This is a genomic window from Serratia sp. 2880STDY5682894 (assembly GCF_001537385.1).
GTDB classification, from domain to species: Bacteria; Pseudomonadota; Gammaproteobacteria; order Enterobacterales; family Enterobacteriaceae; genus Serratia; species Serratia nevei.
The window spans coordinates 142,580-255,646 of sequence record NZ_FCJA01000002.1 but is presented as its reverse complement, the minus strand read 5'-3'; the positions used below and the strand labels follow the sequence as shown (position 1 = coordinate 255,646).

The 113,067-nt window shown below is 59.8% G+C and carries 111 protein-coding genes and 2 tRNA genes (1 of these 113 running past the window's edge); 30 read left to right on the top strand and 83 right to left on the bottom strand.

What is annotated here, in order from left to right:
* The 11 genes from AWX27_RS06030 to AWX27_RS05980 all read right to left on the bottom strand — a co-directional run.
* On the bottom strand, nt 1-318 hold the start of the coding sequence (locus AWX27_RS06030; protein WP_047730874.1) for a phage minor tail protein L. Its footprint begins 432 nt before the window's first position; the window shows 318 of its 750 coding nt (coding positions 1-318); the start codon lies at nt 316-318; its stop codon lies beyond the left edge, outside the window.
* Nucleotides 319-330: 12 nt separating this feature from the next.
* A complete protein-coding gene (locus AWX27_RS06025; protein WP_033639815.1) occupies nt 331-669 on the bottom strand; it encodes a phage tail protein in 339 nt (112 codons plus the stop codon).
* Nucleotides 669-2,837, bottom strand: coding sequence for a phage tail tape measure protein (locus tag AWX27_RS06020; RefSeq protein WP_060420112.1), 2,169 nt, complete (start codon nt 2,835-2,837; stop codon nt 669-671). Before AWX27_RS06020 ends, AWX27_RS06025 begins: the two co-directional genes overlap by 1 nt.
* A complete protein-coding gene (locus AWX27_RS06015; protein ID WP_019453673.1) occupies nt 2,830-3,051 on the bottom strand; it encodes a hypothetical protein in 222 nt (73 codons plus the stop codon). Before AWX27_RS06015 ends, AWX27_RS06020 begins: the two co-directional genes overlap by 8 nt.
* Nucleotides 3,052-3,068: 17 nt before the next feature.
* Nucleotides 3,069-3,434 (bottom strand): phage tail protein, encoded by a 366-nt coding sequence (locus AWX27_RS06010; RefSeq protein ID WP_060420111.1) that lies wholly within the window; start codon nt 3,432-3,434, stop codon nt 3,069-3,071.
* Nucleotides 3,435-3,557: 123 nt separating this feature from the next.
* The gene (locus AWX27_RS06005) at nt 3,558-4,013 is read right to left on the bottom strand and encodes a major tail shaft subunit (RefSeq protein WP_016926946.1); all 456 of its coding nucleotides are present in this window, start codon (nt 4,011-4,013) and stop codon (nt 3,558-3,560) included.
* Nucleotides 4,014-4,054: 41 nt separating this feature from the next.
* The gene (locus tag AWX27_RS06000; protein ID WP_207188352.1) at nt 4,055-4,438 is read right to left on the bottom strand and encodes an HK97-gp10 family putative phage morphogenesis protein; all 384 of its coding nucleotides are present in this window, start codon (nt 4,436-4,438) and stop codon (nt 4,055-4,057) included.
* 5 nt (nt 4,439-4,443) lie between these two features.
* Nucleotides 4,444-4,833, bottom strand: coding sequence for a hypothetical protein (locus AWX27_RS05995; protein ID WP_060420107.1), 390 nt, complete (start codon nt 4,831-4,833; stop codon nt 4,444-4,446).
* Nucleotides 4,834-4,890: 57 nt separating this feature from the next.
* A complete protein-coding gene (locus tag AWX27_RS05990; RefSeq protein ID WP_060420104.1) occupies nt 4,891-5,331 on the bottom strand; it encodes a lysozyme in 441 nt (146 codons plus the stop codon).
* A complete protein-coding gene (locus AWX27_RS05985; protein ID WP_019453678.1) occupies nt 5,318-5,638 on the bottom strand; it encodes a phage holin family protein in 321 nt (106 codons plus the stop codon). The genes AWX27_RS05990 and AWX27_RS05985 overlap by 14 nt, the downstream gene beginning before the upstream one ends.
* 801 nt (nt 5,639-6,439) lie before the next feature.
* On the bottom strand, nt 6,440-6,802 hold the full coding sequence (locus AWX27_RS05980; protein ID WP_047730873.1) for an antiterminator Q family protein: 363 nt from the start codon (nt 6,800-6,802) through the stop codon (nt 6,440-6,442).
* A gap of 209 nt (nt 6,803-7,011) precedes the next feature.
* On the opposite strand from AWX27_RS05980, the gene AWX27_RS05975 reads away from it, so the two are divergent.
* Nucleotides 7,012-7,689: a LexA family protein gene (locus AWX27_RS05975; protein WP_060420100.1), complete on the top strand. Its 678-nt coding sequence runs from the start codon at nt 7,012-7,014 to the stop codon at nt 7,687-7,689.
* A gap of 99 nt (nt 7,690-7,788) precedes the next feature.
* Here AWX27_RS05975 and AWX27_RS05970 read toward each other — a convergent pair.
* The 4 genes from AWX27_RS05970 to AWX27_RS05955 form a co-directional block, all read right to left on the bottom strand.
* Nucleotides 7,789-7,864, bottom strand: a tRNA-Thr gene (locus AWX27_RS05970).
* A 6-nt stretch (nt 7,865-7,870) separates the two neighbouring features.
* Nucleotides 7,871-7,958, bottom strand: a tRNA-Ser gene (locus tag AWX27_RS05965).
* 157 nt (nt 7,959-8,115) lie between these two features.
* Nucleotides 8,116-8,445, bottom strand: a complete 330-nt coding sequence (gene osmE, locus AWX27_RS05960) for an osmotically-inducible lipoprotein OsmE (protein WP_019453681.1) — start codon at nt 8,443-8,445, stop codon at nt 8,116-8,118.
* A gap of 127 nt (nt 8,446-8,572) precedes the next feature.
* Nucleotides 8,573-9,040, bottom strand: a complete 468-nt coding sequence (locus tag AWX27_RS05955; protein WP_060420097.1) for a nuclear transport factor 2 family protein — start codon at nt 9,038-9,040, stop codon at nt 8,573-8,575.
* 107 nt (nt 9,041-9,147) lie between these two features.
* Here AWX27_RS05955 and AWX27_RS05950 point away from each other — a divergent pair, with 107 nt between their 5' ends.
* The gene (locus AWX27_RS05950) at nt 9,148-9,726 is read left to right on the top strand and encodes a TetR/AcrR family transcriptional regulator (RefSeq protein ID WP_060420094.1); all 579 of its coding nucleotides are present in this window, start codon (nt 9,148-9,150) and stop codon (nt 9,724-9,726) included.
* Here the strand turns inward: AWX27_RS05950 and AWX27_RS05945 are convergent.
* Together AWX27_RS05945 and ompC are read right to left on the bottom strand one after the other, a co-directional pair.
* A complete protein-coding gene (locus tag AWX27_RS05945; RefSeq protein ID WP_047730203.1) occupies nt 9,720-10,136 on the bottom strand; it encodes a VOC family protein in 417 nt (138 codons plus the stop codon). The two genes, AWX27_RS05950 and AWX27_RS05945, sit on opposite strands and share 7 nt — an antisense overlap.
* 150 nt (nt 10,137-10,286) lie before the next feature.
* Nucleotides 10,287-11,417, bottom strand: coding sequence for a porin OmpC (gene ompC / locus AWX27_RS05940; protein ID WP_049200197.1), 1,131 nt, complete (start codon nt 11,415-11,417; stop codon nt 10,287-10,289).
* 698 nt (nt 11,418-12,115) lie between these two features.
* Between ompC and AWX27_RS05935 the strand changes: the two genes are divergently transcribed.
* The 4 genes from AWX27_RS05935 to rcsB are packed head-to-tail and all read left to right on the top strand — an operon-like array spanning nt 12,116 to nt 17,095.
* Nucleotides 12,116-12,520 (top strand): DUF4186 domain-containing protein, encoded by a 405-nt coding sequence (locus AWX27_RS05935; protein WP_060420851.1) that lies wholly within the window; start codon nt 12,116-12,118, stop codon nt 12,518-12,520.
* A gap of 54 nt (nt 12,521-12,574) precedes the next feature.
* Nucleotides 12,575-13,729, top strand: a complete 1,155-nt coding sequence (locus AWX27_RS05930) for an MFS transporter (RefSeq protein WP_047730202.1) — start codon at nt 12,575-12,577, stop codon at nt 13,727-13,729.
* Nucleotides 13,730-13,749: 20 nt separating this feature from the next.
* A complete protein-coding gene (gene rcsD, locus AWX27_RS05925) occupies nt 13,750-16,452 on the top strand; it encodes a phosphotransferase RcsD (RefSeq protein ID WP_060420091.1) in 2,703 nt (900 codons plus the stop codon).
* Nucleotides 16,445-17,095 (top strand): response regulator transcription factor RcsB, encoded by a 651-nt coding sequence (gene rcsB / locus AWX27_RS05920; protein ID WP_004935900.1) that lies wholly within the window; start codon nt 16,445-16,447, stop codon nt 17,093-17,095. Before rcsD ends, rcsB begins: the two co-directional genes overlap by 8 nt.
* A 61-nt stretch (nt 17,096-17,156) precedes the next feature.
* Here rcsB and rcsC read toward each other — a convergent pair whose 3' ends face one another.
* Together rcsC and gyrA are read right to left on the bottom strand one after the other, a co-directional pair.
* On the bottom strand, nt 17,157-20,018 hold the full coding sequence (gene rcsC, locus AWX27_RS05915) for a two-component system sensor histidine kinase RcsC (RefSeq protein WP_060420089.1): 2,862 nt from the start codon (nt 20,016-20,018) through the stop codon (nt 17,157-17,159).
* 167 nt (nt 20,019-20,185) lie between these two features.
* Nucleotides 20,186-22,828: a DNA topoisomerase (ATP-hydrolyzing) subunit A gene (gene gyrA / locus AWX27_RS05910; RefSeq protein ID WP_033653780.1), complete on the bottom strand. Its 2,643-nt coding sequence runs from the start codon at nt 22,826-22,828 to the stop codon at nt 20,186-20,188.
* A gap of 212 nt (nt 22,829-23,040) precedes the next feature.
* Here gyrA and ubiG point away from each other — a divergent pair, with 212 nt between their 5' ends.
* The 4 genes from ubiG (at nt 23,041) to yfaE (ending at nt 27,954) form a co-directional block, all read left to right on the top strand.
* A complete protein-coding gene (gene ubiG, locus AWX27_RS05905; protein WP_047730871.1) occupies nt 23,041-23,766 on the top strand; it encodes a bifunctional 2-polyprenyl-6-hydroxyphenol methylase/3-demethylubiquinol 3-O-methyltransferase UbiG in 726 nt (241 codons plus the stop codon).
* A gap of 437 nt (nt 23,767-24,203) precedes the next feature.
* Nucleotides 24,204-26,492 (top strand): class 1a ribonucleoside-diphosphate reductase subunit alpha, encoded by a 2,289-nt coding sequence (gene nrdA, locus AWX27_RS05900; protein ID WP_033648028.1) that lies wholly within the window; start codon nt 24,204-24,206, stop codon nt 26,490-26,492.
* A 67-nt stretch (nt 26,493-26,559) separates the two neighbouring features.
* A complete protein-coding gene (nrdB, locus tag AWX27_RS05895) occupies nt 26,560-27,690 on the top strand; it encodes a class Ia ribonucleoside-diphosphate reductase subunit beta (protein ID WP_019453694.1) in 1,131 nt (376 codons plus the stop codon).
* A 3-nt stretch (nt 27,691-27,693) separates the two neighbouring features.
* Nucleotides 27,694-27,954: a class I ribonucleotide reductase maintenance protein YfaE gene (yfaE, locus tag AWX27_RS05890; RefSeq protein ID WP_033653779.1), complete on the top strand. Its 261-nt coding sequence runs from the start codon at nt 27,694-27,696 to the stop codon at nt 27,952-27,954.
* A gap of 59 nt (nt 27,955-28,013) precedes the next feature.
* On the opposite strand, the gene AWX27_RS25425 is transcribed toward yfaE, so the two are convergent.
* Nucleotides 28,014-28,166, bottom strand: coding sequence for a Hok/Gef family protein (locus AWX27_RS25425; protein ID WP_004935921.1), 153 nt, complete (start codon nt 28,164-28,166; stop codon nt 28,014-28,016).
* Between the two features lie 231 nt (nt 28,167-28,397).
* Nucleotides 28,398-29,219, bottom strand: coding sequence for an AraC family transcriptional regulator (locus AWX27_RS05880; protein WP_060420087.1), 822 nt, complete (start codon nt 29,217-29,219; stop codon nt 28,398-28,400).
* A gap of 116 nt (nt 29,220-29,335) precedes the next feature.
* On the opposite strand from AWX27_RS05880, the gene AWX27_RS05875 reads away from it, so the two are divergent.
* Complete coding sequence (locus tag AWX27_RS05875; RefSeq protein WP_230200950.1) at nt 29,336-30,544, top strand: FAD-dependent oxidoreductase; 1,209 nt, start codon at nt 29,336-29,338, stop codon at nt 30,542-30,544.
* A 3-nt stretch (nt 30,545-30,547) separates the two neighbouring features.
* Here AWX27_RS05875 and AWX27_RS05870 read toward each other — a convergent pair whose 3' ends face one another.
* A complete protein-coding gene (locus AWX27_RS05870; protein ID WP_060420082.1) occupies nt 30,548-31,744 on the bottom strand; it encodes a nicotinamide mononucleotide deamidase-related protein YfaY in 1,197 nt (398 codons plus the stop codon).
* 245 nt (nt 31,745-31,989) lie between these two features.
* On the opposite strand from AWX27_RS05870, the gene tyrP reads away from it, so the two are divergent.
* Complete coding sequence (gene tyrP / locus AWX27_RS05865; protein WP_060420079.1) at nt 31,990-33,198, top strand: tyrosine transporter TyrP; 1,209 nt, start codon at nt 31,990-31,992, stop codon at nt 33,196-33,198.
* A gap of 47 nt (nt 33,199-33,245) precedes the next feature.
* Here the strand turns inward: tyrP and AWX27_RS05860 are convergent, their stop codons facing one another.
* Nucleotides 33,246-33,785, bottom strand: a complete 540-nt coding sequence (locus AWX27_RS05860) for a YfaZ family outer membrane protein (protein ID WP_049200187.1) — start codon at nt 33,783-33,785, stop codon at nt 33,246-33,248.
* Between the two features lie 338 nt (nt 33,786-34,123).
* Between AWX27_RS05860 and katA the strand changes: the two genes are divergently transcribed.
* Nucleotides 34,124-35,560: a catalase KatA gene (gene katA / locus AWX27_RS05855; protein ID WP_060420075.1), complete on the top strand. Its 1,437-nt coding sequence runs from the start codon at nt 34,124-34,126 to the stop codon at nt 35,558-35,560.
* A 43-nt stretch (nt 35,561-35,603) separates the two neighbouring features.
* Here the strand turns inward: katA and menE are convergent, their stop codons facing one another.
* The 8 genes from menE to idnO all read right to left on the bottom strand — a co-directional run bounded on the left by menE (nt 35,604) and on the right by idnO (nt 43,863).
* The gene (menE, locus tag AWX27_RS05850) at nt 35,604-36,989 is read right to left on the bottom strand and encodes an o-succinylbenzoate--CoA ligase (protein WP_060420072.1); all 1,386 of its coding nucleotides are present in this window, start codon (nt 36,987-36,989) and stop codon (nt 35,604-35,606) included.
* The gene (menC, locus tag AWX27_RS05845) at nt 36,977-37,960 is read right to left on the bottom strand and encodes an o-succinylbenzoate synthase (RefSeq protein ID WP_060420069.1); all 984 of its coding nucleotides are present in this window, start codon (nt 37,958-37,960) and stop codon (nt 36,977-36,979) included. The genes menE and menC overlap by 13 nt, the downstream gene beginning before the upstream one ends.
* Nucleotides 37,960-38,817: a 1,4-dihydroxy-2-naphthoyl-CoA synthase gene (gene menB, locus AWX27_RS05840; RefSeq protein WP_033635308.1), complete on the bottom strand. Its 858-nt coding sequence runs from the start codon at nt 38,815-38,817 to the stop codon at nt 37,960-37,962. Before menB ends, menC begins: the two co-directional genes overlap by 1 nt.
* An 11-nt stretch (nt 38,818-38,828) precedes the next feature.
* Nucleotides 38,829-39,599: a 2-succinyl-6-hydroxy-2,4-cyclohexadiene-1-carboxylate synthase gene (gene menH / locus AWX27_RS05835; RefSeq protein WP_060420066.1), complete on the bottom strand. Its 771-nt coding sequence runs from the start codon at nt 39,597-39,599 to the stop codon at nt 38,829-38,831.
* Nucleotides 39,596-41,272, bottom strand: a complete 1,677-nt coding sequence (gene menD, locus AWX27_RS05830) for a 2-succinyl-5-enolpyruvyl-6-hydroxy-3-cyclohexene-1-carboxylic-acid synthase (RefSeq protein ID WP_060420063.1) — start codon at nt 41,270-41,272, stop codon at nt 39,596-39,598. The genes menH and menD overlap by 4 nt, the downstream gene beginning before the upstream one ends.
* A gap of 379 nt (nt 41,273-41,651) precedes the next feature.
* Nucleotides 41,652-41,963 (bottom strand): stress response protein ElaB, encoded by a 312-nt coding sequence (gene elaB / locus AWX27_RS05825; protein WP_025160172.1) that lies wholly within the window; start codon nt 41,961-41,963, stop codon nt 41,652-41,654.
* 81 nt (nt 41,964-42,044) lie between these two features.
* Nucleotides 42,045-43,076 (bottom strand): L-idonate 5-dehydrogenase, encoded by a 1,032-nt coding sequence (idnD, locus tag AWX27_RS05820; protein ID WP_060420060.1) that lies wholly within the window; start codon nt 43,074-43,076, stop codon nt 42,045-42,047.
* A gap of 22 nt (nt 43,077-43,098) precedes the next feature.
* Nucleotides 43,099-43,863: a gluconate 5-dehydrogenase gene (idnO, locus tag AWX27_RS05815; protein ID WP_060420057.1), complete on the bottom strand. Its 765-nt coding sequence runs from the start codon at nt 43,861-43,863 to the stop codon at nt 43,099-43,101.
* Between the two features lie 268 nt (nt 43,864-44,131).
* Between idnO and AWX27_RS05810 the strand changes: the two genes are divergently transcribed.
* Nucleotides 44,132-45,115, top strand: coding sequence for a LacI family DNA-binding transcriptional regulator (locus AWX27_RS05810; RefSeq protein WP_060420053.1), 984 nt, complete (start codon nt 44,132-44,134; stop codon nt 45,113-45,115).
* On the opposite strand, the gene AWX27_RS05805 is transcribed toward AWX27_RS05810, so the two are convergent.
* Both AWX27_RS05805 and AWX27_RS05800 read right to left on the bottom strand, forming a co-directional pair.
* A complete protein-coding gene (locus AWX27_RS05805) occupies nt 45,095-45,604 on the bottom strand; it encodes a DUF1097 domain-containing protein (protein ID WP_033635316.1) in 510 nt (169 codons plus the stop codon). The genes AWX27_RS05810 and AWX27_RS05805 overlap by 21 nt on opposite strands.
* A gap of 130 nt (nt 45,605-45,734) precedes the next feature.
* Nucleotides 45,735-46,970: an MFS transporter gene (locus AWX27_RS05800; protein WP_060420051.1), complete on the bottom strand. Its 1,236-nt coding sequence runs from the start codon at nt 46,968-46,970 to the stop codon at nt 45,735-45,737.
* Between the two features lie 289 nt (nt 46,971-47,259).
* On the opposite strand from AWX27_RS05800, the gene AWX27_RS05795 reads away from it, so the two are divergent.
* From AWX27_RS05795 to AWX27_RS24390, 3 genes are all read left to right on the top strand, one after another.
* The gene (locus AWX27_RS05795; protein WP_033635319.1) at nt 47,260-48,135 is read left to right on the top strand and encodes a LysR family transcriptional regulator; all 876 of its coding nucleotides are present in this window, start codon (nt 47,260-47,262) and stop codon (nt 48,133-48,135) included.
* A gap of 125 nt (nt 48,136-48,260) precedes the next feature.
* Nucleotides 48,261-48,521: a type II toxin-antitoxin system RelE family toxin gene (locus AWX27_RS05790; RefSeq protein ID WP_033635320.1), complete on the top strand. Its 261-nt coding sequence runs from the start codon at nt 48,261-48,263 to the stop codon at nt 48,519-48,521.
* Between the two features lie 18 nt (nt 48,522-48,539).
* Nucleotides 48,540-48,905: a helix-turn-helix domain-containing protein gene (locus AWX27_RS24390; RefSeq protein ID WP_072022352.1), complete on the top strand. Its 366-nt coding sequence runs from the start codon at nt 48,540-48,542 to the stop codon at nt 48,903-48,905.
* 65 nt (nt 48,906-48,970) lie between these two features.
* Here AWX27_RS24390 and nuoN read toward each other — a convergent pair whose 3' ends face one another.
* From nuoN to lrhA, 14 genes are all read right to left on the bottom strand, one after another.
* Nucleotides 48,971-50,428, bottom strand: coding sequence for an NADH-quinone oxidoreductase subunit NuoN (nuoN, locus tag AWX27_RS05780; RefSeq protein ID WP_033635324.1), 1,458 nt, complete (start codon nt 50,426-50,428; stop codon nt 48,971-48,973).
* A 6-nt stretch (nt 50,429-50,434) separates the two neighbouring features.
* A complete protein-coding gene (gene nuoM, locus AWX27_RS05775; RefSeq protein WP_025303660.1) occupies nt 50,435-51,964 on the bottom strand; it encodes an NADH-quinone oxidoreductase subunit M in 1,530 nt (509 codons plus the stop codon).
* A 95-nt stretch (nt 51,965-52,059) separates the two neighbouring features.
* The gene (gene nuoL / locus AWX27_RS05770; protein ID WP_019453716.1) at nt 52,060-53,907 is read right to left on the bottom strand and encodes an NADH-quinone oxidoreductase subunit L; all 1,848 of its coding nucleotides are present in this window, start codon (nt 53,905-53,907) and stop codon (nt 52,060-52,062) included.
* Complete coding sequence (gene nuoK / locus AWX27_RS05765; RefSeq protein ID WP_004936014.1) at nt 53,904-54,206, bottom strand: NADH-quinone oxidoreductase subunit NuoK; 303 nt, start codon at nt 54,204-54,206, stop codon at nt 53,904-53,906. The genes nuoL and nuoK overlap by 4 nt, the downstream gene beginning before the upstream one ends.
* Nucleotides 54,203-54,760 (bottom strand): NADH-quinone oxidoreductase subunit J, encoded by a 558-nt coding sequence (gene nuoJ / locus AWX27_RS05760; protein WP_019453717.1) that lies wholly within the window; start codon nt 54,758-54,760, stop codon nt 54,203-54,205. Before nuoJ ends, nuoK begins: the two co-directional genes overlap by 4 nt.
* Nucleotides 54,761-54,773: 13 nt before the next feature.
* On the bottom strand, nt 54,774-55,316 hold the full coding sequence (gene nuoI / locus AWX27_RS05755) for an NADH-quinone oxidoreductase subunit NuoI (RefSeq protein ID WP_025160170.1): 543 nt from the start codon (nt 55,314-55,316) through the stop codon (nt 54,774-54,776).
* Between the two features lie 14 nt (nt 55,317-55,330).
* A complete protein-coding gene (gene nuoH, locus AWX27_RS05750; protein ID WP_004936022.1) occupies nt 55,331-56,308 on the bottom strand; it encodes an NADH-quinone oxidoreductase subunit NuoH in 978 nt (325 codons plus the stop codon).
* Nucleotides 56,305-59,043 (bottom strand): NADH-quinone oxidoreductase subunit NuoG, encoded by a 2,739-nt coding sequence (nuoG, locus tag AWX27_RS05745; protein ID WP_031300541.1) that lies wholly within the window; start codon nt 59,041-59,043, stop codon nt 56,305-56,307. The genes nuoH and nuoG overlap by 4 nt, the downstream gene beginning before the upstream one ends.
* A 76-nt stretch (nt 59,044-59,119) precedes the next feature.
* The gene (gene nuoF / locus AWX27_RS05740) at nt 59,120-60,466 is read right to left on the bottom strand and encodes an NADH-quinone oxidoreductase subunit NuoF (RefSeq protein ID WP_004936030.1); all 1,347 of its coding nucleotides are present in this window, start codon (nt 60,464-60,466) and stop codon (nt 59,120-59,122) included.
* A complete protein-coding gene (gene nuoE / locus AWX27_RS05735; protein ID WP_015378580.1) occupies nt 60,463-61,014 on the bottom strand; it encodes an NADH-quinone oxidoreductase subunit NuoE in 552 nt (183 codons plus the stop codon). Before nuoE ends, nuoF begins: the two co-directional genes overlap by 4 nt.
* Before the next feature lie 2 nt (nt 61,015-61,016).
* Nucleotides 61,017-62,813: an NADH-quinone oxidoreductase subunit C/D gene (gene nuoC, locus AWX27_RS05730; RefSeq protein WP_004936036.1), complete on the bottom strand. Its 1,797-nt coding sequence runs from the start codon at nt 62,811-62,813 to the stop codon at nt 61,017-61,019.
* Between the two features lie 95 nt (nt 62,814-62,908).
* Nucleotides 62,909-63,583 (bottom strand): NuoB/complex I 20 kDa subunit family protein, encoded by a 675-nt coding sequence (locus tag AWX27_RS05725; RefSeq protein WP_004936039.1) that lies wholly within the window; start codon nt 63,581-63,583, stop codon nt 62,909-62,911.
* 15 nt (nt 63,584-63,598) lie between these two features.
* Nucleotides 63,599-64,036 (bottom strand): NADH-quinone oxidoreductase subunit NuoA, encoded by a 438-nt coding sequence (gene nuoA / locus AWX27_RS05720; protein ID WP_025303663.1) that lies wholly within the window; start codon nt 64,034-64,036, stop codon nt 63,599-63,601.
* Nucleotides 64,037-64,743: 707 nt separating this feature from the next.
* The gene (gene lrhA, locus AWX27_RS05715; RefSeq protein WP_004936045.1) at nt 64,744-65,688 is read right to left on the bottom strand and encodes a transcriptional regulator LrhA; all 945 of its coding nucleotides are present in this window, start codon (nt 65,686-65,688) and stop codon (nt 64,744-64,746) included.
* 856 nt (nt 65,689-66,544) lie between these two features.
* On the opposite strand from lrhA, the gene AWX27_RS05710 reads away from it, so the two are divergent.
* Entirely contained in the window at nt 66,545-67,759 is a 1,215-nt protein-coding gene (locus tag AWX27_RS05710; RefSeq protein ID WP_004936047.1) for a pyridoxal phosphate-dependent aminotransferase, read from the top strand.
* 107 nt (nt 67,760-67,866) lie between these two features.
* Complete coding sequence (gene yfbR / locus AWX27_RS05705; RefSeq protein ID WP_025303666.1) at nt 67,867-68,466, top strand: 5'-deoxynucleotidase; 600 nt, start codon at nt 67,867-67,869, stop codon at nt 68,464-68,466.
* A 27-nt stretch (nt 68,467-68,493) separates the two neighbouring features.
* Here the strand turns inward: yfbR and AWX27_RS05700 are convergent, their stop codons facing one another.
* The 4 genes from AWX27_RS05700 to yfbV all read right to left on the bottom strand — a co-directional run bounded on the left by AWX27_RS05700 (nt 68,494) and on the right by yfbV (nt 72,191).
* On the bottom strand, nt 68,494-70,344 hold the full coding sequence (locus tag AWX27_RS05700; RefSeq protein WP_072265425.1) for an SLC13 family permease: 1,851 nt from the start codon (nt 70,342-70,344) through the stop codon (nt 68,494-68,496).
* A 79-nt stretch (nt 70,345-70,423) separates the two neighbouring features.
* Nucleotides 70,424-71,080, bottom strand: a complete 657-nt coding sequence (locus AWX27_RS05695; RefSeq protein WP_060420045.1) for a sugar phosphatase — start codon at nt 71,078-71,080, stop codon at nt 70,424-70,426.
* Nucleotides 71,081-71,097: 17 nt separating this feature from the next.
* The gene (locus AWX27_RS05690) at nt 71,098-71,592 is read right to left on the bottom strand and encodes a YfbU family protein (RefSeq protein ID WP_016926898.1); all 495 of its coding nucleotides are present in this window, start codon (nt 71,590-71,592) and stop codon (nt 71,098-71,100) included.
* A gap of 143 nt (nt 71,593-71,735) precedes the next feature.
* Nucleotides 71,736-72,191, bottom strand: a complete 456-nt coding sequence (gene yfbV / locus AWX27_RS05685) for a terminus macrodomain insulation protein YfbV (RefSeq protein ID WP_004936061.1) — start codon at nt 72,189-72,191, stop codon at nt 71,736-71,738.
* 358 nt (nt 72,192-72,549) lie between these two features.
* Between yfbV and ackA the strand changes: the two genes are divergently transcribed.
* Complete coding sequence (ackA, locus tag AWX27_RS05680; protein WP_055312511.1) at nt 72,550-73,752, top strand: acetate kinase; 1,203 nt, start codon at nt 72,550-72,552, stop codon at nt 73,750-73,752.
* A gap of 74 nt (nt 73,753-73,826) precedes the next feature.
* A complete protein-coding gene (gene pta / locus AWX27_RS05675) occupies nt 73,827-75,986 on the top strand; it encodes a phosphate acetyltransferase (protein ID WP_049203683.1) in 2,160 nt (719 codons plus the stop codon).
* A gap of 111 nt (nt 75,987-76,097) precedes the next feature.
* Here pta and AWX27_RS05670 read toward each other — a convergent pair whose 3' ends face one another.
* From AWX27_RS05670 to AWX27_RS05640, 8 genes are all read right to left on the bottom strand, one after another.
* Entirely contained in the window at nt 76,098-76,544 is a 447-nt protein-coding gene (locus AWX27_RS05670; protein WP_072265426.1) for a hypothetical protein, read from the bottom strand.
* Entirely contained in the window at nt 76,522-76,914 is a 393-nt protein-coding gene (locus AWX27_RS24385; RefSeq protein WP_072265427.1) for a polymorphic toxin type 44 domain-containing protein, read from the bottom strand. The genes AWX27_RS05670 and AWX27_RS24385 overlap by 23 nt, the downstream gene beginning before the upstream one ends.
* Nucleotides 76,915-77,046: 132 nt before the next feature.
* Nucleotides 77,047-77,526, bottom strand: a complete 480-nt coding sequence (locus AWX27_RS05665; RefSeq protein WP_230201003.1) for a putative T6SS immunity periplasmic lipoprotein — start codon at nt 77,524-77,526, stop codon at nt 77,047-77,049.
* Between the two features lie 205 nt (nt 77,527-77,731).
* Nucleotides 77,732-78,706 (bottom strand): transketolase family protein, encoded by a 975-nt coding sequence (locus AWX27_RS05660; RefSeq protein ID WP_060420040.1) that lies wholly within the window; start codon nt 78,704-78,706, stop codon nt 77,732-77,734.
* A complete protein-coding gene (locus AWX27_RS05655) occupies nt 78,699-79,550 on the bottom strand; it encodes a transketolase (protein ID WP_060420036.1) in 852 nt (283 codons plus the stop codon). The genes AWX27_RS05660 and AWX27_RS05655 overlap by 8 nt, the downstream gene beginning before the upstream one ends.
* A gap of 13 nt (nt 79,551-79,563) precedes the next feature.
* On the bottom strand, nt 79,564-80,943 hold the full coding sequence (locus AWX27_RS05650; protein WP_004936074.1) for a PTS ascorbate transporter subunit IIC: 1,380 nt from the start codon (nt 80,941-80,943) through the stop codon (nt 79,564-79,566).
* Between the two features lie 23 nt (nt 80,944-80,966).
* Nucleotides 80,967-81,248: a PTS sugar transporter subunit IIB gene (locus tag AWX27_RS05645; protein WP_025303676.1), complete on the bottom strand. Its 282-nt coding sequence runs from the start codon at nt 81,246-81,248 to the stop codon at nt 80,967-80,969.
* A 92-nt stretch (nt 81,249-81,340) separates the two neighbouring features.
* Entirely contained in the window at nt 81,341-81,784 is a 444-nt protein-coding gene (locus tag AWX27_RS05640; protein ID WP_060420033.1) for a PTS sugar transporter subunit IIA, read from the bottom strand.
* 311 nt (nt 81,785-82,095) lie between these two features.
* Between AWX27_RS05640 and AWX27_RS05635 the strand changes: the two genes are divergently transcribed.
* The gene (locus AWX27_RS05635; RefSeq protein WP_004936083.1) at nt 82,096-83,115 is read left to right on the top strand and encodes a LacI family DNA-binding transcriptional regulator; all 1,020 of its coding nucleotides are present in this window, start codon (nt 82,096-82,098) and stop codon (nt 83,113-83,115) included.
* A gap of 54 nt (nt 83,116-83,169) precedes the next feature.
* On the opposite strand, the gene yfcD is transcribed toward AWX27_RS05635, so the two are convergent.
* Nucleotides 83,170-83,715: an NUDIX hydrolase YfcD gene (gene yfcD / locus AWX27_RS05630; protein WP_004936086.1), complete on the bottom strand. Its 546-nt coding sequence runs from the start codon at nt 83,713-83,715 to the stop codon at nt 83,170-83,172.
* 99 nt (nt 83,716-83,814) lie between these two features.
* Nucleotides 83,815-84,366, bottom strand: coding sequence for a phosphodiesterase (gene yfcE / locus AWX27_RS05625; RefSeq protein ID WP_033635338.1), 552 nt, complete (start codon nt 84,364-84,366; stop codon nt 83,815-83,817).
* A 233-nt stretch (nt 84,367-84,599) separates the two neighbouring features.
* On the opposite strand from yfcE, the gene yfcG reads away from it, so the two are divergent.
* From yfcG to AWX27_RS05610, 3 genes are all read left to right on the top strand, one after another.
* Nucleotides 84,600-85,229 (top strand): GSH-dependent disulfide bond oxidoreductase, encoded by a 630-nt coding sequence (yfcG, locus tag AWX27_RS05620; RefSeq protein WP_055317045.1) that lies wholly within the window; start codon nt 84,600-84,602, stop codon nt 85,227-85,229.
* 111 nt (nt 85,230-85,340) lie between these two features.
* Nucleotides 85,341-85,712, top strand: a complete 372-nt coding sequence (gene folX, locus AWX27_RS05615; RefSeq protein ID WP_025303682.1) for a dihydroneopterin triphosphate 2'-epimerase — start codon at nt 85,341-85,343, stop codon at nt 85,710-85,712.
* 16 nt (nt 85,713-85,728) lie between these two features.
* Nucleotides 85,729-86,643 carry a TIGR01777 family oxidoreductase gene (locus AWX27_RS05610; protein ID WP_060420031.1) on the top strand — a complete coding sequence of 305 codons (915 nt, stop codon included), beginning with the start codon at nt 85,729-85,731 and terminating at the stop codon, nt 86,641-86,643.
* Nucleotides 86,644-86,650: 7 nt separating this feature from the next.
* On the opposite strand, the gene hisP is transcribed toward AWX27_RS05610, so the two are convergent.
* From hisP to AWX27_RS05535, 15 genes are all read right to left on the bottom strand, one after another.
* Complete coding sequence (gene hisP, locus AWX27_RS05605; RefSeq protein ID WP_038876434.1) at nt 86,651-87,424, bottom strand: histidine ABC transporter ATP-binding protein HisP; 774 nt, start codon at nt 87,422-87,424, stop codon at nt 86,651-86,653.
* 21 nt (nt 87,425-87,445) lie between these two features.
* Complete coding sequence (locus AWX27_RS05600) at nt 87,446-88,150, bottom strand: ABC transporter permease (RefSeq protein WP_038876436.1); 705 nt, start codon at nt 88,148-88,150, stop codon at nt 87,446-87,448.
* Nucleotides 88,147-88,833: a histidine ABC transporter permease HisQ gene (locus tag AWX27_RS05595; RefSeq protein WP_060420026.1), complete on the bottom strand. Its 687-nt coding sequence runs from the start codon at nt 88,831-88,833 to the stop codon at nt 88,147-88,149. The genes AWX27_RS05600 and AWX27_RS05595 overlap by 4 nt, the downstream gene beginning before the upstream one ends.
* Before the next feature lie 82 nt (nt 88,834-88,915).
* Nucleotides 88,916-89,698, bottom strand: coding sequence for a histidine ABC transporter substrate-binding protein HisJ (hisJ, locus tag AWX27_RS05590; RefSeq protein WP_019453740.1), 783 nt, complete (start codon nt 89,696-89,698; stop codon nt 88,916-88,918).
* Between the two features lie 303 nt (nt 89,699-90,001).
* Nucleotides 90,002-90,574, bottom strand: a complete 573-nt coding sequence (locus AWX27_RS05585) for a UbiX family flavin prenyltransferase (RefSeq protein ID WP_060420024.1) — start codon at nt 90,572-90,574, stop codon at nt 90,002-90,004.
* Nucleotides 90,575-90,705: 131 nt separating this feature from the next.
* Nucleotides 90,706-92,223 carry an amidophosphoribosyltransferase gene (gene purF / locus AWX27_RS05580; RefSeq protein ID WP_049200165.1) on the bottom strand — a complete coding sequence of 506 codons (1,518 nt, stop codon included), beginning with the start codon at nt 92,221-92,223 and terminating at the stop codon, nt 90,706-90,708.
* A 21-nt stretch (nt 92,224-92,244) separates the two neighbouring features.
* Entirely contained in the window at nt 92,245-92,745 is a 501-nt protein-coding gene (cvpA, locus tag AWX27_RS05575; RefSeq protein ID WP_004936119.1) for a colicin V production protein, read from the bottom strand.
* 234 nt (nt 92,746-92,979) lie between these two features.
* Nucleotides 92,980-93,729 (bottom strand): cell division protein DedD, encoded by a 750-nt coding sequence (gene dedD / locus AWX27_RS05570; RefSeq protein ID WP_038876445.1) that lies wholly within the window; start codon nt 93,727-93,729, stop codon nt 92,980-92,982.
* Nucleotides 93,730-94,995 carry a bifunctional tetrahydrofolate synthase/dihydrofolate synthase gene (gene folC, locus AWX27_RS05565; RefSeq protein WP_047730185.1) on the bottom strand — a complete coding sequence of 422 codons (1,266 nt, stop codon included), beginning with the start codon at nt 94,993-94,995 and terminating at the stop codon, nt 93,730-93,732.
* A gap of 191 nt (nt 94,996-95,186) precedes the next feature.
* Complete coding sequence (accD, locus tag AWX27_RS05560; protein ID WP_025303691.1) at nt 95,187-96,095, bottom strand: acetyl-CoA carboxylase, carboxyltransferase subunit beta; 909 nt, start codon at nt 96,093-96,095, stop codon at nt 95,187-95,189.
* Between the two features lie 232 nt (nt 96,096-96,327).
* Nucleotides 96,328-96,990 (bottom strand): DedA family protein, encoded by a 663-nt coding sequence (locus tag AWX27_RS05555; protein ID WP_019453745.1) that lies wholly within the window; start codon nt 96,988-96,990, stop codon nt 96,328-96,330.
* A 78-nt stretch (nt 96,991-97,068) separates the two neighbouring features.
* Nucleotides 97,069-97,890 carry a tRNA pseudouridine(38-40) synthase TruA gene (gene truA, locus AWX27_RS05550; RefSeq protein ID WP_060420021.1) on the bottom strand — a complete coding sequence of 274 codons (822 nt, stop codon included), beginning with the start codon at nt 97,888-97,890 and terminating at the stop codon, nt 97,069-97,071.
* A complete protein-coding gene (locus tag AWX27_RS05545; RefSeq protein ID WP_060420019.1) occupies nt 97,890-98,900 on the bottom strand; it encodes an aspartate-semialdehyde dehydrogenase in 1,011 nt (336 codons plus the stop codon). The genes truA and AWX27_RS05545 overlap by 1 nt, the downstream gene beginning before the upstream one ends.
* Before the next feature lie 110 nt (nt 98,901-99,010).
* Nucleotides 99,011-100,132 (bottom strand): 4-phosphoerythronate dehydrogenase PdxB, encoded by a 1,122-nt coding sequence (gene pdxB / locus AWX27_RS05540; RefSeq protein ID WP_060420017.1) that lies wholly within the window; start codon nt 100,130-100,132, stop codon nt 99,011-99,013.
* Between the two features lie 53 nt (nt 100,133-100,185).
* Nucleotides 100,186-100,959: an AraC family transcriptional regulator gene (locus tag AWX27_RS05535; RefSeq protein ID WP_060420016.1), complete on the bottom strand. Its 774-nt coding sequence runs from the start codon at nt 100,957-100,959 to the stop codon at nt 100,186-100,188.
* A 117-nt stretch (nt 100,960-101,076) separates the two neighbouring features.
* Here AWX27_RS05535 and AWX27_RS05530 point away from each other — a divergent pair, with 117 nt between their 5' ends.
* Nucleotides 101,077-101,997 (top strand): DMT family transporter, encoded by a 921-nt coding sequence (locus AWX27_RS05530; protein ID WP_055311859.1) that lies wholly within the window; start codon nt 101,077-101,079, stop codon nt 101,995-101,997.
* On the opposite strand, the gene AWX27_RS05525 is transcribed toward AWX27_RS05530, so the two are convergent.
* Entirely contained in the window at nt 101,994-103,412 is a 1,419-nt protein-coding gene (locus AWX27_RS05525) for a sensor histidine kinase (RefSeq protein WP_060420013.1), read from the bottom strand. The genes AWX27_RS05530 and AWX27_RS05525 overlap by 4 nt on opposite strands.
* A complete protein-coding gene (tctD, locus tag AWX27_RS05520; protein ID WP_038876462.1) occupies nt 103,399-104,073 on the bottom strand; it encodes a transcriptional regulator TctD in 675 nt (224 codons plus the stop codon). The genes AWX27_RS05525 and tctD overlap by 14 nt, the downstream gene beginning before the upstream one ends.
* Nucleotides 104,074-104,381: 308 nt before the next feature.
* Here tctD and AWX27_RS05515 point away from each other — a divergent pair, with 308 nt between their 5' ends.
* Genes AWX27_RS05515 through AWX27_RS05505 form a run of 3 tightly spaced genes read left to right on the top strand, consistent with a single transcriptional unit; the run spans nt 104,382 to nt 107,338 of the window.
* On the top strand, nt 104,382-105,362 hold the full coding sequence (locus tag AWX27_RS05515) for a Bug family tripartite tricarboxylate transporter substrate binding protein (protein ID WP_033635359.1): 981 nt from the start codon (nt 104,382-104,384) through the stop codon (nt 105,360-105,362).
* A 15-nt stretch (nt 105,363-105,377) separates the two neighbouring features.
* A complete protein-coding gene (locus AWX27_RS05510; RefSeq protein ID WP_019453755.1) occupies nt 105,378-105,809 on the top strand; it encodes a tripartite tricarboxylate transporter TctB family protein in 432 nt (143 codons plus the stop codon).
* An 11-nt stretch (nt 105,810-105,820) separates the two neighbouring features.
* Entirely contained in the window at nt 105,821-107,338 is a 1,518-nt protein-coding gene (locus tag AWX27_RS05505; protein ID WP_016926872.1) for a tripartite tricarboxylate transporter permease, read from the top strand.
* 34 nt (nt 107,339-107,372) lie between these two features.
* On the opposite strand, the gene AWX27_RS05500 is transcribed toward AWX27_RS05505, so the two are convergent.
* Entirely contained in the window at nt 107,373-108,002 is a 630-nt protein-coding gene (locus AWX27_RS05500; protein WP_060420011.1) for a CatB-related O-acetyltransferase, read from the bottom strand.
* Between the two features lie 155 nt (nt 108,003-108,157).
* Nucleotides 108,158-109,153: a DMT family transporter gene (locus AWX27_RS05495; protein WP_049200152.1), complete on the bottom strand. Its 996-nt coding sequence runs from the start codon at nt 109,151-109,153 to the stop codon at nt 108,158-108,160.
* A gap of 172 nt (nt 109,154-109,325) precedes the next feature.
* On the opposite strand from AWX27_RS05495, the gene AWX27_RS05490 reads away from it, so the two are divergent.
* Nucleotides 109,326-110,792 (top strand): MocR-like pyridoxine biosynthesis transcription factor PdxR, encoded by a 1,467-nt coding sequence (locus AWX27_RS05490; RefSeq protein WP_060420010.1) that lies wholly within the window; start codon nt 109,326-109,328, stop codon nt 110,790-110,792.
* Here the strand turns inward: AWX27_RS05490 and AWX27_RS05485 are convergent.
* From AWX27_RS05485 to AWX27_RS05475, 3 genes are all read right to left on the bottom strand, one after another.
* Nucleotides 110,789-111,289, bottom strand: coding sequence for a protein disulfide oxidoreductase (locus AWX27_RS05485; protein ID WP_060420008.1), 501 nt, complete (start codon nt 111,287-111,289; stop codon nt 110,789-110,791). The two genes, AWX27_RS05490 and AWX27_RS05485, sit on opposite strands and share 4 nt — an antisense overlap.
* Nucleotides 111,282-111,998 carry a DsbA family protein gene (locus AWX27_RS05480; protein ID WP_038876482.1) on the bottom strand — a complete coding sequence of 239 codons (717 nt, stop codon included), beginning with the start codon at nt 111,996-111,998 and terminating at the stop codon, nt 111,282-111,284. Before AWX27_RS05480 ends, AWX27_RS05485 begins: the two co-directional genes overlap by 8 nt.
* Nucleotides 111,995-113,067, bottom strand: a 1,073-nt coding sequence (locus AWX27_RS05475; RefSeq protein ID WP_156428559.1) for a protein-disulfide reductase DsbD family protein, incomplete at its 5' end; no start/stop codon positions are given. The genes AWX27_RS05475 and AWX27_RS05480, both read right to left, overlap by 4 nt.

The window sequence follows — 113,067 nt, the reverse complement described above, 5'->3', positions numbered from 1 at the left end:
CTCAAACTGCAGGCAGAGCGCGCTGATCAGGCCATTGATATTGGCGACCGACAGCTTAGGCGCATTGCCCTGGCTGTCGGCGGAGATCTCCAGTCCTTCGACGCTAAACGGCCACGGGCCGTACTCCTGCCCCTGCCACCAGACCGATTTCGCCGGCAGTTTGGTTTCATCACCGCCGGCGGCGGCCAGCTCTTGCGGCGTAAAAGGCAGGGTATCGCAGTGAAAGCGCAGAATATCGGCGCCAAACCGGGTGCCGTCTACCTCAATCAGGCGGATGCGGTTGCCCGGCTCCAGCTTTTGCAAATCTGAATTCAGCATCGTCTCCCCCGGTTAAACGTGGAAGGCCTCGGTAAACGTGGCCGTCAGTGAATAGTTGTCCCCGCCCATGGCGACCGGCTTATAGCCCTCGCAGCGGTACAGGCCGGGAACCTGAGTTGGTGGCGTCCATTGGAAGGACTTCACCCCGTGATGGTTTTCCAGAAAGACGATGATCGGCGTGATGTAGTCATACTTGCCGACAAAGGTCAGATCCCAGGAGCGCACGATCGGGTTAATGCCATCGCCGGAAACCTGCGCATAGCCGTCGCCGAACTGCGCCTTTCTGACGCGAAAACGCGTATCGCCGGCGGCATTGACGCGCGCCGGAAATTCAAATGTCTGAATGCCCATTACATCCCCTTGATTGCTTTCCAAATCGGCTGGCCAGGCATCAGGTTGCGGTTGATCACCTTCTGGCTTTCCTGCGCGGCGATATTCCCCATCTGTTTACCGAACTCGCCCCATCCCGGATCGGCCTGCGAACTGACGTTGCCGCCGTTCTCGATGGTGATGTAGACATTCGGCGCCGCCGCAGGCTGCTGGCCGCCGCCGATCGCCCGCACGCCGAGCGAACCGTCCGCGCCGCGTTTGAGCGGCATGATGGCCTCCGGCCCGGCTTCGCCCATCAAGCCGGCGCCTCTGGCGAACGCGAACAATGTGGGATTGCTGACGATCTGGCCGCTGAATGCGCTAAGCGAAGGCGAGGCGTACACGCCGCCCTTGGCGTTAGGGAACATCGGCACAGGCCCCGGATCGTTACCGGTAGGCAAAAAGAAACTCATACCGGTTTTAAGGGCGTTAAACATCGCCATCTTAATCATCATACCGGTTAGGTCGTTCAGGATGGATTTGGCAAAATCACCGAAACTGGCTTTGCCGACGGTGACAAAGTTAGTCAGGGCGTTGGCCATGCCATCAAACGTTTGGGTCGTTATGTTTTTGACTTGCTCAAAAACGTTACCGCTATCACCCGTCCAAGCCAACAGGCCCTTTTTCAACCCGGCGACATAATCCCCTTTAATCGCCGCTTTTTTCTGTTCGGCATCGCGAACAATATCCAGTTGGCGTTGCTGTTCACTCGCGAGAATGTCTGCCTGTTGCACATATTGCTCGGAATTTTTATCTGCCACCTCCTTGTCCAACTGCAGGCGACGTTGATGGAACGACTCTCTGATCTGCTGCTCTGCGACCATTTGCTCATAGGCTTCAGGCGACAAAGTCATTTGTGCGTTCCGGTTGGAGTACTCCAGCTGTTTCGCGTCGGTTTCAGCTTTCAATCGCTGGCGCATATTTTCTTGCTGCTGCGCCAGACTGGCGATCTGATATTCGCGTTCGTTCGACAGTCGCTTACCATAAAGCGTTTTCAGTTCTTCGCTGGCTTCCTGCTCTTTGCGTACCGTCGTCTGCCCAGGCGCGTATTGTTCCGCGAGCTGTTGAAGCAGCTTCATGTACTGCTCCTGCTGCTTTTCTTGTCCACTCTTATCTGCCCCTGACCTACCAGCAGCTGACTGATCATCTTTAGGCTGCTCAGGAGTTACTATTGCATTAATATCAGATTGAAACTGGCTAATACGTTGGCCAAGCTCTGTATAAGCCAAAAAGCGAGCATCATTTACATTGTCAAGATTACGTTTAGCAGTTTCGATGGCCTTATCCATCGACTCCATATCCGCCGCCGTTCTGATCAACTCCTCCTTCCTGTCCTCCGGCTTACCAAACAAGAGACTGCCAATCCACCCCGCTTTATTAGCCTGCTCTATCCGTGTTTTCAGATATGTTTCATTACGTTGCAGCTGCTTTTTTTCATCAAAAAGCATCTGAAGCTGATCTCTATAATCCAGTTGCTTTACAGCTAACTGTTTATTAGACATCTTAGCCAATGTCGGGACGGTCTCTATTACTGCATCTTTCAATGCCAAAGCCGACTCACGGGCCAATTGGTTTTGCTCATGGAAGTACAGCATCGCCAACCCCGCCTGGATGGCGACACCGATCGGGCCGCCAAGAACCCCCAGCGCGACGTTGGCGACGCGAGAGGCAGAACCGACGCCGGTCGTCGCCTGAGCCGCCCCGCGCGCCGCCGCCGCCTGATCGCGCCAGGCCGCCGCGCTGTCATTCAGGCCGCCGGCCAGTTTCAGCATCTCCTCCGCGCGGCTGCCGCCTTCGCCGGAGGCGCTGCTCGCCTGGCGAGCCGCGTCGTCCAACTGCTTCATCTGCGCCGTCGCAGCGACGGTGATGGACGCAAGTTCGGTGAGCGCCTGCCCATACTGGCGCGACGTGGCGGCGAGCCCCTGCAGCGACAGCTCGACGCCGGCCAGCCCCGCCAGTTTTCCCGCCAGGCCACCAAGCGTGCCGCCGATGCGTTGATACGACTCGTCGGTCTTCTTCGCGTCCTGCTGAGCCTGGCGGTTAAATTTGGCGGATTGTTCCCCGGCGGTACGGTAAGCCGCCGTCAGTTTGTTTTTAAAGTTGGTGTCATTCAGTTGCAACCCGACGACCAACTGTGCGGTATCAGCCATTTCCCAGCACTCGCATAACGTCAGCACACTGCATATCAATACTGCTTTGCGCGGGCTGACCGGATTGATGAACGGGGGCACTCTCCGCCGCATCGGCCGTCATGCCTTGCAGTTTGAAGTATGCCCGCCAGTGATTCAGGATGTGCGCCGGCAGCGCGGCGATCTTGCGAGGATCCGACTCACCCCAGCGATCGGCCAGTTGGAACACCAACATCAGCCAGGGCGAGTCAGTCAGTTTTTTTCCGCTTCCTCCAGGCTGCCGACCGCATGGCGCTTAACGGCGCCGATGGCTTCGACCAGCGTCGGGTTGTCGTGCGCCGCCAGCAGATCTTCAACGCTCGGCAAGGCGCCGGCCGGGATGCGTTTGCCGTCCGGCGTCATCAGGCAAGACAGCAGCAGCTGCACGTTGAGCTGTGCGGCTTTGTTCATATCACCGCTGTCGATGGCGGCCTTCATGCCGTCTTCGTTTTCCTGCAGTTCCGCCGCTTTCAGGCGGCGGATAAAGGCTTTGGCGCCAAAGATCTGCGTTTCGATCACGTGGTCGTCGGATTTCAGCAGCGCCGCTTTCAGCGCTTTCAGATCGTATTTCTCAGTCATCGGTTTTTCCTTGTTCATATAATGTGCTCTGCATGAAGAAAATTGCCGCAGGCCACATGGCCCGCGGCGGAAGCGATCGCGTCGAGCGCCCTCAGGCGTTAAGCCAGCGCGCTCGTCGGTTCGTCACACCTTCGGGGTAACCGAGCCCCAGGTGTTGCTGTTTTGCTTGCCCTGAACGGTAATCTGAATGACTTCACTCGCCGGGGCGGTGATCTCATTCATTTTCCAGCCGGACAGCGACAGGATGGAGGTGGAAGTGCGGCCGTTCGGCAGCTCGACGTAAAACTGTACCGTTTCGCGCTTGTCCGCCGCATTCAGCAGCGCCGCGAAATCGGCGTTGGACGGATCGTCGATGAAACCGATGGATTTCTCCGCGCCTTCCGGCAGGTCGGAAATAAACTGCTTGGCGGTATCCAGCAGCGTGGTGCAATCGACAAAACCGCCGGTTTGCCCCATTTCACCCACCGCTTTACAGTTGGTCAGCGCCTTCATGGCCGTGGGCGCAGCCCCAACGGTGCCCCATTTGACGATAGTGCCGGCAGGCAGCATGGCGTATTCTGGCGAAGTTTTATCAGCCATAGTTTTTCTCTCTCTTTTTTGATGAAGGATGGTAGCGGTCGCTACCGGTTTTCGATGCCATAGCGGACGTTAGCCGCCAGGATGCGTAACACTTGGTGCTTATGGTGATCCAACGCAGGGCGAATAAACGGGGCGGCGGCTTGCGTTGCCGTGCCGTACTCCTGCGCCAGGGCTCGGTGGTAATGCTGTTTACTGGGGCCGACGCGCAACGTCACCGCGTTCCATCCGGTAACGATCGGGCGTATCGCGATGCCGGCGCTCAGCGATGGCTCGCTGTTTGGCGCCCCCCGATCGGCACACTGTCGCATCGTGCCAAGGACCGGGGCTAACGCGGCGTGGCCGGCTTCCGGCAGAATGTGGCTGGTGACCTCGCGCCGAATCGTTTCCAACCGGCGAGTCAATTCCGCCATGCCGGAAACCTTCATGGCGATCACACCGCCACCTCGGAATGCGTGATGAGGTAATCGCGCGCCATCCGATACTGAACGCGGTCATCTGCCAGGGGCGTGGCGCTCTGCAAAAGGGTGCTGCGCGCGACAGCCTGTACCGGCCATTGGCCGATATGGCCATGCCGAACCCCTTCCCAGGCATTCAAAACCGCCTTATCCAGAGCGATCAGCCGGGAGTAATCGTCGATCACGTACAGCACGATCTGAAAACGGCTTTGCACCAGCGAGCTGTCAACCAGACCGGTGTTCACTTTCAGATCGCTGATCTTCTGATAGGTCACGCCTTCTTGCTGCGGATCCGGCAAGATCAGCGGGTAAGCCGCCAGATGGGTTAGCGTGGCCAGCGAGCGTTGGATTTCATCTTCAATCATTTGGGCAAGATCTCCGTCGTTTTGAGGGGGGAATCGTTGTGCAGACGCATTCGGGCATCAGGACAGGAACAGCGCGCGTTCCGCCGCGCGCCGGGCAACCAACCCATCGAGCCGCACGCCGCCCGCATTGACCCATCGACCGAACTGGTCGGCCGCTCCCTGCCGATCGCCGGCGTTCAACCGGCGCAGCAGCGTCGAGTTCTCCAGCGCGCGCAGGCCCAGGTTATAGGCAAAGCTCACCAGCGCATCGAACTGCCCCTGCGTGATCGTCACCGCCACCCGCCGTTCGACGCCCTGTTCGAATTGGGCGATACCGCACAGCAGCAAACGCTCGGCCGTTGCGGCATCGATCGCCATGCCGGCACCCACTTTTCGTCCTGCGACCGGCTGGGTCCAACCGTAACCGATGGTCCAAACGCCGACCGAGTCCTGATAAGCCTGCAATCGCAAACCTTCGAAACGCTTGATCAGCGCTATGCCATCGTCACTTATCTTCATGGTTTCCTCCTGACGCTTTATTGAGAAATCGGCGTTCCAATGCCTTGATCAGCGATGCTCCCGACCACCCCGCCATGCCGCATACGCCGCCCATCACCTCCGAAGGCCAGTCGTAATGCAGCGCAATCATCACCATGGTCAAACCGGCGAAAATAGAAACGAACAGCTGCAAGAACAGCGTCCTCCAGCTAAAGGTTTCGCCGTTCAAGACCTTGAAGGAATAGCTGGCGATCGCCCCCAGCAGCGTCATGCCGAAAGCAAGCAGCATTGAAAGAATGTTTGGTTCATTTTTCCAAGGCATAATCATCACCCTCCCCTTGCCGGGGCATAGCCCGATCTTCGGGAGTCATGGAAAAGAGCCGCTAAATGCGGCGCTTCTCCCCGTCATTCCTGTTCCATTTAAAAAGCGGCCATTTACGCTGTTGAAAATGGCTTATTCGCTCTGCTGAGCCTGGGCAGATAAATAAGATTGCGCTGTTTTATAAAGAAGAAGGATTAGCCTCCCGTCGTGGTCATTCAACGACAGTCATTATTCAGTGAGTGATTGACCGTTTTGACAAGGAGGCTAAAAATGAAAAACCCCGCCGGAGCGAGGTTTATCTATCGTGCGGCGGCGCCGGCAACAATTCAATTTTATCAGATTACCGACTTATTTGCGTACGCGTGAGTCTTTTATGATAAAAAATAAAACCCCGCCAGAGCGAGGTTTATCTATCGTGCAGCGGCGCCGGCAACGACTCAGTTTTATCAGATTACCGGCTTATTTGCGTACGCGTGAGTCTTTTATGATAAAAAATAAAACCCCGCCGGAGCGAGGTTTATCTATCGTGCGGCGGCGCCGGCAACGACTCAGTTTTAGCAGATTACCGGCTTATTTGCGTACGCGTGAGTCTTTTATGATAAAAAAATAAAACCCCGCCGGAGCGAGGTTTATCTATCGTGCGGCGGCGCCGGCAACGACTCAGTTTTATCATATTACCGGCTTATTTGCGTACGCGTGAGCTTTTTTTAATTATGGCGACGCGCAAGATATTTTACTCGCCCTTATTATTCCTTATATCATTAGGAGGCGAAAAATAAGCCCTCTTCAATTTCAACGGCAGCCTTTTCAGCGATCCATACTCAACGTTATATCCAGCATCGCCAGGCATCCACCGATAAATCCCTCCGCCGTTTGCATCTCTTTACGTATCGTACCGTCTGAACATTTCCTTTTCAGGGCAATCTTGCGCAGAGATATGCCATAAACATGGTGGGCAATGATGAGATCGAACTCTTCGGGTTTGTATTTCTTCAATCTGCCCACGCAACCGTCGATCACCAGGCCGTCATCATCGCAGCAGGAGAGCTCGCCATTCGATTTATAGGACAACAGCCCTTTGAATCCGGCGGCAATGGGGGAATAATCAATGCCGCTGTTATCCCTGGCCCATACGCCCCATCGCTCCAACACTTCATTCATATCTCTCATGCTTCCACCTCCTTTGGGCGTTTCCCACATCGCCAAGGCTCCATGTCGCTTACCGACGTCGGTCGAGCCGTTGTGCTGCTCGGCGTGCTCGCCGAGGAATGCCGCACCAAATACTGTATAAATAAACAGTATCAAGTATACCCAGAGGTATCTTTTTTTCAATAGCGAAAAGCCATTTACCTGCAGCTAAATTTAGGTACGATGGCCTCATGAAAAACGAGCAAAAATTGCACCTGCAGGAGATGCGGCGAGAGCGCCTGATCATCCTGATCGACAACCTCGGCGTCGGAGGCCAAAAGCGCCTTGCCGAGGCGCTCGGCATTGCAGCTGACTATGTCTCTCGCCTGCTCTACCCGTCGGGCAAGAAAGGAAAAAAAGGCATCAGTGGCGATATGGCGCGAAGGATTGAACAGTACTTCGCCGTGCAAATCGGCTGGCTGGACGGCCTGGAGCAAACCGGGCTACGCCCCGCCAGGAAGAAGGCCGCGCAGGCCCCGGGTAAAACGCTGCCGCTGTTGGCGTGGACACTGCCGTTGTCTCACGAACAGCTGAACAAAGGGACGGCCGTCCACTACCCGGCGATGGTGCAGTGCAGCGTTCAGGCCTACTGGCTGCCCGTGCGGGATGACACGATGAGTGGCTCTACCGGCGCCAATTACCCGAAGGGCGCCTTGATACTTGTCGAACCCACTGCGGCCGGCATAACCGAGCTCGTCTCCGGCGACAAGGTGATAGCGAAACGCTGCGACAATGCTGAGCTCACCTTTAGAAAGTATGTTGAGGAAGCAGGACATCGATGGCTTAAGGGGAGCATGCCGGATTGCCCGGCGCTGAATGCCGATGAGTACGCGATTATCGGAGTGGTGCTTGGCGCCTGGCTGCCCTAGCCCCGTACACGCCGCGTTGGGAACGGCATAAAGCAAAAAACCGCCAACCTTGCGGCTGGCGGTTTTTTTGGCACTCAGGGTGCCGGTACTGCTTTATCATGGTGCCGGCTACCGGAATCGAACTGGTGACCTACTGATTACAAGTCAGTTGCTCTACCTACTGAGCTAAGCCGGCTGAATTTGGCGGAAGGACAGAGATTCGAACTCTGGGAGCTGTTACACTCGACGGTTTTCAAGACCGTTGCCTTAAACCACTCGGCCATCCTTCCAATGGGCGCTGATATTAGCGATACCGTTATGAAATGTCTATCGTTTTCATGCAAAAAAATGGCACAACCGGTGCAGTTGCCTAAACTTCAGGCCTTAAACGCTTAAAAAATGAAAAGCCCCGCGCAAGCGAGGCTTTTTGTGTCGGCCGAAACGCGATTACTTCGGCTGAGAATCGTAGTCTGAACAGGTTTGATAGCCCTTGTTCATGACATGGCCCGTGTCATTGTAGCTGACAAAGTACGTTTGCACTTTGCCGTCGCGCGGCGCCACCGCATAGGTGTCGCAAGTGCCCTGCGCATGAACCAGCGTGGCGGTGGTCGACGGCGGACCGGCGATAGCCCGCACCTGCTGCTTGGTCATCCCCACTTTGACATCGCTGACCACCGGCTCATTGACATAACTGGTTGCGCGGTCATAGGCGGTGCAGCCGGCAAGAATGGAAAATACCGCCGCAGTGCCGACGGCCAAAACCAACTTCTTCGTCATAGCTTGTCCTCTTGGAGTGCGTTTGTTGTCCCCTAAGTCTAGAAGTGGAAAGGCTTTTCTACAAATTCCCCTTTGTCGATCGGTGCGCTTTTCCTCACGAGCGGCCATCGCGGGCGCGACGTCAGATTCAAAAACCGAAATCGCTCAGGGCCGGGACATCATCCGGCCGCCGGCCGAGCGGCCAGTGAAAACGCCGATCCTGTTCGCGGATCGGCATGTCGTTGATGCACGCATGGCGGTTGATCATCAGCCCCTCCTGATTGAACTCCCAGTTTTCGTTGCCGAAGCTGCGATACCAGTTGCCGGAATCGTCGCACCATTCATAGGCGAAACGCACCGCGATGCGCGCGCCATCAAACGCCCACAGTTCCTTAATTAGCCGATACTCCAACTCTTTCGCCCATTTGCGTTGTAAAAAACCGACTACCGCTGCGCGGCCGTCGACAAACTCCGCGCGGTTACGCCAATGGGTATCAAGGGAATATACCTGCGATACGCGTTCGGGATCGCGACTGTTCCAGGCATCCTCCGCCAGCCGCACCTTCTCGATGGCGGATTCGCGGGTAAAAGGCGGCAATGGGGGTTTAATGCTCATGTTCATCTCCTGAGTGAAGGCATGTAGACAACTCTGTCTACAACATTACGCTAGCGCATGTAGACAGAGTTGTCTACAATCAGTCGGAAATAGCCCAGGAGAAAATGATGACCGCCGATCTCAACGCCTTGCCCACCCGCCAGCGCATCCTGCTGACGGCGCACGATCTGTTTTATCAGGAGGGGATCCGCGCCACCGGCATCGATCGCATCATCAAGGAATCTGGCGTAACCAAGGTGACGTTTTACCGCCATTTTCCCAGCAAGAACGACTTGATTACGGCGTTTTTGGCCTATCGCCACCAGCAGTGGCTAGCCTGGTTCAGCACAGCGTTGGCCAGGCATGTGGCGCAAACCGGCGGGTTGCTGGCGGCGCTGGCGCCCTGCCTGGCGGAATGGTTCGACGATCCGCGCTTTCGCGGCTGCGCGTTTATCAATACGGCGGTGGAACTTGCCGACCTGCTGCCGGAAAGCCTGCACATCGCCAGCCAGCATAAGCGACAGATGGCGGACGAGCTGGCACGTCACCTGCCCGCCGGCCCACAGCGGGAACAGCACGCAGCGATGTTGGCGATGCTGATCGACGGCGCCATCGTCAGAGTGCAGATAGAGCGGCAACCGCAGGCCGCGCTGCAGGTGCTGAATGCTACGTTGGACATGTTGGCGCAAGGCGGGTTCGATCAGTAATTGGCCCAAATGCCCGGCGTCACCAACTCCAGCAGATGAGCGTCGGGATCGCGAAAATAAATGCTCTCCCCGCCGTGTTCCCAGCGCATCCGCCCCTCTATCTCCACGCCGTTGGCCATCAGATGCCGTTCCCAATGCGGCAGTTGGTCTTTCGCTACCGCCAGCCCGATATGCGCCGGCCCCACGCCATCGTGCGCGGGAATAAACCCGGTCGGATAGTGCGCCCCACGCAGCGAGTCGCCCTCGATAAACAGCAACAATACGCTTCGATCGCCGACGTTATAGGCGCGAAACCGTTCGTTGGCAACCATCGCCGGCAGTTGCAGCACCTCTCGATAAAAGGCGTCCGCGCGTTCAATATCGCTGACGTACAGCACCGTTTCGATCACCTTGTCGATCTTGAGTTCCATATCACCTCCGCTCTGTTTGCTGTACTGACAGCGTAGGCCGAGCGAGGGCTAGCCGAAGCGCTTCCCGTGCCGACAACGGATCAATCCGTGCTTTACAGGCAAAAAAAAACGCGGCCCGAAGGCCGCGTGATGACGTTCACACTGAGGTGCTTAGAACTGGTAAACCAGGCCCACGGCAACCACGTTGTCGGTGTTGATACCGGCAGCTTGGGTGAAGTCGTTGTTGTCCAGCAGGTTGATTTTGTAGTCAACATAGGTGGACATGTTTTTGTTGAAGAAGTAGGTCGCGCCCAGGTCGACGAATTTGACCAGATCTTCATCACCGTAGTCCTTGCCGTTACCGGCGCGGCCCAGATCCTTACCTTTGGTCTGGTTATAGCCCACGAACGGACGCAGACCGAAGTCGAACTGGTAGTGCGCGTAGGCTTCGAAGCTCTGCGCCTTGTTGGCGTAACCGAAAGCATCGCTGGTAGAGCTACCGAAGCGCGCCGCGTTGTAGGACTGGGTGAACATCACGGCCAGGTAGGTGTCGTTGGCGTCATATTTCAGACCACCGGAATACCCTTCTGCTTTATCGCCGCGGCCCATAATGTTCTGGTAGCCGCCACCGCCGTTCTGCTCGCTGGTACGACGAGAGTTGAAGAAGGCACCGGCGGCACTGATGCCGTAACCCATGTCATAGCTCATCGACATGCCGTAGCCTTCGCCGTTCTGACCCAGAACGTCACGGCCGTTGTTGGTTTCTTCTGGGCTGCCGTTCTTACCCTGGTACTGCAGGGCGAAGTTCAGGCCGTCAACCAAACCGAAGAAGCCGTTGTTACGATAGGTCGCCAGGCCGCTGGAGCGCTGGAACATGAACTGGTCAGCGCCGTAGGTCGAGCCGTCGAACTCAGGCTGCAAGTCGGTGTAAGCCGCGACGTCGTACAGCACGCCGGTGTTACGACCATAGTCGAAGGAACCGTAGTCGCCGAATTTCAGACCGGCGAAGCCGTAACGGGTGAAGTTCTTGTTGTCCTGGTTTTCAGCGTGGTTCAGGTTAGCCTGATATTCCCACTGGCCGTAACCGGTCAGCTGATCGCTGATTTGCGTTTCGCCACGCAGGCCAAAACGCATATAAGACTGATCGCCGTCCGCGCCATCATTGCTGGAGAAATAGTGAAGACCGTCGACTTTACCGTACAAATCCAGTTTATTACCGTCTTTGTTGTAGATTTCCGCCGCGCCTGCTGTGCCTGCAACCAGCAGTGCGGGTACCATCAGAGAGAGTACTCGAAGTTTCATCGTTATTATCCTCGTTAATTATGTCGAGCTACGGCCACTGCCCTTTTCGAGCATTATTAGCACGACTGTGCATTACCATTCTGGTAACAAGGGTTATATTAATCCAGAAAGAAAATGATACCAAGTATCCGATAGTGTTTCATTGTAATTAATAAAGGTTTCAAAATGTAAATACGCGCGAACTTTCACAAAACATTACAGACAAACAAAATAAAGCACTTAAAGACAAAGAATAGATTAATTGATAAAAAATCATGTAGTTATACATATCTTTAAGAAAAAAAAGGCAACCATACAATTGAATCGGGCAATAAGCACATTGTGCCAAAACGCTGTCCGCACGCAGCCGCTATAATCACCTCGCTATCATCATTATTTTCATTATTACCTTCATTACCCGAAGATAATTTCAGCATTCCTTTAACCGGCTTCTGGCCGGTTTTTTATTTTCCTCCACACTCTCCTCACAATTTCAGCTCGTACAAATAGCAGGCAAATAAATAACCTCATGATATAGTTTCACTAATTAACTTCCGCACTAATTGCTAATCTTTTCTGTTATTTTAGTCTACAAATTGAGCTTACTTTTCATTTCGTGCTTTATCCCATCCTTTATTTCTCGCCGCAGGCATAATTAGCCGCGGAGTTTCACTTCTGATAGCCTGAAAAAAAGCTCACCCTCAGCGAGTAAAGTCATGATGCCCTTTCAACCCGACGTGCTGTGGCAGCGGCTGCAAAGCTCCCCCTTCCGCGCCCGTTTCCGTTTAAATGCCAAGGACCAAACCTACCTCGACGACAAGGGATTGCCGCTGATCCTCAGCCATGCCCGCGATTTCATCGACAGTCGCCTGGCCGCCGCCCATCCTAAAAATGACGGTAAGCAAACGCCGATGCGCGGCCACCCGGTGTTTGTCGCCCAACACGCCACCGCCACCTGCTGCCGCGGCTGCCTGGAAAAGTGGCACGGCATACCGCAGGGTATCGCGCTCGACCAACGGCAAAAGGCGTATATAGTCCAGGCGATCGCCCTGTGGCTGGTGCGCAGAGGCGGTGCCAGAGAGGAACCAAACGCGAATCTTTTCGACCCGGATCGCGGATTGTGATAAAAACTGTCAGTAACTTTCGCCACTCTTTTGACCCAAGATCCTGACGCTTACATGACAGCCACCTTGTGCAATGAACAGCAAACGCCCGGCGTTCCTCAACAGATCGCCACCCGCCTGGCCTTTTTCGTCGCCGGTCTCGGCATGGCCGCCTGGGCGCCGCTGGTGCCCTTCGCCAAAACGCGCATCGGTATCGATGACGGCTCGCTCGGCCTGTTGCTGCTCTGTATCGGTGCCGGTTCCATGCTGGCGATGCCGCTGACCGGTTTCCTGACCGGCAAACTGGGCTGCCGCGCGGTGATCCTGATGGCGGGGCTCGGGTTATGCATCGATCTGCCGCTACTGGCGCTGATGGATTCCCTCGGCGGCATGGCCGTGGCGCTGCTGCTGTTCGGGGCAGCGATCGGCATGATCGACGTGGCGATGAACGTTCAGGCGGTGATCGTCGAACGCGCCAGCGGCAAGGCGATGATGTCCGGTTTTCACGGTTTCTTCAGCATCGGCGGCATTGCCGGCGCCGGTGGCGTCAGCGCGCTGCTGTGGCTGGGCCTGACGCCGCTGCAATCCACCCTGCTTACCGTACTGGCGGTGATAGTGCTGCTGGCGCTCGCCAGCCGCCATCTGCTGCGTGAGAGCGGCGCCGACGACGGCGGGCCGATGTTCGTTTTGCCGCGCGGCTGGGTGATGTTCATCGGCATCCTGTGCTTTATCATGTTTCTGGCGGAAGGATCGATGCTCGACTGGAGCGCGCTGTTCCTCACCACGCTGCGCGGCGTCGAACATAGCCAGGCCGGCCTGGGCTATGCGCTGTTTTCCATCACCATGACGCTCGGCCGGCTCAATGGCGATCGGGTGGTGAATTCGCTGGGCCGCTACCGGGTGCTGCTGCTGGGCAGCCTGTGCGCCGCACTCGGTCTGAGCCTGGCCATCGCCTTCAATCACGCTACCGTGTCGCTGGTCGGTTTCATGCTGGTCGGCCTGGGCGCCTCGAACGTCGTGCCGATCCTGTTCAGCGCGGCGGGCAACCAGCGCGACATGCCGGCCAATTTGGCGATCGCCTCCGTCACCACCGTCGGCTATGCCGGTATTCTGGCCGGCCCGGCGCTGATCGGCTTTATCGCTCAGTTTTCCAGCCTGACGGTGGCTTTCGCCTGCGTAGCCGCCCTGCTGTTGGCGGTCACCGCCAGCGCCAAGGCCGTCACTCGCTGATTCAGGAATGCGCAGCCACTATGCAAAATAAACAACTGACCATCAGCTCCAGCAACATTACCCGCTGCTTCCTGCTGTTTATCGTGCTGCTGACGATCGGCATTGGCCTGTATGGTTACAACTACACCAACGCCTGGCTGGCGGAAAAGAAGTACACGCTGAACAGCATTGCCGGTTCGCTGCAAAAGCGTATCGATACCTACCGCTATATGACCTACCAGGTCTATGACAAATTCGGCAATGCGCCGGCACAGAACAGCGATCCCGGTTTGCAGGAAACCCGCCTGCGGCCCGACGTCTATTATGTCGAGAAGCCGCACAAGAAAACCGACGCGGTGATCTTCGGCAGCCATGACGAGAACACGCTGGCTATGATCGCCAACATCTCGGACTACCTGGACACCCGCTGGGGTGCCAAGACCGAGAACTATGCCATGTATTACCTCAATGGCCAGGACAACAGCCTCAGTCTGATCACCACCCAGCCGCTCAAAGAGCTGGCTTCGCGCTTTCGAGAGAGCTACCTGACCACCTCGGCGGACGAACGCCGTGCCGAGATGCTGCAACAGGCCAACATGCTCGACGAGCGCGAGAGCTTTTCCGATCTGCGCAAGCAGCGTTTCCAGAACGCCTATTCGTTCTCGATTCGCACCACCTTTAATCAACCGGGGCATCTGGCGACGGTGATCGCCTTCGACTTGCCGATCAACGACATCATTCCGGCCAATCTGGCCCGCGCCAATTTCCTGCTGCTGCCGGACGATGTCGATCTCGACGACAGCGCCATTCCGGCGGAAACGGCTCTCGGTACCCATGCGACGATGAGCGGCGGTTGGGTCGAGTTCAGCGCCGCCCTGCCCAATGCGCCGCTGAAGGTGGTGTATCGCGTTTCGGCCATCAATCTGGCCATCGATCTGCTGCGCAACAACATCTGGCTGATCGCGATCAACCTGCTGCTGCTGGCGCTGTCGATGCTGAGCATCTACTTTATCCGCCGCCAGTACATTCGCCCGAGCGAAAACATGGCGGTGGAGCTGGAAGCCGAGCGCGCACTGAATCAGGAGATCGTCTCCAGCCTGCCTTCCGGCCTGCTGGTCTACAGCTTCGCCAACAATACGGTGATCGCCAGCAACAAAATCGCCGAACACCTGCTGCCGCACCTCAGCCTGCAAAAAATCGCCCATATGGCCGAACAGCATCACGGGGTGATCCAGGCGACGGTCAACAATGAAGTGTATGAAATCCGTATCTTCCGCAGCCAGCTGTCGCCGGACACCTACCTGTTCCTGATGCACGATCAGGATAAAGAGGTGATGGTGAACAAGCGGCTGCAGCAGGCGCGGCGCGAATACGACAAGAACGTTCAGGCACGCAAGCTGATGCTGCACAACCTGGGCATCGAGCTCAATCAGCCGGTACGCCATATGCACGATCTGGTCGATCGTCTGCGTAACCGGCCGGATGAGGAGCAGCAGCAGGCACTGTTGGGCCAGTTGACCGCGGAGTCGGCTTCGGTGCTAGGTTTGATCGATAACATTACCCTGCTGACCCGGTTGGAAACCCAGGACTGGCAGCCTACGCGCGAACCGTTCAACCCGGCGGCGATGGTCGACGAGTTGCTGCTGGAGGCCCTGCCCGCCCTTAACCAGAAGGGGCTGGCGCTGTTCAAGCATTTCCAGCTGGACGTCGAGCAGAACTATATCGGCGACGCCAACGCGCTGCGCAAAGTGATTGCGCTGCTGGTGCATTACGCCATTATCACCACCGCCTGCGGCAAGATTTCGCTGGTTGTCGACCATGAGCCCGAGCACCCGGATCGCCTGATTTTCCAAATCAATGACACCGGCTCCGGCATCTCCAACGAAGAGATCAGCAACCTCAACTATCCCTTCCTCAGCCAGACGCTGGTGGACCGCTTCAACCACGGTTCCGGGCTCACCTTCTTCCTGTGCAACCAGCTGTGCAAAAAACTTAATGGCCAGTTGGACATTCGCAGCAAGGTGGATATCGGCACTCGCTATACCATTCGCGTCGCCATGGAGATGGAGAAAAAAGAGCCGCAGGAGCAGGAAAAGCTGCTCGACGGCGTCACCGCCCTGCTGGACGTCACCTCGGATGAGGTGCGCGGCATCGTGACCCGCCTGCTGCAGGCCTACGGCGCCGACTGTCTCGTCGCCGAAGATCGCGCGGTCAACCGCGATTATGACGTGCTGCTGACCGATAACCCACAACGCGCCGATGACTACACCCTGTTGTTGGCGACCGATGAGCCGGGCTGGCAAGCGCTGGATAAACGCTACATTCGGGTGAACTATAATCTGAACGGCGCATTAATCGACGCCGTGCTGATGCTGATCGAACAGCAAATGGCCGCGCTGGAACAGGAAGAAAGCCCGCTTTCATTGAGCTCAGAAGATATCCAACTCTATGAAAAACAATTGAAATCAAGTGATTACTATGGGCTGTTTGTCGATACAGTACCCGACGATGTCAAAAAACTGTATACTGAGGCGGGCAGCAGTGATTTCAATGCGCTGTCACAAACCGCACACCGCCTGAAAGGCGTGTTTGCCATGTTAAATCTGCTTCCCGGCAAGCAGCTGTGCGAATCGTTAGAACAGCGCATCGCAGAAGGTGATGCGCCCGAGATCGAGAATAACATCAGTCAGATTGATTTTTTCGTCAGCAGACTGCTGAAGCAAGGTAGCCAACAACATGAATAACCTGAACGTAATTATTGCTGATGACCATCCTATCGTACTGTTTGGCATCCGGAAGTCACTTGAGCAAATTGAATGGGTGAATGTCGTTGGGGAGTTCGAAGACTCAACCGCACTGATCAACAATCTGTCCAAGCTGGACGCCAACGTGCTGATCACCGATCTGTCGATGCCGGGTGACAAGTATGGCGACGGCATCACGCTGATTAAATACATCAAGCGCCACTATCCGCAGTTGTCGATCATCGTGCTGACCATGAACAACAACCCGGCGATCCTGAGCGCGGTATTGGATCTGGATATCGAAGGCATCGTGCTGAAACAAGGCGCGCCGACCGATCTGCCGAAGGCGCTGGCCGCCCTGCAGAAAGGCAAGAAATTCACGCCGGAAAGCGTCTCTAAACTGCTGGAGAAGATCAGCGCCAGCGGCTATGGCGACAAACGCCTGTCGCCGAAAGAGAGCGAAGTGCTGCGCCTGTTCGCCGAAGGTTTCCTGGTGACCGAAATTGCCAAGAAACTCAACCGCAGCATCAAAACCATCAGCAGCCAGAAGAAATCGGCGATGATGAAGCTGGGCGTCGAGAACGACATCGCCCTGCTCAACTACCTCTCCTCCGTCAGCATGACGCCGTTGGACAAAGACTAAATCCCGCCTCACGGCAGGTTAGCGCCAAACAGGCACGGCATTCGCCGTGCCTGTTTGCTTTTCAAGCCTCGCTGCGGCTGTAGCGTACCCGTTGGCTGTAGTAAGCCAGCGTCTGTTCCAGCGTCTCCAGCGTGACCGGTTTCGACAGGCAGTTATCCATACCCGCCTCGAGGCAGCGCTGCTTCTCTTCCGCCAGCGCATTGGCCGTCACGCCGATCACCGGCGCGCTGAACTGCATCTGTCGCAGTTCCTGCGTCAGGCGATAGCCGTCCATGTTCGGCATATTGACGTCGGTCAGCACAATATCGACGTGGTGCTGTTTCAGCACGCCGAGCGCGTCGACGCCGTCGTTGGCGGTCACCACCTGATACCCCAGCGATCCCAGCTGATCGGACAGCAGGCGACGGTTGATCGGATGATCGTCAACCACCAGCAGATGAATATCGCCGTTGTCCGCCGCGCTGGCCTTGGCGGGCACCGGCAGCTGCACCAGCGCCTCTGCCGCGCCGCTGCCAACGCCGAACAACCGGTTGAGCAAGCTCAGCGTTTCTCGCGGCGTGGAGGTACTGTGCATCCAATAACCCGGCCGAGTTTCCAGCGATGGGCCGATATGTTCGGTAGAGAATTGGATCTGAGCCAGCAGCGGCGTGTCCAGCATCAGCGGATGATCGCTGAGCATCACCTCTCCGGCGGCGGTCTCTTGGCCGTCATAGCGCTGGATATCGGCGCCGTAGCCCCCCAGAATCGCCATCAGGTAACTTTCCAGCCGCTGATTGCGGATATCCAGCCACAGCCGACGGCCCTGCCAGGTATCGCTGGCCTGCGGGATGGGGAACTGAGCGTTGAACAGCGGAATGCGGATGCTGAACAAGCTGCCCAGACCCGGTTCAGACTCGACGGCGATATCGCCGTCCATCAAGTTGATCAGTTTCTCACAGATAGCCAACCCCAGGCCGGTTCCCTGGAAATGGCGCTGCACGCCGGTGCCCACCTGGAAGAACGGATCGAACAGGCGCGAAATTTCCTTTTCCGGAATACCGACGCCGGTATCGCGCACGCTGAACTCCAGATAGCTGCCGCGGGTGCAGACCTGCAGCACGATACAGCCGGTATCGGTGAACTTGATGGCGTTGTTCACCAGGTTGGAGAGCACCTGCTGCAGCCGCACCGGATCGCCGAAAATGCGCTCCGGCACGTTCTGTTCGATAAAGCAGTACAGCCCCAGACGTTTCTTCACCACCAGCGGCAAATAGTTACCGGCGATATGGGTGATCACCTCCAGGCAGGAGAACTCGCGCGGTTCTATCTTCAGCTGCTCGGACTCGATTTTGGAGAAATCGAGAATATCGCTGATGATTTTCAGCAGCAGGCCGGAAGAGTTGTTCATCGCATTGACCAGCCGATCGACCCCCTGCGGCAACGCCTTGGTTTGCAGCAAATCGAGGTTGCCGATAATGCCGTACAGCGGCGTGCGCAGCTCATGGCTGACGGTGGCCAGGAACATCGATTTGGACTGGCTGGCCTGTTCCGCCGCCGCCGCCATCTCCTGCAACGACTCTTCCATCTTCACGCGGGCGCTGACGTCCACCAGCACGCAAATCGCTACCTCTTCGTTACGGTAGCGCGAGTGGACAAAGCTGATCTGCAGGTTGTTGTTGTTGCTGGTCATCACATCGACGAAATTCGCCTGCTGTTCACAAATGATGCGCGTAATGCGATCGCGATCTTCGTGGGTCAACAGGTTGATGTAGTTGTGCGCCAGTTCGTTACTCAGGATATTGGTGCCGTCGCTGATGCGCAGGATACAGATACCCACCGGCGCCGAAGCGACGATCTTGCGGTTGAACTGCTCGTGCTCTTCCAGGCGGAAGGCGTTGTCCTCCGCCGGCAGGAACATTTTACGTTCAAACAGCCACGCCAGCGTGAACAGCACGATGGCCGACAGCAGGTTCAGCAACAGCGCGTTGAGGATCAGCATTTTGAAGCGTTCTACTACGCTTTTCACCGGCAGCGCATAGACGATGCTCAGCGAAGAAGGCGGCAGCGCTTTCTTCAGGATCAGATCGCGATAATTGTCGACATAGCCGAAGTAGGCGTGCTCTGCGGGATAGCTGTTGAGCGAAGCGGCATAGCGATCGCCGTCCGCCAGGCGCAGCACCGGCTCGTTGTTCTCATCCAGCAGCGTGACGCCGATCGGCAGGTTGCCGGCGGTAACGAAATCCTCCAGCCGAACGGTCTGTTCGATGCCCAGCAGCGCCTCCAGCTTGTTGCCGATATAAATCGGCGTCAGCACATACAGATAGCCGACGTCCGGCCGCTGCGCGCTAGGGCTGATCCAATACAGGTTGTTGTCTTTGTCCAGATTCTTGGCGTTGCGGTATTTCAGAATGCGCTCGTGCAGCGACTTCAGCACGTTTTCCCGATTGGCGCTCGCGTTGCCGCCGCCGAACTCCGCCATACACAGGCTGTCGCCGCCGATGAAGAACACCCGGTTGAGATCGTAGGCCGCCACGAAGTTCTCTTTCCAATACTGGATCAGGCCGCTCAGCGAATCGAGCGAACTGCGGTAGGTGGTGCTCAGCGTGCAGTTGGACTCCGGGTACAGCGGAAAGAATTGCGGCGGGCTGCCCTTGCCGGGAAACACGCCGCTGAACATGTCCAGGCTGCTGACCGACCCGTTGAGACGGTTCTCCGCCATATACTTGATGTCGCGGATGATGTCGGCGGAATGGCGGATGTAGCCCTGCGCCTGATCGAAGTTAAGGTTGTAATCCTGCCGGATATCCGACTCTTTCTGATGCAGGATATTCAGAATATAAAAGGTGGTGAGCAGCGCTCCCAACGACCACAGCAAAATCGCCAGCACCCGGAACAGATAGCGGGATATCTTCAGCGTAGTTCGAAAAGAGGCTAAGTATTTCAATCGGATACCATACGAAAGTCAGTGGCGGTGCACGCATTCGCCGGCGCGGCAGCCGGCGGCTCGGTGCGCCAATTAAACCATATAACTGAAAAAGGGCCTAGCATCGCTGCCAGGCCCTTCTGTCTCAGTGCATTAGGGTGTCGGCATGCCGACGCCCTCACCTTGCTTTAAACGTTGTCGTCGTCCATCGGCTCAGCCGCGTCGTCGCCATCGTCCAGCGGCGTGGTGTCTTCTTCCACCGCTTCCGCGCCCGGTTCCAGGCTGTCCAGCTCTTCGTCTTCCACCGGCTCGGCCACACGCTGCAGGCCGACGACGTTTTCGTCTTCCGCCGTGCGGATCAGCGTCACGCCCTGGGTGTTACGGCCCACCACGCTGACTTCCGAAACGCGGGTACGCACCAGCGTGCCGGCATCGGTGATCATCATGATCTGGTCGCTGGTTTCCACCTGTACGGCGCCGACCACCTGGCCATTACGCTCGCTCACCTTGATGGAGATAACCCCCTGGGTGGCGCGTGACTTGGTCGGATATTCGGTCACGGCGGTGCGTTTACCGAAGCCGTTTTGCGTCACGGTCAGGATGTCGCCTTCGCCGCGCGGCACGATCAGGGAGATCACGCTGTCGCCTTCGCCGAGGTTGATGCCGCGCACGCCGGTTGCGGTACGGCCCATCGAACGCACCTGCGTTTCCGGGAAGCGTACCACTTTACCGTTGGCGGAGAACAACATCACTTCGTTGCTGCCGTCGGTCAGATCGACACCGATCAGTTCGTCGCCCTCGTTGAGGTTGACGGCGATGATGCCGGCGCTGCGTGGGCGGCTGAACTCGGTCAGCGCAGTTTTCTTCACGGTACCGCTGGCGGTGGCCATGAACACGTGGCGCCCTTCTTCATACTCGCGCACCGGCAGGATGGCGGTGATACGCTCATCGGCTTCCAGCGGCAGCAGGTTGACGATTGGGCGACCGCGCGCGCCACGGCTGGCTTCAGGCAGTTGGTACACCTTCATCCAGTACAGGCGGCCACGGCTGGAGAAGCACAGGATCGTATCGTGGGTGTTGGCCACCAGCAGGCGATCGATAAAGTCTTCTTCTTTAATACGCGCCGCAGATTTGCCTTTGCCGCCGCGGCGTTGAGCTTCATAGTCGGACAGCGGCTGATACTTCACGTAGCCCTGATGAGACAGGGTCACCACCACGTCTTCCTGGTTGATCAGGTCTTCGATGTTGATGTCGGAAGTATTGGCGGTGATCTCGGTGCGGCGGCCGTCGTTGTACAGCTCTTTGACTGCCACCAGCTCTTCGCGGATCACTTCCATCAGGCGCTCTGGGCTTTCCAGAATAAAGATCAGCTCGGCGATAAAGTTGAGCAGTTCTTTATATTCGTCCAGCAGCTTCTCGTGCTCCAGGCCGGTCAGTTTCTGCAGGCGCAGATCCAGAATCGCCTGAGCCTGCTGCTCGGTCAGGTAGTATTTTCCGTCGCGGATGCCGAACTCCGGCTCCAGCCACTCAGGGCGGGCGGCGTCGTCACCGGCGCGCTCCAGCATGGCGCTGACGTTGCCCAGATCCCACGGTTGCGCCACCAGCGCAACTTTCGCTTCGGCCGGGGTCGGCGCACGGCGAATCAGCTCGATGATCGGATCGATGTTGGCCAGCGCGATGGCCAGCGCTTCCAGGATATGGGCGCGGTCGCGGGCCTTGCGCAGTTCGAAGATGGTGCGGCGGGTAACCACTTCGCGGCGGTGACGCACGAAGGCTTCGAGGATGTCTTTCAGGTTCAGCAACTTAGGCTGGCCCTGATGCAGCGCAACCATGTTGATGCCGAAGGTGACCTGCAGTTGCGTCAGCGCATACAGGTTGTTCAGTACCACTTCGCCGACCGCGTCGCGTTTGACTTCGATCACGATGCGCATGCCGTCTTTATCGGACTCGTCGCGCAGCGCGCTGATGCCTTCCACGCGTTTTTCTTTTACCAGCTCGGCGATCTTCTCGATCAGACGCGCCTTGTTCACCTGATACGGGATCTCGTGAACGATGATGGTTTCGCGCCCAGTCTTGGCGTCGGCTTCCACTTCCGCGCGCGCGCGCAGGTAGACTTTGCCGCGCCCGGTGCGGTAGGCCTCTTCAATGCCGCGGCGGCCATTGATGATCGCCGCCGTCGGGAAGTCCGGCCCCGGGATGTGTTCCATCAGCCCTTCGATGCTGATGTTTTCATCGTCGATATAGGCCAGGCAGCCGTTGACGACTTCCGCCAGGTTGTGCGGTGGAATATTGGTGGCCATGCCCACGGCGATACCCGACGAGCCGTTGACCAGCAGGTTCGGGATCTTGGTCGGCATGACGGCCGGGATCTGCTCGGTGCCATCATAGTTAGGCACGAAGTCGACGGTTTCTTTTTCCAGGTCCGCCAACAGTTCGTGAGCAATCTTGGACATGCGCACTTCGGTATAACGCATCGCCGCGGCGGAGTCGCCGTCGACGGAACCGAAGTTACCCTGGCCGTCCACCAGCATGTAGCGCAGTGAAAACGGCTGGGCCATACGCACGATAGTGTCGTAAACCGCGATGTCACCGTGTGGGTGATATTTACCGATCACGTCCCCGACGACACGGGCCGATTTCTTGTATGGTTTATTCCAGTCGTTACCCAGTACGCTCATCGCGTACAGAACGCGGCGGTGAACCGGCTTCAGTCCATCACGAACATCTGGCAGCGCACGTCCGACAATAACGGACATCGCATAGTCCAGATACGAGTTTTTCAACTCGTCTTCGATGTTTACCGGTGTGATTTCTCTGGCAAGGTCGCTCATGGAGCTGCTATCCCTCTACTAATGATTCATCTGCCCGCTGCCATAGTGGCAAAGGTGTAAAACTATATCACAAAGCACGCTTTACGGGAAAATAACCGCCGCTGTTTCACGGAAATTGTGCAGATAAGTGCGCTAAAAACGCATCGGCGCAGACGATGCCGCGCCGGAACATGTATAATCCGCGCAACGAGAACAAGGAGCCAGACAAGCCCATGAACGCAGAATCATCCAGCCGAGTGCAAAACGTTGACCACCAGGAAATCGCCAAGTTCGAGGCCGTCGCCTCCCGCTGGTGGGATCTGGAAGGCGAGTTCAAACCGCTGCACCGCATCAACCCGCTGCGCCTGAACTACATCATGCAGCGCGCCGACGGCATTTTTGACAAGCAGGTGCTCGACGTGGGCTGCGGCGGCGGCATTCTGGCGGAAAGCATGGCGCGCGAAGGCGCCAAGGTCACCGGCTTGGACATGGGCGCGGAGCCGCTGCAGGTCGCGCGGCTGCACGCGCTGGAAAGCGGCATGAACGTCACTTACGTGCAGGAGACGGTGGAAAGCCACGCTCAGGCCAACCCGCAACGCTATGACGTCGTCACCTGCATGGAGATGCTGGAGCACGTGCCGGATCCGGCCTCGGTGGTGCGCGCCTGCGCCCAGTTGGTGAAACCGGGCGGCCATGTGTTCTTCTCCACCATCAACCGCAACACCAAAGCCTGGCTGATGGCGGTGATCGGCGCGGAGTACGTGCTGAAGATGGTGCCGCAGGGCACCCACGATCATAAGAAGTTCATTCGCCCTTCCGAACTGATCGGCTGGGTCGACGGCACGCCGCTGCGCGAAAAGCACATGATCGGCCTGCATTACAACCCGATCACCGATCATTTCAAGCTTGGACGCAACGTTGACGTGAACTACATGGTGCACACCCAGCACGAAGGCTAAGCGTTGTAAACCGCGCCGGCCCTGAATTACCGGGGGCGGCGCCGGCGGAGCATTCGGAAAAATACCTAATTTCCGCGACTTCGATCAAAATAGCCGTTGTAAACAGTTTTTTAGAATATTAAATCAGATCAATATGCCGTTTTTTTCTAACGTTTAATAAAACGCCAAACGATCGGTTTTTTCAGTTTTTCAGTAAAATCTGATCGCGCTTATTGACAAGCTTGTCGCGCCAGTCACGGCGCGCGCTTCGCGCCGCAAGTTAAATTTCACCCCCAAGTTATCCACAAATTAGGCCGGTTTTGTTCACTTGCAAACGCCGTTTTTTCTCACTATCTTGTTACCTCATCGACATACAACCCCTATATATAGTGTTTACATACTGAGCAGAGCGACTACACTTCTGCTTAGGGGCACCATACGGACAGGTAAAACACCACATGAACCAAAGTCTGCTTGTAACTAAACGCGATGGCCGTAAAGAGCGCATCAATCTCGACAAAATCCACCGGGTCATCGATTGGGCCGCAGAAGGATTACACAACGTCTCGGTTTCTCAAGTAGAGTTGCGTTCACACATTCAGTTTTATGACGGCATCAAAACCGCCGACATTCATGAAACCATCATCAAAGCCGCAGCCGATCTGATCTCCCGCGATGCGCCGGACTATCAGTACCTGGCCGCTCGCCTGGCGATCTTCCACCTGCGCAAAAAAGCTTATGGCCAGTTCGAGCCGCCGAAGCTGCACGCCCACGTCACTCGCATGGTCGAGATGGGCAAATACGATAAGCATCTGCTGGAAGACTACAGCGCTGAAGAGTTCGAGCAGATGGATTCCTTTATCGATCACTGGCGCGACATGAACTTCTCCTATGCCGCCGTCAAGCAGCTGGAAGGCAAGTATCTGGTGCAGAACCGCGTCAGCGGCGAGATTTACGAAAGCGCCCAGTTCCTGTATATGCTGGTGTCCGCTTGCCTGTTCTCCAACTACCCGCGTGAAACTCGTCTGGATTACGTCAAACGTTTCTACGACGCGATTTCCACCTTCAAGATTTCGCTGCCTACGCCGATCATGTCCGGCGTGCGCACCCCAACCCGCCAGTTCAGCTCCTGCGTACTGATCGAGTGCGGCGACAGCCTGGACTCCATCAACGCCACCTCCAGCGCCATTGTGAAATACGTTTCGCAGCGCGCCGGCATCGGCATCAACGCCGGCCGCATCCGCGCGCTGGGCAGCCCAATCCGTGGCGGTGAAGCCTTCCATACCGGCTGTATTCCGTTCTACAAACACTTCCAGACCGCCGTTAAATCCTGCTCGCAGGGTGGCGTGCGCGGTGGCGCGGCAACGCTGTTCTACCCGATGTGGCACCTGGAAGTGGAAAGCCTGCTGGTGTTGAAAAACAACCGCGGCGTTGAAGGCAACCGCGTGCGTCACATGGACTACGGCGTGCAGCTGAACCGCCTGATGTACCAGCGTCTGATCAAGGGCGAAGACATCACCCTGTTCAGCCCGTCCGACGTGCCGGGGCTGTATGACGCGTTCTTCGCCGATCAGGACGAATTCGAACGCCTGTATACCCAGTACGAGAAAGACGACAGCATTCGCCAGAAGCGCGTGAAAGCGGTTGAGCTGTTCTCGCTGATGATGCAAGAGCGCGCCTCTACCGGCCGCATCTACATCCAGAACGTCGACCACTGTAACACCCACAGCCCGTTCGATCCGCAGATCGCGCCGGTGCGTCAGTCCAACCTGTGCCTGGAAATCGCCCTGCCGACCAAGCCGCTGGAAGACGTCAACGACGAAAACGGCGAGATTGCGCTGTGCACCCTGTCCGCCTTCAACCTGGGCGCGATCGACAGCCTGGACGACCTGGAAGAATTGGCAACCCTGGCGGTGCGCTCGCTCGACGCCCTGCTGGATTATCAGGATTATCCGATCAAGGCCGCACACCGTGGCGCGATGGGCCGCCGCACCTTGGGCATCGGCGTCATCAACTTCGCCTATTACCTGGCGAAGAACGGCGTGCGCTACTCCGACGGCAGCGCCAACAACCTGACGCACAAAACGTTCGAAGCCATTCAGTACTACCTGCTGAAAGCCTCCAACCGTCTGGCTCAGGAACAAGGCGCTTGCCCGTGGTTCAAAGAGACCACTTATTCGCAGGGTATCCTGCCGATCGACACTTACAAGAAAGACCTGGATGCTGTCTGCAACGAGCCGCTGCACTACGACTGGGAAACCCTGCGTAAAGAGATCCAGGAAACCGGCCTGCGCAACTCGACCCTGTCTGCGCTGATGCCGTCGGAAACCTCTTCGCAGATTTCCAACGCCACCAACGGCATCGAGCCGCCGCGCGGCCACATCAGCATCAAGGCGTCGAAAGACGGCATCCTGCGCCAGGTGGTGCCGGAGTATGAGCGTCTGAAAGACAACTACGAGCTGCTGTGGGAAATGCCAAGCAACGACGGCTATCTGCAGCTGGTGGGGCTGATGCAGAAATTCATCGACCAGTCGATTTCGGCCAACACCAACTACGATCCGACCCGCTTCCCGGGCGGCAAGGTGCCGATGAAGCAGCTGTTGAAAGACCTGCTCACCACCTACAAGTTCGGCGTGAAAACGCTGTACTACCAAAACACCCGCGACGGTGCGGAAGACGCCCAGGAAGATTTGCAGCCTGCCAAGGCCGGCGATGACGACTGCGAAAGCGGCGCCTGCAAGATCTAAAGTTTGACCTAGCGGGCCGGAATTTTCCGGCCCCTTCATTTAGCCACGTTACGATGGATTCAGGCTTATGGCTTACACCACTTTTTCTCAGACCAAAAACGACCAGCTGCAAGAGCCGATGTTCTTCGGCCAGTCGGTAAACGTTGCGCGTTTCGACCAGCAAAAGCATGAAATCTTCGAAAAACTGATCGAAAAACAGCTCTCCTTCTTCTGGCGCCCGGAAGAAGTTGACGTCTCCCGCGATCGCATCGATTACCAGGCGCTGCCGGAGCACGAGAAGCACATCTTCATCAGCAACCTGAAGTATCAGACGCTGCTGGATTCCATCCAGGGCCGCAGCCCGAACGTCGCGCTGCTGCCGCTGATCTCGATCCCTGAGCTGGAAACCTGGGTGGAAACCTGGTCGTTCTCCGAGACTATCCACTCCCGTTCCTACACTCACATCATCCGCAACATCGTCAACGATCCGGCGCTGGTGTTCGACGACATCGTCACCAACGAAGAGATCAAGAAGCGCGCGAAAGACATCTCCGGCTACTACGACGATCTGATCGAGATGACCAGCTACTATCACCTGCTGGGTGAAGGCACCCACCAGGTGAACGGTAAAACCGTCACCGTCAATCTGCGTGCGCTGAAGAAGCAGCTGTACCTGTGCCTGATGAGCGTGAACGCGCTGGAAGCGATCCGCTTCTACGTCAGCTTTGCCTGCTCCTTCGCGTTCGCCGAGCGCGAACTGATGGAAGGCAACGCCAAAATCATCAAGCTGATCGCCCGCGACGAAGCGCTGCACCTGACCGGCACCCAGCACATGCTGAACCTGATGCGTTCCGGCGCCGACGATCCGGAAATGGCAGAGATTGCCGAAGAATGCCAGCAGCAGTGCTACGATCTGTTCGTGCTGGCCGCCCAGCAGGAAAAAGAGTGGGCGGAATACCTGTTCCGCGACGGTTCGATGATCGGCCTGAACAAAGACATCCTGTGCCAATATGTGGAGTACATCACCAATATCCGCATGCAGGCGGTCGGCCTCGGTCTGCCGTTCGAAACCCGCTCCAACCCGATCCCGTGGATCAACGCCTGGTTGGTATCCGACAACGTACAGGTAGCGCCGCAGGAAGTTGAAGTGAGCTCCTACCTGGTTGGCCAGATCGACTCGGAGATCAACGCCGACGACCTGAGCGACTTCGAACTGTAAGCGATGGCGACGCCAATCGTAACGCTGCGCGCCGCCGGCACGCAGCTCTCCTGCCCCAACAGTGAAAACTGCCTGCTCGACGTGCTGGAACTGCACGACGTGCAGGTGGAGTACCAATGCCGCTCCGGCTATTGCGGCGCCTGCCGCCTGAAGCTGGTGAAAGGCGAAGTGGCCTACCGCCAACAGCCGTTGGCGTTTATCAATGCCGGCGAGATCCTGCCCTGCTGCTGTATGCCGCTGACGGACATCGAGCTGGAAATGTAAAGTCGGGTGCCGGAAACCGCGCCTGGAGACCAGAAGGCGGGGTTGCCCCCGCCCTATGATTACCGCTTCACCTCACACGCCAACCTGATCAGGATAGTGATATTTTCCTGGTAGATTTTCAGCTCGCACAGCGAGTCTCTTATCATCCAGATAAATAACAAAACCGTAATACATACAACGGTTAGCGAATGAAACACATGCCTTAAGCGCATGCTTGCCTCCTTGCTGTGAAGGGGCTACCATACCGGTGTCTAGGCGGTATGTGCAGCCCCATTCTGATTGAGAGTCAGTTTGGGGCTTTCATCTATCCGCCTTGTCACACAATGCCCAAGACGAACAGTCTCAAGCACCCGCCAAAAGAGTAACAGCATTCCCTCGCCGCGAATATCCCCTATAAGATTATGATTAATCAGGGATATATAACCATCCTCAAAGTATTTCGCTTAGCGCCCCTTTCCTGCCGATGCGGAAAAATAACGCGCCGGAGAATCGCCAAAGGCTTTGCGAAACATGGCAATAAAATTGCTCGGCGAGGCATACCCCAGCGTTTCCGCGATCTGCAATACCGTTTCACCTTCGGCCAGCTTCGCCAATGCATATGACAACCGAGCCTGCTGGCGCCACTGGGTAAAACTCAGCCCCGTTTCGCCGATCATCAGCCGCCGCAGGGTACGCGGCGACATCGCCCCCCATTCGGCCCAGGCTTCCAGCGAACGCTCGCTCCCCGGCTGCGCCAGCAAGGCCTGCAGAACGCCGGCCAGGCGCGGATGGGACGACATCGGCAAATGCAGCGGCTCCGTTGGCGCCAGACGTATCTCGTCCCGCATCACCTGCGCCATGCGATCCTGCTCCAGGGTGAGCGCGCTGCGTTTATCCCAGCCTTCTGCTCGCAGAGCCAGCGCCTGCAACACGGGGCTAATACCGATGACGCAGGGTGCATTCGACAGATCGTTGCAGGCCTCCGGCGCCAGCAGCAAACTCCAGCCGCTCAGCGCGCCGCAGACCTGCACCCGGTGCTGCGTCGCCGGCGGGATCCACCCCGCCCGCTGCGGCGGCAGCACCCAATCGCCGTGCGCCGTGCGTATATGCAGCAAACCGCTTTCGACGCACAACAGCTGCCCGCGTACATGCTGATGCCAGCCGTATTCGCGCGTGCCCAACCGATACTCCCGGCCTGCCGCGTCGCGGCCGCCAAGGGCGATCAGCCAGGGGCCCGCCCGCCATTCGCTGCAGTCAGCGTCGGCGAAGTGAGGATTATCGTTCATATTGGCCACTTATCACTATTTTTAGTCCAGATACCGTTATATCAACCTTTTCCTGCGCCGACATAATGAAATGCTTCCGGCCGCTCCCGTTTGTGGCCACTGACTCACGAGGGAACATGATGACAACACTCAGCATTGGCATTATCGGCGCCGGGCCCGGCGGCCTGTGTCTGGCTCAGGGACTGCATCGCTTCGGCATCCACGCCACGGTGTTTGAACGTGACACCACGCCGCAAGCGCGCGATCAGGGCTACCGGCTGCGCATCGATCCGACGGGCCAGCAGGCACTGGCCGCCTGTCTGCCGCCGGCGCATTACCGGTTGCTCTGTGCCGGCAGCGCGCAAAACAGCGGCGAGAGCAATCTATGGGATCCGCAGCTTGCCCCGCTCAACGCCCGACGCCCCGAGCACTGGCTGCCCTCCAGCCCGCGGCAGGCGCAGGAACCGAGCGGCGATCTCGGCATTCATCGGCAAACGCTGCGCGAAATCCTGCTCACCGGTCTGCAAGACCGGGTGCGCTTCGGCTATACCCTGCGTGAGTTTGCACAAACGCCGCAGGGCCTGGAGCTTCAGTTCGCCAACGGCGAGCATGTGCGGGTCGATGTGCTGATCGCCGCCGACGGCGTCAACTCGCTGGTGCGGCGGCGCTGCCTGCCCGAGGCGGGGCCCGAAGACAGCGGCGCGGTCACCCTCTACGGCAAAACGCCGCTCGATGCGGCGACCTGTGCCCAATTGGCCCCCGAATTGCTGCGCGGCGTGTCGATCGTCTTCGCCGACGGCTTGTCGCTGGTGATTGAACCGATGCGCTTTCAGGCGCCCATGGCGCAGCTGGCAGCCGACTATGCGCCGGACTGCCCCCTCACGCCGGTAGACGACTATCTCTATTGGGCCTGTATCGGAACGGCTGAACGGCTCGGCGGGCCGGCGCGGGCGGAGGGAAGCGCTGCGCTGCAGGCGCGCGTAAGGCATATCTCGCAGGGATGGGCCCCCGCTCTGCAAGCGGCGTTAGCGCTGGCGGATCCCCTGTCGCTCAGCGTGCGGGCGGTGCAGGTCACGCAGACGATGCCGGTGTGGCACAGCGAACGCATCGCCTTTCTCGGCGACGCCGTGCACGCCATGAGCCCGGCGGGCGGGCTCGGCGCCAACACCGCGTTGGCGGACGCCGCCAGCCTGGCGATGCATCTGGCGCAGGCCGGCAGCGCCGCGCAGGCGCTCAAGGACTATGGTGCAGATCTGCAAACGCGGGGCGCGGCGGCGATACGCCTTTCACGCCTGGCGTCCGAACGGTTGCAGCAAAACCGTGACGCCGGCGACTCAGCATCATGACCGTCACTCGATAATTTCCACCACCTCCAGCCAGGCGTTTTTACCGCACGCCTGGCCCCCATTCAGCCAGCGGCGCAGCATATCCAGCGCCAGCATCGCCACCGACTCCTGCCGCAGCCGCAGGCCGTGGCGCAACGCCCGATAACGCACCGTCTGGCCAATGCCGCCGCGCGGCGTATGCAGCGCAATGCTCACCTGCTCGTCGCGCATGGCGCTGACCGCCAACGCCAACGGCGCACCGGTCAATTCCGCCAGCGAGCGGGCGCGCGCCAGCGTCGTTTCCAGCGTTTCGATGCAGTGCGCCGGCAGCAGCTCGCCCCCCGCCAGCGGCGCCCCTTCGCTCTGCAGCTGCAGATTGATCAACCCGGCGCTGAACTGCTCGCTCAACGCCAGCTTCAGCCCTTGCTGATTCAGACACTGCGCCAGCGTCGCCGGCAACCCGGCGGTGCCTTCAAAGATGCAGTTGTCCCCCGCCACCTCGCGCACGCGCCGCCAGGCCTGCTCCATCTCCGCACGCCGGCTTTCAGGCCCGGTCAGCTTCAGCTCGATAATCGGGCTGGATGAGCGGTAGCCCAGCACCACTTCCGGCGGCAGCGGCATGCCATCCAGCTCGGCGGCCAGATCGCTCTCGGAGGTGCCGAAGGTGGTCAGGCGCAGGCACAGCGGCGGCGCTGGCAAGGTGAAGCGCTGGCGCAGGCGCGGCACGATCTGCTGTTCGACCATCACTTTGAATTCCGACGGCACGCCGGGGGTGAAGAACATCTGACATTTGTTCAGCTGCAGCGCAAACCCACAGGCGGTGCCTACCGGGTTATCCAGCATTTCCGCGTTGGCCGGGATCTGCGCCTGCTTGCGGTTGGAAGGGGCCATCGGCCGCCCGCGCTCGGCGAAATAGGCTTCCATGCGTGCCAGCCAGTCGGCCCGTTCGACCAGCTCGACGCCACAGGCTTTCGCGGCGGCCAGCGCGCTGAGATCGTCGCTGGTCGGCCCCAGGCCGCCGTTGACGATCAGCACATCGGCGATATGGCTTCGTTCCTGCAGGATCTCGATCAACGCAGAGAGGCTGTCCCCGACCGTTTCACGCCCGCTCATCGGCACCCCCTGCTGGAACAGGTAGTCCGCCAGCCAGGCGGCGTTGGTATCAATAATTTGCCCGTGCAGCACCTCATCGCCGGTGCTGAGCATCTCCACCCTTAACATTGATCTCTCCCACATTTTTTGGTCATTCCACTATAGAAGCCCGTAAATAACTTTTCACTAGCCGCCTGCGGATAATTTCAGCCATGGGCCCGTTCCTCATGCGCCATGCAGCCCGCCGCAATGTAAACATTTTTGTACATCATGCGTAACGCCGGTTTGACACAAATTAGGGCTTCCACTATCCTGCCATCCTCATAAATCGTTACCTATAATTTTCAAAATCTTTCGGCTGGTAGAGAAAAAACGTGAAGAATCGCACTCTTGGCAGTGTTTTTATCGTGGCGGGCACCACCATTGGCGCCGGGATGCTGGCGATGCCGCTGGCGGCAGCCGGCGTCGGCTTCGGCGTCACGCTGGCCTTACTGATCGGGCTGTGGCTGTTGATGTGTTACACCGCGCTGCTGCTGGTGGAGGTTTACCAGCATGAGCAAGCGGATACCGGTCTGGGCACGCTCGCCAAACGTTATCTCGGCGGCGGCGGCCAGTGGCTGACCAGTTTTAGCATGATGTTCCTGATGTACGCCCTCACCGCCGCCTATATCAGCGGCGCCGGCGAACTGCTCGCCACCAGCATCAGCCAATGGACGTCGCAGGACTTCCCGGTGTCACTCGGCGTGCTGCTGTTCACCCTGGTGGCCGGCGGCGTGGTGTGCATCGGCACCCACTCGGTCGACTTGTTCAACCGCATCCTGTTCAGCGCCAAAGTGGTGTTTCTGGTGGTGATGCTCGGCCTGATGTTGCCGAATATCCACCAGACCAATCTGATGACGTTGCCGCTGGAGCAAGGCCTGGCGCTGTCGGCCATTCCGGTTATTTTCACCTCCTTCGGCTTCCACGGCAGCGTGCCGAGCATCGTCAACTACATGGGCGGCAACATTCGCAAACTGCGTTGGGTGTTTATCATCGGCAGCGCGATCCCGCTGATCGCCTATATTTTCTGGCAGCTGGCGACGCTGGGCAGCATCAGCTCCGACACCTTCGTCGGCATTCTGGCGCAGCAGGCCGGGCTGAACGGCCTGTTGCAGGCGGTGCGCGATGCGGTGGCTTCACCGCACGTTGAACTGGCGGTGCATCTGTTCGCCGATCTGGCGCTGGCGACCTCATTCCTCGGCGTGGCGCTCGGGCTGTTCGATTTCCTGGCCGACCTGTTCAAGCGGCAAGACAACGTGCGTGGCCGCCTGCAAACCGGTGCCATCACCTTCCTGCCACCGCTGGCCTTTGCGCTGTTCTACCCGCGCGGCTTCGTGCTGGCGTTGGGATTCGCCGCCATCGCCCTGTCGGTGCTGGCGCTGCTGTTGCCTTCACTGCTGGTGTGGAAAACGCGCCAAAAACATCAGGCGCAGTATCGCGTCTGGGGCGGTACGCCGGCGCTGGCGTTGGTGTTTGTCTGCGGGGTGACGGTCATCGCGATTCAACTGGGCATCGCCAGCGGCATGCTGCCGGCGGTGGGGTAAGCCAGGCAGAAAAGATAAAGGGGCCTGAAGGCCCCTTTTTCGCAGCGTCAGAAGCTCAGACCCACGCCGACGTAAGGGCCATCGGCCAGCGTATTGTCACGCCGTCCGTCTTTGCCTTCCATTTGCATGTAACGGTAGCCCACGTCCACGCTCAGCGGACGGAACTTCCAGCGCAGGCCGCCGCTGGCTTCGTTATAGGCTTTCACGCCGCTGGTGAAGGATTCAGGCGCAAAGTACCCTTCGCCGTGCAGGCTGAAGTAACGGTTAATCTCCCACTCCAGGCCGCCGCCCAGCGCCACCGCCCCGCCGCTCTTCCCGTCTTTCGGGCTGAGGTACAGCGCTTTGGCACCCACGGTCGCCGTCAACGGCCCCAGCGGCACGCCGAAGTTCAGCCCCAGGCTGCCGACGTTGCCGTCGTGGTCGCTGCGCGCCCAGTTGCCGGTCAGGCCCAGGCCTGAAGAGCCGGTGCTCATGCCGACGCCCAGGTTGGTGTAGTGCTGCCCGGCTTCGCCCGACACGCTGATGGCGTTCGCCGCACCGGTCACAAACAGCAATCCTGCCGCGCACGCGACCCAAGTCTTTTTCATCATCTTTCCCTCTGGTTTGTCATCCGTACCGAATGATCGAATCAACGCATAATAATAACGTCACGAGTCTATACCAAAGCGCAATGAGTATTTAAGGGATAAAAGCGAAAAAATTCTTCAATAATCAAATAAATGTAAATATTTGCAAACAAGATTCTATATTCGTCAAGGCGATGCCAACGATAACCGAGACCTATTTGCCGCCGCGCGCCAATAGGGCTACAACTAGTAGTGGCTTTGACCAAGGTCAGGGGAAGAAGCCCCGCCAAAGGACTATGCTGATGAACGCTTAAACCGCCCGAGTCTTTACTTAACTGCACTACGATAAGGAGCAAGTGATGAGCAAGAAAGGACTGACCACCGCAGCCGGCGCCCCGGTTGTCGATAACAATAACGTGATCACCGCAGGCAAACGCGGCCCAATGCTGTTGCAGGACGTGTGGTTCCTGGAAAAACTGGCCCACTTCGACCGTGAGGTTATCCCCGAGCGCCGCATGCACGCCAAAGGATCCGGCGCCTACGGCACCTTTACCGTTACCCACGACATCACCCGCTATACGCGCGCCAAGATCTTCTCCGAGGTCGGCAAACAGACCGACATGTTTATCCGCTTCTCCACCGTCGCCGGTGAGCGTGGCGCCGCCGACGCCGAGCGTGACATTCGCGGCTTCGCCATGAAGTTCTATACCGAAGAAGGCAACTGGGATCTGGTGGGCAACGATACGCCGGTGTTCTATCTGCGCGATCCGCTGAAGTTCCCCGATCTCAACCACGTGGTGAAACGCGATCCGCATACCAACCTGCGCAACCCCGTCTACAAGTGGGACTTCTTCTCCCACCTGCCGGAATCGCTGCACCAGCTGACCATCGACTTCAGCGATCGCGGCATTCCGAAATCCTACCGTCACATGCACGGTTTCGGCAGCCACACCTTCAGCTTTATCAATGCCGCCAACGAACGTTTCTGGGTGAAATTCCACTTCCGCTGCGAGCAAGGCATTGAAAACCTGATGGATGAAGAAGCGGAAGCGATCATCGCCAAGGATCGCGAAAGCTCACAGCGCGATCTGTTCGACGCGATCAAACGCGGCGACTTCCCGCGCTGGAAGCTGCAAATTCAGATCATGCCGGAACACGAAGCCTCGCAGACGCCATATAACCCGTTCGATCTGACCAAGGTGTGGCCGCACGGCGACTATCCGCTGATCGACGTCGGCTATTTCGAGCTGAACCGCAACCCCGACAACTACTTCTCAGAGGTTGAGCAGGTAGCGATGAACCCCGCCAACGTGGTGCCGGGCATCAGTTTCTCGCCGGATAAAATGCTGCAGGGCCGTCTGTTCTCCTATGGCGATGCGCACCGTTATCGCCTGGGCGTCAACCACCACCAGATCCCGGTGAACGGCGCCAAATGCCCGTTCCACAACTACCATCGCGACGGCGCGATGCGCGTGGACGGCAACAGCGGCAACGGCGCCACCTACGAACCGAACAGCTTCGGCCTGTTCCAGGAGCAGCCGGACTTCAGCGAGCCGCCGCTGAGCATTGAGGGCGCGGCCGACCACTGGAATCATCGTGAAGACGACGATTACTACAGCCAGCCGCGCGCGCTGTTCAACCTGCTGAGCGCCGAAGAGCACCAGCGCATGTTCACCCGCATCGCCGGCGAACTGTCGCAGGTGCCGGAACACATCCAGCGCCGTCAGGTCGAGCTATTCACCAAGGTGCACCCGGACTACGGCGCCGGCGTCGCCAAGGCGCTGGGGCTGAAATAACCCCCTGCTGCCATCCGCTCAGCCGCCCTGTCGGGCGGCTTTTTTATGCCTGAGAGAGACGCTGTGCCACCCACTGCTGCAACTGGCGGCGCGAAATCTTGATGCCCCCGTTTTTCAGCTCCTCAGGCAACGGGAGCAACGCCGCCGGGCGTTGGAAATTGGCCAGCTTATCCTGCGACCAGGCGAGCAACGCCGCCAGCGACAGCGACGGTTCGCCGTCGATCACCGCCACCGGCCGCTGGCCGAACTCGGCGTCCGCCACCGGCACCACAAACGCCTGCGTGATCTGCGGATGCGCCGCCAGCACGCGTTCGATATCCTCCGGCTGCACCCCTTCACCGCCGCTGAAAAACAGGTTGTCCAACCGGCCGAGAATACGCAGTTCCCCCTCGGCCATCGCGCCGCGATCGCGGGTCGCAAACCAGCCCTGTTCATCGGCCAGCGGCTGCAGATGCCCATGACGCCAGTAGCCGAGCGCCAGGCTGTCGGCCCGGATCCAGACTTCTTCGTCCACCAGTTTGATCTCGCGGCCGCCGAGCGGCAGGCCAACGCCCGGCCGCGCATCGGCGCGCTTGGCGCACACCGTGGAAGCCAGTTCGGTCAAGCCGTAGCCGCACCAGCAGCGGATCCCCGCCGCCTCCGCCCGTTCGGTCAGCGCCACCGGGATCATTGCGCCGCCGAGCAGCACCTCTTTCAGCGTCGTGCCCGTCAGCGGTTGCGCCAGCAGCCGCCAGAGCTGTGTCGGCACCAGCGAGGCATGCGTGCAGCCCACTAATGCCTCGGCCAGCGGATGCATTTCGCGCACTGCCAGCCGCGCACCCGCCGCCAGCCAGCGCCAGACGATGCCCTGGCCGGAGACGTGAAACAGCGGCAGTGACAGCAGCCAGCAATCCTCGCGCTGAAAATCCATCAACCGCAACACCCCGTCGGCGCTGGCCAGATGGTTGGCGTAGCTGTGTGCGGCCGCTTTCGGCATGCCGCTAGAGCCCGAGGTCAGCGTCAGCGTCGCCAGACGCCGCACATCCCACCTCGGCAGGTTCGGCCAGCGCGGCTCGGTCGAGGGCGGCGTCAATCGAATCACCTCTGCCGGCAGCGTCGGCAACGGATCCGGGCCGAAGGCAAAGGTGATGTCTAATTCGGGTAACAGCTGCGTCAGCAGCGGCGTCGGCAAGGCGGGATTGAGCGGCAACAGGCGCGCGCCGCATTGCAGCAGCGCCAGGTAGGCCAACAGCAGTGGATAGCTGTTTTTGCCGCACAGCGCCACGCCGCAGCCGGGCTCCACGCCCTGGTGCTGAAAATCCGCCGCCAGCTCATCCACCTGGCCTTGCAACGCCAGCCAGCTCAGCGGCTGTTCGCCGAGCAGCAGGGCCGTCGCCTGCGGCTGAAGGCGCGCCCAGTGTCGCCACGGCCAATCGCTTAACGGCGCCATAGGCACTCCAGCGCCGAAATATCCAGCAGCGGCAATGCGCTGCCCGGCCAAGGCCGCAGCACCTGCGCCTGCATCAGCCCCAGCGTATCCAGCCCCGGCACGGTGTCCGGCGTCAGCCAGCGGGCGATGCGCGCCAGCTGGATTAACCCCAGGCTGGACTCGATGCTGGAACTGATCACCGCCGTCAGCCCCGCCGCATGCGCCTGCGCCACCAGCGCCTGGCAGCGCGCCAGGCTGCCGACCAGCGTCGGCTTGATCACGATGGCTGCCACGCCCGGCTCGGCCTGCACCACAAAGTCCGCCTCACGCACGCTCTCATCCCAGGCGATGGCAATGCCGGTCGCCCGGGCGAAATCGCGCGATTCATCACGGGTCTTGCAGGGCTCTTCCAAAAAGGCGATGCGATCGCGCCACGCCGGGTTGACGTATTTGGCGAAACCGTCGGCTTTGGCGCGGGTCCAGCTGCGGTTGGCATCCAGCCGCAGCCGCAGATCCGGCAGCGCCTCCAGCAGCACGTTGACGATCATGCCGTCGCGCACCGCTTCATACAGCCCCACCTTCACTTTCGCGACTTTCTCGCCCGGCAAGGCGCTCAATATCTCGAACAGCTCGTCCGGATCGCCGGTGCACAGCGGCGCCTTGCGAAAATCCGCCTGCGTCGGCAAGCGCTGCTCCAGCTCGGCCTGCGCGCAGCTAATCCCAAAGGCCACCGAGGGCAGCGTGCTGTCATCCGGTTCATTGCCCGCCAACCAGGCCTGCAGCCAGTCCAACGCGGCCTGTTCGGCCTGCGCCAACGTTTCCTGGCTGAATTCCGGCAGCGGCGCGATCTCGCCCCAGCCTTCACGCTCGCCCTGACGCAGCTGCACCACCCATCCGTCACGCGTTTTCAACCGCTGATTGCGCAGCACCACGCCCGCCTCCATCGGCAGGCTGTAACGGTAAAGCGCCGCGCTGCGGTTTACCCCGCTCATTACGGGTTACGCTTGAATTTGCTGAAGTCCGGCTGACGCTTCTCGTTGAACGCGTTGCGCCCTTCTTGCCCTTCGTCGGTCATGTAGAACAGCATGGTGGCGTTGCCCGCCAGCTCCTGCAAACCGGCCTGGCCGTCGCAGTCGGCGTTCAGCGCCGCCTTCAGGCAGCGCAGCGCCATCGGGCTGTTCTGCAGCATTTCTCGGCACCAGCGCACCGTCTCTTTTTCCAGATCGGCCAGCGGCACCACGGTATTGACCAAGCCCATGTCCAACGCGGCAGCGGCATCGTACTGGCGGCACAGGAACCAGATTTCGCGCGCCTTCTTCTGGCCGACGATGCGCGCCATGTAAGACGCACCCCAGCCGCCGTCGAACGAGCCCACTTTCGGGCCGGTCTGGCCGAAGATGGCGTTATCCGCCGCGATGGTCAGATCGCACATCATGTGCAGCACGTGGCCGCCGCCGATCGAATAACCGGCCACCATCGCCACCACCGGTTTTGGGCAGGTGCGGATCTGGCGCTGGAAGTCCAGCACGTTGAGGTGATGCACGCCGCTGTCGTCGCGATAGCCACCGTAGTCGCCGCGCACTTTCTGATCGCCGCCGGAGCAGAAGGCCTTATCGCCGGCGCCGGTCAGAATAATGACGCCGATGCCGTCGTCGTAACGGGCGTTGGCCAGCGCGTCGATCATCTCTTTAACCGTTTGCGGGCGAAACGCATTGCGCACCTGCGGCCGGTTAATGGTGATTTTGGCGATGCCGTCGGCGGACTTGTGATACAGAATGTCTTCGAAATCGCCGGTGCAATCCTGCCAGGCGATGGCGGCATACAGCTGTTCTTCATTCGGATAAAGCATGTTCGGTTCCTTTAACCAGGGTTAACGAGAAAGGTCTGCAGCTCGGCGACGAAATCCTGCGGATTGGCCAGATGCGCGTTGTGCCCGGCCTGCGGCACGATGCGCAACGGCAACCCGGCGTCGCGCGCCAGCCGTTGAAATTTGGGGTCGTTCTCACCGCACAGCACCTGCAGCGGCACGCTCAGTTGGCGCAGCTGCGGCGCCAGATAGGGCTGCCGCCCGAGCGACGTGGCTTCGAGCATGTCGGCGATCGCCGGGCCGCTGTTGACCGAGCGTGCGGCGATCAGCGCCTGGCGGTGCACGTGGCTAAGCTCTTTGAACACCGGCTGCTGATACCAGTCCGCCAGGACCTCGGCGATCGGCTCACTGCGAAAACGCGCCGCCCACAGCGCATCCTGTTCGCAGCGCCGACGGCGCTGCTCTTCGTCCTCCAGCCCCGGGTTGCCGCCCTCGACGATCACCCCCTGCAGGCCGGCATGGCGGCCGTGGCAGGCGTGATACATGGCGATGCGCCCGCCGAGCGAGTAGCCCACCAGCCAATAGCGTTCGATATTGCGCAGCTGCAGCGTGGCGGCAATCTGCGCGCTGATGTCGTCGAAGCCGTGGCAGCTCACCGCCACGGAATCGCCGTGGCCGGGCAGATCGATGGCCAGCGACGGCCATTCCGGGCAGCGTGCGGCGATCACCCGCCATTCATTGTTGTTGCCGAGCAAGCCATGCAGCCACACCAGCCACGGGCGGCCCGCTTCGCCCTGTTGCAAAATTCGCGTCGCCAGCATCATTGCACCGCCATCTGTTGCACCAGGTATTGCAGGCTTTCGGCCCCCGCGCTCGGCGGCACCTGCAGTTCGATAAGCGTAGCGCCGCTGCGCCGCCAGCCTTGTTCAACCGCCTGTTGCAGCTGGCTCCAGTTCTCCGGCCGCGCGTAACCCAGCTGGAACATCGCCGCCGCGTGGCTAAACTCGACGTTCTGCGGCATGCAGTAAAAGCGCTGACGATCCTCTTCCGGCGTCGGCAGCAGCGAGAAAATTTGGCCGCCGTTGTTGTTGACGACGATCAACACCGTTGGCGCCGAGCTCTGGCGCAGCAGCGCCAGCGCATTGAGGTCATACAGAGCGGAAAGATCGCCCACCACCGCCAACGTCGGCCTGGCGGTTGCGCGCTGCACGCCGGCGGCGGTGGAGACCAGGCCGTCGATGCCGCTGGCGCCGCGGTTGCTGAATACCGGGTAGGCGACGGGCAATGGCGTTAACGCGTCAATCAGTCGCACCACCAGGCTGTTGCCGAGAAACAGCTGGCCGTTCTCCGGCAGCAGTTCCGGCAGGCGATGCGCCAGCTGCGCTTCGCCAAAGTTATCGTGCAGATGCGTGGATGCCGCCGTCAGCGCCTTATCCGCCAGAGCGGCCAGCCCGGCGGCCCACGGCGCGCGCGGCTGTGCCGGGTGCTGCGCCAACCACTGCGCCACGCCGGCGCGCAGTCGCCGCCCCCGGTGCTGGGCCGGATCGAGCCGCCCCGGCAGCTCGTCGATGACCCAATACTCTTCCGGCCGGCACTGCGCCTGCCACTGCAGCAGGCGTTTGCCGGTCAGGCTGCCGCCGAACTGCACCACCAGTTGCGCATCTTGCAGTACGCGCTGCGCCTGCGGGTGAGCGAGCCACAAATCGGCGCAGGGCAGCGGTTGCCCGGTCTGCGACAGCACGTCGCCGATCAGCGGCCAGCCCAGCGTTGCGGCCCATTCGGCCACCTGAGCGCCCTCTTGCGCGCTCATGCGCCCGGCCAGCACCACGCCGCGTTTCTGCCGCCAGAAGAACCAGTCCGGCTGCGGCAATGGCGCCGCATGCGTCTCGCTTTCCTGCAGCCACGGACGATCGCTCTGCCACCAGTCGCCCAGCGCGGCGGACCAATCGGCATAGTGACGTTCGTCGCCGCCGTACAGCGGCTCGGCGAACGGGCAGTTGATATGCAAAGCGCCGTGTTGCAAGCGCGCCATCGCGCTGTCGACGCTGGAGGCCAGCCACGCGGCCGGAATATCCGGCGTAGGACGCGGCAGATCGATCGCCAGCGTCGGGTGGCTGCTGTAGAGGCCGCTTTGACGGATCGCCTGATTGGCGCCGCAGTCGATCAACTCCGGCGGCCGATCGGCGGTGAGAAACACCAGCCGCTCACCGGTCAGGCCGGCTTCGATCAACGCGGGATAAAGGTTCGCCGCCGCGGTGCCGGACGTGACGATCACCGCCACCGGCTCACGCGCCGCCTTCGCCAGCCCAAGCGCCAGATGGCCGAGCCCGCGCTCATCAAAATGGGTATGACAGATAAACGATCGGTTGGCCGCAGCGGCCAGCGTCAGCGGCGTGGAGCGCGATCCCGGAGCGATACAAACATGCCGTACCCCATGGCGGGCCAGCGCCTCGAGCAGCACAGCCGCCCACCGGCGATTAAAAACACTTGTCGACATAGTTCGCTCACAAGTCAGTTAGCAGAGATCGTCTCCGGCGCAGCCGACGGACGCCGCGCCTGTAGTTACGCTCTGTATTATATGAGGTGTTATTTTCACGGCTTTTGCGCCAGCGCAAGAACGCCGTATATCCCTGGGTGTTTACACCAGATAATTATTTGATTTATAACAAAAAATAAACAATAAAGACACAAATACTTTACACTTGCGGCGGCGCCGGCTCAATCCGTCCATACAAAAACAAGGGAAATAGAGGCGCTCCGACGACGGCTAGCGGGAAGTATAGGCGGGATAAGGGAAAGCCAGCGGGGAAACAGCGAGATGAACAACACAGTCTGCAGAAAAGCACGAGGCGGCCTGCGCCGCCCCGATGCCGTCATTATTTACGGGCCAGCAGCAGCCCCAGCACCAGCCCAACGGTGGCGCCGATACCTACGCTGTGCCAGGGTTTATCCCGCACGTAGTCGTCGGTGCGATGTACCGCTTCTTTGGCGCGCGCGTAGTAGGATTCACCGGTGTTCGCCCAGCGCGCCTTGACCTCACTCAGCGCCTGCTCGGCGTGCGACTTGATGTCGACGTAAGCCTGATCCGCGCGATCGCCGGTGTATTGCAGCACTTCTTCCAGCGTCTCGGTCAGCATTCTCAGATCGTCATCCAGCGTAGTTTGCTCAGCATCCGTATGTCTTGCCATCGTGAGATCTCCGTGGTTGAAAAATTAAGCGTTCCTACACTATAGACAAGAATCGCCGCCTGCGGCCATCGGACTTTTACCCTAAAACACCAATTGCACCTTGGCGGCCTGGCGCTTATCGCCGGCAAACTCCAGCGCCTGCGCCAGCTGCCCGCTGGCGAACTCCGCCGACAGCAACGGCAGCGGATCGACCACGCCGTCGGCCAGCCACGCCACCGCCAGCGCAAACTCCGCCACGAAGCGGAAGGATCCGAGCAGGTTCAACTCCTTGGCGATCAACAACATCAGCGGGAAATCGGGAAAGCTGCCACCCATGCCCACCTGCACCACGGTGCCTTTGGCGCGGGTGATCTCCAGACAGCGCTGCAGCGACTGCGGATGCCCCGCCACTTCGAAGGCGACGTCGAAATACCCCTTGCCCTGCTGATAATCGCTAACATCGTCGTCCGCGGCATGCAGGCACCGATCGGCCCCCATTTGCCTGGCGATCGCCAGGCAGCGCGGGCTGAGATCGGCACAGACAATCTCGGCGGCGCCCAGCGCTTTCAGCGCCGCCACCAACAGGCAGCCGATCGGGCCGACACCGGACACGAAGACCTTTTTTCCCGTCACGTCGCCGGGCTGTTTCGCTGCGTGGATCGCCACCGCCAGCGGTTCGGCGAACACCATCACCCTGTCGTCGCGATCGGCGCCGTAAGGGACACACTGCGCGCTATCCACCACTTTGTATTGGGTAAAAGCGCCGTCAACGTGCGGAAAATACATCGCGCTGCCGAAAAAACGCATCTCGACGCATTGATTGCTTTGCTGCGCCAGACAGTATTTGCACTGCCCGCAGGGTTTGCTGGGATTGAGCGCCACCTTCTGCCCGACCGGCAGCCGCGGTGAATCGCTGGCGACCACCTCGCCGATCACCTCATGGCCCAGCACCATCGGCTGACGCACCTGAAAATTGCCGACCTTGCCTTCCTGAAAGTAATGCAGATCCGAGCCGCAGATACCGCCGCGGCTGATTTTCACCAGCGTTCCCTGCCCCCGGTAATCCACTTCTTGCGCGATCACCGCCACGTCTCGTTTGCCATTGACCACGCAGGACTGAGTTTGAATTTTCATCTCAAGACTCCACGAAAAAAGGTTACACCGCCGCCGACATGCCGCCATCGACAAACAGCAGCTGCCCGTTGACGAAGGCGGAGGCGTCGGCGGCCAGGAACACCGCCGCGCCGATCAGCTCCTGCGGATCGCCCCAGCGCGCGGCGGGTGTGCGTTGGGTCAGCCAGGCGGTGAAGGCCGGATCGTCGGCCAGCGCCTGCGTCATCTCGGTTTTGAAATAGCCGGGGGCAATGCCGTTGACCTGAATGTTGTAGCGTGCCAGCTCCACGCACATGCCGCGCGTCAGCATTTTCACCGCCCCCTTGGACGCCGCATAAGGGGTGATGGTGTCCCGCCCCAGCTCGCTTTGCATCGAGCCGATGTTGACTATCTTGCCGCGCCGGCGCGGCACCATGTAACGCGCCACGGTTTGCGACACAATGAAGACCGCCTTCTGGTTGACGGCGATGATGTCGTCCCAGTCTTGCTCCGGAAACTCGGTGAACGGGTGGCGGCGCTGGATGCCGGCGTTGTTGATCAAAACGTCAATCGCGCCGATATCCGCTTCGATACGGTCGATGGCGGCCTGCACCGCCTGGGAATCGGTGACGTCGAACGCCACCGCATCAGCACGCAGGCCCTCTTCGCGCAGGCGCTCGGCAGCGTGCCGGGCATGTTCTTCGGTGGTGGCGTTGACCAGAATATGTGCGCCTTGCTGCGCCAGGCCGCGCGCCAGCAGAAAACCGATGCCGCGCGAGGCGCCGGTGATCAAGACGATTTTGTTATCCAGTGAAAACAGATTGTTCATGGTGATTCCCGGCCATCAGGCCTCCAATCGGACAGGCCTCTATCTCAGCCGATTGTTACCGGTAAAAACGTGATGGAAATCACTGAAAATCATGTTACGAAACCCTGATACCCTTAACGTGATCTCACGCAGGCAGCACGCGGGTAAAAATCAGCTATCCGATTGAAAAATGGCTATTTTCAATAGAGGTGCATTCATTGTTATCGCCAAATCGATTTGTTAACATACCGCTATCCGCCCTTGCCGCGCCGCCCGTGAAGGCCACCGAATGAAACACCCCCGCGTTACGCTACAGGACATCGCACAATTGGCCGGCGTGACCAAAATGACCGTCAGCCGCTTCCTGCGCACGCCGGAAAAAGTGGCGGCCGGCACCGCCGAACGCATTGCGCAGGTCATGCGGGAGCTGAACGTCACCGGCGCCGATGCCGCACAGGCCGGCAGAAAACCGCGCCTCGGCGTGCTGATCCCCTCTTTCAACAACCAGATCTTCGCCGATCTGCTGGCCGGCATCGAATCCGTTACCCAAGCACGGGGTTACCAAACGCTGGTGATGAACTACGATTACAGCCCGCAACGGGAAGAAGAGCAGATCGCGCAGCTGTTGAGCTACCCGATCGCCGGGCTGATCCTCACCGATTCTGCGCATACCTTGCGCGCAGAGACCTACCTCGGCGCCGCCAAAATCCCCCTCGCGCAGGTGATGGATCTCGACGCGCCGCCGGGGCGGATTGCGGTGGGGTTCGATAATGAACAGGCGGGGTATGACATGACCGAAGCGCTGCTCGCCAGCGGCAAACGGCATATCGTTTACTTTGGCGCCATGTCGGACGCCCGCGACAATAAACGCTATCGGGGGTACTGCCGCGCCATGGCGGCTCAGGGGCAAACGCCGCGTCAGATCGCGCCGCATCGGGTCTCTTCGGTTTCGATCGGCGCCGACATGCTGGCGATGGCGCGCGAACGCTACCCGCAGCTCGACGGTATCCTGTGCACCAACGACGATCTGGCAGTGGGCGTGTTGCAGGCCTGTCTGCGTCTCGGCGTGCGCGTGCCGCAAGAGGTTGCGTTATCGGGATTTCACGGCCTGGATATTGGCCAGGCGACCACGCCGAGCATCGCCAGCGTGATCACGCCGCGCTTTGACATGGGGAAAACCGCCGCCGAAATGCTGCTGTTGCGGATCGCGGGCGAACCTTGCGCCGAGCGCCACGATCTGTATTACCGCCTCTCACTCGGCGGCACCGTTTGAGCCGGCATTCGAGCCCATCGGCGGCGTAGCGCGGGCTTTTTCGCTGCGCGCCGCCCACCACAAACCGCTGTTTTTCATCGCATAGCCGAACAGCAGGCCCACCAGCAGGGAAAGCGTCACCAGCGGCCAATCACCGCCGCCGGCGAAGGTCGCGCAGGCGCCGATAAAGGTGCCGGGCACGAACCCCAGCCACTGCTGTTTAGCCTGAATGCACATCAGGAATGCCACGACGCCGGTCAGCAGATACCCCAAGAGATTCCACTGCGGCGCCAGTTCGCTGCCGTGGATGATCGCCATTGCCCAGAAGACGCCGCTGCAGCAGGTCAACGCGCCGATCACCAGCCCTTTCAACCCACCCTGCGGGCAGGCGAAATACGCCGTGCAGCCGAGAAAACCGGCCCAACCGATCAGCCCCAGACTGACGGCAACCCAGCCCCACACGCCGGAGAGGATCCCGGTAGTAACGGCAATGGCGAAAAGAACGTTCATAAAGCGACCCGCGGCAAAAAGAAAGCGCGCAGTTTACCCGAAAGCCGGTCATTTCATGTGATTAAAATCACAATATAAATGCAATTAAAGAATAATTAATTAAATAAAAGAGACTTCAATCACAAAACTATTAACGTGGGAACCCAGCACGTACCGTCATCCATGCCAACAACAGGCATACCGTGGTGCTGCTCAGGAACAGCAGATGGGTTGCCTGCTGTAGATCGACACGGTCGACCACGATCCCCAGCAAGATAGGCACCCAGTTGGCGATATAAGCGATAACGTAAAACAGCGAAAGCAAACGTGCATGGCTGGCCGGCGGCGAAATCAGGTTTACCAGGGTCGCGCTGCCAACGAAAATGGCGCCGTAAGCATAGCCGGCCACCACCAGCCCCGCAGCCGCCAGCCACAGTGAATGCCACTGGATCGCCACGGCGAATACCACCGCCGCCAGCACCTGCGCCAGGCAACCGAACAACAGCGAATGGCGGGCGTTAAGGCGGCGGCTCAGGATCTGGCTGATACCGGCGATCAACAGATAAACCGCAATCGCATAGCCAAAGACGCCTCGAGCGTGCAGGCCTAACAGCGTTTCCGCCACGCTGGGGCCGATAGCCAAAATGCTGGCGGCCAGGGCCCAACAGATAAACAGCGCCCCGGCACAGACATAGAATTTACCGCTGGTGGCGCGCAGGCCATCGAGCAGCGAGCTTTTTTCTGTCGCAGCCGGCGTAGCATGGGTCGGCGCCGTAACCACGCCACGCGGCCACGAGAACATCACGCCCAACGCAGCCACGGCGGCAATGACCATGATGAAAACGAACGGCAGCGTCGTGGGATGAAAACCGGTCTGCAAAGCGATGCCGCTGAAGATCGGGCCCAGCGCCAATCCTGTGGTAAAGGACAACGTGGCGATCAGCGCGGCGTTTTTACCGCCGTCTCGTGGCCCAAAACGCACCAACGCGATGTTTGCCGCACCGGTCAATGCCCCGGTGCCCACCCCGGCTAACAGTCGCGCCATGAGCATCATGGCAAAGGTATCAGCCCGCGCGAACAGCAGCGCACCGCTCAACACCACCAGCAATGCCGGCACGATCATGCTGCGCAAATCCTTCACTTTGCCGGACAGATTGCCGACGCCGAACAAAGCGATCAGCACGCCGGCGGCGTAAGCGCCGTAAACGACGGTCAGGCTGACGGAGCTCAGCGCAAGCTGCTGCTGATACAGCGGATACAGCGGCGTCGGCGCACTGCTGTTCAGCAATGCCGACATCAGTGCCAATGCCAGGAACAATAGAATACCCATGCGCGATGCCTGCGCGTTTTTCGGCACCGTGTCCTGGATGGCGGTATTTTCTGACATGCTTTAACTCCCAAAGTCGGCAGGTGGCGGCCTGCCATCGACGTTTTTCCTCACCCGACGAGCCGGGAACGGCGCTTATCATAGCGTTACGGCGACGGGCGAAGTATCGTCAAGAATGAATCACCCTGATGCATTCTTGCATCACCGGAGAAATAACCGCCGATGTGCAGGCCGTTAACCGTCTTTGTCTCCCCCCGGACGGAACAACGCTTTATGATAGAAACCGTTATTGTTCGCCTGGCTTGGCCCGTGCCCCACGGTGCCGACAAATCTGCAGAGAGGAAATGGCATGATGAATTGGGACGACGCGCGCTTCTTTTTGGCCGTCGCACGCTGTGGCACGCTACGCAAAGCCGCCAGCCAGCTGCATGTCGATCAGGCGACCGTCGGTCGACGGCTGTCCGCTTTCGAAGATGCGCTCGGCTCCAAGCTGTTTATCCGCACGCCGAAATCCTTCGCCCTCAGCCCGCTGGGGGAGGAAATGCTGGCGGACGTGATGAAAATGGAAAATGCGGTGCAGGCGATCAACCGTAAAGCCGCCAGCGGTGACGAAAGCCTGAACGGCAACGTGCGCATCGCCACCACCGACACCCTGGCCGAAGCCTTCGTGATGCCGGCGCTGCAAGATCTGCGGGAACGCTACCCCGCCATCACCGTCACGCTGTTAACGGCGCTGAACATCGCCGATATCTCTTACCACGGCGCAGATCTGGCGATCCGCGGCGCCCGCCCCGATGACGATGAGCTGATCATCAAACGCTTAGCCACCATCGAAATGGGTCTGTACGCCTCTCAGCACTACCTGGCGCGGCGCGGCATGCCGGTCAGGGGCGAGCAGCTGCGCGGCCACGATCTGCTGATGTTCCCGCGCGAGCTGGTGCCGCGCCACTGGAACAATTTCTGCGGCGAGGCTCTGCACGAGCCCAACGTCGTGCTGCAATGCAATTCGCAGCTGCTGCTGCGCTCCGCCACCCGCAGCGGGCTGGGCATCGGCCTGCTCTCCGCGTTTTTGGCGGACAAAGACCCGGAGCTGGTGCGCCTGCTCCCGGAGAACAAAGACTGGGTGGATATCTGGCTGGTGCTGCATCCCGATTTGCAACGCGCCGCCCGCGTGCGCGCGGTGGTGCAGGCGCTGGAAACGTCGTTTAGCGTCCATTACGGCTGAGTGCCGACACGTGGAGAAACATCGCTGATGTCTCACGTATCCTTCTTCGTCCAAGATTGAAATAATAAGATATAAAGCTTATTATCTAATCACTGCACAGGACGTGCATTCGGCCCGAGGGAACAATGGCAAAGATCAGCTGGTCACGTAAAGCACTGAAACAATTGATGACACTGCCTTCTCAGAACCGGTTGGCCATTGCGCACAAGGTTGAACTCTTGGGCACTTTCCCGACCGTCAGACTGGACATTAAAAAGCTGCACGGTACCGATAACCAGTACCGTCTACGCGCAGGGAACTACCGCATTATTTTTGAGATCGTCGATGATGAACCTGTCGTGTGCCTGATTCAGCAGGTAAAACGCAGAACATCGACAACTTATTGAAAGTCAGAGGTATGCCGAATGGCGAAGTTACAGTATATCCATGATGACTCCGGCCAGCCGCTCTATGTGGTATTGCCGCTCGATGAGTATAAAAGGCTTGTGAGACAGCAAGAGGACTACGAGCCTCTTCCCTACCATGCCGATAAGCATGATGATGAAACCGTCCCCCATGAAGTCGTTTCCATCATGCTGGATCAAGACGTCAGCTTGATTGCCGCTTGGCGAATTTTCCGTGGCCTCTCGCAATACGATGTAGCGGAAAAATTGGGCACGACACAATCCGCCGTTTCCCAATGGGAAGCCCCTCACTCGAAACCACAAAAGAAAACCCGGGAAAAGCTGGCTGTCCTCTATCGCTGCCAACCGGCACAAATGACGTTGTAATAGCTTCTTTCCCCCGCCCATAAAAAAAGGTCGCCGAAGCGACCTTTTTACCGTCTGAAGCGTTATCAGAACGTCGGCTGAGCCATCTGCACCAGCGAAATCAGCGGCTGCGGATAGACGCCCAACAGCAGCACCAGCGCGGCTGAGATCAGCACCACGACGCCACCGGCGGTCAACGCCCAGTTGTTCGGGGTATCGCGCTGCAGCGATTCCGGCGCGCTGAGGAACAGGCTGACGGTCACGCGCAGGTAGTAGTACAGGCCGATGGCGCTGCCTACCACGACTGCGCCGGTCAGCCACCACAGGTGTGCGCTGACACCCATCGCGATCACGAAGAACTTACCGATAAAGCCCAGCGTCATCGGGATACCGGCCAGCGACAGCATCATCACCGTCATCACCGCGGACAAGATTGGCTTGTGCCAGAACAGACCACGGTAAGAGAACAGCGAATCCGCATCCGGGCCGCGGTACGGGCTGGACATCAGGCTGACCACGCCAAAGGCGCCCAGGCTGCTGAACAGGTAACCGGCCAGGTAAACGCCGGCGGTTTCCAGCGACAGCTGATGGGTTTGCACCGCAATCAGCGCCACCAGCAGGTAGCCCAGGTGAGCGATCGACGAGTAGCCCAGCAGACGCTTGATGTTGGTCTGGCTGATGGCCATCAGGTTACCGAACAAGATAGAGCAGAACGCGATGATCGACAGCACCATGCGCAGCGCCTCGTTGTCGGCGGCCGGGGCATACAGGAACAGACGCATCACGACCGCGAAGATCGCGATCTTGCTGGCGGTCGCCAGGAAGGTCGAGACCGGCGCAGGCGCGCCCTGATACACGTCCGGCGTCCACAGTTGGAACGGCACCAGCGACAGCTTGAAGCCCAGACCGACGATCATCATGCCCATACCGGCCAGGATCAGCGGCTGGTGCATCATGTTTTCCTGCAGGCTCTTGCCGAGGCCGGCCAGCGACAGATCGCCGGACTCGGCATACAGCAGCGCCATGCCGAACAGCAGGAACGACGACGCGGCGGCGGACAGCAGCATGTACTTGATGGCGGCTTCCAGCGGGCGCTTCTGGCGGTAGGCGTAGCCCACCAGGCCGAACAGCGGCAGCGAGATCAGCTCGATACCGATGAACAGCGAAGCCAGATGGTTGGCGCTCGCCAGCAGGATGCCCCCCATGGCGGCGATCAGCACCAGCAGGTAGAACTCTTCGCGGTTATCCGGATAGCCGACCAGCCACGGATACGCGAAGGTGCAGGTCGCCAGACTCGCCAGCAGCACCAGCCCGGTGTAGAACATCGAGTAACCGTCAACCCGCAGCAGCGGGGTGACGTCCATTGGGCCTGCCTGGCCGACAAAGTACAGCGAAAGCAGCGCCAGGTTGAGACCGATCACGGTCAGGGTGGCGTTGATAAAGTGGTCGCGTCGCCACGCAATGCCTAGCATCACAACCACCACCGTCAATCCGACGATCAACAGCGGCAGCAGTGCGATCAGTTGTTGAGGAGTTATTGTCATGGCGAATTACGGCCTTGTTGTTGAAATTGCTGAAACTGACGAACCAAACCAGTGTTGCACGTTGCTCATCGCCGCGTTGGAAGTATCCAGAATCGGCTGCGGGTAAACCCCCAGTAGAACCAGCAACACCACCAGCAGCAGAATGATGAACAGCTCGCGCGCGGTCATGCCCTGCAGCGGCTGGTCGGATTTAGGCGCACCGTAATAAGCGCGCTGCATCATGATCAGCGAGTAAACCGAAGCGAACACCAGACCGAAGGTAGAAATCACGGTGATCACCGGCACCACCTGGTAGCTGCCGAACAGAATCATGAATTCGCCGACGAAGTTACCGGTACCCGGCATCCCCAGCGTAGCCACGGCGAAGAACAGCGACAGCGCAGGGATGAACTTGATCCGCCCCCACAGGCCGCCCATCTGACGCATGTCGCGGGTATGCAGACGCTCATACAGCTGGCCGCAGATGATAAACATACCGGCGGCGGACAGACCGTGCGCGATCATCTGGATCACCGCGCCCTGGTAAGCCAGCTGGCTGCCGGTGTAGATGGCGATCAGCACGAAGCCCATGTGCGAAACCGAGGTGTAGGCGATAAGACGTTTGATGTCGGTCTGCGCGAACGCCATCCAGGCGCCGTAGAAGATACCGATCACGCCCAGCCACATGGCGATTGGCGCAAACTCGTGCGAAGCCTCAGGGAAAAGCGGCAGGCTGAAACGCAGCAGGCCATAGGCCGCCGTTTTAAGCAAGATGCCCGCCAGGTCGACGGAACCTGCGGTCGGTGCCTGGCTGTGCGCGTCCGGCAACCAGCCGTGCAGCGGCACCACCGGCATTTTCACCGCGAAGGCGATGAAGAAGCCCAGCATCAACAGATATTGCACGTTGTGGGACATCGGCGTTTGCAGCAGGTCTTCGTAATCGAAGGTCCACACGCCGGTCGCGTTGTAGTGCACGAACACCAGGCCCAGGATCGCAATCAGCATCACCAGACCGCTGGCCTGGGTGTAGATGAAGAACTTGGTCGCCGCGGTGATACGGGTTTTACCGTCCGACGCCTTGTGGCCCCACAGCGCGATCAGGAAGTACATCGGCACCAACATCATTTCCCAGAAGAAGAAGAACAGGAACATGTCGATGGCGAGGAACACGCCGATAACGCCGCCCAGGATCCACAGCAGGTTGAGGTGGAAGAAGCCCTGATACTTCTGGATTTCACGCCAGGAACAGAGGATCGCCAGCACGCCCAGCAGACCGGTCAACACCACCATCAGCAGCGACAAGCCGTCCAGCGCCAGGTGGATGGAGATGCCGAAGCGCGGGATCCACGGCAGCAGGAATTCGCTCTGCCACTGCGGAATGCCTTTCGGCGTGGTCAAGGTATAGCCGCCCTGCATCCACAGCTGCAGAGAGAGCGCCAACGTCAGCCCCATTGCGATCAGCGCTATCCAGCGCGGCACCTTAGTACCGAAGCGCTCAAGCTGCCAGCACAGCAGACCGCCGATAAAGGGGATAAGAATTAGCCAAGGTAATAGCATGGCGTTTTGTGTCCCTTATACGAATAATTTCAAACTTTGTACGTAGCGCCTGCCCGGCGCTACGCCCGAAAAATGCGTCTGTTTAAATTATTCAATTAAACCAAAATCAACAGAGCCAATACGACCACTGCACCCACACCCATAGACGCTATATACCAACGCACCTGACCGTTCTCGCTCACCGTCAGACCGCGGTTCCCCCAGCGGGAGAAGACGGCCGGCAGGTTCATCAGCGAGTTCAGCGGATCGCGCTGCAGCAGCTTCGCAATGCCCAGGTACGGCTTGACGAACACTTTGTCATACAGCCAGTCGAAGCCCCAGGCATGGAACCACCAGGTCGAGAAGAAACGCCCCGGCGCGCTGTTGGCGATGCTGTTGACCAGGCTACGTTTGCCCAGCCACAGCGCGGCCGCCAGCAGAATGCCGACGATAGCCACCACGCCGGAGGTGATTTCAAGCGTCAGCACGCTGCCGTGCGCCAGCTCGGTCGTATCCGGCAGCACGCCCTGCAACGGCGGCACGATCATCGCGCCGACGAAGGTGGACAGCACCAGCAGAACCAGCAGCGGCAGGTGGTGAGTGATGCCTTTACCGGCATGCGCTTTGATTTTCTCTTCGCCATGGAACACGATGAAAATCATACGGAAGGTGTACAGCGAGGTCATGAACGCGCCGACCAGGCCGGCCACCATCAGGTTGATGTGGCCGTTGGCCATCGCGCCCGCCAGGATCTCGTCCTTACTGAAGAAGCCGGCCGTGACCAGCGGCAACGCAGACAGCGCCGCGCCACCCACCAGGAAGCAGACGTACACCAGCGGGATGCTCTTGCGCAGGCCGCCCATCTTGAAGATGTTTTGCTCGTGGTGGCAAGCCAGGATCACCGAACCGGACGACAGGAACAACAGCGCCTTGAAGAACGCGTGGGTCATCAGATGGAAGATCGCCGCGTCCCATGCCTGCACGCCCAGCGCCAGGAACATGTAACCGATCTGGCTCATGGTGGAGTAAGCGAGCACGCGCTTGATGTCGGTCTGCACCAGCGCGGCGAAGCCGGCCAGCAGCAGAGTGACCGCACCGACGATGCCCACCAGGTGCAGCACTTCCGGCGCCATCAGGAACAGGCCGTGCGTACGGGCGATCAGATAGACGCCCGCGGTCACCATGGTCGCCGCGTGGATCAGTGCGGAAACCGGGGTTGGGCCCGCCATCGCGTCCGCCAACCAGGTTTGCAACGGCAGCTGCGCCGATTTACCGACCGCGCCGCCCAGCAGCATCAGGGTCGCCCAGGTGATGGCCGTATCGCCCACCGCCAGTTTCTGCGGTGCCAGGATCATCAGCTCGCGGATATTCAGCGTGCCCAGCTCGTTGTAGAGGATGAACAGCGCGAACGCCAGGAACACGTCGCCCACGCGGGTCACGATGAAGGCTTTCATCGCCGCCGCGCCGTTGGCCGGATCTTTGTAGTAGAAACCGATCAACAGGTAGCTGCACAGGCCCACGCCTTCCCAACCCAGATACATCAGCAGCAGGTTGTCCGCCAGCACCAAGACCACCATGCTGGCGATAAACAGGTTGGTGTAAGCGAAGAAGCGCGAGTAGCCCTCTTCACCGCGCATGTACCAGGAGGCGAACATGTGGATGAAGAAGCCGACGCCGGTGACCACCGACAGCATGGTCAGCGACAGGCCGTCCAGCACCAGGGTCACGCCGATATTGAAGTTGCCGACGGCCATCCAGGTCCACAGGCTTTGCTCGAACAGCTGCACGCCGGCGGCTTTCTGGGCGAAGAAATCCATCGCCACATACACCGTGACCAGCGCAGCCAGGCCGATAGAGCCCACGCCGACGGTGGCCGCCGTGTTCTCAGACCAACGACCGCGGGAAAATGCCAACAGCAGGAACCCGATCAGCGGTAGCAGAATTGTTAAATATAATAGGTTCATCCGCGCATCTCACTGACAGTATCAATATTCAGGGTATGACGACGACGGTAGAGCTGCAGCAGCAGCGCCAGGCCGATACTGGCCTCGGCTGCCGCCAGGCTGATCGCCAGGATGTACATCACCTGACCGTCCGCCTGGCCCCAGTAGCTTCCCGCCACGATAAACGCCAACGCCGCAGCGTTGATCATCACTTCCAGGCTGATCAGCATAAACAGCAGGTTGCGGCGCACCAGCAGCCCGGTCAGCCCGAGCACAAACAGGATAGCCGCCAGGATCAGGCCGTGTTGAAGAGGGATCATGCTTGCTCCTCCGATTTTCTTCTCGCCATTTCGCCACTCGCCGGCGCGTTGCTCAGCACCTCGCCAGGCTTGTGCTCGCGGCCGATATGGAAGGCGACAACCAGACCCGCCAACAGCAGCATTGAGGCCAGCTCAACCGCCAATACGTAAGGCCCGAACAGGCTGATGCCCACCGCCTTCGCGTCGACCATCTCGCCGCTGATACCCTGGTCGGATACGCTGCGGATCGCGACGATCAATACCACCAGCAGCGCCAGCGACAACAGGCCAGGCCCGATCCACACCGTCGGCTTCATCCAGTCGCGCTCTTGCTGCTGCACGTTGCCGAGGTTCAGCATCATCACCACGAACACGAACAGCACCATGATGGCGCCCGCATAGACGATGATTTCCAACGCGGCGGCAAAGTAGGCGCCGAGCGAGAAGAAGACTGCCGAGATCGCCAATAACGAGACGATCAGATACAGCAGCGCATGCACAGGGTTGGTATGGGTGATCACGCGAATCGTCGCGGCCACCGCAATCAAACCTGCCAGGTAAAATGCAATTTCCATGCTTGCTGGCTCCTTAGGGCAACAGACCTTTGACGTCGATCGGTTTGGCTTCGTTTTCGGCTTCGCCTTTGGCTTTGCCGTCAATCGCCATACCGGCCATCCGGTAGAAGTTATATTCCGGATATTTACCCGGCCCCGAGATCAACAGATCTTCTTTTTCGTACACCAGATCCTGACGCTTGTACTCACCCAGTTCGAAATCCGGCGTCAGCTGGATAGCGGTAGTCGGGCAAGCCTCTTCGCACAGGCCACAGAAAATGCAGCGCGAGAAGTTGATGCGGAAGAACTCCGGATACCAACGGCCGTCTTTCTGCTCCGCTTTTTGCAGCGAGATACAGCCGACCGGGCAGGCCACCGCACACAGGTTACAGGCGACGCAGCGCTCTTCGCCGTCCGGATCGCGCGTCAGCACGATGCGGCCACGGTAGCGCGGCGGCAGGTAAACCGGTTCTTCCGGATACATCTGGGTTTCGCGCTTGGCGAAGGCATGCATGCCAATCATCCAAATGCTGCGCACCTGGGTGCCGAAACCAACCACTAACTCTTTCAATGTCATGGTTTATTCACCCCTTATTGAGCGTTGTACAAAATGACCGCGGCGGTTGCCAGCAGGTTCAGCAGCGTCAGCGGCAGGCACACTTTCCAGCCGAAGGACATCACCTGGTCATAACGCGGACGCGGCAGCGCGGCACGGATCAGGATGAACATCATCATGAAGAAGGCCGTTTTCAACGCGAACCAGATGAATGGCGGCAGGAACGGACCCTGCCAGCCGCCGAAGAACAACGTCACAATCAGGGCGGACACGGTGACGATACCGATGTATTCCCCCACGAAGAACAGACCGAACTTCATGCCGGAATATTCGATGTGGTAACCGTCGGCCAGTTCCTGCTCGGCTTCCGGCTGGTCAAACGGGTGACGGTGGCACACCGCCACGCCGGCGATCGCGAAGGTCACGAAGCCGAAGAACTGCGGAATGACGTTCCAGACGTGCGCCTGGGATTCAACGATGGCCTGCATGTTGAACGAATCCGCCTGCATCACCACGCCCATCAGCGACAGGCCGATGAACACTTCGTAGCTCAGGGTTTGCGCGGAGGCGCGCATCGCGCCCAACAGCGAGTATTTGTTGTTGCTCGACCATCCGGCGAACAGCACGGCGTACACCGCCAGGCCGGCCATCATCAGGAAGAACAGAATACCGATGTTGAGATCGGACACCGCCCAGGTCGGGCTGACCGGAACGATGGCAAATGCCAGCAACAGGGAAGTAAAGGCGATCATCGGCGCCAGGGTGAAGATCACCCGGTCGGAGAATCTCGGTACCCAGTCTTCCTTGAAGAACATTTTGATCATGTCGGCGACCAGCTGCAGCGAGCCGCCCCAGCCTACGCGGTTCGGTCCGTAGCGGTTCTGGAACAGGCCGAGCAGACGGCGTTCGCCGAAGCTCATGAATGCCCCGCACGCCACGACCACCAACAGGATCACGACCGCTTTAAGAATGGCGATCAGAATGTCGATCACCTCAGGGGTAAACCAGCTCATCGTGCTGCCTCCCGCAGATTGTCTACCTTAGCACCCACCAAGATCGGCGGGATCCCTGGCAAGCCGAGCGGCAAACCAACCTGGCCCTGGGTCAGGGTTTCACTCAGACGCACCGGCAGACGCAGGGTCTGACCCGCACAGCTGAACTCCACCAGGCTGCCCGCGTTGACGCCAAGCGTCGCCGCGTCGGCCGGGTTGACCATCACGTAGGCTTCCGGCATGCGCTGCTGGATCACGTGAGAGCGCTGCGACATTTCGTCGCTGCCGAACAGGTGGTAGTAAGGCGCGACACGCCAACCGTCGACCGGATTGAACGCGGCAGGCACGCGATCGAAGTAACCGAGGCTGCCCTCCCCCGCTTCGATCAGGCGCACGCCCGGATCGCCGTGGCGCAGTTTGCCGCCCACTTCGGCCTGGAACTTGTTCCATGCCTGCGGTGAGTTCCAGCCTGGCGCCCAGGCGAACGGGATCTGCTGACGATCGGCCAGCGGGCTGTTGTTCCCTTCCATCGAGAAGGCGAACATGGTGTCTTTATCCTGTGGCTGACGCGGCTCGTGCACGCTGATGTTGGCGCGCATGGCGGTACGGCCGCTGGAGCGGTGCGGCGAACGCGCCAGCTTCTGACCGCGAATGCGGAAAGTCGCGTCCGGCGCAGCGTCGACGATGCCCTGCAGCTGCGGCAACGCGGCGACGCAAGCGGCGATCACGTCATCGAGCTGGGTCCAGTCCACGTGGCGGCTGGTGTAGGTGGAGTGCAGCGAGTGCATCCAGCGCCAGCTTTCCAGCATCACGGTGAACTGATTCTTCTTGGCGTCGTCGTAGTAAGCCGGATCGTATACCTGGAAGAAGCGCTGCGCGCGGCCTTCCTGGTTGATCAGCGTACCGTCGCTCTCGGCGAAGCTGGCCGAGGAGAGGATCAGGTTGGCTTTGTCCATGATCGCAGTGCGCTGGTGGTCGGCGACGATCAGGTTGTTGACCTTGGCCAACGCCGCATCCACCTGCGCCGCCGGCGCATGACGATAGAGATCGTTTTCCATCACGATGGCGGTGTCTGCTGCGCCGCTCGCCAGCTGTTCCAGCGCCTGATCGAGCGAACCGCCGCCGATCATCGCCAGGCCCATGCTGTTGGCTGCGCCCGCCACGAAGGTGATGCCGACATCGGAACCGCGGCCCTTCAACGCTTTGGCGATGTTGGCCGCCGCTTCGATGATGGCTTCGCTGCCAGCGTTGCTGCCGGTCACGATCAGCGGTTTGCGTGCGCCGGTCAGCGCCTGCACGATGATATCGACTTTCTTGTTCAGGCCTTCAGCCAGATCGTTCACCGCCGGCGCCGCGCTGTCCAGCGCGTGAGCGATGGCGAAGCCGAAGCGCGCCTGCTCGTCCACCGGCGCGCGGTAGTTCCAGGCGGCGATGTCGTCCAGACGGGTGTTGTCGACGTTGGTGGTGAACAGCGGGTACTTGGCGTGCTGACCTATGTTCTGCACCGCCGCGATCTGCCAGTCGGCCACGCGTTGCGCCGCCGCCATCGCGCGGGCTTTCCCCTTGACGGCCTGGCGCACGGACAGCGCGATACGCGCACCGGTTTGCGTCAGGTCTTCGCCCAGCACCAGCACCGCGTCGTAATCTTCGATCTCACGCAGCGCCGGCGTATGGACGCCGCCGTTTTTCAGCACGTTCAGCATCAGCGCCAGGCGTGATTGCTCCGCCTGAGCGATACCGGTGTAGTAGTTCTCGGCGCCGACCAGCTCGCGCAGCGCGAAGTTGCTTTCCAGGCTGGCGCGCGGGGAGCCGATGCCGATGGTTTTCTTCGCCTGACGCAGGATGTCCGCCGCGCCCTGCATCGCCTGCTCGGCATTCAGGGTGATCCAGTCATCGCCGCGCAGCTGCTGCGGTTGACGCGGACGATCTTTCTGGTTGACGTAGCCGTAACCGAAACGGCCGCGGTCGCACAGGAAGTAGTGGTTCACGCTGCCGTTGTAACGGTTTTCGATACGGCGCAGCTCGCCATAGCGTTCGCCCGGGCTGGTGTTACAGCCGATGCTGCACTGCTGGCAAATGCTCGGCGCGAACTGCATGTCCCATTTACGGTTGTAGCGTTCGGAGTGCGTTTTGTCGGTGAATACGCCGGTCGGGCACACTTCCACCAGGTTGCCGGAGAACTCGCTTTCCAGCGTGCCGCTTTCCGGGCGACCGAAGTAGACGTTGTCGTGCGCGCCGTACACGCCGAAGTCGGTGCCGTCCGCATAGTCTTTGTAGTAACGCACGCAGCGGTAGCAGGCGATACAGCGGTTCATCTCATGCGAGATAAACGGCCCCAGCTCCTGGTTGTTGTGGGTGCGCTTGGTGAAGCGGTAGCGGCGGAAGCTGTGGCCGGTCATTACCGTCATATCCTGCAGGTGACAGTTACCGCCTTCTTCACAGACCGGGCAATCGTGCGGGTGGTTGGTCATCAACCACTCGACCACGCTTTCACGGAACTGCTTCGCTTCACCGTCATCGATGGAGATGAAGGTGCCGTCGGATGCCGGGGTCATACAGGACATCACCAAACGGCCGCGCGTATCTTCCGCGTTTTGGTATTGCTTTACCGCACATTGGCGGCAAGCGCCGACGCTTCCCAGCGCCGGATGCCAGCAAAAGTAAGGAATATCAAGGCCGAGGGAAAGACAAGCCTGCAGCAGGTTGTCCGCTCCGTCTACCTCATACTCTTTGCCGTCTACATGAATCGTAGCCATAGTCAGCATGCTTCCAAGTGGCCTGCCTTGCGGCAGGCGTTAATCAAAAATTCTGGCCGTGTTCGGGCGAGTCGGCTTACCAGCGCTGCTTCAGCAGATTGTTCGGCTGAATGCCGCCAATCGCATGGGCGTTGCCGAAGTGCTGCACGGCGATGCCCGCCTCGAACTCTTCACGGAAATATTTAATCGCGCTTTGCAGTGGCTCTACGGCACCTGGCGCGTGGGCGCAGAAGGTTTTGCCCGGGCCGAGGGAACGGCACAGCTGTTCGAGGGTTTCGATATCCCCCGGCTGCCCTTCGCCGTTTTCCAACGCACGCAGGATCTTCACGCTCCACGGCAGGCCGTCGCGGCATGGCGTACACCAGCCGCAGGACTCGCGGGCGAAGAACTCTTCCAGGTTACGCACCAGCGGCACCATGCCGATCTCGTGGTCTACCGCCATCGCCAGCGCGGTGCCGAGACGGCTGCCGGCTTTGCCGATCGCGCCGTATTCCATCGGCAGATCGAGGTGATCGGCGGTCAGGAAGTCGGTCCCCGCACCGCCCGGCTGCCAGGCTTTGAAGCGCAGACCGTCGCGCATGCCGCCGGCGTAGTCTTCCAGGATCTCGCGCGCGGTGGTGCCGAACGGCAACTCCCAGACGCCCGGATTTTTCACCCGGCCGGAGAAGCCCATCAGCTTGGTGCCTTTGTCTTCACTGCCGGAGATGCCGGTGTACCACTCCACGCCGTTCGCCAAAATGGCCGGCACGTTGCACAGCGTTTCGACGTTGTTGACGCAGGTCGGCTTGCCCCATACGCCGGCGCTGGCCGGGAATGGCGGCTTGGAACGCGGGTTGGCGCGGCGGCCTTCCAGCGAGTTGATCAGCGCGGTTTCTTCGCCGCAGATGTAACGGCCGGCGCCGGTGTGCACGATCAGCTCGAAATCGAACCCGGTGCCGAGAATGTTCTTGCCCAGATAGCCGGCTTCGGTGGCTTCCGCGATGGCGCGACGCAGGTGCGCCGCCGCTTCGATGTACTCACCGCGCAGGAAGATGTACCCACGGTAGGCTTTCAGCGCGAACGCGGAGATCAGCATGCCTTCCACCAGCAGGTGCGGCAGCTGCTCCATCAGCAGGCGGTCTTTATAGGTGCCCGGCTCCATCTCATCGGCGTTACACAGCAGGTAACGGATGTTCATGGATTCGTCCTTCGGCATCAGGCTCCACTTCAAACCGGTGGAGAAGCCCGCGCCGCCGCGGCCCTTCAGCCCGGAGTCTTTCACCAGGCTGACAATCTCGTCCGGGGCCAGGCCTTTGAGGGCCTTTTCTGCACCGGCATAGCCGTTTTTGCTGCGGTACTCGTCCAGCCACAGCGGCTGCTTGTCATCGCGCAGACGCCAGGTCAGCGGATGCGTTTCGGGAGTGCGTACAATGTGCTTGGTCATTGATACTGCTCCAGTAGCGTCTCGATATCTTCAGGCTTCAGCTGACTGTGAGTGTCGTCATCAATCATCATGGTCGGCCCTTTATCGCAGTTGCCCAGACAGCAGGTCGGCAACAGCGTGAAGCGGCCATCAAAGGTGGTTTGACCCGGCTTGATGTTCAGCTTCTTCTCGATAGCGGCCTGAATGCCCTGGTAACCGGTGATGTGACAAACAACGCTGTCACAATAACGGATCACGTGACGTCCTACTGGCTGACGGAAAATCTGGCTGTAGAACGTGGCCACGCCTTCTACGTCGCTGGCGGGGATGCCCAGCACTTCCGCGATGGCGTAAATCGCACCGTCCGGAACCCAGCCGCGCTGCTTCTGCACAATTTTCAGTGCTTCGATGGAAGCGGCGCGCGGATCCTCGTAATGGTGCTTTTCGTGCTCGATCGCATCACGTTCTTCCGCGCTCAGTACAAATGCATCAACGCCGCTCTGAGGAGCGGCTGCGTTGATGGGCTCGAGCGCATCATTGACTGCGTGATTGTCTTTTTGATCATGCATAGTTAGCGGTCCACATCTGACATTACAAAATCGATACTACCCAGATAGACGATCAGGTCGGAAACCAGGCTGCCACGGATGACCGATGGGATCTGCTGCAGGTGCGCAAAGCTCGGCGTACGTACCCGGGTGCGGTAGCTCATGGTGCTGCCGTCGCTGGTCAGGTAGTAGCTGTTGATCCCTTTGGTGGCTTCAATCATCTGGAATGATTCGTTGGCTGGCATCACCGGGCCCCAGGAAACCTGCAGGAAGTGGGTGATCAGCGTTTCAATATGCTGCAGCGTGCGCTCTTTCGGCGGCGGCGTGGTCAGCGGGTGATCGGCCTTGAACGGGCCTTCCGGCATGTTGTTCAGGCACTGTTCGAGAATGCGCAGGCTCTGGCGCAGCTCTTCCACCTTTAGCATCACGCGGGTGTAGCAGTCGCTGGTGCCGTCGCCGACCGGCACTTCGAAGTCGAAGTTCTCGTAGCCGGAGTACGGACGCCATTTACGCACGTCGAACTCGACGCCGGTGGCACGCAGGCCGGCGCCGGTCACGCCCCACTCCAGCGCTTCTTTGGCGTTGTAAGACGCTACGCCGATGGAACGGCCTTTCAGGATGCTGTTCTTCAGCGCCGCTTTCACGTAGGAGTCCAGACGCTTCGGCATCCAGTCGAGGAATTCACGCAGCAGGCGATCCCAGCCGCGCGGCAGATCGTGCGCGACGCCGCCGATGCGGAACCAGGCCGGGTGCATACGGAAACCGGTGATCGCTTCCACCAGATCGTAGATTTTCTGACGGTCGGTAAAGGCGAAGAACACCGGGGTCATCGCGCCGACGTCCTGAATGAAGGTGGAGATGTACAGCAGGTGGCTGTTGATGCGGAACAGCTCGGACAGCATCACGCGGATGGTGTCGACGCGCTCAGGCACCTTGATGCCGGCCAGCTTCTCGACCGCCAGCACATAAGGCATTTCGTTCACGCAGCCGCCGAGGTACTCGATACGGTCGGTGTACGGAATGTAGCTGTGCCAGGATTGACGCTCGCCCATCTTCTCGGCGCCGCGGTGGTGATAGCCGATATCCGGTACGCAGTCGACGATCTCTTCGCCGTCCAGCTGCAGAATGATGCGGAACGCACCGTGCGCGGACGGGTGGTTCGGGCCGAGGTTGAGGAACATGAAGTCTTCGTTCTCGGTACCGCGCTTCATGCCCCAGTCTTCCGGCTTGAAGGTCAGCGCTTCCATCTCCAGATCTTCTTTCTGCTTGGTCAGCACGAAAGGATCGAATTCGGTGGCGCGTGCCGGGTAGTCCTTGCGCAGCGGGTGCCCTTCCCAGGTCTGCGGCATCATGATGCGCGACAGGTGCGGGTGGCCGTCGAAGGTGATGCCGAACATTTCCCAGGTTTCGCGCTCGTACCAGTTGGCGTTCGGGAACACCTTGGTCGCCGTCGGCACGTGCAGGTCTTTTTCAGACAGCGCCACCTTCAGCATGATGTCGCGGTTGCGTTCGATGGAAATCAGATGGTAGAAAACGGAGAAATCCGCAGCGGGCAGGCCGTCGCGGTGGGTGCGAAGACGTTCGTCCACGCCATGCAGATCGAACAGCATGACATACGGCTTCGGCTGTTTTCTCAGGAACGTCATTACTTCCAGCAACTGGTCAGGTTTAACCCATACCACGGGCATGCCGGTACGGGTGGCCTGAACAGTAAAGGCTTCCGGCCCAAAACGGTTGCGCAGTTCGCCGATCACCGGGTCGTCAAGGTGATCTCGGGTCTGCCAGGCAGGCAAGGCGTCGTGCGTCGTCAAATCTGTCATAATTTTTTTCACCACACTAAAGGGTTATTCGCCGCAAGTTTCACTTTTCGCTGTGTTAACCAATAGCGCACTAAGATGGACGTTAAATGAACGTCTTAAATCTCGTCAGGCGTCCGGAGGTTGGTCACCGCGATGCGCTCGCCGTGTTTACGCTCTCTTTCAGACTGCATATTGGCGCGGTAAACGCCCTGATCGCCGACAACCCACGACAGCGGGCGACGTTCTTTGCCGATGGATTCCTGCAGCAGCATCAGCGCTTGCATGTAGGCTTCCGGACGCGGCGGGCAGCCGGGAATGTACACGTCGACCGGCAGGAACTTGTCCACGCCCTGCACCACGGAATAGATGTCGTACATGCCGCCGGAGTTGGCGCAGGCGCCCATCGAGATCACCCACTTAGGCTCCAGCATCTGCTCGTACAGGCGTTGGATGACCGGGGCCATCTTGGTGAAACAGGTACCGGCCACCACCATCAGGTCAGCCTGACGCGGGGAGGCGCGCAGTACTTCCGCACCGAAACGCGCCACGTCGTGAACGGCGGTAAACGACGTCACCATCTCCACGTAACAGCACGAAAGGCCGAAGTTATACGGCCAAATAGAGTTTTTACGCCCCCAGTTCACCATGTCATGCAGCGCATGTTCGAGTTTACCCATGTAAACCGTGCGGTGGACCTGTTGTTCCAGGGGATCGGCGACGATCTCCTGTTTTTGCAGGGGATAACGGTCGTTCTCACCGTTCGGGTCTATGCGGGTGAGCGTATAGTCCATCTTAATGCCTCGCTGTTACTGCGGATGACTGTTGGTGTTAGTGATCGTGCTCGGTTTGCTGCGGCGTTGGGAACGCGCCGGAGTCCAATCCAACGCGCCGATGCGCACCAGATAAACCAGACCGGCCAATAGCACCAAAATGAAAATGGCGGCTTCGATAAAGCCTACCCAACCGCTCTCGCGAACCGAGACCGACCAGGCATACAGGTATAAGGCTTCAACGTCGAAAATAACGAAGAACATGGCCACCAGGTAGAACTTGGCGGACAAGCGCATGCGCGCCGTACCGACCGAGTCGATGCCTGATTCAAACGGGGTGTGTTTGGCGCGCGCCCGGGCTCTCCCGCCCAAGAAGAACGCACCCAGCAGCATTAAGCCGCAAAGCCCGATAGCCACGACGAGAAATACGGCGAGCGCCCAGTGATGAGCGATAACTTCAGTGGTTGTTGACATACTCTATGCTTACTCATCAAAAGTGGCGTCGATCGCGCTGCTCTTGTCACCGGCAGTTAGTGCGCCACATCGATTTAAGGGAAGGATAAATAACCACACAAACAAACTGCTTTTACAGCGAGTTAGGCAGCGTTTTTCTGTGGGCTTTTTACTCCTTTCTATAACCTTTTGTCAACTTTGACAAAAGTATCTACACACTAGTTTACATACGTATCATTTGATTAACATTTGATGCGCCAGGGGCTGGCTAAATCGTGTCAGTTAATTTTTGTGTAGAAACAGATAGATATAAACCAACGTGCACATTTCAGTTTTACTATACCATTGTCTCAGGAATTCCCTGTTCTTCCACTCACTACCTAGGGGTATTTTTTTGATCCAGGACACGTTTTCAGCATAAATCCTCAAAAAAAGTGTGGCCCTTTAACAATTTTCCTCAAATTAAGCCGCAAAAACGGCCGCTATAAGCTAACAAAATAACCCTGCTATTACCATGCCTTTAACCCATTCAATCTTATTGCTCAAAAAACGAACTCAGCGTCTTAAACCCGGCCAAACTCTCTTTTCAGTAACGCTTAAAAGTTAATAAAACAGCCAACTCATAACAAAATCGTCATTAAATCCCTATAACAGTAAAAATCGCCAAAAAAAGGGCAAAAAAAACCTCCGCCGAAGCAGAGGTTTTCATCAGATCTAACGCCGCGGCGTTATTCTTCTTCGTCCACCAGGCTGGCGTCATCCTGATCGCCCTGGAGACCGGCTTCCGCGCCGTTGAAGCCATAACCGTCATTGCCGCCCTGCATTGCGCTGAAGATGGCCATCGCCAGCTCATTGCTGCACTGCGCGTTTTTGCACAGCGCATACTGGGTATCCGGCAGCGGCGGCAAACCTTCCACCGCCCCCAGCACCCGCAGATCGGGGCTCATCATCTCGATCGGCCGCGCGGTCACGCCCAGGCCGGCCTTACAGGCCGCCCGCACTGCGGACAGCGTGGAAGCGACATAGGCGATTCGCCAAGGGATACCGGCTTCGTCCAGCTGCTTGATCGCCAGCGCGCGGAACGGGCTTGGCTCATCCATCACCACCAACGGGATCGGTTCGCCCGCCTGATAGTGGTAATCGGCGGCGCAGTACCACAGCGTCGGCGATGTGCGCAGCACGATATGCGGATGTCCGGCCGGATCGGCCGTGGTCACCGCCAGATCGATCTCGCCCTCTTCCAGCAGATCGACCATCGTCGTGCTGCGCTTTACGCGCACGTCAATGGCCAGCTTCGGATAGATGGCGGTCACGCGGTTCAACAGGAAAGGCAGAATGGTATCGGCGGTGTCGTCGGAAGCGCCGATGGTCAGAACACCTTTAATATTGTTGTACATCAGCGAGGTACAGGCTTCGTCGTTAAAGCGCAGGATCTTCCTGGCATAACCGAGAAGCTGAATACCATGCTCAGTCAGGAGTTTGTTACGCCCATGGCGGGCAAACAGTTCTTTGCCGACCAGTTGCTCTAATCGCTGCATTTGTTGACTGACGGCTGATTGAGTACGGCATACGGCAACCGCCGCCGCCGCAAAGGTATTCAAATCAGCAACCGCAACAAAGGTTCTTAGCAGATCGAGGTCGAGATTAAGTATCGGACGATTTGCAGTTGTCATAGTGTATTCTTCACTTTTTTAAATTCTAATTTACGAACTACTACCCTTGTGTGTTTCTCAGACGCCGTTGAAAAGGACGGAGCCTGTTATGACAGTACCCCACTCATAAGTGGAGGGCAAAAAAATTACTTATGATTCGTTACCTCTATCGCTTTTTAAAATGCGATCTATCGATGGTGCTTATAGAACGCGGGGGACTGAATACCGGTGAAAAGGGAAAACCCCCACCGAACCTGAGATTTTACTCATTCATACTGCCTAATTTCCACTCCATTCGTGCTACTGAGAACCCTTATCAACCGGCGTTCAGACTGCATTACAGAGCAAAAAAGATAAATAATTAACGCTACCGACTTCGTGTTACCACTCAATGAATTTAATAAATTCAATCAGTAAGATTTTTGCTTTAAATAATAATCCTATAACCACATAAACAATGCTTAAGGTAAAATATAAAGTAAAGCTAATGTAAATATGTCATTTTTCTTAGTGTGGTGCGCTAACTGACCCCCCGCTATCAGACAACTCCGGTATTATCGTTCCTTTACAGTTTATTGAAGCCTATTCTCCCTTTCGGCTTATCAGTTCACTGCTGCCAGCCACGATCGCCGGCACGTCGCGTTTATCGAGGCGGGATTTTACAGAACAAAACCCTAGTAAAATTATAGTTCATGAAATTATGAACCACAAAATAACTTTACCTTTGCTTATCATAACTAAAATCCCCCGTTACGACATGCATTTGCACCAAAGGCGTGCAAAACCCTTCAAAAGCAACTACGCCAGGAGTACATTGGGCGGGTTGCGGCGTCCCACGGTAGGAGCGCCCCTATCCCAGCAAAAGGCTCAACTTTTTATGTCCCCCATTGAGAAATCCAGCAAACTGGACAACGTCTGCTATGACATTCGCGGCCCGGTGCTTAAAGAAGCTAAACGTCTTGAAGAAGAAGGCAATAAAGTCCTGAAACTGAACATCGGCAACCCTGCCCCGTTCGGTTTCGACGCCCCGGACGAAATCCTGGTCGACGTGATCCGCAATCTGCCCACGGCGCAAGGCTACTCCGATTCCAAAGGCCTCTTCTCGGCGCGTAAAGCGATCATGCAGCACTACCAGGCGCGCAACATGCGTGACGTGACCGTTGAGGATATCTACATTGGCAACGGCGTCTCGGAGCTGATCGTCCAATCCATGCAGGCGCTGCTCAACAGCGGCGACGAAATGCTGGTGCCGGCGCCGGACTACCCGCTGTGGACCGCTGCGGTATCGCTTTCCGGCGGTAAGGCCGTGCACTACCTGTGCGATGAGCAGGCCGGCTGGTTCCCGGATCTGGACGACATCATCAGCAAGATCACCCCGCGCACCCGCGGCATCGTGATCATCAACCCGAACAACCCGACCGGCGCGGTTTACAGCAAAGCGCTGCTGGAACAGATCGTCGAGATCGCCCGTCAACACAACCTGATCATCTTCGCCGACGAGATCTACGACAAGATCCTGTATGACGAAGCCGAGCACCATTCGATCGCCGCGCTGGCGCCGGATCTGCTGACCGTGACCTTCAACGGCCTGTCGAAAACCTACCGCGTGGCGGGCTTCCGCCAGGGCTGGATGGTGCTGAACGGGCCGAAGAAACACGCCAAAGGCTATATCGAAGGGCTGGAGATGCTGGCTTCGATGCGCCTGTGCGCCAACGTGCCGATGCAACACGCCATTCAAACCGCGCTGGGCGGTTATCAGAGCATCAGCGAATTCATTCAGCCTGGCGGCCGCCTGTACGAACAACGCAATCGCACCTGGGAACTGCTCAACGACATCCCGGGCGTCTCTTGCGTGAAGCCACAGGGCGCGCTGTATATGTTCCCGCGCATCGACGCCAAGCGCTTCAACATCCACGACGACCAGAAGCTGGTGCTTGACCTGCTGCTGCAGGAAAAAGTGCTGCTGGTGCAGGGCACCGCGTTCAACTGGCCTTACCCGGATCACGTGCGTATCGTCACCCTGCCGCGCGTAGATGAACTGGAAATGGCGGTCGGCAAGCTGGGCCGCTTCCTGGAAGGTTACCACCAGTAATCGCCTGGGGCGCAGCGCCTTGCTGCGCCCTTCTCTCATTGCCCGGTTGCAAAATTCGCCGTCACTGCTTCACAATGGGGCCCTCACTTGCCGTTAAAGAGAGCACCATGAGCCAGAGCCATTTCTTCGCCCATCTGTCCCGCCTGAAACTGATCAACCGCTGGCCGCTGATGCGCAACGTGCGTACCGAGAACGTCTCCGAACACAGTCTGCAGGTGGCCTTTGTCGCCCACGCGTTGGCGGTGATCAAGAACCGCAAATTCAACGGCAACCTCAACGCCGACCGCGTTGCGCTGCTGGCGATGTACCACGACGCCAGCGAAGTGATCACCGGCGACATGCCGACGCCGATCAAGTACTACAATCCGCAGATCGCCCATGAATACAAGAAGATCGAAAAGATCGCCCAGCAAAAGCTGCTGGACATGATCCCCGCGGAGCTGCGCAACGATTTCCGCACCATTCTCGATGAGCACTACTACAGCGAAGATGAAAAGCAGGTAGTGAAGCAGGCAGACGCGCTGTGCGCCTACCTGAAATGCCTGGAGGAACTCTCTGCCGGCAACAACGAATTCACCCTGGCCAAGGCGCGGCTGGATAAAACCCTGGAACAGCGCCGCAGCCCGGAAATGGACTACTTCATGGACGTGTTCATTCCCAGCTTCAGCCTGTCATTGGACGAAATCAGCCTCGACAGTTCGCTGTAACCCCGCCGGCGCAGCCTCGCTGCGCCGTTAAAAGCCGTAGAGCCACGGCACCACAATCACGCTGACCACCATCACCAGCAGAGTGAACGGCACGCCGAGACGCACGAAATCGCCGAACTTGTAATTGCCCGGCCCCAGCACCAACGTGTTGACCGGTGAAGAGACCGGCGTCATAAAGGCGGCGGACGCGGCGATGGCGATAATCATCGCAAATGGGTATGGCGAGACGCCCATTTCGCGCGCGGCGGCGATGGCGATCGGCGCCATCAGCACCGCCGTCGCGGTGTTGGAAATAAACAGGCCGATGGTGGCGCACAAGACGAACAGGCACAGCAGCATCACGCGCGGCCCCGCGCCGCCGGCGACGTCCATCAGCCCGCTGACGATCAGATCCACCCCGCCGGTCTTTTGCAGCGCCTGCGCAAACGGCATCATCCCGACGATCAAAATAATGCTCGGCCAGTGGATCGATTTATAGGCGCTTTCCATATCGATACAGCGGAACTTACCCATCAGCAGGCAAGCGATCAGCGCCGCGATCGGATTGGGGATTTCGTCGGTCAACATCATTGCCACCATCAACGCCAGGCAAAACAGCGCGTGCGGCGCCTGCGTGATCGCCGGCGCCACTTCGTCCACCTCAGCCGGCAGGTTGAGCACGATAAAGTCGTGGGTTTTGGCCTGCAGCTGACGGATCGCCTTCCAGTCACCGATCACCAGCAAAATGTCGCCCAGCTCCAGCGGCTCGTCCACCAGCTTGCCGCCCAGCGTCTCGCCGTGGCGGCGGATGCCCACCACGTTGAGATCGTAGCGGCTGCGGAACGCCGCTTCGCGCAGGCTTTTGCCCAGCAGCGCCGAGTCCGGGATCAGCGACACTTCCGCCATGCCGACGTTGCGCGACTGTTCAGAGAAGTAATCGCCGCGCAGCACCATCGGCTCCAGCCGCTGCTCGCCGCAGAATTCGCGCAGATCGACCTGGCTGTCCGACATGTCGATCAAAAGAACGTCGCCCTCGCGCAGCTCGGTGCTGCCAGAGGCGCTGACCATCACCCGCCGGAAGCGTTTCCAGCGCTCGATACCCACCACGTTGGCGCCATAACGCGCACGCAGGTGCAGTTCATCCAGCGAACGCCCGATCAGCGGCGAAGCGCTGCGGACAGCCAGCCGCCGCGCGCGACCGGTCAGCTTGTAGTCGCGGATCAAATCGCGGAAGGTACGGCGCTGCCAGTCATCGCCGGCTTTGCCCGTTTCACCGCTGCCCAGCCAACGCCGGGCGATCAGCATGTAACCGACGCCCAGCGCCAGCACCACCAGGCCAATGGGCGTCACGCTGAAGAAACCGAAACCATGGATGCCTTCTCGCACCAGCTCGCTGTTGACCACCATGTTGGGCGGCGTGGCCACCAGCGTCATCATGCCGCTGATAAGCCCGGCGAAGCTGAGCGGCATCATCAGCCGCCCCGGCGCGATCTTCATTCTGGCCGTCACGCTGAGCACCACCGGGATAAAGATCGCCACCACGCCGGTCGAGCTCATGAACGCCCCCAGCCCGGCGACCGTCACCATCAGCAGCATCAACATTTTGGTTTCGCTGCTGCCGGCCACTTTCACCAGCCAGTCCCCCACCTGATAGGCCACGCCGGTGCGCACCAGCCCTTCGCCGATCACGAACAGCGCCGCGATCAAAATCACGTTGGGATCGCTGAAACCGACCGTCGCCTCCTGCAGGCTGAGCGTGCCGCTCAGCACGAAGGCGATGATCACCAACAGGGCCACCACGTCCATGCGCAGCTTGTTGGTGGTAAACAGCACGATGGCAATCAGCAGTAAACTCAGCACCCACAGTAATTCGCTGTTCAAAACGGCCTCATCCGGCAAATGTCCAAGGGTCTAAAAAATAGCATAAAAAAACCCCGCCGAAGCGGGGTCTAATCAATTAGGGTGAAGATAATGCCGCTCAGGCCAGCCGACGAACGATCGCGCCCTGCGCCGTTTTATCGACGGCGATCTGCGCCAGCGAATCCAGCCGCAGGTCGACCTGCTCCAGCTTCGGCGCATCCGCCGGCGCGTTGACCGCAATCACCTGGCAGCCCGCCGCCAGGCCGGAGAGAATGCCGGCCGGCGCGTCTTCAACCACCACGCACTCGTGCGGCGCAAGCCCCAGGCGCTCGGCGCCCAGCAGATAGGCGTCGGGCTGTGGCTTACCGTGTTTAACCTGCTCGGCGGTGATGAACACCTCCGGCTGCGGCAAACCGCCGGCCTGGCGGCGAGCGCCGGCCACCGGCACCGAACCGGAGGTGACGATCGCCCAAGGGATACCGAGCGCGTTCAGGCGCTCCAGCAGCGCAATCGCGCCCGGCAGCGCGCGAACGCCGTCGGTATCCTGCGCTTCGGCCTGCTCCAGCAACTCGAACTCGCGCTGAATTTCCGCTTCGCTTTCGCCCGGCATAAAGTGGCGCAGAGAAGTAATGGCCTGTTTACCGTGAATGAAATCCAGCACCGCTTGCGGGTTGACACCGCGGCGCTCGGCCCAGTGCGTCCAGGCGCGCTCTACCGCCGGCAATGAATCCACCAGGGTGCCATCAAGATCGAACAGAAAACCCTTACACTCCACAGAAAACCTCTTCTTAATCAAGCATTGATGATTTGCGCTATCTCAACGGCGCTCAGGTGATACTGGCGCGGACAGGCCAGCCAGATCGCCAGCATACGCTGGTATTTTTCCCACATTTTGGTCTGGGCGTTGAAACCGTGGCTGCCGGAATCGAAGTGAGTATAACGCCCCTCGGTGCTGACCAGGAAACGCACGTAGCTCAGGTAGCGCGCTTCGGTGGCGGCGTCGAAGCCGAGAAACGCCAGGCGGCGCTCGTCCAGATCCTGCTTCTCTTTCAGGTTGCCCCAGGAAACCTGCAGCGCATGGTGCATCTCCATCACGTTGATGATGGTGCGGCACACCTCTTCGCTCAGTTCGCCGAAGTCGCGATCCAGTTCGCGCATTTGCAACCCGAAGCCGCGTTCGACGATGGTTTGCAGCCGGCGATAACGGTCGCCGTTGTCCGGGTCGAGCAGGGTCATCATCTTGTACTGGTTCGACAGGATCAGCCGCTGGGCGTTGGTCATTTCCATCAGGATTTCCTCATTTCTGTGTGATGGCGGGAGCATCGCACAGCGCAAGAACGCAGGAAATCACAACTCGACCGTTCTTTGATTTAAACCGGGGTTATTGGCGCTTTGACGAAAAAGGCCGCATCAACGCTGCCTTTTCTCAGTTACAGATCGTCGAGGAAGGTTTTGTCCAGCTGCTTAAAAGCACGTTTGAGCAGATCGGCCAACGTCTGATAGGTCGGCGTGCCTTCGAGCGGCGCGACCGCCTGCCCGGCTTCCGTCAGCTTGTTGCGCACCTCATGGAACCATTGCAGCAGCGTCGGCGGCAGCGGCGTGACCGAACGGCGCCCCAGCCACCACAGTCCCTGCATCGGCAGGCTGCAGGCGAACAGCGCGGTAGCGATCGCCGGGCCGAGCTGACCGCCAAGCGCGATCTGCCAGGTCAGCGTGAAAATCGCCAACGGCGGCATGAAACGGATAGCGAAACGGGTGGCACGCGCAACGCGGTTCTCCGGAAAGACCGGTGCCAGACGTTTGTCCGACGGCCAGGTTTTCATATAATGCTGCCCGCGCTGGAAGACCTGAAACCAGCTTACGGAACCGGACGGTTTGCTCGTCATTGCGTACCTCAACGTCACGTAAAGAAACTAAAAGCGTGCTGCCAGAGACCATACTAAAAAATTTGAAGCTTTAAATTTATTTTGTGTTTGCACCGGGCTATCGGTATCCTAAGCCGGCCTTGTGGCCGGTAGAAGATGACGCAAATTTTGTCAACTTTTAGCCCTATAAAAATCAAGATTATTTAAACCGCAGAGAAATCATCGGTTTTTCCATCATCCTGTGATTTGTGCACTTCACATGATGTTAATCATAAATGTCATCGGCACTATGCGCTACGCTTGTTGTCTGATTGACGATTAATTCACCACGTGTTTTCGATTTTCTTTTAACAACACGACTATTTAAGTAGGTACTTCCATGTCGAGTAAGCTAGTACTGGTTCTTAACTGCGGCAGTTCTTCTCTGAAATTCGCCATCATCGATGCCGTTAACGGCGACGAATTCCTCTCCGGTTTGGCCGAGTGTTTCCACCTGCCTGAAGCTCGCATCAAGTGGAAAATGGACGGCGCCAAACACGAAGCTGCCCTGGGGGCCGGCGCTGCACACAGCGAAGCGCTGAACTTCATTGTTAATACTATTCTGGCACAAAAACCAGAGCTTTCTGCGCAGCTGACCGCTATCGGCCACCGCATCGTGCACGGCGGCGAGAAGTTTACCGCTTCCGCCGTGATCAACGACGAAGTTCTGCAGGGTATCAAAGATTCCGTGCCGTTTGCACCACTGCACAACCCGGCTCACCTGATCGGCATCGCGGAAGCGCTGAAATCCTTCCCTAACCTGGCCGACAAGAACGTTGCCGTGTTCGACACCGCGTTCCACCAGACCATGCCGGAAGAATCTTACCTGTACGCCCTGCCGTACAGCCTGTACCGCGACCACGGCGTTCGCCGCTACGGCGCACACGGCACCAGCCACTTCTACGTGACTCAGGAAGCCGCGAAGATGCTGAACAAGCCGGTAGAAGAAGTGAACGTGATCACTTGCCACCTGGGCAACGGCGGTTCCGTTACCGCAGTGCGCAACGGCCAGTGCGTTGACACCTCCATGGGTCTGACCCCGCTGGAAGGCCTGGTGATGGGCACCCGCAGCGGTGACATCGATCCGGCTATCATCTTCCACCTGCACGATTCTCTGGGCATGAGCGTTGACCAGATCAACAAGATGCTGACCAAAGAATCCGGCCTGCTGGGCCTGACCGAAGTCACCAGCGACTGCCGTTACGTTGAAGACAACTACGACAGCAAAGCCGACGCCAAACGCGCCATGGACGTGTTCTGCCACCGTCTGGCCAAATACATCGGCGCATACAGCGCCCTGATGGAAGGCCGTCTGGACGCGGTGATCTTCACCGGCGGCATCGGCGAGAACGCCGGCATGGTGCGTGAGCTGACCCTGAACAAACTGGGCCTGCTGGGCTTCGAAATCGACCACGACCGCAACATGGCCGCTCGCTTCGGCAAATCCGGCGCCATCACCAAAGACGGCAGCCGCCTGGCGCTGGTGATCCCGACCAACGAAGAGTTGGTCATCGCGCAGGACGCATCCCGCCTGACCGCGTAATGCTCTCAAAACACCGTCAGCCCAGGCTGACGGTGTTGTTTTAGCCTCATGTTAATCGTGAAGAGGACTATTCTGTGTCACGTACTATTATGTTGATCCCCACCGGCACCAGCGTCGGCCTGACCAGCGTCAGCCTGGGTGTCATCCGCTCCATGGAGCAAAAAGGCGTTCGTCTGAGCGTGTTCAAGCCTATCGCTCAACCGCGCACCGGCGACAACGCGCTCGACCAGACCACCACCATCATCCGCAGCAGCAACTCCACCATTACGGCGGCCGAACCGCTGCGCATGGACTACGTTGAGGGCCTGCTGAGCTCCAACCAGCAAGACGTGCTGATGGAAGAGATCGTGGCGCGCTACCACGAGAACACCAAAGACGCGGAAGTGGTGCTGATCGAAGGCCTGGTGCCGACCCGCAAGCATCAGTTCGCCAACGCGCTGAACTACGAGATCGCCAAAACCCTGAACGCCGAGATCGTCTTCGTGCTGGCGCTGGGCAACGACTCGCCGGCGCAGCTGAAAGAGCGCATCGAACTGGCGCGCACCAGCTTCGGCGGCAGCAAGAACAAAAACATCACCGGCGTAATCATCAACAAGCTGAACGCACCGGTCGACGATCAGGGCCGCACCCGTCCTGACCTGTCCGAAATCTTCGACGACTCCACCAAAGCCAGCATCGCCCACGTCGATCCTGCGCAGCTGTTCGCCAACAGCCCGCTGCCGGTTCTGGGCTGCGTGCCGTGGAGCTTCGATCTGATCGCCACCCGTGCCATCGACATGGCTCGCCACCTGAAGGCCCGCGTGGTCAACGAAGGCGACATCATGACTCGCCGCGTGAAGTCCGTGACCTTCTGTGCGCGCAGCATCCCGCACATGCTGGAACACTTCCGCCCGGGCTCTCTGCTGGTGACCTCCGCAGACCGTCCTGACGTGCTGGTCTCCGCCTGCCTGGCGGCGATGAACGGCGTGGAAATCGGCGCCATCCTGCTGACCGGCGGCTACGCCATCGACGAGCCGATCAAGAAGCTGTGCGAACGCGCCTTCCAGACCGGCCTGCCGGTGTTCATGGTCGACACCAACACCTGGCAGACCTCGCTGAGCCTGCAGAGCTTCAACCTCGAAGTGCCGGCGGACGACCACCAGCGCATCGAGAAAGTGCAGAACTACGTGGCCAGCCACATCAACACCGAGTGGATCGACTCGCTGACCGCCACCTCCGAACGTTCACGCCGTCTGTCTCCACCGGCGTTCCGTTACGAGCTGACCGAGCTGGCGCGTAAAGCCGGCAAACGCATCGTGCTGCCGGAAGGCGACGAGCCGCGCACCGTGAAAGCGGCAGCCATCTGCGCCGAACGCGGCATCGCGGAATGCGTGTTGCTCGGCAACCCGGACGAGATCCAGCGCGTCGCGGCAGCGCAAGGCGTTGAGCTGGGCAAAGGCATCGAAATCGTCGATCCGGTCGCCGTACGTGAAAACTACGTGCCGCGTCTGGTTGAGCTGCGCAAGAGCAAAGGCATGACCGAAGTGGTCGCGCGCGAGCAGCTGGAAGACAACGTGGTGCTCGGCACCCTGATGCTGGAACAAGGCGAAGTCGACGGTCTGGTCTCCGGCGCGGTTCACACCACCGCCAACACCATCCGTCCGCCGTTGCAGCTGATCAAAACCGCGCCGGGCAGCTCGCTGGTGTCCTCCGTGTTCTTCATGCTGCTGCCTGACCAGGTACTGGTCTACGGCGACTGCGCGATCAACCCGGATCCGACCGCCGAGCAGCTGTCTGAGATCGCCATCCAGTCTGCGGATTCCGCCGCGGCCTTCGGCATCGAGCCTCGCGTAGCGATGATCTCCTACTCCACCGGCAACTCCGGTGCGGGCAGCGACGTCGAGAAAGTGCGCGAAGCGACCCGTCTGGCGCAGGAAAAACGCCCGGACCTGATCATCGACGGCCCGCTGCAGTACGACGCCGCCATCATGGCCGACGTTGCCAAGTCCAAGGCGCCGAACTCACCGGTAGCCGGCCAGGCGACCGTGTTCATCTTCCCGGATCTGAACACCGGCAACACCACCTACAAAGCGGTACAGCGTTCCGCTGACCTGGTCTCCATCGGGCCGATGCTGCAAGGCATGCGCAAGCCGGTGAACGACCTGTCGCGCGGTGCACTGGTTGACGATATCGTCTACACCGTTGCGCTGACGGCGATCCAGTCTTCCCAGGCTGACGCTGCCGCCAAGGCGTAATAAACCGTTAAAAAAAGCCAGTCAGGTAATCCTGACTGGCTTTTTTATGCCTGATATTCTTGGTGATTATGCTGTTTTAGACAATACCCGCCAAATCCGCTGCACCCACCATCATCGCCAGGCGTTGACGCCCCGTGCAGAAAAATCAATGGTAGGCATGATGGGTGTTTGGCTGTTCGTGGCATAGAAAAATGCCGAATTCGTAAAGGAATACACCTTGCCGGAAAAATTGATGGTGATGCGGTTACCCTCACCACGGATAGTTGCATCAGCCCGATCCGCCGTCAAGATTGGCGCACTTTGCCCCAGCACTTTGATAGGGTCCCCATCCAGGCTTCTGTTCAAATAGTAACGATACACATCCGTGTCGGTAGCCCCCGCATTCTGGTACTCGGTGATGTAGAGCCAAATATCGTCGGTCAACTGCTTTTTGCTATAGAGCTTATCGTCATAAGTATCGCGGGTGGCATACCAGTACCCCGCCAATCCGACGACAATAACCAACAAAATTGCCGTCAGCAGCCGATGAGCCCATTTAGTAACCATGCCGATTTGCATAATCAATTCCTTGCTTGATCCAATATTGATCCTGAGGGTCATCACCATACGGCGGGCGTTGATACCAATGACTCCATTCTGGCCGCGATGTTCCTGCCCGTGACTGAGCAAATCCAGCGCCCATCAACAAAATATCTGCGGGAATTCCAGCCGCAGTACCGGTTGCACCATAATTGAAATTACCAAAGTTAGCCAATGCGCGATTTTGCTGCTTGTAATCCCAAGGGCCCCGATTTTTTACCTGATGGTAGAACCAATAGTAAGTACCAGGCAACGCCATGTTGCGTGGTTGCCCCTGCCTGCGCGCCTCACGCAAGTTTCTGGCAAGAACAGTAAAACCGCCTGGCGGCAGTAATGGAATCACGGCCATAATCTCCTCCTTGAGAGCCGAATGTAATTTATGGTGCAGAAACCCAACGGCACTCTCTCAAGCGTTATGCCTATCACTTCGCTTCACACACATTGCCGTCCTTGTCATTTCATTCATCCCTCTTTGGCTTTATTACTCCGCGCTGGCAATAACCTGCAAAATCTGGCCGTCGCTGATTTTCAGCGAGAAACTACGCTGCCAGAAACGTTTGGAATCTGCATCCTGAGGATCCACGGTACTGATTGCCACGGTGTATGGCACATTGCTCTCAAATGCCTTGAACGAGTATGGGATACATTGGCCGGGCGTAATCGTCTCAACGGGATTCAGTGGTAGAGTGCTCCTGCGCCAGAGTTCATGCGTTTGGCTATCCAACCGTTGTTCAATAGCGATACTGACCAGACTGACCCTGCCACTCTGTGTTGGGTAGGTTTGTGGTAAAGAGAAACAGAGATCATTTCCCCGCAGCGTAATATCCGCAGCGTAAAAACGTTGCTTTTCAAGGATACAGCCACTGAGCAACATCATCATGATGAGGGTATAGAAAGAGCGGGATAGCGTGATCTCGCCTAGCGTCAGCCTTCTGAACGAGCCTCTTGTTGTTATCATCATTCACTCCATGAATATAACTTATTGTATTTATTGGACTATTTTTATTATCTCTTTTTACCCTAGCATTGGCCATCTATTATCCATTAAAAACAAAAAGCCCCTTAAGGGGCTTCTCAGTTGATAACGTGTGAGTCATAACTCAGATACTGGTCAGGAAGGTATGTGCTTTATCCAGAGCACCAGACCTCATTCGTTACAGCAGTTGTTATTGACTCGAGAACTGTTTTTGCAGCAGCTGCCCGGCAGCCTCCAGAATATGCTCGGCGGTCAGACCGTACTCCTGCTGTAGAAATGCCTGGGTGCCCACCTGGCCGTAACGCTCCTTCACCCCCACGCGCCGCATTGGCGTCGGGCACTCTTCCGCCAGCACCTCCGCCACCGCCGATCCCAGCCCATTATGAATGCTGTGATTTTCACAGGTGACGATGCGCCCGGTTTTGGCCGCATAGGTTTTGATCAGTTCACGGTCGATAGGCTTGAGGGTGAACATATCGATCACCGCCGCGCTGACGCCCTGCTGCGCCAGCATCTGCGCCGCCTTCAGCGCCTCCGCCACCATGATGCCATTGGCAATCAGCGTAATGTCGTCTCCGTCGCGCAGCAGGTTGCCCTTGCCGATGGTAAAGCGCGAGCCCTCCTGGTAGATGCGCGTCGCCTGCTTGCGAATGGTGCGCACCCAGTAGAAGCCGCGCAGATCCATCAGCTGGCGCAGAATATCGGCGAACATGGTGGCGTCGGTTACCTCCAGCACCACCGAATGCGCCAGCCCGCGCACGATGCCCATATCCTCGAACGACATGTGGGTGCCGCCGTTGTGGCAGGCGCTCACCCCGGCGTCGGAGGCGATTACCTTGACGTTGTTGCGCTGATAATCCAGCGACATGAACAGCTGATCGAAACAGCGGCGGCTGGCGAAGGCGGTAAAGGTATGCACGAACGGCACCCGGCCGGTGAGCGACAGCCCGGCGGCGACGCCGATCACGTTGGCCTCCATGATGCCGCAGTTGATCACGTGCTGCGGGTGATCCTTGTGCACGCCATCCATCGCCATCGAGCTCATCAGATCCGCCTCCAGCGCGATGATCGGCGCGCCCGCCTCAATCTGCCGACGCACCGCGCCGGCGTAGACTTTGCGCATTTCGACGGCGTCGTTTTCCAACTGCGTCACTACGTTAAACATGGGCGGCCTCCAGTTCGGCGATGGCTTTTTCGATTTCCTGCTGCACGTCCGGCGTCAGGCGCAGGTGGTGAGAGTTCGACAGGTTTTCCAGATAGGCCACGCCCTGCCCTTTGATGCTGTCGAGCACGATCGCCAGCGGCCGCTGTTCGCCGCCGCGCGCCGGCGCCACCGCCGCCAGCAGCGCCGCGATGTCATCGCCCTTGATGGTCTGCACCTTAAAACCGAAGGCGCGGAACTTGGCGGCCAGATCGAACGGTTGGATCACCTCGTCCAGCGCGCCGTCCAGCTGTTGCTTGTTGTAATCGATGAACAGCGTCAGGTTGTTCAGATTGTGGTGGGCGATAAACTGGAACGCCTCCCAGCACTGCCCTTCGTTCAGTTCCCCGTCACCGAGGATGCTGAACACCCGATTGCGGCGCCCCGCCAGCCGATGGGACAACGCCATGCCGGCGGCGATCGATACGCCCTGCCCCAGCGAGCCGGTGGTGGCGTCCACGCCGCGCGTGCGCAGCCGGTCCGGGTGGCTCGGCAGACGCGTGCCGTTCTGGTTGAGGGTCTTCAGCTCCGCCAGCGGGAAGTAGCCCTTGATCGCCAGCGTGCTGTACAGCGCCGGGCCGGCGTGCCCTTTCGACAGCACGAAGTCATCGCGCTCCGGCCAGTCCGGATCCGCCGGATCGATGCGCATCACGCTGCCATACAGCACCGCCAGCGTCTCCACCACCGACATGCAGCCGCCGTAGTGGCCGAAGCCCAGCCCGGTCAGCGCTTTCAGCGTTTCCAGGCGGATCGCCCGCGCCAGGGTATGCAGCTCTTCAATTTCCGTTTCGCTCGTTGTGTAGTTCATCAGTCTGCCCTCGTTATTTCTCGACGCGGTCAGCGGCCGGCGCGCCTTTGCGTTTTCCCAGGAAGTTATGCGCCACCAGCAGCGCGAACACGGCGACGATCGCCAGCATGATCATCTCCTTCGACATAAAGCGCGCCATATTGCCCAGCAGGATGCCGATCGCGCCGAAGTCGGCGTCGGAGAAGGTGGTGTTGGCAAAGCCCAGCGCCCCCAGCACCGGTAGCAGCAATACCGGCAGGAAGGTGATCAGCAGCCCGTTGGCGAAGGCGCCCAGCATCGCGCCGCGCCGCCCGCCGGTGGCGTTGCCGAACACCCCGGCGGTAGCGCCAGTGAAGAAGTGCGGCACCACGCCGGGCAGGATCAATACCATCTTCAGCTGCCCCAGCAGGAACAGCCCGGCCAATCCGCCAAGGAAGCTGAACAGGAAGCCGATCAGCACCGCGTTGGGGGCATAGGGATAGACCACCGGGCAATCCAGCGCCGGCCGCGCATTCGGCACCAGCTTTTCCGAGAAGCCGGTGAACGCCGGCACGATTTCCGCCAGAATCAAACGCACGCCCTGCAGGATGATGAACACCCCGGCGGCGAAGGTGATGGCCTGAATGATCGAATACACCAGGTAGTTCTGGCCGCCGCTGAGCTCGCTTTCCACATAGGCCCGCCCGGCGCAGATCGCCAGGATCAGGTAGATGACGATCATGGTCATCGAGATCGAAATGGAGCTGTCGCGCAGGAAGCTGAGGTTTTTCGGCAGGTTCATCTCCTCGGTCGAGCGCGAGTTTTTGCCCACCTTCGAACCGATCCAGCCGGACAGCACGTAGCCCAGGGTGCCGAAGTGGCCGAAGGCGATATCGTCATTGCCGGTGATGCGGCGCATATAGCGCTGGGCGATCGCCGGGAAGAACGCCATCACCAGCCCCAGGGTCAGCGCGCCGGTAAACACCAGCTGCACGCCCTCGAAGCCCGCCACCGTTAGGATGATGCCGATCATGCAGGCCATGTAGAAGGTGTGGTGGCCGGTCAGGAAGATGTATTTCAGCCGGGTGAAGCGCGCCACCACGATATTCGCCACCATGCCGAACGCCATGATCAGCGCGGTGGAGGCGCCGTATTTCTCCAGCGCGATGGAGACAATGGCTTCGTTATTCGGAATGATGCCCTGAATATTGAACGCGTGTTCGAACATGCCGCCCAGCGGATTGAGCGATCCGACCAATACCGTGGCGCCGCCGCCCAAAACGATAAAGCCGAGAATGGTTTTTACCGTGCCTTTTACCACGTCGGAAAACGATTTCTTTTGCGCCAGCAAACCGATCAGCGCAATAAGCCCGACCAATACCGAAGGCACCTTTAATATATCCACCACAAACTTAAGCGTTTCCTGGATAAACATATCCACCTCGCCAATCGTTTTATTCAGATGATTGAGTGGGCTTCGAAGTAAGCGCGCAGCTTGGCTTCCAGCTCATTAATGTCGATGATGTTGCTGATCACCACCAGCTGCTCGGCCGGTACGCTGGCGCTGTCGGCGATGTCTTTCGCCATCACGAACACGTCGGCGGCGCCGGGGGTGGCGGACGACAGATCGGAGTGTTCGACCTCGGCCTCCACGCCCATCTTTTTCAGCACCTTTTTAATGTTCATTTCCACCATAAAACTGCTGCCGAGACCGGAACCGCAAATCGCCATGATTTTCATAATATCCACCTGTTGAATTTAGCGTGTAGGGTAGCGCCGCCGGTCATATTCCCGGCGTTGTTAGCATTAATAGTGTTCCTGGTGATTAAGCGTTAATAGCGGGCGATAATATCCTCGATTTGCCGTTTATCTTTGGCGTAAAATAACGCCTCCATGGCCTGATTGTCTGAAAATAATTCCGCCAGTTGCGAAATCAATTCGATGTGGCTGTCGCCGTCGGGCGCCGAAAGCATCACCACCACCTGAACCGGATCGTTATCCGCGGAATGAAAGTTCACCCCCTGATGGATCTTCAACAGCGATAATCCCAACGCGTTGGCGCCCTCTTCGGGCCGGGCGTGCGGCATGGCGATGCCCGGCGCCAGGACAAAGTAAGGCCCGAGCTTCTCCTGCTGATGAAAGATGGCCGTCAGGTAATTCGGCGTGATCACGCCGTCTTGCAGCAGCGGCTGCGCGCTCAGCGTTACCGCCTGGCGCCAGTCCTCCACCCGTTCGCACAGCTGTATATGATCGGCGGTCAGCCACTCTTTCAGCACGTTACCCTCCTAAAGGTTGATGGTTTCGGCCGGTGATTAATTCACCGACGACGGTAAAACTTTAATCAACCCCACCCGGCCACACAGTGATGGATATCACAAAGATAGCGCTACCAAAGCGCTATCATGCAGATCTGTGATAGCGCTATCAAAACGCCGCGCCGCGGCATGGCGTTAACCACAATTTTTTCTCGCTCTTTCGGGTAACGGGGTAGAATGTGCCGCATACGGGGGATCGTCGAAGCCGCGCCGTCGGCTTCCCATCCTCACCATTTTTATGCGCCGCGCGCGCATTTCAGTCGGGATTAGGCATGTCGATCGGTAAAAAACGACGCAGCACGGGCAGGGTGACGTTGGCTGACGTAGCGCAGCTGGCGGGCGTCGGCACCATGACGGTGTCGCGCGCGCTGCGCACGCCGGAGCAGGTTTCAGACAAACTGCGCGAGAAGATTGAAGCCGCGGTGAGCGAACTGGGGTATCTGCCCAACCTGGCCGCCAGTTCGCTGGCGTCGGCCTCGTCCTACACCATTGCCATGGTGGTGCCCAGCCTGTCCGAATCCGGCTGCGCCGAGATGTTCGCCGGCCTGCAGAAAGTGCTGCAGCCGGCCGGTTATCACATCATGCTGGCGGAGTCGCAGCATCACCTCGAACGCGAAGAGAAATTGCTGGAGACCCTGCTCTCTTACAACCTGGCGGCGGCGGTGCTGCTCAGCGTCGAGCATTCGCAAAACGCCCGCAACGCGCTGATCGCCGCCAACATTCCGGTGGTGGAGATCGGCGCCGTGCGCGCCGATCCGATCGACATGAGCATCGGCATCGACTACGTGGCGGCCATGTATCAGCTGACGCAAACGGTGATCGCCAGCGGCTATCAGAACATCGGGCTGCTGTGCGCCAATCAGGAACAGTGGATCTTCCAGCAGCACCTGCAGGGCTGGCACAAGGCGCTGCTGCGCAACCATATGTCGCCGCATCGGGTGATCAACGCCGCACAGCCCGCCAGCTTCAGCACCGGCGCGCAGCAGCTGCCGGAATTCCTGCTGGCCTGGCCGGAGCTGGACGCGCTGGTGTGCGCCTCGGACGAACTGGCCGGCGGCGCGCTGTATGAATGCCAACGGCGGCGCATCAAGGTGCCGGACAATCTGGCGGTGGTGGGGTTCGGCAACAGCGAGTTCAGCCGGGTCTGCCAACCGCCGCTGACCACCATGACCATTCCGCATCGCGACATCGGCATTCAGGCCGGCCAGGCGCTGCTGGCGCGCCTGAACGAGCAACCCTGGCAGCCGGCAGGCTCCCTGCCCGCCACGCTGTGCCGCCGCGACAGCTGCTGAATCCGCGCCATAAAAAAAGCCGGTCGATGACCGGCTTTCTCACGCGTTGGCGTCTCAGTGGTTGTCGAGCGGCTTACCGTAATCCTGTTCGTTGTTGCGCGTCAGCCACAGCGACAGCGCCTTCAGCGAATCCGGGGTAAACTCGTCGCAGCGCGCGGTGATCTCTTCCGGCGTCAACCAGCACACCTCGGCCACTTCTTCTTCCTGCAGCGCGAACGGGCCGTGCGAAACGCAGCTGAACAGCGCGCCCCACACCCGGCACTGCTCTTCTTCGAAGTAGAACAGACCGTGTTCGGCGAAAGGCACACCGGCAATGCCCAGCTCTTCTTCCGCCTCGCGGCGCGCCGAATCCAGCACGTTTTCACCGCTTTGCACTACGCCACCCGCCGTTGCGTCCAACCAGCCCGGGTAGAAGTCCTTGATCTCGGTGCGACGCTGCACCAGAATTTTTCCCATCCCATCATGCACCACAATATAGGTAGCACGATGGCGCAGCCGCTCCGCCCGCATCTGTTGACGACTGGATTGCGCGATCACCTCGTTTTGCTCGTCGACGATATCAACCCATTCGGTATCTGCAGCCTGACCCTGTTCCGCCATCCTCTAAAACCTTCTATTTTGGCGCGATGCATCCCGCGCGCTGGTTAATCAATGAGTGTTTTTCAAAGATTTTTATTGTGTGTGTATAAATTAGTGCGTTTAGCGTGTTAACGCCACTTCCGCGACGACCTTGCCGTCGTCGAGCGTCAGCACGCGCAAAGTGCCCCGATCCAACATGCCGTAGCTGGCCGGAAAGCCCCCTTTGGGAATGCTGACCGAGCCCGGATTGAAGCAATAGATCTCACCCTGCCGCTCCGCCTGCGGCAGATGCGTATGGCCGTAGGCCAGGACGTCACCGCGGGATAACGGCGGCAGTGCCGAGGGATGATAAAGGTGACCGTGGGTCAAAAACAATCGTCTTTTTTGCAGTAAAACCTGTTGCCAGGGCGCCTCGATGGGAAACGTCAGCAGCATCTGATCGACCTCGCTGTCGCAATTGCCGCGAACGGCGATGATCTTGTCGCTATAGCGATTCAATCGTTCGGCAACCTGAGCGGGCTGATACCCGGCCGGCAGCGCGTTGCGCGGGCCGTGATTCAGCAAATCACCCAGAAGAATCAACCAGTCGGCGCCATTTTGTGCGAACAATTCCAGCACGCGTTCGGTGGCCGGCAGCGAGCCGTGGATATCCGAGGCGAACATCAGCTTCATAACCTTGTCCTATAGAGGGAAATAAGCGCCATTTTACCGCGCCGGCGCCGTGCGGCAAACCGCCGTCCGCCCCGGTGGAGAATTGTGATCCAACCGCGCAGATAGCATCGGACGAATCCCACATAGCCTGCTATCCTTAGCTGCTATTGTTGGATCTCTGATATACCTTTGTGCGCGGCGAAGACCGCAGCAACGTGTAATGAATTACAGATCACCTTACCGCAGGAGGCAACATGATTGACCTGTATTACGCGCCTACTCCCAATGGTCACAAGATCACCTTGTTTTTGGAAGAGGTCGGCTTACCCTACCGTATCCATCGCGTAAACATCAGCGCCGGCGAGCAGTACAAACCGGACTTTCTGAGCATTTCTCCCAACAACAAAATCCCGGCGATCGTCGATCAGCAACCGGTGGACGGCGGCGCGCCAATCAGCCTGTTCGAGTCCGGGGAAATCCTGCTGTATCTGGCGGAGAAAACCGGCAAGCTGTTGAGCAAGGGCCTGCGCGAACGCGCCGCCACCCTGCAGTGGCTGTTCTGGCAGGTGGCCGGTTTCGGGCCGATGCTCGGGCAGAATCACCACTTCAACCACTACGCGCCGCAGCCGGTGCCTTACGCCATCGAGCGCTATCAGCTGGAGACCAAGCGGCTGTATGGCGTGCTGGAAGCCGAACTGCAAAAACACCCGTACCTGGGCGGCGACAACTACAGCATCGCCGATATCGCCACCTACCCGTGGGTGGTGTCGCATCCGCGCCAGCGCATCGATCTGGCGGATTACCCGGCGGTGCGCAACTGGTTCGAGCGCATCAGCAACCGCCCGGCGACCGAGCGCGCCTATAAGCTGGCTGAACAGGGCTAACCCCCGCTCCCCGACTCCCCGCCGCCGGGGAGTCACATCGCCCCTGCGTTATCATTTCCCTACTTTCCGTGTATTCTGAACGCCAATAATCAGACCTATGGAGAATCTCTGATGTCTTTCAGTCAACCCGACGCCGTTATTCGCATTAAAAATCTGCGGTTGCGCACGTTCATCGGTATCAAGGAAGAAGAAATCAACAACCGACAGGACGTCCTGATTAACGTGGTGATCCACTACCCGGCGGACAAAGCGCGCAACAGCGAAGACATCGCCGACGCGCTCAACTACCGCACCATCACCAAAGCGATCATCCGCCATGTGGAAGATAACCGTTTCGCGCTGCTGGAAAAATTAACGCAGGATGTGCTCGATATCGTAAAAGAACATGCCTGGGTGACCTATGCTGAAGTGGAGATAGATAAACTTCTGGCCCTGCGCTACGCCGATTCGGTCTCCATGACCATGAGCTACCGCCGGGACTAACTCAGGGAGGTCGACCATGCGGATCCTGATCACCGGCGCAACGGGATTGATAGGCAGCAGCCTGACGGCCAGGCTGCTGGCGCTTTCTCACCACATTACGGTGCTGACGCGAGACGAACGGCGAGCCCGGGCCAGGCTGGGCGACCAGCCGAGCTATTGGCAAACGCTGGACGACCGGCAGTCGCTGGATGACTTCGATGCGGTGATCAATTTGGCCGGCGAACCTATCGCCGACAAGCGCTGGAGCGCACAGCAGAAACAGCGGCTGTGCCATAGCCGCTGGGATCTGACCGAGCGGTTGGCGAAGCTTATCAAGGCCGGCAGCACGCCGCCCGGCGTGCTGATTTCCGGTTCCGCCGTCGGCTACTACGGCGACCAGGGGCAGGCGGTGGTCACCGAAGAGGAGCCGCCGCACGACGAATTCACCCACCAGCTGTGCCAACGCTGGGAAGCGCTGGCGCTGCAGGCGCAGAGCGACGCCACCCGGGTCTGCCTGCTGCGCACCGGCGTGGTGCTAGCGCCACAGGGCGGCGCGCTGGCTAAAATGCTGCCGCCGTTCCGCTTCGGGCTGGGCGGCCCGATCGGCGACGGTCGCCAATACCTGCCGTGGATCCATCTCGAAGACATGGTCAACGCCATTATTTATCTGCTGGATCACGCCACGCTGACCGGCCCGTTCAACATGGTCGCTCCCTACCCGGTGCATAACGAACAGTTCGCCGCCCAATTGGCCAACGTGCTCGATCGCCCGGCGTTTCTGCGGGTGCCGGCGTTCGTCATGCGTTTGTTGATGGGGGAAGCGGCGGTGCTGGTGCTCGGCGGCCAGCGGGCGGTGCCGAAGCGGCTGGAAGAGGCCGGCTTCCACTTCCGCTATCTGGAGCTGGAACAGGCGCTGGATGACGTGATTAATCAGCGGGCCGAAGCCCGCTGATCTGAAGTTACTTCAACGCGCCGGACAGGAACTGCTGCAGGCGCGGGCTTTTGGGGTTGCCGAACAGCTCGGCCGGCGGCCCCTGCTCTTCAATCAACCCTTTGTGCAGGAAGATCACGTGGTTGGAAACGTGGCGCGCAAACTCCATTTCGTGCGTCACCACCACCATGGTTTTCCCCTCCTCCGCCAGCTTCTGCATGATACGCAGCACCTCGCCCACCAGCTCGGGATCCAGCGCCGACGTCGGCTCGTCAAACAGCAGCACTTCCGGCTCCATCGCCAACGCGCGGGCGATAGAAACGCGCTGCTGCTGGCCGCCCGACAGGTGCACCGGGTATTTGCCGCGCGCCCGCTCATCGATGCCCACCTTATCCAGATAGCGAACCGCGCGCTCATGCGCTTCGGCCTTGCTCAGCCCCAGCACCTGCACCGGCGCCTCCATCACGTTCTCCAGCACCGTCATGTGGCTCCACAGATTGAAATGCTGGAACACCATGGTCAGGCGGGTGCGCAGCAGCTGCAGCTGCTTCTTGTCGAACACCTTCAGCTGGCCGTCTTTGTCGCGCACCATGCGAATGTCTTCGTTGTTCAGGCTGATCGAGCCTTCGCTCGGCTTCTCGAGGAAGTTGATGCAGCGCAGAAAGGTACTTTTGCCGGAGCCGGAGGAGCCGATGATGCTGATCACATCCCCGGCGTTGGCCGCCAGCGAGACCCCCTTCAGCACTTCGTGGTCGCCATAGCGTTTATGCAGTTCCGTGACGGCTAATTTATTCTCAGACATGGTTTTTCTTCCCGTCATTTATCAGTGACTAACGTGGGCCATCCAGCGTCTTTCAGCCTTGCGGAACAGGCTGATTAACACGTAGGAGATGATCAGGTACAGCACCGCCGCAATGCCGAAGGCGTAGAACGGCTGATAGGTCGCGGCGTTGATGTCGCGCGCGATCTTCAGCAGATCCGGCACGGTGGCGGTAAACGCCAGCGCGGTGGAGTGCAGCATCAGGATCACTTCGTTGCTGTAAGCCGGTAGCGCGGTGCGCAGCGCCGAAGGTAAAATGATGCAGCGATACATCTTGAAGCGCGAGAAACCGTAGGCGTTGGCGGCCTCGATTTCACCGTGCGGCACCGAGCGGATGGCCCCGGCGAAGATCTCGGTGGTATAGGCGCAGGTGTTGAGCGTCAGCGCCAGGATGGTGCAGTTGAGCCCGCTGCGGAAAAATGCGTTGAGAAACTCGCTGCCGCGCACGATCTCAAGGCTGTACATGCCGGAGTAGAACACCAGCAGCTGCACGTACAGCGGCGTACCGCGAAACACATAGGTGTAGAGCCACACTGGGAAACGCACCCAGCGGATGGAAGAGACGCGCGCCACCGCCATCGGGATCGCCAGCAGCCCGCCCATCACCACCGAGGCGATCAGCAGCCACAGCGTTACCGCCACGCCGGTGAAGCGGTAGCCGTCGCTCCACAGCAGCGACTGCCAATACTGTTGCAGGATCTCAATCATAGCTCGGCCCTCTTGACGCCCAGTGAGTAACGCCGTTCAAGCCACAGCAGCACGCCGTTGGAAACGGTAGTGAAGATCAGGTAAACCACGCCGGCCACGATGGCGAAGAAGAACGGCTGATAGGTGCCTTTCCCCGCCAGCTGCGTGGCTTTCACCACGTCGTTCAGGCCGAGGATCGACACCAGCGCCGTCGCCTTCAGGATCACCTGCCAGTTGTTGCCGATGCCCGGCAAGGCGAAACGCATCATCGCCGGGAACAGAATGCGCCGGAAGATCTGCGCGCCGCTGAAGCCGTAGGCCGTCGCCGCTTCGATCTGCCCTTTCGGCACCGCCAGATAGGCCCCGCGGAAGGTCTCGGTAAAATAAGCGCCGTAGATAAAGCCGAGGGTTATGATGCCGGCGCCGAGCGGATCGATATCGATCTGCGAGAAGCCGAGCAGCGTGGTGATGTTGTTCAGCGCGATTTGCAGACCGTAAAAGATCAGCAGCATCAGCACCAGATCGGGCACGCCGCGGATCAGCGTGGTATAGGCGCCGAACAGACCGGAGATAAAGGGGTTATGAGACAGTTTGCCACCGGCGCCGATCAGACCGATCACCACCGCCAGCACCACGGAACTGAGGGCCAGCTCCAACGTCACCAGAGCCCCCTCGAAAATCAGTTGGGAATAGCCTTGCAGCATCTACTTCACCCTGTGGTCTAGGATCCGAACCATCGGGGCCGGCGCACCGGCCCCGCAGTCACAGCATGGAACGGGAAGCGGATTACCCGCCGTAGACGTCAAAGTCGAAGTACTTTTTCGCGTATTTGTCGTAGGTGCCGTCTTTACGCATCTCGGCGAAGGCTTTGTCCAGCGCCGCTTTCAGCTCGGTATCGGTCTTGCGCAGCCCCATGCCGGTGCCGACGCCGAAGAACTTGTCATCCTTCACCGATTCGCCGGCGAACGCATAGTCTTTGCCCGGTGGCTGTTTCAGGAAGCCGTCGCTGCCCGCCACTTCATCCTGGAAGGCGGCATCGATACGGCCGGAGGCCAGGTCGGCATAAGCCAGATCCTGGTTCTGGTAAGGCACGACGGTCACCCCTTTCGGCTGCCACATGGCGTTGGCGTAGGCTTCCTGGGTGGTGCCCTGCAGCACGCCCACGCTCTTACCTTTCAGCGCTTCGGCGGTCGGCAGCAGCTTGGAGCCCTTCGGCGCGATCAGACGCGCGTTGGCGGCATACAGCTTGTCGGTAAAGGCGATTTCCTGCTGGCGTTTTTCAGTGATGGACAGCGAAGAGATAATGGCGTCAATCTTCTTCGCCTTGAGGGATGGGATCAGCGCGTCGAAGTCGCTCTCCACGAAGGTGCATTGGGTATTGATGCGTTTGCACAGCTCTTTGGCCAAATCGATGTCAAAGCCGACCAGCTCGCCTTTGGCGTTTTTGGATTCAAACGGCGCGTATGTCGGATCGGTGCCAATCTTCAGCGTGGAAGGAATGGCGGCAAAGGCGCTGCTGGCGGCGCTCAAAGCCAGAACTAACGGCAAAATCAAAACCCGCTTTTTCATAAATTACCCTCAAATTGATTTTTTTGATGCCACTACGGGCATTACTTTCCCCACCAAATCAATTTGCAGTAATCGTGCCACATTCGGTGCTACGGGCGGAGGGAACGGCTCCGGCCTTCACAATACTGTTTCCTGGGACGATAACCGCAAAATTAAATCGGCCGGTCGGGGCCGCGCCACTGGCAGCCGCGACAAGGCGGCGCCATGAAACAGTGAGCGTGATGAAGTGGGATCATTATGGTGCATACTCCGCCCCAATTCAGTGCGGTGTTGCACAAATGTACCAATTTAGGGATAAAACTGTTAATTAGCACCCTGCCAGCGGGTGAACAGGTCGATCGGCAGTTCGATATCAAACTGATCGATCACCCGATTGACGGTCTGATCGATGATGTCTTCCACGCTTGTCGGCTGGTGGTAAAACGCCGGCACCGGCGGCATGATCACCGCCCCCATCTCCGCCGCCTGGGTCATCAACCGCAGGTGCCCCAAATGCAGCGGCGTTTCCCGCACGCACAGCACCAAACGGCGGCGCTCTTTGAGCACCACGTCGGCGGCACGGGTCAGCAGCCCGTCGCTGTAGCTGTTGACGATGCCGGACAGGGTTTTGATCGAGCAAGGCAGGATTGCCATGCCCAGGGTCTTGAAGGAGCCGGAGGAGATGCCGGCGGCGATGTCGCGCGCGTCGTGCACCACATCGGCCAGCGCCTGCACTTCACGCAGGCTGTACGGCGTTTCCAGCGCCAGCGTCTGTCTTGCCGCGTTACTCATCACCAGATGGGTTTCCACCTCTGCGACGTCGCGCAAAACCTGTAACAGGCGCACGCCGTAGACAGCGCCGCTGGCGCCGGAAATGCCGATGATGAGTCGTTTCATGAAGAATGGCCTCTGCCGTAAAAAGTAAGATCAGGCAGACTTTGCCGCAATGGCGAGGGATAAGCAAGTCAGAGGAGCAAGGTGCACCGCCGCAGACGCGGCGATGCACCCTGAGGGATCAACGCAGGCGGTTAGCCTTCGTTGTGCAGTTCCAGATTTTCCGCTTCGGTTTGCACCCGCAGCGCCTTGGCGTCGTCGCTGCGCAGCGACTCCAGGTATTCCAGATAGCTTTGGTCGACGTCTTTGGTCACGTAGATGCCGTTGAACACCGAACATTCGAACTGGGTGATGTCCGGGTTCTCTTCGCGCACCGCTTCGATCAGATCGTCCAGGTCCTGGAAAATCAGCCCGTCGGCGCCGATGATCTGGCGGATTTCATCCACTTCACGCCCGTGGGCGATCAGTTCGTTGGCGCTCGGCATGTCGATGCCGTAGACGTTCGGGAAGCGCACTTCCGGCGCGGCGGAAGCCAGGTACACGCGCTTGGCGCCCGCTTCGCGCGCCATCTCGACGATCTGTTCCGACGTAGTGCCGCGTACGATGGAATCATCCACCAGCAGCACGTTCTTGTCGCGGAACTCGGCGCGGTTGGCGTTCAGCTTGCGGCGCACCGACTGGCGACGCGCCTGCTGGCCCGGCATGATGAAGGTGCGGCCGACGTAGCGGTTCTTCACGAAGCCCTGGCGGTATGGCTTCTCGAGAATGCGCGCGATCTCCAGCGCGATGTCGCAGGAGGTTTCCGGAATCGGGATCACCACGTCGATGTCCAGATCTTCCCACTCGCGGGCGATCTTCTCACCCAGCTTCTGGCCCATGCGCACGCGGGCGCTGTAGACCGAGATCTTGTCCATAAAGGAGTCCGGGCGCGCGAAATAAACGTATTCGAACAGGCACGGGTTGGTTTTCGGGTTCTCCGCGCACTGGCGGGTGAACAGCTGGCCCTTGGTGGTGATGTACACCGCTTCGCCCGGCGCCACGTCGCGCAGGAACTCAAAGCCCAGGGTATCCAGCGCCACGCTCTCGGAGGCCACCATGTACTCGCTGCGGCCATCCTCCAGCGTGCGCTTGCCGATCACCAGCGGGCGAATGCCGTTCGGGTCGCGGAACGCCAGCAGGCCGTGGCCGATGATCATCGCCACGCAGGCGTAAGCGCCGCGCAGTTGCTGATGCATGGCGGCGACCGCGGTAAAGATGTTGTCGGCCTCCAGCGGGTAGTGCGGGAAGCGGTCCAGCTCGCTGGCCAGCACGTTCAGCAGGATTTCCGAGTCGGAGGTGGTGTTGACATGGCGGCGGCCGCTTTCGAACAGATTTTGGCGCAGCTCATGGGCGTTGGTCAGGTTGCCGTTGTGGGCCAGCGTAATGCCGAACGGCGAGTTGACGTAGAAAGGCTGGGCCTCAGAGGCGCTCGAGCTGCCGGCCGTCGGGTAACGCACATGGCCAATGCCCATGTTGCCCTGCAAGCGTTGCATATGGCGCGCCTCAAACACATCCTTCACCAGGCCGTTGGCTTTACGCAAACGGAACCCGTTGTGGGCGTCAATGGTGACGATGCCTGCGGCATCCTGGCCACGGTGCTGAAGCACCGTCAGCGCATCATAAATCGACTGGTTTACCGGCATGAAACCGGCGATACCGACAATACCGCACATGTTGTCTTTTCCTCATCAGCGCTACCGCCCCGGCAATTGGGTCGGCAAGAAACTCGACGTGCTCTGCAGGTAGTCAAAGAACCACCTGATGACGTAACTGAACTGGGGAATGAGCTGCGACTGTTTCCAGTCGGCGCTTTGTGAGAAGCCGGTAAAGGTATCCAGGAAGAACAGGATCGCCGCGACGATCAACACTCCGCGCAGCGCGCCGAAGCAGATGCCCAACACGCGGTCGGTGCCCGACAACCCGGTTTTCTCTACCAGTGAGCTAATCACATAGTTAACAATAGCCCCTACGATCAAGGTCGCGATGAACAAAATCGCGATCGCGATGCCGTTTCGCACCAGTTCATCTTCAAAACGAGTGAAATAGACCGCAAGGTAAGAGTAGAAATGGCTGGCAACAAAAAACGCACATCCCCATGTCACAAGTGACAATGCTTCGCGAACAAACCCTCGGATCAGGCTCACCAGAGCCGAAAATCCAATCACCGCTATAATGACGTAATCAATCCAGACCATGAACTATTCCAATGATGAATCGCCCCTGCATCCAATTCGCGGCGAATTCTAACAGAAAAAGAAAACGTTTGCGTAGGGGATTTCCTACCACGTTACAAATAAAAAGCGGCGATCAAAAAATTCCCAATCGCCGCGCCTACATAGGTGATTTCGCCTGTAAAAGGCGCGGTTTTTCTCGCTTTCTCTCCACCACTCCTTAATTCAGGGGCGCATCGTGCTGCGCCCCCGCGGGGTTTAACGGCCGTACGGCTTCACCTGCCCGCTCAGCCCGCTGATCGAGTTCAGCGACGGCAGCGCCGCCTGCAGCTTCTGCTTGGAAGCGTCCGGGCCAACGTAGATGCGGGTGATCTGCCCCTGCACCGGCGTTGACGGCACGGTAAAGGCGCGATAGCCCGAGAGGCGCAGCGAGGCGACAATCTCGTTCGCCTTGGCGGCGTTTTTCAACGCCCCGAGCTGCACGACATAGGCTTGTCCAGCCGGCGCTTTTTCTTCCGCCGGTTTCGGCTGCGGTGCCGGTTCAGGCTTCGGCGTCGGTTCAGGTTTTGGTTCCGGCTTCGGCGCCGGCTTCACTTCCACCGGCTTCGGTTGCGGTGTCGGCTTCGGCTTCACTTCTACCGGTTTGGTTTCTACCGGTTTCGGCTTGGGCTGCGGCACCGGTTGAGGACGCGTTTCGACCGGCGGTGGTGCCACCTGCGTCGGCTGCTGGGCAGTCTGCCGCGCCGCCTGTTGCGCCGCCGCTTCGTTGGCCGCCTGCTGCTCGACCAGCGCGCCCGCCCCTTCCGGCGGCTGTGCCGGCAGCGGCTGCGTCACCGGCGGCAGCACGTCGTTCTCTTCGACATCGCCCGCCTTCGGCACCAACGGAATGGCCGCGAATTCATCCTCGTAATGCTTCTTTTTGCCGTCCAGCAGCCCTGGCAGGATGATTACCCCCAGCGCCACCAGAATCACGGTTCCGACCAGTCGGTTCTGAAATTTACTCGCCACTCACACTCCCCGCATCTCGTCTAACGCCGCCATCACCTGCGCCACGGTGTGGAACGATCCACAGACGATCACAATATCCTGTTTATCAGCATCCTGCATAGCCTGCCGCCAGGCAGTTTCGACATCATTAAAGCGGCGCGGTTCCGTCAGATGTTGCGCCAGCTGTTCGACGCTGGCGCCACGCGGCCCGTCGAGCGGTGCGCAGTACCATTCATCCACCTGCTCGCTGAGGCAGGCCAGCGTGCCAGCGATGTCTTTGTCCGACAGCATGCCCACCACCGCGCGCACCTTGCCGCCGTCGCGCGGCAGTTTGGCCAGGCGCCCGGCCAGATAGCCGGCGGCGTGCGGGTTGTGCGCCACGTCGAGGATCAGCGTCGGCTCCCGCCGCACGATCTGGAAACGCCCCGGCAGCGTCGCCTGTTGCAGCCCGGTGAAGATCGCGCGTTCGTCGATTTCCAGCGGGGAGCAGTTCAGCGCCGCCAGCGCGGTAGCGGCGTTGGCCAGCGGTACGTTCGGCGTCGGCAGATCGGTCAGCAGCGTGTCGCCGCCCTGCCACTGCCAGCGATCGCCCTGCTCGCTGAAGCTCCAGGCTTCGCCGCGGCGATACAGCGGCGCGCCCAGCGTTTCGGCAACCTGACGAATGCTGTCCGGCATGTCGGGTTCGCCCACCACCGCCGGCTTGCCGCTGCGGAAAATGCCGGCCTTCTCGCGGCCGATGCTTTCGCGATCGTTGCCCAGCCAGTCGGTGTGATCGAGCGCGATGCTGGTGATCACCGCCACGCTCGGATCGACGATGTTGGTGGCGTCGAGACGCCCGCCCAGCCCCACTTCCAGGATCACCACGTCGAGCCGCGCCTGTTTGAACAGCTGCAGCGCCGACAGGGTGCCGAATTCGAAATAGGTCAGCGACGTTTCGCCGCGGCCGGCTTCAATGGCGGCGAACGAGCGGCTGTGCTCCGCTTCGCTCAGCTCTTCCCCCTGAATGCGCACGCGTTCGGTATAGCGCACCAGATGCGGCGAACTGTAGACGCCGACGCGCAGGCCGGCGGCCAGCAGAATGGCTTCGAGGGTACGACAGGTGGTGCCTTTGCCGTTGGTGCCGGCAACGGTGAACACCGTGGGAGCGGGGGTCAGTAAATCCAGATGCGCCGCGACGCGCTGTACGCGCTCAAGGCCGAGTTCGATCGCCTGGCTGTGCAGACGTTCCAGATAATAAAGCCACGAGCTCAATGGCGACGTGGCTTGGGGAATTTGGTGGTTTTGCATGAGTCCCATCACTGAACTTGGGTTCATTAATCCATCAGGGCACCACCCTCACCGCGGTAAAGGCGATGCGCTTCGTGACTGCCGCCAGCCTGCAAACCGCAGCGAGATGGGCTGCGGCCGGCAGGGAACGGACATCAGCCGTCACTTAGCCACAAAGTGGCGGCTGAACCCGGGCGGGATCTGTCTTTGCCTCAGGCGTCGGCCTGCGGCTCCGGCTCAATGACCGGCGCGGCCTCATCGAAATGCGGCTGCGGCTGGTTGGTCAGCTTGGACAGAATGCTCGCCAACGTCTGGCGCATTTCCGGACGGCGAACGATCATGTCGATCGCGCCTTTTTCGATCAGGAACTCGCTGCGCTGGAAGCCCGGCGGCAATTTCTCGCGCACGGTCTGCTCGATGACGCGCGGGCCGGCAAAGCCGATCAGCGCTTTCGGCTCGGCGATGTTGATGTCGCCCAGCATCGCCAAGCTGGCAGAAACGCCGCCCATGGTCGGGTCGGTCAGCACGGAGATATACGGCAAGCCGCGCTCCTGCATTTTGGCCAACGCCGCGCTGGTTTTCGCCATCTGCATCAGCGACATCAGCGCTTCCTGCATGCGCGCGCCGCCGCTGGCGGAGAAGCACACCAGCGGACAGTTGTCCTCCAGCGCCTGCTCAACCGCACGCACGAAGCGCGCGCCGACCACGGAAGACATCGAGCCGCCGATGAAGGCGAATTCGAAGGAGGCCGCGACGATCGGCATGCCGTACAGCGTGCCCTTCATCACCACCAGCGCGTCTTTCTCGCCGGTCGCTTTCTGTGCGGCGACCAGGCGATCTTTATAGCGCTTGGAATCCTTGAATTTCAGAACGTCTTTCGGCTCCAGATCGCTGCCCAACTCTACTTCGCTGCCTTCGTCCAGCAGGGTATGCAGACGCGCGCGCGCGCCCATACGCATGTGGTGGTCGCACTTCGGACACACTTCCAGATTACGCTCCAGCTCGGCGCGGTAGAGAACCTGGCCGCAGCTGTCGCATTTGGTCCAGACCCCTTCAGGAATGCTCGCCTTACGGGTTTGTGTGATATTGCTCTTGTTAAGAATTCGTTCAATCCAGCTCATCGATGACCTTTCTGTTTGAACCTGGCACACGCCAGTCCGCTGTTCATGCTTTAACAATCCCCCCGAAAACACCCCAATGAAAAAATGCCCGTTCGCGGCGCGGCAAGCGCGGCGACTGAGGCATCGGCTTCAGGGTTGTTCGCAGGAACAGACCATAATGTCGCTCATTAAACCATATCGGCCCGACGCTGTGGACAAAAAACTGGTCGAACCGACAGGTTAAACAATGTTTTTACTGTTTTTGCTGGCGGGCGGCCGCGCGCTTGTGGCGCCAAATTTCAATCACGCCCGGCAGAATCGAAACGATGATGATCCCGACGATCAGCAGTTTCAGGTTCTCCTGCACCACCGGCAGATCGCCGAACAGGTAGCCAGCATAAGTGAAGAGCAGCACCCAAACCAGTGCGCCAATCACGTTGTAGGCGGCGAAGTGGCGATAGGACATATGCCCCATACCAGCGACGAACGGCGCAAAAGTACGCACGATCGGCACGAATCGCGCCAGAATAATCGTTTTCCCACCGTGTTTCTCATAGAACTGGTGCGTCTTGTCCAGATAGCTGCGGCGGAAAATTTTCGAATTCGGGTTGCTGAACAGCTTCTCGCCGAACAACCGCCCGATAGTGTAGTTCACCGCATCGCCGAGGATCGCCGCCACCACCATCAACGCCACCATGGTGTGCACGTTCAGATCGTTGGTCGGCAACGCCGCCAGCGCACCGGCGACAAACAGCAAAGAATCCCCCGGCAGGAACGGCGTCACCACCAGACCGGTTTCGCAAAACAGGATCAGGAACAGAATAGCGTAGACCCACATGCCGTATTGTGCGACCAGTTCGGCCAGGTGCACATCAATATGCAGAATGAAATCAATAATAAACTTGATGATGTCCATAAATTCTCTCATTGATGCCGGGTGTTTCAGTCACCCGGCAGAAGCACAAGGGAGCGACGCTTTCAGGCGTGCCGGCGTTTAATCGTCGGGTAAAAACAGCGGCCCCATCGGCGGCCGCGGTATGCCAAAGTGGTCGGGATAGTCCACGGAAACCAGATACAGCCCCTCCGCTCGCGCCGTCGCCGCCGCCAGGTTGCGATCTTTCAGTGCCAGCAACTCGGCCATCCAGTTCTCATCCTGATTGCCGCAGCCGATCTCCATCAGGCTGCCGACGATGTTGCGAACCATGTGATGCACGAAGGCATTCGCCTTGATATCTACCACAATATATTCGCCGTAGCGCGTAACCTTAACGTGTTTTACGCAGCGCCACGGGGTGCGCGACTGACATTGCACCGCGCGGAACGAAGTGAAGTCGTTTTCGCCCAGCAGCGCCTGCGCCGCCCGATGCATGCGATCGGCGTCCAGCGGGTGATAAAAATGCGTCACCCCCTGTTGCAGCACCGCCGGCCGGTAGCGATGGTTGAAAATAATATAGCGGTAGCGGCGCGCGGTGGCGCTGAAACGCGCGTGAAAATCGTCGGCAACGGGGCTCACCCAACGCACCGCGATATCCGGCGGCAGATGGGTATTTACCCCCATCGTCCAGGCGGCGTCCTTGCGGCGCGCGGTGGTTTCGAAATGCACCACCTGCCCGGTGGCGTGCACCCCGGCGTCGGTACGCCCGGCGCACAGCACGCTAATCGGCGCATCCGCCACCTTGCTCAACGCCTGCTCCAGGCGTTGCTGCACGCTGGCCACTTCTTGCTGCCGCTGCCAGCCGTAGTATCGGCTGCCGTCATATTCGATGCCCAGCGCAATTTTCAGCGTTGGCTGAACGGGCGAGACCACCTCAGACATCAGTACATCTGCTCCTGCACCAAACGCTCGGCGGTTTCGATAGCCATCAATGCGCCGCCGAAGCGCACATTGTCCGCCACCGTCCAGAACTGCAACAGCTCGGGGATGCCGTAATCGTTACGCAGACAACCGATGCTGAGCGCATCGCTGCCGGAGGCGTCGGTGACCTGAGTCGGGTAATCGTCCTCTTCGCTCAGCTGAATGTCCTCGATCTCTTCGAGCTCGCTGCGCGCCTCTTCGGCGGACAGCGGGCGCAGCGCTTCCAGGTGCACCACCTGCGCGTGGCCGTAAAACACCGGCGACTGAACGCAGCTCACCGAAATCGGCAGCCCTTCATCCTGCAGCACCTTGCGCACCTGATCGACGATCAGGCGTTCTTCGCGCACGCTACCCTGCTCGTCGGCAATCAGCGGCAACAGGTTGAACGCCAGCTGCTTGCCGAAAACGCCTTCCTCGGCCGGGATGCCGTTCAGCAGGCGCGCGCTCTGGCCGGCCAAATCGTCCACCGCCACCTTGCCGCGCGACGATACCGACATCAGCGTGGTGACGTGCAGACGCGACAGCCCCGCCTGTTCGGTCAGCGGCTTGATCGCCGTCAGCAGCTGGCTGACCATGCTGTCGGCCACCGCCACGATATTGCGGTTGCGGTAATCCGCCAGCACCTGCGGGTTAACGCCCGGCACCACCAGCGGCACATCCGGCTCCATGGCGAACAGGCCGCTGGTGTCGATCACCAGGCAGCCCATGTTGCCGGCTTCTTCGGCATAGCGCGCGGACGCTTCGCTGCCGGCGACGAAGAAGGCCAGCTGCGCCTGTGACCAGTCGAACTCTTCGGCGTTTTGCACCAGAAGAGACTTGCCGTTGAAGCGCACATTGGCGCCCGCGCTGCGTTCGCTTGCCAGAGGATAGAGCTCACCCACCGGGAACTGGCGTTCCTGCAACAATTCCAGCAACGCTTCACCTACCGCGCCAGTGGCGCCGAGCAGCGCGATATTCCAGCCGTCAGACATCGGGTTTTCTCCAGAGTATTTCATTCATAAAAGCAGACGGGCAGTGCAATCACCGCCCGATAATCTTTGCCGCTCACTGTAGCGGCGTTGGCTTAAGACAACCTTACGCGCTATGCCACGCTGAAGCCCAGCTTGCCGAGCAGCTCGGCGCTGGCGCTGTCATCGCATTGCACGGCCAGCGACGACCACTCGCGGCGTTCCTGATAGTGCTTGCGCAGGCGATCGAATTCGCCCGGTTGCCCGGCGACTTTGCGCAGCGGCGCATCATCGCGGCGCACATCATACACCAAGTGCATCAATCGTTTTAACCGCGCTTCATCCAGCGGCCCGTTGAGGCGGATCTGGCTGAACTCCGGCACCGGCAGCAGCGAGGCCAGCGCCACCTGCTGCGGCTGCCCCAGATGGCGGCTGAACGCTTCGAACACCTGAGTGGTGCCGCGCGCCTTGCCTTCCAGCGTATACCCGGCGATGTGCGCAGTGCCGATATCCACCCGCGCCAGCAGCGGCAAGGAGAGATCCGGCTCCGGTTCCCACACGTCCAGCACCGTGCTCAGCTTTTTGCCCTTTTCCAGCGCCTGCAACAACGCGGCGTTATCCACCACCGGCCCGCGGCAGGCGTTGATCAGAATGCGGTTGTCCGGCAGCGCCGCCAACAGATCGGCGTCCGCCAGATGCAGCGAATGGTATGGGCCGGATTTATTCAGCGGCGTATGGAAGGTCAGCACGTCGGCCTCGGCCACCAGCTTCTCCAGCGGCCAAAACTCCCCGGCGTCGCCGCGATCGGCACGCGGCGGATCGCACAGCAGCGTGCGCACGCCCAGCGCTTTGAGGCGCGCGTCCAGGCGGGAACCGACGTTGCCCACGCCGATGATGCCGACGGTTTTATCCCGCAGATGGAAGCCATCGCGTTCGGCCAGCAGCATCAAGGCAGAGAACACATACTCGACCACCGCAATGGCGTTGCAGCCCGGTGCGGCGGAAAAGCCAATGCCCTGCCGTTGCAGCCAGGCGTCATCGACGTGATCGGTGCCGGCGGTGGCGGTACCGACAAAGCCGATGCGGCTGCCGGCCAGCAACGCTTCATTGACCTTGGTGACCGAACGCACCATCAGCGCATCGGCATCCGCCAGCGCCTCACGCGGGATCGGGCGGCCCGGCACCGCCTGCACGTCGCCCAGGCGGCTGAACAGTTCGGCCGCGTACGGCATATTTTCATCAACCAGAATCTTCACTGCGTTCTCCGACGGTTTACGGCTATTTGTCTGCGAAATAGTGTGCCACTGAATCAGGCACGGCGAAAGCGCTCAGGGGTGGTGCCGGCGATCTGCTGGAACATGACGATAAACGCCGACGCGGAGCTGTAGCCGACGTCCAGCGCCACGTCCTGCACGGTCTTGCCCTGCTCGAGCAGCGACACGGCATGCAGGAAACGCAGGCGCTGGCGCCATTCGCTGAACGACATGCCCAGATCCTGCTGGCAGCGGCGCGACAGCGTGCGCTCGGTGGTGTAGACCCGAGCCGCCCACGCCGCCAGCGAGGTGTTGTCCGCCGGGCAGTGCTCCAGCGCTTCCAGCACCGGCGCCAAAAATTTGTCGTTCGACGACGGCAGGTAGGTTTGCTGGCGCGGCGACAGGCGCAGCTGATCGATCAGTACCTGGCACAGGCGCAAATCCTCTTCCGTTTGCGGAATGTACTGCTTGCGCGCATAGAAATCCTCGGCGATGGCGCGGAATATCGGCGTCACGCTCACCAGGCAAGGGTCGGCCGGCATGCCGGTGCACAGCGCCGGCGTGATGTCCACCATGCGGCACTGCGCCAGCCGCTGGTTATAGCAGGAGTGTTCGATGCCGGCCGGCGCCCACAGCACGAACTCCGGCGGCGCCAGAAAGCGCTGCCCGCCGATGCGCAGCACCATCACCCCGGCTTTGACCCACATCAACTGGCCCCAGGTGTGGCTGTGCGGCTGGAATTCGGTGCGCGCGTTGAACTCCTCGCAGCGGAACTGCACCGGCTTCGGTGCCGGGATCAGCGACTCGGGGAAATGGCGGATTTCTGGCATGGTTTCGTCCCGTGATTTGTCTTGTTTACGCCGATTTTTGTCTGGATATCGCTATATATGATAAACCGGACACGCGTAGACTAGCCAGCATGTTGGACGTTATTGAGAATAATTATCATGAATATGCTTTTCCCGCTGTTGGCCGTGCTGATTTGGTCGATTAACGCCGTCGTCAGCAAACTCTCCGCCACCGCCATCGATCCGGCGGCCATCTCGCTCTACCGCTGGCTGCTGGCGTTGATTGCCCTGACGCCGTTCGTGCTGCCGGGCGTGCTGCGCAACTGGGCGCAGGTGCGCGCCAACTGGTGGAAATTGATGATCCTCGGTTTGCTGGGCATGGTGCTGTACCAAAGCCTGGCGTATTACGCCGCACACAGCGTCAGCGCGCTGTTTATGGGCATCATCGTATCGCTGATCCCGCTGCTGACCATCCTGATCAGCATCGTACTGCTGCGCATTGCGCCAACCGTCGGCGTGCTGCTCGGCAGCATACTCTCCTTCTGCGGCCTGATCTGGCTGGTCAGCGGCGGTCAGCCCGGCGTGCTGCTGCAGCACGGTATCGGCAAGGGGGAATTGATGATGCTGCTCGCCACCGCCTCTTACGCGCTGTATGGCGTGTTGACCAAACGCTGGGCCATCGCGCTGCCGAACTGGCAATCGCTGTACGTGCAGATCCTGTTCGGCGTGCTGTTGCTGCTGCCTAATTTCCTGATGGCGCAGGATGTCGGCTTGAACGGCCATAACCTGCCGCTGGTGCTGTTCGCCGGCATTCCGGCTTCGATTATCGCTCCGTTCCTGTGGATCCAGGGCGTGATGCGCCTGGGCGCCAATACCGCCTCGATCTTTATGAACCTGGCGCCGGTGTTTACCGCCGCTATCGCCGTGCTGTTCCTGCATGAGCAGCTGCACGGTTACCACCTGATCGGCGGCGGCATCACCCTGCTGGGCGTTATTCTGTCGCAGCGGCTGCGCACGCCGCTGACGCGTAAAGCCAAGGCCCCGGCGGCCGACGTCGAATCCTGCAAAGAACAGGCCTAAGGCAGCAGCCTGAAACGCACCCGCACCAACAGGCCGCCCAGCGCGGCGGAGCTCAGCAGCTCCGGGCGGGTGCCGTGATACGCGGTGATGTCCTTCACCAGCGCCAGCCCCAGGCCGGCGCCCGGCTGATCGCCCACGTTGTCCAGCCGATGAAACGGCTGCAGCGCCAGCGCCTTGTCCTGCAAGGCGATGCCGGGGCCGCTGTCTTCAATCTCCAGCACGCCTTCCCCTGCCGCCTGATCCTGAGTGAGGCGCGCGGTCACCACGCCCTGACGCGGCGTGTATTTCAGCGCGTTGTCCAGCAGGTTGGCGCACAGTTCGGCCAACAGCAGCGGTTCCCCCGCCACCTGGCACGCCGCCTCGCCTTCAAATCCGAGATCGATCTGTTTACTGCGCGCCTGCGGCAAGCGGGAAAAACAGGCGTCGCGCAGCACCTGCGCCAGATTGACCGGCTGCAGCTGGCGTTCGGCCTGGTGCTCGCTGGCCTTCAGGCGTGAGAGCTGCAGCAGGCGGTCGGTCAGCGCCACGGTATTATCCAGCGTCGCGCTCATCGCCTGCAGGCTTTCGCGCCATTGCTGCGGCCGGTCGCTGGCCAGCGCCACCCCAACCTGAGTCTTCAACACCGCCAGCGGCGTGCGCAGTTGGTGCGAAGCATCGGCGCTGAAACGCTCCTGGCGCGCCACCATCAGCCGCAGCCGTTCGATATAGCGATTGAACGCCACCAGCAGCGGCTGCATCTCCGACCACGGCAATACCCGCGGCAGGGGCGTCAGCTCGCCCGGATCGCGCCGCAGCATAATGCCGGAGAGCTTGCGCATCGGCTTCAACACCCGCTTGAGCAGCGCGAACGCCAGAATCAGGGTCAACACCACCACCGTGCCCTGGCTCAACAGCGCCGCGATCATCATCTGTCGCGCCAGGTAACGGCGCGACTCCAGGGTTTCCGCCACCAGAATGGTCGCCATGCCGCTCACGCCCGACTCGTTGATCGGTTGAAACAGCGCCGCCACGCGGATCGCCCGGCCGAGGTATTCCGCATCGTAAAAATGCACCAGCGCCGGGTAGAGCGTGGAACGCGGGATATGGGGCGGCAACGACGGCAAATCGTCATAGCCCGAAATGCTTTTCCCCTGCGGCGAGATCACCTCGTAATAGAGCTGATCGTTCATGTTGCGCTCGAAGCTGTCGAGCACCACATAGGGCACATCGACCGCCAGCTTGCCATCGCGCACCACCAGCCGCTCCGCCACGGTGCGCGCCGACGCCAGCAGCGTGCGATCGTAAGCCAGGGTGGCGGCGCTCATGGCGCTGAAATAGTGGGTGTAGATCGAGATGCCGCCCAACGCCACCAGCGGCAGGCCAAAAAACAGCAGCAGTTGATAGAACAACGAACGCGGCGCGTTAAACCACCGCATTGCACCGCTCCAGGCTGTAACCCAGACCGCGCAGCGTGATGATTGCCACGTCGCTGCCCTGCAGCTTTTTCCGCAAACGGTGTACGTAAAGCTCGATGCTCTCCGGATTGGCCTCGTCGGACAGCGTAAACACCTGCTCAAACAGCTGCTGCTTGGCCACCGGGCGGCCGCGGCGGTGCATCAACGCGGTCAACACCGCCAGTTCGCGCGGCGTCAGCGCCAGCGGCTTGCCTTCCAGCAGGAAATAGCCTTCGTCGTGATAGGTCAACGCGCCGTACTGTAACGCCGGCTGCGCGGCGCCGACGCTGCGGCGCAGCAGCGCCCGAATGCGCGCTTCCAGCTCGTCCAGTTCGAACGGCTTGGTGAGGTAATCGTCCGCCCCCAGATTCAGGCCCTTCACCCGATCGGCCACGTCGGTGCGCGCCGTCAGCAGCAGCACCGGCAGATCCTGCCCGCGCTTGCGCAGGCGCGCCAGCAAATCCAGGCCGTTCAAACGCGGCAGCGCTACATCCAACACCGCCAGCGCATAGCGTTCGTTGAGCAACAGATGATCGGCCGCCACGCCGTCCGGGGCGACGTCGACGGCAAAGCCGGCGCCGGTCAGCGCCTTTTGCAACCAGTGAGACAGCTCGGGGTGATCTTCAACCAATAACAGTCGCATGTTTCCATTCCATTGATTTACCTGAACAACCTGGCGCCGACACGGCGTCCGTTAACAGGCCGATAACAGAGAATGGCATGGAAAATAAGGGGATAAAAGAGCGCCGCGCCGCCCGTTTTGGGAGCTGGCACACAATTATGTGGTGTACCGCGCGTACCTCCTCTGTTTCAGCGTTATCGAGAGACCCCAATCACAGACTGGAAACTTTTCCGGCCGCTGAAAGGTAAATGAAAGGTTGTTGTTTTAACAATCCTGCAACCGCACCCGGCGGGATTTCACAACCAGAACAATACCGAGGGCAAGTCACAATGAAAAAAATAATGACCCGTACCTTTACCGCCGCCGCCCTGCTGCTGGCGGCCAATCAGGCCTTTGCCGTGGAAGCGCCCAAACGCACCGAATGCATCGCGCCGGCCAAGCCCGGCGGCGGCTTCGATCTGACCTGCAAGCTGATTCAGGTGTCGCTGCAGGACACCAAGGCCATCGATAAGCCGATGCGCGTCACCTATATGCCCGGCGGCGTCGGCGCAGTGGCCTACAACGCCATCGTCGCGCAGCGCCCGGCGGAGTTCGGCACCGTGGTGGCCTTCTCCGGCGGCTCGCTGCTCAATCTGGCCCAGGGCAAGTTCGGCCGCTATAACGTGGACGACGTGAAATGGCTGGCGGCGGTCGGTACCGACTACGGCATGATCGCGGTGCGCGCCGACTCGCCTTACAAAACCCTGAAAGACCTGATGGACGCCTTCCAAAAAGATCCCAACAGCGTGGTGTTCGGCGCCGGCGCCTCCATCGGCAGCCAGGACTGGATGAAAACCGCGCTGCTGGCGCGCGAAGTCGGCGTGGATCCGCGCAAGATGCGCTATGTGGCATTCGAAGGCGGCGGCGAGCCGGTAACCGCGCTGCTCGGCAACCATATCCAGGCGGTCTCCGGTGACCTGAGCGAGATGGTGCCTTATCTGCAGGGCGACAAGATCCGCGTGCTGGCGGTGTATGCCGAGCAACGTCTGCCGGGCCAGTTGGCCGACATTCCCACCGCCAAAGAGCAGGGATACAGCCTGGTGTGGCCGATCATTCGCGGCTTCTACGTCGGGCCGAAAGTCAGCGATGAAGAGTATCAGTGGTGGATCGACACCTTCCAGAAAATGATGGCGACCGACGAATTCAAGCAACAGCGCGATCTGCGCGGCCTGTTCGAATTCAACATGACCGGCAAAGAGCTGGACGCCTACGTGAAGAATCAGGTTGCCCAATACCGTGAGCAGGCAAAAGTGTTCGGCCTGGCCAAATAACCGCAGGGGAAAACCATGAGCGATCGTATTTTTGCCGGCTTCTGGCTGCTGCTGTGTATCGGCGGGCTGTTCATCGGCTGGGGCATCCAAAGCGAATACAGCTATGAACCGCTGGGGCCGCGCCCGTTTCCGCTGGCGATCCTCAGCCTGATGGCGCTGTGCGCGGCCCTGCTGTTGCTGCGCCGCCCGCAGGCGGTGGAGTGGCCGCACAACAAGGTGCTGCAGCGGCTGCTGGTGCTGGTGATCACCCTGGTGCTGTATGCCTGGGGTTTTGAATGGCTGGGCTTCCCGCTGGCGACCGCGCTGCTGACGTTCAGCATCGGCCTGCTGTTTCAAGCCAGCCTGCCGGCGGCGGCTATCTCCGGCGTCGTCATGGGTGCAGCGCTGTATTACGCCTTTGACCAACTTCTCGATGTCACACTGCCGCTCGGCGCCTGGCTGAGCTAACGGGAGCGATGATGGATACCTGGATGTATTTGACCCAAGGGTTCGAAGTGGCGCTGGTGCCGCAGAACCTGATTATCGCCCTGATCGGCTGCTTCGTCGGCACCATCGTCGGCCTGCTGCCGGGCCTCGGGCCGATCAACGGCGTGGCGATCCTGCTGCCGCTGGCGTTTGCCCTCAAGCTGCCGGCCGAATCGGCGCTGATCCTGCTGGCGACGGTGTATATCGGCTGCGAGTACGGCGGGCGCATCTCGTCGATACTGCTTAACGTACCGGGCGACGCGGCGGCGATCATGACCGCGCTGGACGGCTACCCGATGGCGCAGCAGGGGCGCGCCGGCGTGGCGTTGTCCATCTCGGCGGTCAGTTCGTTCGTTGGATCGATGATCGCCATCGGCGGCATCATCCTGTTCGCGCCGCTGCTGGCCCGCTGGTCACTGGCCTTCGGCCCGGCGGAGTATTTCGCTCTGATGGTGTTCGCCATCGCCTGCCTCGGCAGCATGATGAGCCAAAACCCGCTGAAATCGCTGCTGGCGGCGCTGATCGGCCTGGGGCTGGCGACGGTGGGCGTCGACGCCAACACCGGCGTTTACCGCTTTACCTTTGACAGCGTGCACCTCTCCGACGGCGTGCAGTTTATCGTGGTGGTGATCGGCCTGTTCTCGGTCAGCGAAATCCTGCTGATGCTGGAAAGCACCAGCGCCGGGCAAAAGCTGGTGCGTAAAACCGGCCGGTTGCTGTTCAACCGCAAAGAGGCGGCGCAGTGCGCAGGCCCTACCCTGCGCTCGTCGGTGATCGGCTTCTTCGTCGGCATTCTGCCGGGCGCCGGCGCCACTATCGCCAGTGCGCTGACCTACATGACCGAGAAGAAAATCAGCGGCAACAGCGACACCTTCGGCAAGGGCGACATCCGCGGCGTAGCGGCGCCGGAAGCGGCCAACAACGCCTCGGCCTGCGGTTCGTTCATTCCGATGCTGACGCTGGGGGTGCCGGGTTCCGGCACCACGGCGGTGATGATGGGTGCGCTGACGCTGTACAATATCACCCCCGGCCCGGCAATGTTCACCGAACAGCCGGACATCGTCTGGGGACTGATCGCCGCGCTGCTGATCGCCAACGTCATTTTGCTGATCATGAACCTGCCGCTGGTCGGCCTGTTCACCCGCATGCTGACCATCCCGCTGTGGTTCCTGGTGCCGGCGATCGCCGCGGTGTCGGCGGTGGGGGTTTATGCGGTGCACAGCACCACCTTCGACCTGCTGCTGATGGTCGGGTTGGGCGTGTTCGGCTACATCCTGCGCAAAATGCACTTCCCGATGTCGCCGCTGATTCTGGGCTTCGTGCTGGGTGAGATGCTGGAGCAGAATCTGCGTCGCGCGCTGTCGATCAGCAACGGCGAGTTCGGCATTCTGTGGAGCAGCAGCATCGCGCAAACGCTGCTGGTGCTGGCGGTTGCGGTACTGGCGCTGCCGCCGCTGCTGCGCCTGATGCGCAAACGCCGCCAACCGGCGGCCGAGGCCAAAGCCGAGTAACGCGAAACGGGCGGGGATCCCCCGCCCGTTGTGTTTAACGGCGTAGGGCCGCAATTCCCCTTTCCAACGCCTCGATATCGTCATCGGCGAGCAGGGGCTGAATCACCGCAAAGTCCGCCTCGGACAAGTCATAGAGGCGCAAGGCAAGCAACCGCGCGATGACCTCCGGCGCGAACCGCCAACGGATAAACCGCGCGGGGTTACCGCCGACGATGGCATAAGGCTCAACATCGCCGACCACCACGCTGCCGGCGGCGACGATCGCCCCCTCGCCTATCGAGACTCCCGGCATCAACATCGCCCGCATGCCAATCCAGCAACCGTCCCCCAGCCGGGTGTCGCCTTTGGGGCGGTACGCCCGTTTGATGGTTGCCATAAACGGATACAGGCTCAGCCAGTCGATACGATGGGTGTGGTTGCCGCCCATCAGGATCACTGTTTCGGCCGCGATGCACACATAATCGCCGATCAGCAGGCGGTCTATTTCGCCCAGCGGCTGCCATTGCCGGCTGACCGCGTCGCCGTGCAGATAGCGCACCACCGAGCGCTCGAAGCCGTTATCCCAGCAGTCGCTGTAGTAGCTGTGGGTGCCTTTGATGATGATATTCGGGTTGGTCACCGTCTGATGCAGCAGCTCGGTTTTGGACCAGTGTTTTTCGGACATGGCGTATTCTCTTGTTACGGGAATAAAAGCCACGGAACGGAATGTCTGTGGCCGTGTTGTCGTTCACTCAACACGGCCATTCAAGCGATAAGCGCTCGTTTCAATCTCGGGTTATTCATCTTACGGCCTCTCTTGCGAGGCGTAATGGTAGCCGATCACGCCTCGGCGGTCTTGCTTTTCAACAGCAGCACCCCGCCCATCACCAGCGCGCTGCCCAGCAGCTGCAGCTGATTCATGCTCTCCCCCAGCAGGAAATAGGCGATCACCGCGGTGAACACCAGTTCCAGCGACAGGATCAGGTTGGCCACCGCCAGCGGCAGCGTTTTCAGGCTGATATTGTACAGCCCGAAGCCCAGCAGCGTCGGCCCGGCGGCCAGCGCCAGCAGCAACAGCCAGCCGCTCCACTGGATGCCCTGTGCGCCGTGCGACAGGAACCACAGAGAGCCGGCCATGCCGTGGAACGCCGCCAGCGGGAACGCCGTCAGCGCCGCGTTGAACACCAGCTGGTACAGCGCCGAAAAACCGAACACGTACAGGATGGTGTTCCACACCGGATAGCCGCGTTCGCTGGCCACCCGCCCGCCGAGGGTATACAGGGTATAACCGATGCCCGACAGCATCCCGACCAGCAGCCCCAGCAGATCGAAGTGGCTGTTCCCCATGCTGTCGCCGTTGCTGACCAGGAAGCAACCGCCCAGGCTGATGGCGATCACCAGCAATTGGCGCAGCGTCAGGCGTTCGCTGTACATCACCCAGCCGAGGAACACGGTAAAGCCCACCGAGCAGTAGGTCAGAATGGTCGCCACCGACGCGCCGTTCAGCGCCACCGACAGCGTCCACAGGCTGTTGAACAGCGCCAGCAGCAGCCCGTAAAGCGCGTAGAACACCACCTGTTCACGGCGCAGGCGCGCCCACTGCGGTTTCACCAGCAACAGCAGCGGCAACAGCACCAGCGCCACCAGCGCCGCGCGCCAGAACGCCAGCACGAAGGTCGGCAGGTGATAGTACTCGGTCAGCGCGCGAATGATGATGGCGGTAAAGGCCAGCAGCATGGCGCTGATAATGGCGATGACGTACCCCTGGTGGCTGCCCTGAAAGAGGCGCGCGCCAGGCAACGCCGGCCGGGCGGAAACGCCTGACGGTAATGACATGAGATCCTCGGAGAAATGGCGACGTTAATGCTCAGGCGGACAGTGTAACGCGGCCATTTTTTCTCACTATAGCCACTTTACGGCGTTGTCATGCAGGCCACTTTTCTGCGCTTGAATCCCTGTTGACATGGGGTATAGTAAAAATCACTCTCCATAACCGGGCCAATTTCGCATGCATATCCCGTTGGATCGCGAGCAGGACGTTCCGCTCTATTTACAGATCGAAGAAGCGCTGCGGCGCGCCATCCTCACCGGCGTGTTCGTCGATGGTGACAAACTGCCCTCGACGCGCACGCTGGCGGCCGAACTGGCGGTCAGCCGTTTAACGGTGGATAACGCCTACGCCGAACTGGCGGCCAAGGGCTTTTTGCATCAGCGGCGCGGCAGCGGCGCCTATGTCGCGCACCCGCAAGCGCAGGCGCGCCCGGCCCGGCCGAGCAGCGATGCCCCATTCCCGCTGGAGAGCTTCACCACCCTCACCTCGCGGCTGGACGGCTACGCCGACGCCCCGCTGCCGGAGGGGCTGATCAACTTCGCCGCCGGCGTCGGCAGCCCTAAGGTGTTTCCGCTGGAGGCGTTTCGCAAAGTGCTGCTGTCGGTGCTCAGCCGCCATGCAGAAGAGGCCTTCAGCTACGGCGAATACTGCGGCTACTACCCGCTGCGCGATACGCTGAGCCGCATTCTCAGCGCGCAGGGCATCCCCACGCAGGCGGAACAGGTGCTGATCACCAACGGCTCGCAGCACGCCATCAGTCTGGTGGTGCAAAGCCTGCTGGCGCCGGGCGATACGGTGATCGTCGAAGAACCGACCTACGCCGAAGCGCTGGGCCTGCTGCGCCAGCACCGCATCAATATCGTCACCGTACCGGGCGACCGCCACGGCATGCGGGTGGATTTGCTGCCGGAGTTGTTGGAACGCCACCGTCCCAAACTGATCTACACCATCCCCAATTTCCACAACCCGACCGGCCGCTGCCTGAGCGAGGCGCGGCGGCGACGCCTGCTGACTGTCGCCCAACAGGCCGGCGTGGTGATCCTGGAAGACGACTTCGTCGGCGATCTGCGTTACCAGGGCAAACAGCTGCCGTCGCTGCGCGCGCTGGCGCGGCCGGGCGCGGTGATCTACGTCAGCACCTTCTCCAAAATGCTGCTGCCCAGCATGCGCATCGGCTATCTGGTGGCGGACAGCGAACACTATCAGCGTTTCGCCAGGCTGAAACACGTCGACAGCTTCACCAGTTCCAGCCTGATCCAGCGGGCGCTGGACGCGTTCGTCACCGTCGGCCGTTACGACAAGCAGCTGCGGCGCGCCGGGCGCGTCTACCGCCGCCATCTGGAGGTGATGATTGATGCCTTGCAACGGCGGCTACCGCCGGGGTGCCGCTTCGAAACGCCGCAGGGGGGCTTATTTATCTGGCTGACGCTGCCGGCGACGGTGACCACCACCGAACTGATGCCGGTCGCCTGGCGGCACGGCGTGACCTTCGCACGCGGCGAATGCTTTTATGCGCAGGAACAGCTGGGCGCGCACGGCCTGCGGCTGAACTTCGCCGCCAACTCACCGCCGCAGATTGAAGAAGGTATCGCCCGGCTGTGCCGGGCGATTGAGGAGGTGATAACGGAGAAAAACGCCGGTTAGACGGCGGCCCACCACAGCCGCAGCTTCATCCCCCAGTAGCTGGTCCAGCCGGTGGTGCTCTGCACCACCTTGCCCTGCGAAACCACCACGAAGGTCGGCGTCACGCCAATCTGCCACTGCGCCGAGAGCGTACCGGCCGGATCGTTGACCACCGGCAGCGCCAGCCGTTTGCGCGCCAGCCAGTGTTTCACCTGGGTATCGTCGCCCGAGCGCAGCGCGACGGTCAGCACGTTGCCATCTGCCGCCTGCAAACGGGCGACGTCCGGCGTAGTGAAGCGGCAGACGCCACACCAGCTGGCCCAGAAGTAAACCAGCAGCGGCCGCTCATGGCTGAGCTGCGCCAACGACACGCGCTCGCCGTCCAGCGTGGTCAGCGTCTGAGCATCGAAGGCCGGCGGCGCCTGCGGCGCGTTCAGCCAATCCATCACCGTCACCACCGCCAGCGCGATCAGCGCCAGCAGCAGCAACTCGCGCCCCCAGCGCTTGAGCTTAGCCATGGTTGGCCTTCGCCAGCTGCTGCTTCACCATCGCTTCCAGCTCTTCATACGACACCGCCCCCGGCAGCATCCGATCGCCGATCAGCGTCGCCGGCGTCCCCTGCACGCCCAGTTGTTCCGCCAGCTCCATATTGGTGCGCAGCGTGGTCATGCTCTGTTCGCTGGGCGCCACCGCCTTGACGCCGGTTTTCTCTTGCGCGGCGGCGATGCTGGCGTTGTCGTGGAAGCCCTTTTTCGCCATCAGCCGCTGGTGCAGGGCCCAGAATTGATCCGGGTGCTGTTGCCAGGTGGTGAGCGCCACGCGCGCCGAACTGACCGAGCTTTCGCCCTTGAACGGCAGCAGCTTCACCACCAGCGCCACGTCCGGGTATTGCTTGACGATCTTCTCCAGCATCGGATCAAAACGCTTGCAGTACGGGCAGTTATAGTCGGTAAAAGTCACCAGCGTCAGTTTGGCGTTGGCGGCGCCGAGGCGCGGGCTGGCCGGATCCTGGTACAGCGTTTTGGCGTTCTGCTTGATAGCCTGGCTGATTTGCTGGCCGGCGGTTTGCTGCTGCCAGGCGTCCACCGCCTGCGCCAGAATGTCCGGGTTGGACACCAGCGTTTCGCGGATCATCTCTTTGATACGCGCCTCTTGTGCCGGGGTGAAAGGCTCGGCGGCCCACACCGGGGCGGCGATGATCATCAGTAAAATCAGTAGCTTTTTCATTGTTCGGTTCCTTTGGCATGGGAAAGCGTTTGCAGCACGGCGTCACGGGTCAACAGCGGGGATAACACCTCGCCGTCCGGGCTGCCGGGGCCATAGATTTGGTTGAAAGGCACGGCGACGCTGCCGCGCTTTTGCAGGAAGGCGCTGATGTCGGCCGACGGGCGGCTCCAGTCGCCACGCAGCGCAACCACGTCGTCGGCGCTCAGCGCGCGCTGTACGTCATCACGCAGCAGCACATTGAATTTGTTGGCCTTACAGGTCACACACCAGTCTGCGGTCACGTCGACGAACACCCGCTTATGCTGGGCCAGCGCCTCGGTAATCGCTTGCTCGCTCAGCGGTTGCCACTGCACCCGATCCTGCAACGGCTGGCGCCACAGGCCGGCGGTCAGCGATCCGGCCAGCAAGGCCACGCCCGCCAGCACCAACGTGCCCGCCGCCAGCTTGGCCGCCAACCGTGGGCCCTGCTGACGCCACACCGCCAGCAGCAACGTCAGCAGCGCCAACGCCCCCAGCCACAGCGTGGCCTGCACGCCGATATGGTTGCTCAGCAGGCTCAGCAGCCACAGCGACGACGCCAGCATCAGCAGCCCCATCGCCAGCTTGACGGTATTCATCCAGCGGCCGGGGCGCGGCAAGCGCAGCGCCAGCGATGGCCAGGCGGCGATCAGCAGCCACGGCAGACTCATGCCAATACCGAGCGCGATGAACATGCCCCACAGCACCGGCAGCGACGCCGCCAGCGCGAAGGCCACCGCCGTGCCGAGAAACGGCGCCGAGCACGGCGTCGCCAGCAGCGTGGCAAACGCGCCCTGCCAGAAATGGCCGCTCAGACCGTGCCCATTATGGGTCGCCAGCGACGTATTCAGATCGGACGAGAGGCGCAGATGGAACAGGCCAAACAGGTTGGCGCTGAACAACAGCGTCACCAGCACCATAAAACCGATAAACCACGGATTCTGGAACTGAATACCCCAGCCGAGCGCATGGTTGCCGAGCCGCAGCAGCGTCATCAGCAAGGCCAACGCCATAAACGAGGCGACGATACCCAACGACGACGCCAGGAACT

Excerpts from the sequence above, each read along its gene's own strand:
- AWX27_RS06025 (WP_033639815.1), bottom strand. The coding sequence starts at position 669 with ATGGGCATTCAGACATTTGAATTTCCGGCGCGCGTCAATGCCGCCGGC.
- AWX27_RS06020 (WP_060420112.1), bottom strand. The coding sequence starts at position 2,837 with ATGGCTGATACCGCACAGTTGGTCGTCGGGTTGCAACTGAATGACACC.
- AWX27_RS06015 (WP_019453673.1), bottom strand. The coding sequence starts at position 3,051 with ATGTTGGTGTTCCAACTGGCCGATCGCTGGGGTGAGTCGGATCCTCGC.
- AWX27_RS06010 (WP_060420111.1), bottom strand. The coding sequence starts at position 3,434 with ATGACTGAGAAATACGATCTGAAAGCGCTGAAAGCGGCGCTGCTGAAA.
- AWX27_RS06005 (WP_016926946.1), bottom strand. The coding sequence starts at position 4,013 with ATGGCTGATAAAACTTCGCCAGAATACGCCATGCTGCCTGCCGGCACT.
- AWX27_RS06000 (WP_207188352.1), bottom strand. The coding sequence starts at position 4,438 with ATGAAGGTTTCCGGCATGGCGGAATTGACTCGCCGGTTGGAAACGATT.
- AWX27_RS05995 (WP_060420107.1), bottom strand. The coding sequence starts at position 4,833 with ATGATTGAAGATGAAATCCAACGCTCGCTGGCCACGCTAACCCATCTG.
- AWX27_RS05990 (WP_060420104.1), bottom strand. The coding sequence starts at position 5,331 with ATGAAGATAAGTGACGATGGCATAGCGCTGATCAAGCGTTTCGAAGGT.
- AWX27_RS05985 (WP_019453678.1), bottom strand. The coding sequence starts at position 5,638 with ATGATTATGCCTTGGAAAAATGAACCAAACATTCTTTCAATGCTGCTT.
- AWX27_RS05980 (WP_047730873.1), bottom strand. The coding sequence starts at position 6,802 with ATGAGAGATATGAATGAAGTGTTGGAGCGATGGGGCGTATGGGCCAGG.
- AWX27_RS05975 (WP_060420100.1), top strand. The coding sequence starts at position 7,012 with ATGAAAAACGAGCAAAAATTGCACCTGCAGGAGATGCGGCGAGAGCGC.
- osmE (WP_019453681.1), bottom strand. The coding sequence starts at position 8,445 with ATGACGAAGAAGTTGGTTTTGGCCGTCGGCACTGCGGCGGTATTTTCC.
- AWX27_RS05955 (WP_060420097.1), bottom strand. The coding sequence starts at position 9,040 with ATGAGCATTAAACCCCCATTGCCGCCTTTTACCCGCGAATCCGCCATC.
- AWX27_RS05950 (WP_060420094.1), top strand. The coding sequence starts at position 9,148 with ATGACCGCCGATCTCAACGCCTTGCCCACCCGCCAGCGCATCCTGCTG.
- AWX27_RS05945 (WP_047730203.1), bottom strand. The coding sequence starts at position 10,136 with ATGGAACTCAAGATCGACAAGGTGATCGAAACGGTGCTGTACGTCAGC.
- ompC (WP_049200197.1), bottom strand. The coding sequence starts at position 11,417 with ATGAAACTTCGAGTACTCTCTCTGATGGTACCCGCACTGCTGGTTGCA.
- AWX27_RS05935 (WP_060420851.1), top strand. The coding sequence starts at position 12,116 with ATGCCCTTTCAACCCGACGTGCTGTGGCAGCGGCTGCAAAGCTCCCCC.
- AWX27_RS05930 (WP_047730202.1), top strand. The coding sequence starts at position 12,575 with ATGACAGCCACCTTGTGCAATGAACAGCAAACGCCCGGCGTTCCTCAA.
- rcsD (WP_060420091.1), top strand. The coding sequence starts at position 13,750 with ATGCAAAATAAACAACTGACCATCAGCTCCAGCAACATTACCCGCTGC.
- rcsB (WP_004935900.1), top strand. The coding sequence starts at position 16,445 with ATGAATAACCTGAACGTAATTATTGCTGATGACCATCCTATCGTACTG.
- gyrA (WP_033653780.1), bottom strand. The coding sequence starts at position 22,828 with ATGAGCGACCTTGCCAGAGAAATCACACCGGTAAACATCGAAGACGAG.
- ubiG (WP_047730871.1), top strand. The coding sequence starts at position 23,041 with ATGAACGCAGAATCATCCAGCCGAGTGCAAAACGTTGACCACCAGGAA.
- nrdA (WP_033648028.1), top strand. The coding sequence starts at position 24,204 with ATGAACCAAAGTCTGCTTGTAACTAAACGCGATGGCCGTAAAGAGCGC.
- nrdB (WP_019453694.1), top strand. The coding sequence starts at position 26,560 with ATGGCTTACACCACTTTTTCTCAGACCAAAAACGACCAGCTGCAAGAG.
- yfaE (WP_033653779.1), top strand. The coding sequence starts at position 27,694 with ATGGCGACGCCAATCGTAACGCTGCGCGCCGCCGGCACGCAGCTCTCC.
- AWX27_RS25425 (WP_004935921.1), bottom strand. The coding sequence starts at position 28,166 with ATGCGCTTAAGGCATGTGTTTCATTCGCTAACCGTTGTATGTATTACG.
- AWX27_RS05880 (WP_060420087.1), bottom strand. The coding sequence starts at position 29,219 with ATGAACGATAATCCTCACTTCGCCGACGCTGACTGCAGCGAATGGCGG.
- AWX27_RS05875 (WP_230200950.1), top strand. The coding sequence starts at position 29,336 with ATGATGACAACACTCAGCATTGGCATTATCGGCGCCGGGCCCGGCGGC.
- AWX27_RS05870 (WP_060420082.1), bottom strand. The coding sequence starts at position 31,744 with ATGTTAAGGGTGGAGATGCTCAGCACCGGCGATGAGGTGCTGCACGGG.
- AWX27_RS05860 (WP_049200187.1), bottom strand. The coding sequence starts at position 33,785 with ATGAAAAAGACTTGGGTCGCGTGCGCGGCAGGATTGCTGTTTGTGACC.
- katA (WP_060420075.1), top strand. The coding sequence starts at position 34,124 with ATGAGCAAGAAAGGACTGACCACCGCAGCCGGCGCCCCGGTTGTCGAT.
- menE (WP_060420072.1), bottom strand. The coding sequence starts at position 36,989 with ATGGCGCCGTTAAGCGATTGGCCGTGGCGACACTGGGCGCGCCTTCAG.
- menC (WP_060420069.1), bottom strand. The coding sequence starts at position 37,960 with ATGAGCGGGGTAAACCGCAGCGCGGCGCTTTACCGTTACAGCCTGCCG.
- menB (WP_033635308.1), bottom strand. The coding sequence starts at position 38,817 with ATGCTTTATCCGAATGAAGAACAGCTGTATGCCGCCATCGCCTGGCAG.
- menH (WP_060420066.1), bottom strand. The coding sequence starts at position 39,599 with ATGATGCTGGCGACGCGAATTTTGCAACAGGGCGAAGCGGGCCGCCCG.
- menD (WP_060420063.1), bottom strand. The coding sequence starts at position 41,272 with ATGTCGACAAGTGTTTTTAATCGCCGGTGGGCGGCTGTGCTGCTCGAG.
- elaB (WP_025160172.1), bottom strand. The coding sequence starts at position 41,963 with ATGGCAAGACATACGGATGCTGAGCAAACTACGCTGGATGACGATCTG.
- idnD (WP_060420060.1), bottom strand. The coding sequence starts at position 43,076 with ATGAAAATTCAAACTCAGTCCTGCGTGGTCAATGGCAAACGAGACGTG.
- idnO (WP_060420057.1), bottom strand. The coding sequence starts at position 43,863 with ATGAACAATCTGTTTTCACTGGATAACAAAATCGTCTTGATCACCGGC.
- AWX27_RS05810 (WP_060420053.1), top strand. The coding sequence starts at position 44,132 with ATGAAACACCCCCGCGTTACGCTACAGGACATCGCACAATTGGCCGGC.
- AWX27_RS05805 (WP_033635316.1), bottom strand. The coding sequence starts at position 45,604 with ATGAACGTTCTTTTCGCCATTGCCGTTACTACCGGGATCCTCTCCGGC.
- AWX27_RS05800 (WP_060420051.1), bottom strand. The coding sequence starts at position 46,970 with ATGTCAGAAAATACCGCCATCCAGGACACGGTGCCGAAAAACGCGCAG.
- AWX27_RS05795 (WP_033635319.1), top strand. The coding sequence starts at position 47,260 with ATGATGAATTGGGACGACGCGCGCTTCTTTTTGGCCGTCGCACGCTGT.
- AWX27_RS05790 (WP_033635320.1), top strand. The coding sequence starts at position 48,261 with ATGGCAAAGATCAGCTGGTCACGTAAAGCACTGAAACAATTGATGACA.
- AWX27_RS24390 (WP_072022352.1), top strand. The coding sequence starts at position 48,540 with ATGGCGAAGTTACAGTATATCCATGATGACTCCGGCCAGCCGCTCTAT.
- nuoN (WP_033635324.1), bottom strand. The coding sequence starts at position 50,428 with ATGACAATAACTCCTCAACAACTGATCGCACTGCTGCCGCTGTTGATC.
- nuoM (WP_025303660.1), bottom strand. The coding sequence starts at position 51,964 with ATGCTATTACCTTGGCTAATTCTTATCCCCTTTATCGGCGGTCTGCTG.
- nuoL (WP_019453716.1), bottom strand. The coding sequence starts at position 53,907 with ATGAACCTATTATATTTAACAATTCTGCTACCGCTGATCGGGTTCCTG.
- nuoK (WP_004936014.1), bottom strand. The coding sequence starts at position 54,206 with ATGATCCCTCTTCAACACGGCCTGATCCTGGCGGCTATCCTGTTTGTG.
- nuoJ (WP_019453717.1), bottom strand. The coding sequence starts at position 54,760 with ATGGAAATTGCATTTTACCTGGCAGGTTTGATTGCGGTGGCCGCGACG.
- nuoI (WP_025160170.1), bottom strand. The coding sequence starts at position 55,316 with ATGACATTGAAAGAGTTAGTGGTTGGTTTCGGCACCCAGGTGCGCAGC.
- nuoH (WP_004936022.1), bottom strand. The coding sequence starts at position 56,308 with ATGAGCTGGTTTACCCCTGAGGTGATCGACATTCTGATCGCCATTCTT.
- nuoG (WP_031300541.1), bottom strand. The coding sequence starts at position 59,043 with ATGGCTACGATTCATGTAGACGGCAAAGAGTATGAGGTAGACGGAGCG.
- nuoF (WP_004936030.1), bottom strand. The coding sequence starts at position 60,466 with ATGACCAAGCACATTGTACGCACTCCCGAAACGCATCCGCTGACCTGG.
- nuoE (WP_015378580.1), bottom strand. The coding sequence starts at position 61,014 with ATGCATGATCAAAAAGACAATCACGCAGTCAATGATGCGCTCGAGCCC.
- nuoC (WP_004936036.1), bottom strand. The coding sequence starts at position 62,813 with ATGACAGATTTGACGACGCACGACGCCTTGCCTGCCTGGCAGACCCGA.
- AWX27_RS05725 (WP_004936039.1), bottom strand. The coding sequence starts at position 63,583 with ATGGACTATACGCTCACCCGCATAGACCCGAACGGTGAGAACGACCGT.
- nuoA (WP_025303663.1), bottom strand. The coding sequence starts at position 64,036 with ATGTCAACAACCACTGAAGTTATCGCTCATCACTGGGCGCTCGCCGTA.
- lrhA (WP_004936045.1), bottom strand. The coding sequence starts at position 65,688 with ATGACAACTGCAAATCGTCCGATACTTAATCTCGACCTCGATCTGCTA.
- AWX27_RS05710 (WP_004936047.1), top strand. The coding sequence starts at position 66,545 with ATGTCCCCCATTGAGAAATCCAGCAAACTGGACAACGTCTGCTATGAC.
- yfbR (WP_025303666.1), top strand. The coding sequence starts at position 67,867 with ATGAGCCAGAGCCATTTCTTCGCCCATCTGTCCCGCCTGAAACTGATC.
- AWX27_RS05690 (WP_016926898.1), bottom strand. The coding sequence starts at position 71,592 with ATGGAAATGACCAACGCCCAGCGGCTGATCCTGTCGAACCAGTACAAG.
- yfbV (WP_004936061.1), bottom strand. The coding sequence starts at position 72,191 with ATGACGAGCAAACCGTCCGGTTCCGTAAGCTGGTTTCAGGTCTTCCAG.
- ackA (WP_055312511.1), top strand. The coding sequence starts at position 72,550 with ATGTCGAGTAAGCTAGTACTGGTTCTTAACTGCGGCAGTTCTTCTCTG.
- AWX27_RS05670 (WP_072265426.1), bottom strand. The coding sequence starts at position 76,544 with ATGCAAATCGGCATGGTTACTAAATGGGCTCATCGGCTGCTGACGGCA.
- AWX27_RS24385 (WP_072265427.1), bottom strand. The coding sequence starts at position 76,914 with ATGGCCGTGATTCCATTACTGCCGCCAGGCGGTTTTACTGTTCTTGCC.
- AWX27_RS05665 (WP_230201003.1), bottom strand. The coding sequence starts at position 77,526 with ATGATGATAACAACAAGAGGCTCGTTCAGAAGGCTGACGCTAGGCGAG.
- AWX27_RS05660 (WP_060420040.1), bottom strand. The coding sequence starts at position 78,706 with ATGTTTAACGTAGTGACGCAGTTGGAAAACGACGCCGTCGAAATGCGC.
- AWX27_RS05655 (WP_060420036.1), bottom strand. The coding sequence starts at position 79,550 with ATGAACTACACAACGAGCGAAACGGAAATTGAAGAGCTGCATACCCTG.
- AWX27_RS05650 (WP_004936074.1), bottom strand. The coding sequence starts at position 80,943 with ATGTTTATCCAGGAAACGCTTAAGTTTGTGGTGGATATATTAAAGGTG.
- AWX27_RS05645 (WP_025303676.1), bottom strand. The coding sequence starts at position 81,248 with ATGAAAATCATGGCGATTTGCGGTTCCGGTCTCGGCAGCAGTTTTATG.
- AWX27_RS05635 (WP_004936083.1), top strand. The coding sequence starts at position 82,096 with ATGTCGATCGGTAAAAAACGACGCAGCACGGGCAGGGTGACGTTGGCT.
- yfcD (WP_004936086.1), bottom strand. The coding sequence starts at position 83,715 with ATGGCGGAACAGGGTCAGGCTGCAGATACCGAATGGGTTGATATCGTC.
- yfcE (WP_033635338.1), bottom strand. The coding sequence starts at position 84,366 with ATGAAGCTGATGTTCGCCTCGGATATCCACGGCTCGCTGCCGGCCACC.
- yfcG (WP_055317045.1), top strand. The coding sequence starts at position 84,600 with ATGATTGACCTGTATTACGCGCCTACTCCCAATGGTCACAAGATCACC.
- folX (WP_025303682.1), top strand. The coding sequence starts at position 85,341 with ATGTCTTTCAGTCAACCCGACGCCGTTATTCGCATTAAAAATCTGCGG.
- AWX27_RS05610 (WP_060420031.1), top strand. The coding sequence starts at position 85,729 with ATGCGGATCCTGATCACCGGCGCAACGGGATTGATAGGCAGCAGCCTG.
- hisP (WP_038876434.1), bottom strand. The coding sequence starts at position 87,424 with ATGTCTGAGAATAAATTAGCCGTCACGGAACTGCATAAACGCTATGGC.
- AWX27_RS05600 (WP_038876436.1), bottom strand. The coding sequence starts at position 88,150 with ATGATTGAGATCCTGCAACAGTATTGGCAGTCGCTGCTGTGGAGCGAC.
- AWX27_RS05595 (WP_060420026.1), bottom strand. The coding sequence starts at position 88,833 with ATGCTGCAAGGCTATTCCCAACTGATTTTCGAGGGGGCTCTGGTGACG.
- hisJ (WP_019453740.1), bottom strand. The coding sequence starts at position 89,698 with ATGAAAAAGCGGGTTTTGATTTTGCCGTTAGTTCTGGCTTTGAGCGCC.
- AWX27_RS05585 (WP_060420024.1), bottom strand. The coding sequence starts at position 90,574 with ATGAAACGACTCATCATCGGCATTTCCGGCGCCAGCGGCGCTGTCTAC.
- purF (WP_049200165.1), bottom strand. The coding sequence starts at position 92,223 with ATGTGCGGTATTGTCGGTATCGCCGGTTTCATGCCGGTAAACCAGTCG.
- cvpA (WP_004936119.1), bottom strand. The coding sequence starts at position 92,745 with ATGGTCTGGATTGATTACGTCATTATAGCGGTGATTGGATTTTCGGCT.
- folC (WP_047730185.1), bottom strand. The coding sequence starts at position 94,995 with ATGCAAAACCACCAAATTCCCCAAGCCACGTCGCCATTGAGCTCGTGG.
- accD (WP_025303691.1), bottom strand. The coding sequence starts at position 96,095 with ATGAGCTGGATTGAACGAATTCTTAACAAGAGCAATATCACACAAACC.
- AWX27_RS05555 (WP_019453745.1), bottom strand. The coding sequence starts at position 96,990 with ATGGACATCATCAAGTTTATTATTGATTTCATTCTGCATATTGATGTG.
- truA (WP_060420021.1), bottom strand. The coding sequence starts at position 97,890 with ATGTCTGAGGTGGTCTCGCCCGTTCAGCCAACGCTGAAAATTGCGCTG.
- AWX27_RS05545 (WP_060420019.1), bottom strand. The coding sequence starts at position 98,900 with ATGTCTGACGGCTGGAATATCGCGCTGCTCGGCGCCACTGGCGCGGTA.
- AWX27_RS05535 (WP_060420016.1), bottom strand. The coding sequence starts at position 100,959 with ATGCCAGAAATCCGCCATTTCCCCGAGTCGCTGATCCCGGCACCGAAG.
- AWX27_RS05530 (WP_055311859.1), top strand. The coding sequence starts at position 101,077 with ATGAATATGCTTTTCCCGCTGTTGGCCGTGCTGATTTGGTCGATTAAC.
- AWX27_RS05525 (WP_060420013.1), bottom strand. The coding sequence starts at position 103,412 with ATGCGGTGGTTTAACGCGCCGCGTTCGTTGTTCTATCAACTGCTGCTG.
- tctD (WP_038876462.1), bottom strand. The coding sequence starts at position 104,073 with ATGCGACTGTTATTGGTTGAAGATCACCCCGAGCTGTCTCACTGGTTG.
- AWX27_RS05515 (WP_033635359.1), top strand. The coding sequence starts at position 104,382 with ATGAAAAAAATAATGACCCGTACCTTTACCGCCGCCGCCCTGCTGCTG.
- AWX27_RS05510 (WP_019453755.1), top strand. The coding sequence starts at position 105,378 with ATGAGCGATCGTATTTTTGCCGGCTTCTGGCTGCTGCTGTGTATCGGC.
- AWX27_RS05505 (WP_016926872.1), top strand. The coding sequence starts at position 105,821 with ATGGATACCTGGATGTATTTGACCCAAGGGTTCGAAGTGGCGCTGGTG.
- AWX27_RS05500 (WP_060420011.1), bottom strand. The coding sequence starts at position 108,002 with ATGTCCGAAAAACACTGGTCCAAAACCGAGCTGCTGCATCAGACGGTG.
- AWX27_RS05495 (WP_049200152.1), bottom strand. The coding sequence starts at position 109,153 with ATGTCATTACCGTCAGGCGTTTCCGCCCGGCCGGCGTTGCCTGGCGCG.
- AWX27_RS05490 (WP_060420010.1), top strand. The coding sequence starts at position 109,326 with ATGCATATCCCGTTGGATCGCGAGCAGGACGTTCCGCTCTATTTACAG.
- AWX27_RS05485 (WP_060420008.1), bottom strand. The coding sequence starts at position 111,289 with ATGGCTAAGCTCAAGCGCTGGGGGCGCGAGTTGCTGCTGCTGGCGCTG.
- AWX27_RS05480 (WP_038876482.1), bottom strand. The coding sequence starts at position 111,998 with ATGAAAAAGCTACTGATTTTACTGATGATCATCGCCGCCCCGGTGTGG.